This window comes from Bordetella genomosp. 5 (assembly GCF_002261475.1).
In the GTDB taxonomy this organism is placed as follows: Bacteria; Pseudomonadota; Gammaproteobacteria; order Burkholderiales; family Burkholderiaceae_B; genus Bordetella.
In genome coordinates this window covers 1-115,343 of record NZ_NEVN01000009.1, presented here as the reverse complement: position 1 = coordinate 115,343, position 115,343 = coordinate 1, and the positions used below count along the sequence as shown (strand labels likewise).

General features: G+C 67.7%; 91 protein-coding genes, 4 tRNA genes and 1 pseudogene (1 of these 96 running past the window's edge). 58 read left to right on the top strand and 38 right to left on the bottom strand.

The features are described 5' to 3' along the window. The 3 genes from tilS to CEK29_RS16895 all read left to right on the top strand — a co-directional run. Positions 1–38, top strand: the final stretch of a protein-coding gene (gene tilS / locus CEK29_RS16905; protein ID WP_094858937.1) for a tRNA lysidine(34) synthetase TilS. Its footprint begins 979 nt before the window's first position; 38 of the gene's 1,017 nt are visible here — the last part of the coding sequence; its start codon lies beyond the left edge, outside the window; its stop codon occupies positions 36–38. Positions 39–211: 173 nt separating this feature from the next. Next, on the top strand, positions 212–1,477 hold the full coding sequence (locus CEK29_RS16900) for an aspartate kinase (RefSeq protein WP_094802360.1): 1,266 nt from the start codon (positions 212–214) through the stop codon (positions 1,475–1,477). A 128-nt stretch (positions 1,478–1,605) separates the two neighbouring features. After that, positions 1,606–1,698 (top strand) — tRNA-Ser (locus CEK29_RS16895). A gap of 175 nt (positions 1,699–1,873) precedes the next feature. Here the strand turns inward: CEK29_RS16895 and CEK29_RS16890 are convergent. The 3 genes from CEK29_RS16890 to CEK29_RS16880 form a co-directional block, all read right to left on the bottom strand. After that, positions 1,874–2,779: a CAAX protease gene (locus CEK29_RS16890; RefSeq protein WP_255176179.1), complete on the bottom strand. Its 906-nt coding sequence runs from the start codon at positions 2,777–2,779 to the stop codon at positions 1,874–1,876. Between the two features lie 407 nt (positions 2,780–3,186). Then, positions 3,187–4,155, bottom strand: a complete 969-nt coding sequence (locus tag CEK29_RS16885; protein ID WP_094802350.1) for a YiiG family protein — start codon at positions 4,153–4,155, stop codon at positions 3,187–3,189. Between the two features lie 136 nt (positions 4,156–4,291). Beyond that, a complete protein-coding gene (locus tag CEK29_RS16880) occupies positions 4,292–4,723 on the bottom strand; it encodes a hypothetical protein (RefSeq protein WP_094858777.1) in 432 nt (143 codons plus the stop codon). 478 nt (positions 4,724–5,201) lie between these two features. Between CEK29_RS16880 and CEK29_RS16875 the strand changes: the two genes are divergently transcribed. The 5 genes from CEK29_RS16875 (at position 5,202) to CEK29_RS16855 (ending at position 9,508) form a co-directional block, all read left to right on the top strand. Then, positions 5,202–6,143 carry a siderophore ABC transporter substrate-binding protein gene (locus CEK29_RS16875; protein WP_094858776.1) on the top strand — a complete coding sequence of 314 codons (942 nt, stop codon included), beginning with the start codon at positions 5,202–5,204 and terminating at the stop codon, positions 6,141–6,143. A gap of 46 nt (positions 6,144–6,189) precedes the next feature. Beyond that, positions 6,190–7,170 carry an ABC transporter permease gene (locus CEK29_RS16870; protein ID WP_094858775.1) on the top strand — a complete coding sequence of 327 codons (981 nt, stop codon included), beginning with the start codon at positions 6,190–6,192 and terminating at the stop codon, positions 7,168–7,170. Between the two features lie 82 nt (positions 7,171–7,252). Next, on the top strand, positions 7,253–8,137 hold the full coding sequence (locus tag CEK29_RS16865) for an iron chelate uptake ABC transporter family permease subunit (protein WP_094803239.1): 885 nt from the start codon (positions 7,253–7,255) through the stop codon (positions 8,135–8,137). Continuing rightward, entirely contained in the window at positions 8,134–8,898 is a 765-nt protein-coding gene (locus tag CEK29_RS16860) for an iron ABC transporter ATP-binding protein (protein ID WP_094802342.1), read from the top strand. Before CEK29_RS16865 ends, CEK29_RS16860 begins: the two co-directional genes overlap by 4 nt. Before the next feature lie 100 nt (positions 8,899–8,998). Continuing rightward, on the top strand, positions 8,999–9,508 hold the full coding sequence (locus tag CEK29_RS16855; protein ID WP_094858936.1) for a hypothetical protein: 510 nt from the start codon (positions 8,999–9,001) through the stop codon (positions 9,506–9,508). Positions 9,509–9,573: 65 nt separating this feature from the next. On the opposite strand, the gene CEK29_RS16850 is transcribed toward CEK29_RS16855, so the two are convergent. From CEK29_RS16850 to CEK29_RS16825, 6 genes are all read right to left on the bottom strand, one after another. Next, positions 9,574–10,482, bottom strand: coding sequence for a DUF2167 domain-containing protein (locus tag CEK29_RS16850; RefSeq protein ID WP_094858774.1), 909 nt, complete (start codon positions 10,480–10,482; stop codon positions 9,574–9,576). A gap of 127 nt (positions 10,483–10,609) precedes the next feature. Next, positions 10,610–11,506, bottom strand: coding sequence for a DUF6999 family protein (locus CEK29_RS16845; RefSeq protein ID WP_094802338.1), 897 nt, complete (start codon positions 11,504–11,506; stop codon positions 10,610–10,612). Then, the gene (locus CEK29_RS16840; RefSeq protein WP_094858773.1) at positions 11,503–13,422 is read right to left on the bottom strand and encodes a StlD/DarB family beta-ketosynthase; all 1,920 of its coding nucleotides are present in this window, start codon (positions 13,420–13,422) and stop codon (positions 11,503–11,505) included. The genes CEK29_RS16845 and CEK29_RS16840 overlap by 4 nt, the downstream gene beginning before the upstream one ends. A gap of 22 nt (positions 13,423–13,444) precedes the next feature. Further along, positions 13,445–14,380, bottom strand: coding sequence for a fatty acid desaturase (locus CEK29_RS16835; protein WP_094802334.1), 936 nt, complete (start codon positions 14,378–14,380; stop codon positions 13,445–13,447). Then, positions 14,364–15,140 carry a sterol desaturase family protein gene (locus tag CEK29_RS16830; RefSeq protein ID WP_094802332.1) on the bottom strand — a complete coding sequence of 259 codons (777 nt, stop codon included), beginning with the start codon at positions 15,138–15,140 and terminating at the stop codon, positions 14,364–14,366. Before CEK29_RS16830 ends, CEK29_RS16835 begins: the two co-directional genes overlap by 17 nt. Before the next feature lie 134 nt (positions 15,141–15,274). Next, complete coding sequence (locus CEK29_RS16825) at positions 15,275–18,895, bottom strand: ABC transporter ATP-binding protein/permease (protein WP_094858772.1); 3,621 nt, start codon at positions 18,893–18,895, stop codon at positions 15,275–15,277. Positions 18,896–18,986: 91 nt separating this feature from the next. Between CEK29_RS16825 and CEK29_RS16820 the strand changes: the two genes are divergently transcribed. Together CEK29_RS16820 and CEK29_RS16815 are read left to right on the top strand one after the other, a co-directional pair. Continuing rightward, a complete protein-coding gene (locus CEK29_RS16820; RefSeq protein WP_094802328.1) occupies positions 18,987–19,982 on the top strand; it encodes a LysR substrate-binding domain-containing protein in 996 nt (331 codons plus the stop codon). An 83-nt stretch (positions 19,983–20,065) separates the two neighbouring features. Next, entirely contained in the window at positions 20,066–21,445 is a 1,380-nt protein-coding gene (locus CEK29_RS16815) for an MFS transporter (RefSeq protein WP_094802326.1), read from the top strand. A 96-nt stretch (positions 21,446–21,541) separates the two neighbouring features. Here the strand turns inward: CEK29_RS16815 and CEK29_RS16810 are convergent, their stop codons facing one another. Further along, positions 21,542–23,683: a TonB-dependent receptor family protein gene (locus CEK29_RS16810; protein ID WP_176456926.1), complete on the bottom strand. Its 2,142-nt coding sequence runs from the start codon at positions 23,681–23,683 to the stop codon at positions 21,542–21,544. Between the two features lie 212 nt (positions 23,684–23,895). Between CEK29_RS16810 and CEK29_RS16805 the strand changes: the two genes are divergently transcribed. Together CEK29_RS16805 and CEK29_RS16800 are read left to right on the top strand one after the other, a co-directional pair. Next, positions 23,896–23,972: transfer RNA gene (locus CEK29_RS16805), tRNA-Arg, on the top strand. A 137-nt stretch (positions 23,973–24,109) separates the two neighbouring features. Beyond that, a tRNA-Arg gene (locus CEK29_RS16800) sits at positions 24,110–24,186 on the top strand. A 106-nt stretch (positions 24,187–24,292) separates the two neighbouring features. Here the strand turns inward: CEK29_RS16800 and CEK29_RS16795 are convergent. Both CEK29_RS16795 and CEK29_RS16790 read right to left on the bottom strand, forming a co-directional pair. Then, the gene (locus CEK29_RS16795; RefSeq protein WP_217903886.1) at positions 24,293–24,721 is read right to left on the bottom strand and encodes a type II toxin-antitoxin system VapC family toxin; all 429 of its coding nucleotides are present in this window, start codon (positions 24,719–24,721) and stop codon (positions 24,293–24,295) included. Further along, the gene (locus tag CEK29_RS16790) at positions 24,718–24,972 is read right to left on the bottom strand and encodes a type II toxin-antitoxin system Phd/YefM family antitoxin (RefSeq protein ID WP_094802323.1); all 255 of its coding nucleotides are present in this window, start codon (positions 24,970–24,972) and stop codon (positions 24,718–24,720) included. The genes CEK29_RS16795 and CEK29_RS16790 overlap by 4 nt, the downstream gene beginning before the upstream one ends. A 233-nt stretch (positions 24,973–25,205) precedes the next feature. Here CEK29_RS16790 and CEK29_RS16785 point away from each other — a divergent pair, with 233 nt between their 5' ends. The 3 genes from CEK29_RS16785 (at position 25,206) to CEK29_RS16775 (ending at position 26,808) form a co-directional block, all read left to right on the top strand. Further along, positions 25,206–25,499, top strand: a complete 294-nt coding sequence (locus CEK29_RS16785; RefSeq protein ID WP_094802322.1) for an ArsR/SmtB family transcription factor — start codon at positions 25,206–25,208, stop codon at positions 25,497–25,499. A 46-nt stretch (positions 25,500–25,545) separates the two neighbouring features. Then, positions 25,546–26,658 (top strand): alkene reductase, encoded by a 1,113-nt coding sequence (locus CEK29_RS16780; protein ID WP_094858769.1) that lies wholly within the window; start codon positions 25,546–25,548, stop codon positions 26,656–26,658. 73 nt (positions 26,659–26,731) lie between these two features. Then, positions 26,732–26,808, top strand: a tRNA-Arg gene (locus CEK29_RS16775). A gap of 71 nt (positions 26,809–26,879) precedes the next feature. Here the strand turns inward: CEK29_RS16775 and CEK29_RS16770 are convergent. From CEK29_RS16770 to CEK29_RS16730, 9 genes are all read right to left on the bottom strand, one after another. Continuing rightward, positions 26,880–28,598 carry an AMP-binding protein gene (locus CEK29_RS16770; protein WP_094858768.1) on the bottom strand — a complete coding sequence of 573 codons (1,719 nt, stop codon included), beginning with the start codon at positions 28,596–28,598 and terminating at the stop codon, positions 26,880–26,882. 113 nt (positions 28,599–28,711) lie between these two features. Further along, complete coding sequence (locus CEK29_RS16765) at positions 28,712–29,260, bottom strand: PaaI family thioesterase (RefSeq protein ID WP_094858767.1); 549 nt, start codon at positions 29,258–29,260, stop codon at positions 28,712–28,714. A gap of 4 nt (positions 29,261–29,264) precedes the next feature. After that, on the bottom strand, positions 29,265–30,464 hold the full coding sequence (locus CEK29_RS16760; RefSeq protein ID WP_094802318.1) for an acetyl-CoA C-acyltransferase: 1,200 nt from the start codon (positions 30,462–30,464) through the stop codon (positions 29,265–29,267). Positions 30,465–30,477: 13 nt separating this feature from the next. Then, positions 30,478–32,868: a 3-hydroxyacyl-CoA dehydrogenase/enoyl-CoA hydratase family protein gene (locus tag CEK29_RS16755; protein WP_094858766.1), complete on the bottom strand. Its 2,391-nt coding sequence runs from the start codon at positions 32,866–32,868 to the stop codon at positions 30,478–30,480. 66 nt (positions 32,869–32,934) lie between these two features. Then, a complete protein-coding gene (locus CEK29_RS16750) occupies positions 32,935–34,254 on the bottom strand; it encodes an OmpP1/FadL family transporter (protein WP_094802316.1) in 1,320 nt (439 codons plus the stop codon). An 82-nt stretch (positions 34,255–34,336) separates the two neighbouring features. After that, entirely contained in the window at positions 34,337–36,346 is a 2,010-nt protein-coding gene (locus tag CEK29_RS16745) for a 3-hydroxyacyl-CoA dehydrogenase NAD-binding domain-containing protein (protein WP_094858765.1), read from the bottom strand. Then, a complete protein-coding gene (locus CEK29_RS16740) occupies positions 36,343–37,647 on the bottom strand; it encodes an acetyl-CoA C-acetyltransferase (RefSeq protein WP_094802314.1) in 1,305 nt (434 codons plus the stop codon). Before CEK29_RS16740 ends, CEK29_RS16745 begins: the two co-directional genes overlap by 4 nt. Positions 37,648–37,659: 12 nt before the next feature. Continuing rightward, positions 37,660–40,005: an acyl-CoA dehydrogenase gene (locus CEK29_RS16735; RefSeq protein ID WP_094858764.1), complete on the bottom strand. Its 2,346-nt coding sequence runs from the start codon at positions 40,003–40,005 to the stop codon at positions 37,660–37,662. 35 nt (positions 40,006–40,040) lie between these two features. Then, the gene (locus CEK29_RS16730; protein WP_094858763.1) at positions 40,041–40,712 is read right to left on the bottom strand and encodes a TetR/AcrR family transcriptional regulator; all 672 of its coding nucleotides are present in this window, start codon (positions 40,710–40,712) and stop codon (positions 40,041–40,043) included. A 979-nt stretch (positions 40,713–41,691) separates the two neighbouring features. Here CEK29_RS16730 and CEK29_RS16725 point away from each other — a divergent pair. From CEK29_RS16725 to CEK29_RS16695, 7 genes are all read left to right on the top strand, one after another. After that, positions 41,692–42,450, top strand: coding sequence for a helix-turn-helix transcriptional regulator (locus CEK29_RS16725; RefSeq protein ID WP_094858762.1), 759 nt, complete (start codon positions 41,692–41,694; stop codon positions 42,448–42,450). A gap of 167 nt (positions 42,451–42,617) precedes the next feature. Then, entirely contained in the window at positions 42,618–43,280 is a 663-nt protein-coding gene (locus CEK29_RS16720; RefSeq protein ID WP_094858761.1) for a helix-turn-helix transcriptional regulator, read from the top strand. Positions 43,281–43,391: 111 nt separating this feature from the next. Further along, positions 43,392–44,795: a hypothetical protein gene (locus CEK29_RS16715; RefSeq protein WP_094802309.1), complete on the top strand. Its 1,404-nt coding sequence runs from the start codon at positions 43,392–43,394 to the stop codon at positions 44,793–44,795. A gap of 17 nt (positions 44,796–44,812) precedes the next feature. After that, positions 44,813–46,285 (top strand): hypothetical protein, encoded by a 1,473-nt coding sequence (locus tag CEK29_RS16710; RefSeq protein ID WP_094858760.1) that lies wholly within the window; start codon positions 44,813–44,815, stop codon positions 46,283–46,285. A gap of 142 nt (positions 46,286–46,427) precedes the next feature. Continuing rightward, the gene (gene epsC / locus CEK29_RS16705; protein ID WP_094802307.1) at positions 46,428–47,375 is read left to right on the top strand and encodes a serine O-acetyltransferase EpsC; all 948 of its coding nucleotides are present in this window, start codon (positions 46,428–46,430) and stop codon (positions 47,373–47,375) included. 82 nt (positions 47,376–47,457) lie between these two features. Beyond that, the gene (locus CEK29_RS16700) at positions 47,458–48,690 is read left to right on the top strand and encodes an MFS transporter (RefSeq protein WP_094858759.1); all 1,233 of its coding nucleotides are present in this window, start codon (positions 47,458–47,460) and stop codon (positions 48,688–48,690) included. A gap of 38 nt (positions 48,691–48,728) precedes the next feature. Beyond that, positions 48,729–49,568: an NAD-dependent protein deacetylase gene (locus tag CEK29_RS16695; RefSeq protein WP_094858758.1), complete on the top strand. Its 840-nt coding sequence runs from the start codon at positions 48,729–48,731 to the stop codon at positions 49,566–49,568. A gap of 13 nt (positions 49,569–49,581) precedes the next feature. On the opposite strand, the gene CEK29_RS16690 is transcribed toward CEK29_RS16695, so the two are convergent. The 3 genes from CEK29_RS16690 to CEK29_RS16680 all read right to left on the bottom strand — a co-directional run bounded on the left by CEK29_RS16690 (position 49,582) and on the right by CEK29_RS16680 (position 53,520). After that, entirely contained in the window at positions 49,582–50,433 is an 852-nt protein-coding gene (locus CEK29_RS16690; RefSeq protein WP_094802304.1) for an inositol monophosphatase family protein, read from the bottom strand. Between the two features lie 294 nt (positions 50,434–50,727). Beyond that, entirely contained in the window at positions 50,728–52,191 is a 1,464-nt protein-coding gene (locus CEK29_RS16685) for an NAD-dependent succinate-semialdehyde dehydrogenase (RefSeq protein ID WP_094802303.1), read from the bottom strand. Between the two features lie 66 nt (positions 52,192–52,257). Next, a complete protein-coding gene (locus CEK29_RS16680; protein WP_094858757.1) occupies positions 52,258–53,520 on the bottom strand; it encodes a 4-aminobutyrate--2-oxoglutarate transaminase in 1,263 nt (420 codons plus the stop codon). 142 nt (positions 53,521–53,662) lie between these two features. Between CEK29_RS16680 and pdxR the strand changes: the two genes are divergently transcribed. Beyond that, positions 53,663–55,195, top strand: coding sequence for a MocR-like pyridoxine biosynthesis transcription factor PdxR (gene pdxR / locus CEK29_RS16675; RefSeq protein ID WP_369597740.1), 1,533 nt, complete (start codon positions 53,663–53,665; stop codon positions 55,193–55,195). Between the two features lie 59 nt (positions 55,196–55,254). Here the strand turns inward: pdxR and CEK29_RS16670 are convergent, their stop codons facing one another. Then, a complete protein-coding gene (locus CEK29_RS16670) occupies positions 55,255–56,172 on the bottom strand; it encodes a DUF72 domain-containing protein (RefSeq protein ID WP_094858755.1) in 918 nt (305 codons plus the stop codon). A 120-nt stretch (positions 56,173–56,292) separates the two neighbouring features. On the opposite strand from CEK29_RS16670, the gene CEK29_RS16665 reads away from it, so the two are divergent. The 7 genes from CEK29_RS16665 (at position 56,293) to CEK29_RS16635 (ending at position 66,718) form a co-directional block, all read left to right on the top strand. Then, on the top strand, positions 56,293–58,434 hold the full coding sequence (locus tag CEK29_RS16665; RefSeq protein WP_094858754.1) for an ATP-dependent helicase: 2,142 nt from the start codon (positions 56,293–56,295) through the stop codon (positions 58,432–58,434). A gap of 62 nt (positions 58,435–58,496) precedes the next feature. Then, on the top strand, positions 58,497–59,507 hold the full coding sequence (locus tag CEK29_RS16660) for a magnesium and cobalt transport protein CorA (RefSeq protein ID WP_094858753.1): 1,011 nt from the start codon (positions 58,497–58,499) through the stop codon (positions 59,505–59,507). A 111-nt stretch (positions 59,508–59,618) separates the two neighbouring features. Continuing rightward, a complete protein-coding gene (locus tag CEK29_RS16655) occupies positions 59,619–60,290 on the top strand; it encodes a thermonuclease family protein (RefSeq protein WP_255176178.1) in 672 nt (223 codons plus the stop codon). Positions 60,291–60,372: 82 nt separating this feature from the next. Beyond that, positions 60,373–62,622 (top strand): ABC transporter substrate-binding protein, encoded by a 2,250-nt coding sequence (locus tag CEK29_RS16650; protein ID WP_094858752.1) that lies wholly within the window; start codon positions 60,373–60,375, stop codon positions 62,620–62,622. Further along, a complete protein-coding gene (locus CEK29_RS16645) occupies positions 62,619–63,596 on the top strand; it encodes an ABC transporter permease (RefSeq protein ID WP_094802296.1) in 978 nt (325 codons plus the stop codon). Before CEK29_RS16650 ends, CEK29_RS16645 begins: the two co-directional genes overlap by 4 nt. A gap of 6 nt (positions 63,597–63,602) precedes the next feature. Further along, on the top strand, positions 63,603–65,042 hold the full coding sequence (locus CEK29_RS16640; RefSeq protein ID WP_094858751.1) for an ABC transporter permease: 1,440 nt from the start codon (positions 63,603–63,605) through the stop codon (positions 65,040–65,042). Then, entirely contained in the window at positions 65,039–66,718 is a 1,680-nt protein-coding gene (locus CEK29_RS16635; RefSeq protein WP_094858750.1) for an ABC transporter ATP-binding protein, read from the top strand. Before CEK29_RS16640 ends, CEK29_RS16635 begins: the two co-directional genes overlap by 4 nt. A 221-nt stretch (positions 66,719–66,939) precedes the next feature. Here the strand turns inward: CEK29_RS16635 and CEK29_RS16630 are convergent, their stop codons facing one another. The 3 genes from CEK29_RS16630 to CEK29_RS16620 form a co-directional block, all read right to left on the bottom strand. Further along, a complete protein-coding gene (locus CEK29_RS16630; protein ID WP_094802293.1) occupies positions 66,940–67,497 on the bottom strand; it encodes a MarR family winged helix-turn-helix transcriptional regulator in 558 nt (185 codons plus the stop codon). A gap of 39 nt (positions 67,498–67,536) precedes the next feature. Further along, positions 67,537–69,387 carry a collagen-like triple helix repeat-containing protein gene (locus tag CEK29_RS16625; protein ID WP_094858749.1) on the bottom strand — a complete coding sequence of 617 codons (1,851 nt, stop codon included), beginning with the start codon at positions 69,385–69,387 and terminating at the stop codon, positions 67,537–67,539. 296 nt (positions 69,388–69,683) lie between these two features. Then, positions 69,684–71,402 (bottom strand): ShlB/FhaC/HecB family hemolysin secretion/activation protein, encoded by a 1,719-nt coding sequence (locus CEK29_RS16620; protein ID WP_094802291.1) that lies wholly within the window; start codon positions 71,400–71,402, stop codon positions 69,684–69,686. A gap of 465 nt (positions 71,403–71,867) precedes the next feature. On the opposite strand from CEK29_RS16620, the gene CEK29_RS16615 reads away from it, so the two are divergent. From CEK29_RS16615 to cpaB, 6 genes are all read left to right on the top strand, one after another. Further along, a complete protein-coding gene (locus CEK29_RS16615; protein WP_094858748.1) occupies positions 71,868–72,674 on the top strand; it encodes an MHYT domain-containing protein in 807 nt (268 codons plus the stop codon). Positions 72,675–72,833: 159 nt separating this feature from the next. Continuing rightward, positions 72,834–73,010, top strand: a complete 177-nt coding sequence (locus CEK29_RS16610; protein ID WP_094802289.1) for a Flp family type IVb pilin — start codon at positions 72,834–72,836, stop codon at positions 73,008–73,010. A gap of 132 nt (positions 73,011–73,142) precedes the next feature. Beyond that, a complete protein-coding gene (locus tag CEK29_RS24145; protein ID WP_255176177.1) occupies positions 73,143–73,667 on the top strand; it encodes an A24 family peptidase in 525 nt (174 codons plus the stop codon). Beyond that, positions 73,634–74,059 carry a TadE/TadG family type IV pilus assembly protein gene (locus CEK29_RS16600; RefSeq protein ID WP_249279127.1) on the top strand — a complete coding sequence of 142 codons (426 nt, stop codon included), beginning with the start codon at positions 73,634–73,636 and terminating at the stop codon, positions 74,057–74,059. Before CEK29_RS24145 ends, CEK29_RS16600 begins: the two co-directional genes overlap by 34 nt. Before the next feature lie 2 nt (positions 74,060–74,061). Continuing rightward, complete coding sequence (locus CEK29_RS16595; protein WP_094858745.1) at positions 74,062–74,538, top strand: TadE/TadG family type IV pilus assembly protein; 477 nt, start codon at positions 74,062–74,064, stop codon at positions 74,536–74,538. After that, positions 74,535–75,494 carry a Flp pilus assembly protein CpaB gene (gene cpaB, locus CEK29_RS16590; protein ID WP_094858744.1) on the top strand — a complete coding sequence of 320 codons (960 nt, stop codon included), beginning with the start codon at positions 74,535–74,537 and terminating at the stop codon, positions 75,492–75,494. The genes CEK29_RS16595 and cpaB overlap by 4 nt, the downstream gene beginning before the upstream one ends. 6 nt (positions 75,495–75,500) lie before the next feature. Here the strand turns inward: cpaB and CEK29_RS24140 are convergent, their stop codons facing one another. Next, positions 75,501–75,629 carry a hypothetical protein gene (locus tag CEK29_RS24140; RefSeq protein ID WP_255176198.1) on the bottom strand — a complete coding sequence of 43 codons (129 nt, stop codon included), beginning with the start codon at positions 75,627–75,629 and terminating at the stop codon, positions 75,501–75,503. Between CEK29_RS24140 and CEK29_RS16585 the strand changes: the two are divergent. From CEK29_RS16585 to CEK29_RS16535, 11 genes and pseudogenes are all read left to right on the top strand, one after another. Next, positions 75,619–76,933, top strand: a pseudogene (locus CEK29_RS16585) (type II and III secretion system protein family protein). The gene CEK29_RS24140 and the pseudogene CEK29_RS16585 sit on opposite strands and share 11 nt — an antisense overlap. Beyond that, positions 76,930–78,270, top strand: a complete 1,341-nt coding sequence (locus CEK29_RS16580; RefSeq protein WP_094802284.1) for a pilus assembly protein CpaE — start codon at positions 76,930–76,932, stop codon at positions 78,268–78,270. Before CEK29_RS16585 ends, CEK29_RS16580 begins: the two are co-directional and overlap by 4 nt. A 16-nt stretch (positions 78,271–78,286) precedes the next feature. Next, on the top strand, positions 78,287–79,654 hold the full coding sequence (locus CEK29_RS16575; protein WP_094802283.1) for a CpaF family protein: 1,368 nt from the start codon (positions 78,287–78,289) through the stop codon (positions 79,652–79,654). Further along, entirely contained in the window at positions 79,654–80,574 is a 921-nt protein-coding gene (locus tag CEK29_RS16570) for a type II secretion system F family protein (protein WP_094802282.1), read from the top strand. Before CEK29_RS16575 ends, CEK29_RS16570 begins: the two co-directional genes overlap by 1 nt. A gap of 6 nt (positions 80,575–80,580) precedes the next feature. After that, positions 80,581–81,585, top strand: a complete 1,005-nt coding sequence (locus tag CEK29_RS16565) for a type II secretion system F family protein (protein WP_094858743.1) — start codon at positions 80,581–80,583, stop codon at positions 81,583–81,585. Beyond that, positions 81,582–82,637, top strand: a complete 1,056-nt coding sequence (locus tag CEK29_RS16560) for a tetratricopeptide repeat protein (protein WP_094858742.1) — start codon at positions 81,582–81,584, stop codon at positions 82,635–82,637. The genes CEK29_RS16565 and CEK29_RS16560 overlap by 4 nt, the downstream gene beginning before the upstream one ends. A gap of 24 nt (positions 82,638–82,661) precedes the next feature. Further along, on the top strand, positions 82,662–83,132 hold the full coding sequence (locus tag CEK29_RS16555) for a DUF3613 domain-containing protein (protein ID WP_094858741.1): 471 nt from the start codon (positions 82,662–82,664) through the stop codon (positions 83,130–83,132). 16 nt (positions 83,133–83,148) lie between these two features. Continuing rightward, positions 83,149–85,383 (top strand): pilus assembly protein TadG-related protein, encoded by a 2,235-nt coding sequence (locus tag CEK29_RS16550; protein ID WP_094802277.1) that lies wholly within the window; start codon positions 83,149–83,151, stop codon positions 85,381–85,383. Positions 85,384–85,398: 15 nt separating this feature from the next. Then, positions 85,399–86,820: a sigma 54-interacting transcriptional regulator gene (locus CEK29_RS16545; RefSeq protein ID WP_094802275.1), complete on the top strand. Its 1,422-nt coding sequence runs from the start codon at positions 85,399–85,401 to the stop codon at positions 86,818–86,820. 119 nt (positions 86,821–86,939) lie between these two features. Continuing rightward, on the top strand, positions 86,940–87,665 hold the full coding sequence (locus tag CEK29_RS16540) for a DUF2968 domain-containing protein (RefSeq protein WP_094802273.1): 726 nt from the start codon (positions 86,940–86,942) through the stop codon (positions 87,663–87,665). Positions 87,666–87,791: 126 nt separating this feature from the next. Next, the gene (locus CEK29_RS16535) at positions 87,792–88,268 is read left to right on the top strand and encodes a DUF1178 family protein (protein ID WP_094858740.1); all 477 of its coding nucleotides are present in this window, start codon (positions 87,792–87,794) and stop codon (positions 88,266–88,268) included. A gap of 107 nt (positions 88,269–88,375) precedes the next feature. Here the strand turns inward: CEK29_RS16535 and efp are convergent, their stop codons facing one another. The 3 genes from efp to CEK29_RS16520 form a co-directional block, all read right to left on the bottom strand. After that, on the bottom strand, positions 88,376–88,933 hold the full coding sequence (gene efp / locus CEK29_RS16530) for an elongation factor P (protein WP_094802269.1): 558 nt from the start codon (positions 88,931–88,933) through the stop codon (positions 88,376–88,378). Positions 88,934–89,109: 176 nt separating this feature from the next. Beyond that, a complete protein-coding gene (earP, locus tag CEK29_RS16525) occupies positions 89,110–90,213 on the bottom strand; it encodes an elongation factor P maturation arginine rhamnosyltransferase EarP (protein WP_094858739.1) in 1,104 nt (367 codons plus the stop codon). An 8-nt stretch (positions 90,214–90,221) separates the two neighbouring features. Beyond that, positions 90,222–91,433, bottom strand: a complete 1,212-nt coding sequence (locus CEK29_RS16520; protein WP_094802265.1) for a DUF2863 family protein — start codon at positions 91,431–91,433, stop codon at positions 90,222–90,224. A gap of 165 nt (positions 91,434–91,598) precedes the next feature. Between CEK29_RS16520 and CEK29_RS16515 the strand changes: the two genes are divergently transcribed. Continuing rightward, positions 91,599–92,405, top strand: a complete 807-nt coding sequence (locus CEK29_RS16515; RefSeq protein WP_176456925.1) for a DODA-type extradiol aromatic ring-opening family dioxygenase — start codon at positions 91,599–91,601, stop codon at positions 92,403–92,405. A gap of 139 nt (positions 92,406–92,544) precedes the next feature. Here the strand turns inward: CEK29_RS16515 and acnA are convergent, their stop codons facing one another. Then, positions 92,545–95,250, bottom strand: a complete 2,706-nt coding sequence (acnA, locus tag CEK29_RS16510) for an aconitate hydratase AcnA (protein ID WP_094858933.1) — start codon at positions 95,248–95,250, stop codon at positions 92,545–92,547. 301 nt (positions 95,251–95,551) lie between these two features. Between acnA and CEK29_RS16505 the strand changes: the two genes are divergently transcribed. Further along, positions 95,552–96,349 (top strand): class II aldolase/adducin family protein, encoded by a 798-nt coding sequence (locus CEK29_RS16505; RefSeq protein WP_094802263.1) that lies wholly within the window; start codon positions 95,552–95,554, stop codon positions 96,347–96,349. Between the two features lie 27 nt (positions 96,350–96,376). Here CEK29_RS16505 and CEK29_RS16500 read toward each other — a convergent pair whose 3' ends face one another. Continuing rightward, positions 96,377–96,979 (bottom strand): transglycosylase SLT domain-containing protein, encoded by a 603-nt coding sequence (locus tag CEK29_RS16500; protein ID WP_094858738.1) that lies wholly within the window; start codon positions 96,977–96,979, stop codon positions 96,377–96,379. 396 nt (positions 96,980–97,375) lie between these two features. Between CEK29_RS16500 and CEK29_RS16495 the strand changes: the two genes are divergently transcribed. Continuing rightward, on the top strand, positions 97,376–99,580 hold the full coding sequence (locus CEK29_RS16495; RefSeq protein ID WP_094858737.1) for a TonB-dependent receptor: 2,205 nt from the start codon (positions 97,376–97,378) through the stop codon (positions 99,578–99,580). Between the two features lie 164 nt (positions 99,581–99,744). Here CEK29_RS16495 and acnB read toward each other — a convergent pair whose 3' ends face one another. Beyond that, positions 99,745–102,336: a bifunctional aconitate hydratase 2/2-methylisocitrate dehydratase gene (gene acnB / locus CEK29_RS16490; RefSeq protein WP_094858736.1), complete on the bottom strand. Its 2,592-nt coding sequence runs from the start codon at positions 102,334–102,336 to the stop codon at positions 99,745–99,747. Positions 102,337–102,571: 235 nt separating this feature from the next. On the opposite strand from acnB, the gene CEK29_RS16485 reads away from it, so the two are divergent. From CEK29_RS16485 to CEK29_RS16460, 6 genes are all read left to right on the top strand, one after another. Continuing rightward, entirely contained in the window at positions 102,572–103,192 is a 621-nt protein-coding gene (locus CEK29_RS16485; RefSeq protein ID WP_094858932.1) for a 3'-5' exonuclease, read from the top strand. 15 nt (positions 103,193–103,207) lie between these two features. Next, the gene (locus tag CEK29_RS16480; RefSeq protein WP_094858735.1) at positions 103,208–103,558 is read left to right on the top strand and encodes a nucleotide pyrophosphohydrolase; all 351 of its coding nucleotides are present in this window, start codon (positions 103,208–103,210) and stop codon (positions 103,556–103,558) included. Positions 103,559–103,756: 198 nt separating this feature from the next. Beyond that, positions 103,757–104,650, top strand: a complete 894-nt coding sequence (locus tag CEK29_RS16475; protein ID WP_094858734.1) for an EamA family transporter — start codon at positions 103,757–103,759, stop codon at positions 104,648–104,650. Beyond that, positions 104,647–105,417, top strand: coding sequence for a sulfite exporter TauE/SafE family protein (locus CEK29_RS16470; protein WP_094858733.1), 771 nt, complete (start codon positions 104,647–104,649; stop codon positions 105,415–105,417). The genes CEK29_RS16475 and CEK29_RS16470 overlap by 4 nt, the downstream gene beginning before the upstream one ends. 323 nt (positions 105,418–105,740) lie before the next feature. Further along, positions 105,741–106,181 carry a hypothetical protein gene (locus tag CEK29_RS16465; RefSeq protein ID WP_094802247.1) on the top strand — a complete coding sequence of 147 codons (441 nt, stop codon included), beginning with the start codon at positions 105,741–105,743 and terminating at the stop codon, positions 106,179–106,181. A gap of 51 nt (positions 106,182–106,232) precedes the next feature. Continuing rightward, positions 106,233–106,880 (top strand): hypothetical protein, encoded by a 648-nt coding sequence (locus CEK29_RS16460; protein WP_255176175.1) that lies wholly within the window; start codon positions 106,233–106,235, stop codon positions 106,878–106,880. Between the two features lie 215 nt (positions 106,881–107,095). Here CEK29_RS16460 and CEK29_RS16455 read toward each other — a convergent pair whose 3' ends face one another. Next, on the bottom strand, positions 107,096–109,459 hold the full coding sequence (locus tag CEK29_RS16455) for a DUF3772 domain-containing protein (RefSeq protein WP_440588336.1): 2,364 nt from the start codon (positions 109,457–109,459) through the stop codon (positions 107,096–107,098). A 331-nt stretch (positions 109,460–109,790) separates the two neighbouring features. Then, positions 109,791–110,717, bottom strand: a complete 927-nt coding sequence (locus CEK29_RS16450) for a LysR family transcriptional regulator (RefSeq protein WP_094858732.1) — start codon at positions 110,715–110,717, stop codon at positions 109,791–109,793. 234 nt (positions 110,718–110,951) lie between these two features. Between CEK29_RS16450 and CEK29_RS16445 the strand changes: the two genes are divergently transcribed. Next, positions 110,952–112,469 carry an acetyl-CoA hydrolase/transferase family protein gene (locus CEK29_RS16445; RefSeq protein WP_094858731.1) on the top strand — a complete coding sequence of 506 codons (1,518 nt, stop codon included), beginning with the start codon at positions 110,952–110,954 and terminating at the stop codon, positions 112,467–112,469. A gap of 219 nt (positions 112,470–112,688) precedes the next feature. On the opposite strand, the gene CEK29_RS16440 is transcribed toward CEK29_RS16445, so the two are convergent. Further along, complete coding sequence (locus tag CEK29_RS16440; RefSeq protein ID WP_094802241.1) at positions 112,689–113,606, bottom strand: LysR substrate-binding domain-containing protein; 918 nt, start codon at positions 113,604–113,606, stop codon at positions 112,689–112,691. A 274-nt stretch (positions 113,607–113,880) separates the two neighbouring features. Here CEK29_RS16440 and CEK29_RS23725 point away from each other — a divergent pair, with 274 nt between their 5' ends. Continuing rightward, positions 113,881–114,123 (top strand): hypothetical protein, encoded by a 243-nt coding sequence (locus tag CEK29_RS23725; protein ID WP_141218357.1) that lies wholly within the window; start codon positions 113,881–113,883, stop codon positions 114,121–114,123. The last annotated feature ends 1,220 nt before the right edge of the window (positions 114,124–115,343 follow it).

The following is a 115,343-nucleotide window of genomic DNA, read 5'->3' as shown; positions in this document are numbered from 1 at the left end:
TCTGGATCGAGCCGGGCGGCGAGGCCGCGACGCGCTGAAATGTGAAGGCCGGAAACGGCATTAACGCGCGCAAATCCTGCGTTTTTCCCCGGATTCGGCCGCAATTTTGCGGAAAAATCCGCATGGGCTGCGCAAATTTTCACCGTCTTGTTAAAATCATCCGCTTTGCCCGCCTACCCACCCTGAAGCGGGCCTCCAGCCAGAGTACGAGATGTCCCTGATCGTTCATAAGTATGGCGGTACCTCGATGGGCTCGGTCGAGCGCATCAAGAATGTGGCGCGTCGCGTCGCGAAGTGGCACGCCGCCGGCCACCAGGTCGTCGTGGTCCCCTCGGCCATGGCGGGCGAAACCAACCGCCTTCTGGGCCTGGCGCGCGAGCTCGCGCCCCAGCCCGATGGCCGTGAGCTCGACATGATCGCCGCCACCGGCGAGCAGGCGTCGAGCGGCCTGTTGGCCATCGCGCTGCAAGCCGAAGGCGTGGCCGCGCGCAGCTACGCGGGCTGGCAAGTGCCGGTTCGCACCGATTCGTCCTACACCAAGGCCCGCATCAACTCGATCGATGATGCCCGCATCCGCGCCGATCTCGACGCCGGCCGCGTGGTCATCGTCACCGGCTTCCAGGGCGTGGACGAAGAAGGCCACATCACGACCCTCGGCCGTGGCGGCTCCGATACCTCGGCCGTGGCCGTGGCGGCCGCCATCAAGGCCGACGAGTGCCTGATCTATACCGATGTCGACGGCGTCTACACGACCGATCCGCGCGTGGTGCCCGAAGCGCGCCGCATGCCCGTGGTGTCGTTCGAAGAAATGCTCGAGATGGCATCGCTGGGCTCCAAGGTCCTGCAGATCCGCTCCGTCGAGTTCGCCGGCAAGTACCGTGTCCCGACCCGTGTGCTGTCGTCGCTGACCGACCCGCTTATCCCGCTCGAAGAAGAAATGGTTTCGGGCACGCTGATTACTTTTGAGGAAGACGAAAAAATGGAAGCCGCCGTTGTCTCCGGCATCGCCTTCAGCCGCGACGAAGCCAAGATCACCCTGCTGGCCGTGCCCGACAAACCCGGCATCGCCTACTCGATCCTGGGCCCCGTCGCCGCCGCGAACATCGATGTCGACATGATCGTGCAGAACCAGTCCGTGGCCGGTACCACCGACTTCTCGTTCACGGTCAACCGCAACGAGTACCTGCGCACGGTCGACGTGCTCAAGCGCGAAGTCATTCCCGCCGTGAGCGCCAAAGAGCTCGTCACCGACGAGAAGGTCGCCAAGGTCTCGATCGTCGGCATCGGCATGCGCTCGCACGTCGGCGTCGCCAGCCTGATGTTCCAGACGCTCTCGCAAGAGGGCATCAACATCCAGATGATCAGCACCAGCGAAATCAAGACCTCGGTGATCATCGACGACAAGTACATGGAACTTGCCGTGCGCGCCCTGCACAAGGCCTTCGAGCTGGATCAGGCGCCCGGCGAGAAGGTCTGACGCACCGGTCCGATTCCGGAAGACATGACGCGTGCATGGCTTCCGGTCCGGATTCTCACTTTTTTTGCGGCGCGAGCCCTGGGCTCAAGCGAAACGCGAAAAAATTAGTGTAGAATCCTGGATTCTTCGGAGACGTGGCCGAGAGGTTGAAGGTACTCCCCTGCTAAGGGAGCATGTGGCTAAAAACTGCATCGAGGGTTCGAATCCCTCCGTCTCCGCCAAGACACCGCTTCGGTGCCTGGCGACAGACACCGAAGTTAAAAACCCGCAACGCGCAAGCGTTGCGGGTTTTTTCATGGGTCCACCAAACAGGCCCTGTAGCTTCGAGATGAACCCTGTGCCATAGCCCTGAAACTGCCCACTCAGTCCTCTGCGCATCGCGTTAATCGGGAGTCATTAGGAATCGGCGCTGCCTCCCATGTAAATTTTCGCTGCCAGCACACTGTCTTCCGATCCACATCGGTCCACGAGCGTCTGAAGCTTCCCGAGAGAGTTCACCTTGTAGGTTTGTGTCAGATGCTGGAAGCGCCTGATCTCGTGCGACGCGCATGCGCGCCGAGCCGTGTGGAGAAGGCCGTTCTTTTCGAGCAAGCGAAGGTTCTCCGGATGAATCAACGCCATCAAGCTCTCAATCTTCCCGATCTTTTCCAGCAGGTGCGTGAGCGCATCCGCCTCCGTCACTACGCCGAACCGTTTCCACGCGGGCTCGTGATGGAACAACCTGTTGCGAAAGTCGCGTATGGTCGAGACCAGGTCGTGGACATGATTGAGCGTGGTGGCGGCGTGCGAACTCGGCCAGGGGCCGGCGAAGACGGTACCTAGACGACTGGGCCAGATCAGACCATTGCCCATGAACTCAGGGTCGAGCAGGAACCCCCAGGTCGAGAACTCGGTCTTGGCCATTACGCCGTGGTGGTTTAACGCGACGTGGCCGGTGACGCCATATCGGTTGCGCTGTTCGGCCACGAATTTCCGGGTGGCCCCGGCAAAATTGTCGCGTACCGCCTGGACAGGATGAGGTGGGGGCGTGCCTCGGACAAAGGAGCGGTACCGAAGCTTAGCGCCCGACCACCAGAAGTTTCCCAGGTGCGCACGCAGCGCCCGATCGATGGCATTGCGCAGGGTGATCTCGGCCGCGCCGATGAGGGGATAGATCGCACCGCTCACGTGGGCATTCCAGAGGTACACGCCCATCAGTTCGATGTCGTTGGCAGGGTGAAAGACGCTCTGGTAGCTGTTGATCCGCTCGTTGCTGATGAGCTGGTCGATGAGGGTCGGACGGTACTGTAGCGTTCTTGGCATTTTTCGCCCTTGTGACTCATGATCGGTCCGTGCACGAGAGCAGAACGCGACGGTTTGACACGCGCAGCTTGCCGCCCCTACACTACTTCCAAGGTTGGTGAAGAGTTCCAATGGGCGCAAGCCTACGACCCTTCACGTGAGACCTAAAAATTTCACCCCGGCCCTGAGCCGGGGTTTTCATTTGTGCTCCGCACAGGCGGGCTCCGAAGGCATCTTTTGCGACGGGAGACCGGCATCTCGCAGCTGCGGGGATCGGCACGGTACGCGGTGCCGGCGTCATGGCGAAGTAAAAAAAATGGGGCCCCTCGACGAGGGGCCCCGATGCATACGCGTGCTGGAATCGACGCGATAGAAATAACGTGCGGCGCGCGGCTAGCGGCGCGAACTGCGGCCGCGCGTGTGCTTGATTAGCAGCTATTGCGGTTCAGTGCGCCGACCAGGCTGTTGTAGGTGCGGCGCAGGTTGTTGGCGTCGGTCTCGATCGAGCGCGTGATGACGCGGGCGTGGATGCCGGTGCGCTTGGCCTCTTCGTCGTAACGGCCACCCGTGGTGTGCTCGATCGCGGTGCGGCCGGCGGAGAGGTACGAGTTCACGTTCGACATCAGGCTCGGGCAACCCTTCTGGTTCCCTTCGCGCAGCTTGCCTTCGTAGGCCACGGCCATCTTGTTCACTTCGTCGAGCGACTTCGAGAACGGATCGAGCTGATCGCCCAGGCCGGTGCCTTCGAACAGGCCGTCGGCCATGTTGATGCTTTCCTTGCTGTGATAGATCAGGCCGGCGCGGAAGTATTCCGTGGTGTCCTTCTTGGCGTTCTCGAATTCGGCCTTGGTGCGGGCACGATCCTTCACTTCGATGCCGCCGAAGAACGCGGCCTGCGTGGTGACCACGGCCTTCAGGTTATCGCCATAGGCGGCCTGGATTTCCTTGCCGTGCGCGCCCTTGTCGCTCACGTAGGTCTTGGCGCTGATGTAGTTGTTCATGTCGGTGCTGACCGGCAGGAACTTGCCCAGGGCTTCGCTGTAGGCGCGCGCGAGCGGATCGAGGTCGTCCATGGCGGGCTTCATGGCCAGCGCCTTGTCCAGCGATTCCTTGATCTGCGGCGTCGCGTGCGGCGAGCCGTCGTTGACGTACATGTCCTTCAGCGGCTTGGTGCCGGCGAACTTCGGCGCCAGGTCGTTTTCCCACTTTTCCAGCGCGCGCTCGTAGGTGTCGCCGGCGCGATTGGCCGCGTTCACGTACTCGTTGTACTTCATGATCTCGGCCTGGCTCGCCGACACCTTGGGGGCTTCGGGCTTCTTCGCTTCGTCACTGCATGCGCTCAGTGCCAATGCGCAGACCATGGCGGCCAGCATGCGCGATGCGTATTTGGGAGACATCGATGGATCCTTTCGGTTCAGGGTAAAAATGCGCGGCGGCACCGCGCGGGGGTAAAAGGGGGAGAGGGCGTGTGCAGGGCGCACGCGTCGTGTCGGTGTGTTGTGGCCGGTGCGCAGCGAGCCCGGGCGGCGGCGCTCAGAGCTGCTGCGACATCCGTTGCGAGAGCTCGGCGGCGTAGCGCAGCGTGAGGGGCTTGTCGGCGCCCGGCATGCGCAGTTCGGCGGTGTCGCCGGTGATCACCAGCAGCGTGTGCGGCTGGCCCTCGTGATCGATGACGTAGCGCGTGTCGTGCGCACTGGTCGTGATGTCCGCGATCAGCGAGGCATGATCGAGCGGATGGTCCACGCCCATCGGCATGATCACGGCTTCGGGTTCGCGCGGCCGCTGACGCAGCACGATCACACCCACTTCGCCGCCCTGCGAACCGGCGCTGAAGACCAGCGCTTTCTGCGTCACGCGCGGCATCGCGCTGTTGGCGTTGTCCTGCGCCGGCGCCAGCGCGGGCACGAGCAGCAGCAGAAACGACAGACTCAGAATCAGATGGCTTGCGATGCGTTGCAAAGACATGAGACGGTGCAGCAGTGACGGGAGGCGAATCTTACGTAGCGGGCCTCGCGGCTGGGGTTACAAAATCATTCTCACGTTTGCGGGAATTTGCGCGCGCAACTAATTTCGCGCGATCTTCGGCCAACATGCCGCGTTCGCGTGCCGCAGATGCCTCGCCGCTGCACCACGTCGGTGCGACCTGGGCGGCATGGGCGGAGCCTTCCGGCGGCGCTCCCGGGTGGGCTTCCTTTGCGCGATCACCGTATCCCTTTGCGGCGCCACCATCCTGGTCCGGACTCAGGGGCGGCGCGCAGCGGATTGGTTCCTATTGTCGTTATCATCCGGCAACGTCACGCGTCGCGCGCCACGCACCCGGCTTCGGTCGGCAAGGGCACGCCTGACGCATGATAGGATTGAATATCATTCTTGTTTGAACGCGAGGCGCTCAGCCGGGATGCGCCAGCGCGCGCCCCCGCCCGGGCGCGAGCCAGGATCCCTCATGAACCCTCACTCCGCACTGCCCTCCTGGGCCGCCGCCTGCGGCGCCGCCCTCACGCTGGCGCTGGCCCCGCTGGCCGTCCACGCCCAATCCCAGGTCCAGATCACCGATGCACAGGGCACCCGTGTCGTGCCTGCGCAGCCCGCCCGCACCGTGGTGATGGACCTGGCCGTGCTCGACACCCTGCATACGCTGGGCGTGACCGCGGCCGGCGTACCCGCTGCGGTCAATTGGCCCGCGCATCTGGCGGAGTACGGCAAGAAGCACTATGCCAAGGTGGGTTCGATGTTCGAGCCCGACTACGAAGAGATCAACCGCCTGAAGCCGCAACTGATTTTTGTGGCCGGCCGCTCGGCGCCGAAGTTCGGTGATCTGTCGAAGATGGCGCCCACCGTGGATCTCACCGTCACGCCGGGCGACCTGGTCGCCAGCGTCGAACGCAACGCCAAGCTCGTGGCCAGCATCTACGGCAAGCAGGCCGAAGCCGATGCCAAGCTCGCCAAGCTCCGCACCTCGATCGCCGCGCTGAAGGCAAAAGGCGCGCACGCGGGCACCGGGCTGATCGTGCTCACCACCGGCGGCAAGATGAGCGCCTACGGTCCGGGTTCGCGTTTCGGCGTGATCCACGACGCCTTCGGCATCAAGCCGGCCGTTGCCGATCTGAAGCAGTCAAACCACGGTCAGGCCGTGTCGTTCGAGTTCATCGCCCAGACGAATCCCGACTGGCTGTTCGTGATCGACCGCGATGCCGCCATCGGCCGCGAGGGCACGGCCGCGCGCCAGTTGCTCGACAATGAGCTGGTGCGCGGGACGACGGCCTGGAAGAAGGAACACGTGGTCTATCTGAACGCCGGCAACTGGTACTCGCTCGGCGCGGCCGGCCTGACCGCGTTGCAGGAGAGCGTGGACGAAGTCGCCAAGGCGATCGGCGGCGCCAAGTGAGCACGAGGCCGTGCCCGCGTTGCCCTTGACTCCGGCCAGAGGCCGCATGGCCTGGCTCGGCGGACCCGCCGGGCTCGTGGCCATGGCACTGCTGCTGGCCGGGCTCTGCCTGGCCAGTCTGTCGTTGGGCGCCGGGCAGTTTTCCTTTGCCGACCTGCTGGGCGGCCCGCAGGCCGAACGCGCCTGGCAACTGCTATGGGTGAGCCGCGTGCCGCGCACGCTGGCGCTGTTGCTCGCGGGCATGTCGCTGGCCGTCGCGGGCCTCATCATGCAGATGTTGCTGCGCAACCGCTTCGTCGAGCCGTCGACGGCGGGCACGATCGAGTCGGCCACGTTCGGGATTCTCTGTGTCACCTTGCTGGCGCCGCAGGCGCCGGTGTTCGGCAAGATGGCCGCCGCCACGGTGAGCGGCCTGTTGGGCAGCCTGCTGTTCCTGGCCTTGCTGCGGCGCGTGCCGCTGCGCTCGCCGTTCCTGGTCCCGCTGGTCGGCCTGATCCTGGGCGGCGTGATTCACGCCGCCACCACCTACATCGCGTTTCGCCACGATCTGCTGCAGTCGCTGCATGCCTGGACTACGGGGGATTTCTCCGGGGTGCTGCGCGGCCGGTATGAATTGCTGTGGATCGGGCTGGCGCTGACCCTCATTGCCTACATCGCCGCCGACCGCTTCACGCTGGCCGGCATGGGCAAGGACTTCGCTTCGAGTCTGGGTGTGAATCACGCGCGCCTGACGTTCATCGGCATGTTGATCGTGTCAGCCGTTTCCGCGGTCGTCGTGGTGACCGCGGGCAGCATTCCGTTTCTGGGGCTGATCGTGCCGAACGCGGTGAGCCTCATGTTCGGCGACAACATGCGGCGCGCCATACCGTGGGTGGCCCTGCTGGGCGGGGTGTTCGTGCTTGCCTGCGACATCCTGGGCCGGCTGCTGCTGTACCCGTACGAGGTGCCGATCGGCACGGTGGTCGGCGTGATCGGCAGCGCGCTGTTCCTGTGGCTGCTGCTGCGCCGGAGAGGCCGTCTTGCCTAGCCTGGAACGACGCATTCCGTTGAGCGCCGGCGCGCGCCTCGCGCTGCTGGGCGTGCTGGCGGCCCTGTGCTGCATCGCCTACATGACGTGGGGCGCGGCCGGGCAGTGGTCCTTCGTGCTGGCGTTTCGGGGCGGCAAGCTGCTGGCCATGTTGCTCGTGGCGTATTGCGTGGCGGTGTCTTCGGTGCTGTTCCAGACCATCACGCACAATCGCATTCTCACGCCCGCCATTATGGGCTTCGACGCCCTGTATGTGCTGATCCAGGCCGTGGTGGTGTTCAGCTTCGGCCTGTCCGCCGTCGCCACGCAGGAGCCGCTGTGGCAGTTCCTGCTCGAGGTGGCCGCCATGACGGGCTTTGCCTGCCTGCTGTTTCGCTGGCTCTTCACGGGCGGGGCGCACAGCCTGCATCTGATGATGCTGGTCGGCATCATTTTCGGCCTGCTGTTCCGCAGTCTGTCGAGCTTCGTCGTGCGCCTGATCGACCCCAATGAATTTCTCGTATTGCAGGACCGGATGTTCGCCAGCTTCAACAGCGTGCGCACGGGACTGCTGCCGCTGGCGGGCGGCGCGGCGCTGCTGGCCACGCTGGTGCTCTGGCGCATGGGCCGCCGGTACGACGTGGTGGCGCTGGGCCGCGAGCTCGCCGTCAATCTGGGGGTAGACTATCGCCGCACGCTGCTGGCCACGCTGGCGGCGGTGACTGTGATGGTGGCCGTCTCGACCGCGCTGGTCGGGCCGGTGACCTTCTTCGGCCTGCTGGTCGCCAATCTGGCGTATCACTCCATGCCCGCGGACCGCCATGCCCAGACCGTGCCCGCCGCCGTGCTGTGGGCCGTGATTTTTCTGGTGGGCGGCCAGACCGTGCTCGAACGCGTGCTGGCGCTCAACACCACGGTCAGCGTGGTGATCGAGTTCGTGGGCGGCATGTTGTTCCTTGCCCTGATCCTGCGCAGGAGGCGCCCGTGATCGAAGTCCAAGGCGTTACCAAGCGCTATGAAGAAACCGTCGTCGTCGACGACGTGACGCTGGCCCTGCCGGCGGGCGGCATCACCGCCATCATCGGTCCCAACGGTGCGGGTAAGTCCACGCTGCTGTCGATGGTGAGCCGGCTGCTGCCGTTGTCGGCCGGACAGGTGCGGATCGACGAGCTCGATGTCACGCGCGCCGACAGCCGCGAGCTGGCGCGCCGTCTCGCGATTCTGCGTCAGGACAATCACTTGCCGCTGCGGCTCACCGTGCGCGATCTCGTCGCGTTCGGGCGCTTTCCGCATAGCGGTGGCCGTCTCACGGCCGACGACAAGGTCCACATCGACCGGGCCATCGCCTACATGGAGCTCGAGCCCCTGGCCGAGCGGTATCTCGACGAGATGTCGGGCGGCCAGCGGCAGCGTGCGTTCGTGGCGATGGTGCTGTGCCAGGACACCCGCTATGTGCTGCTCGACGAGCCGCTCAACAGCCTGGACATGAAGCATGCCGTCGCGATGATGCGGATTCTGCGCCGGGCGGCCGACGAGCTGGGCAAGTCGGTGGTGGTGGTGCTGCACGACCTGAATTTCGCGGCCGCGTATGCCGACCATATCGTCGCCATGCGCGACGGCCGGGTGGCGCATCAGGGCGGTCCCGACGCGATCATCGAGCCGGAGCTGCTGAGCACGCTGTACGGCCTGCCGATCCGGGTGCACGAGATCGACGGTCAGCGCGTCTGCGTGTACTACCGCCAGGCCTGAGTCCCGCCTGGGGCCGATTCGCGGTGCGGCGAGCGCCGCGGTTCGGCCGCCGGGAATGGCGCGTTACGATGGCGGCTGGACATTTACTCTGGTCGCCATCATGTCGCTCCCCGTCAGCCCGCCCTGCGTCATCTTTCTGAATGGTCCGGTGAATGCCGGCAAGTCCACGGTGGGCCCGCTGGTCGCGGCACGCCTGTCCCAGGCCGTCTGGCTCGACGGCGATGACCACGGCGCCGACCCGTCGCTGCCGCTGGCCGATCAATGGGAGGCCGCGCATCGGCGCATCGAGGCGGCGATCGCCGCGCTGACCGAGGGCACGCTGGTCGTGGGCTACCCGATGGACCAGGCCCTGTACGAGCGCCTGCACGAAAAGGCCGACAAGGCGGGCGCGCGCCTGCTCGTCGTGACGCTGTCGCCACCCCTGGAGGTGGCGCTGTCGGACCGCGGCGCCCGCGTCCTGACCGACGCCGAGCGCGCGCGGGTGGCGCAGATGTACGACGAGGGTTATCAGGCGCGGCCGTTTTCCGACATGCTGCTCAACACCGCGCGGCTATCGCCCGACGAATGCGCGGACGATATCGTGGCGCTGGCGGCGAACGTCGGGCGCTAGGCGCCCGAGAGGGCGGTCTGCGGCTCGCCGCCCGCAGCTAGCCGCCCGCAGCTCGCCGCCCACTTTTACCGTGCGGGGGTCTTTTTGCCGCGCAGGCGGGTCCAGAGTCCGCCGCCGAGCGCGGCCAGCGCGAGGATGAGCACCTTGCCGAACTTCGCGGCGAAGGCCGCGATCATGGCGAACAGACCGAGTTTCTTTGCGGCCACGCCGGCCACGAGCGCGGCGATGCCGTACTCCGCGACCTTGTCGGTGGAGGCATTGAAATCGTCGTAACGCTTACCGTCCACATACTGGATCGCGTCGAGCAGTTGCAGGGCGTTGTGCTTGTCGGCCGCGACCTGGCTCTGGCTGGTGATCAGATCGAGCGAGATGTAGCCTTCGCGGCCCAGCGCATAGGTGTTGTAGTTGACGGAGGCGTCTTCGCCGCTCGCGCCCTTGGTCTGCGCGATGGCGGACCAGACCAGACGCCGCTTCTCGCCATCGTACTTGGGCGTCTCGGCCCATCCGGCCACGGTCAGTTCGGGAAAGCCCATCTCGCGGCGGTCTTTGTTGCCGGACTCGGTCCCGTCTTTCAGGCTTTGCAGCAGCTCGTCGACATCCCAGTTCTTGGCGTCGTCGTCCTTGATGTAGCCGGCCTTCTCGAAGTTGACGGTGGCGACCCAGTCGGCCGACTCGCTCATCGGCAGCACCAGCCCCAGCATGTCGGGATCCTTGCCGTTGCCATGCGCCTGCATCAGGCGCTGCGCCTGTTGCTTGGGCACGAACATCATGTCGGCGGGCAGCTTGAGCACGGCCTGGTCACCGAGGGCGATGTCCGCGGGGCCTTCCTTGGCCGCCGCCATGGCAGCGCTGCCGGCGGCCTCGATCTCGTGTTGCGCGGCGGCGTTCTGCGCGTGCGCGGGCGCGAGCGGCCACCCGGACAGGGGCAGCGCGAGGGTGAGGGCGAGAAGAGAGTGGCGCAGCAGGGCACGCATGACAGGGCTTCCTTGGTTTGAAAACGGCGCCCATTGTCTGGGCGCGCGACTTTCAACTTTCTGAAAGCCCTGGCGTGTTTCGCGTGCGGATCCGACGAGATACGACGGAATATGACGCGCGTCGCGCTCAGGCGATCGGAGCGGGCGGCGGCGCGTCGCCTTCCTGCGCGTGGCGCTCGGCCATCAGCAGGCTGTGCAGCATTTCGGTCGACAAGCCGTGCAGCACCAGCCGATAGCCCGCGCGCAGCGTGGACATCGGCACCAGCGGATGTTTGTTGTTGACCAGCACCAGATGCTGGGGCGCGCCGAGCAGCTGCGCCGAATAGATGCCGATGGTCTCGTCGAGCTGGAGGGAATTGCAGGCGCGCCAGAAATCGTTGTCGGTCAGCATCAGCTGATACAGCGGCGTGAACAGCTCGATAGCACTCTGCAGGTCGAGCTTGTTCCAGCGGCCCTGGGGCATGTCTTCGAGCCGCAGGCCCGGATCCTGGATCATCGAGAAATCCAGCCGCTCGGGCGCGTGCATCTCCACGCCGGCATCGCGCATGGCCTGGTTCAACCGGATGACGAAGTTGAACAGGTTCAGATCGTGTTTGACGAAGAGCTCGTCCTTCAGATCGTCGATCGTGCGCGGCTCGAGCGGCGTGGTACCCACGCGCACCGGTGCATTGGCCGCAATGAACGCCAGGATCTGGGCGCCGAGGTGGAAGTGGCGCAGGATCAGCCAGTTGGCTTCGGGCGAGACGAAGCGGTTCAGGCCCCACGCCAGGATGCGGTGCAGCAGGCGCGAGTGCGACCAGCGGCGCGGCACGAAGGTCTTGATCACCTGGATCAGGATGATGAAGAGCCGCGCGATCGGGCGCACGAACGGCAGCAGGTACTGGCGCGAGCCGCTGCTGGAATCGGTGAGCCAGGCCTTCTTTACCTTGTCGGGCAGCGGCGTGCTGCGGTCGAGGTAAAGCGCGAGCCAGGGGTTGGGGTCGGCCATGTCGTGGCCGTCGACGAGAAACGCCGGTTCTTTCATGCCGGGGCCTGCTCCATCACGTATTGGAATTGCATCAGGTACAGCGCCGCCGTGCGGCGTGCGGTGTCGATGATACGTTGTTCGGCCTGGCCGTCTTCGTCGCAGTCGAGCGCGAGCTCCACCGCCGCGAGCCAGCGGGCCAGATGATGCTCGTCATTGTGCCCGTGGTACTCGAGGAAGCGGAAGACGTCGGGCGGCAGGTCCAGGCTGGCCTTGAGCAGGGGCAGCAGGGCGGGCACGATGCGCTGGCCCGTGCCTTCGATGATGTAGATCGCACCCAGCAGGCCGATCGGATCGTTCGTGGCCGCGAGCGCGTGCAGGTAGGCGTTGAGCGCCTCGCCGCCGGGATTGCGGCGCAGGGCGTCGATGTTCTCGGCCTGGCCGCCGGCCTTGCGGTAATCCTCGAACAGAATCATGAAGTCGTTCTGTTCCTCGCCGGCGTGCATGCCGATGAGCTCGGCCAGCGGGGCGTATTGCGGGCCCAGCGAGGCGGCGCCTTCGCGCATCCACTTGCTGCCTTCCCGCACCTGCGGCACCCAGCATTCCATCCAGCGCAGATAATCGGCGGTCTCGAACTCGCGCCGGCGCAGGCGCTGGATCACCGGCGTGCGCCACACGCGCGAGCGGTAGTCATGCCAGATCGCGGCCAGCTCGGTGAGAAGCTGCGACAGGCCCTGCGGGGCATAGGCGGGATCGTGCGGAGGCGCGATGTCGTCGGCATCGTCGCCGAGCGTGGCGGCGGCGCGGCGGGCCGGCACGGCCACCTGCACGCGGTCGTCGTCGAGCGCCTGCGCCGTGAAGCACATGTACGCCGTCATGAACCGGCCCGACTCGGGGATGTAGCAGAAGATCCGCTCGCCCGGCTTGACGGTACGGGTCTCGAGAAACTCCGCGAGCATGATGAGGATCGAGGCGGCGCCGGTGTTGCCGCGCCACGCGAGGTTGCTGTACCACTTCTCGCGCGGGATCTCGAGGTTGGCCTTTTCCATCAGGTCGGCGACCACCGGAATGAACTTCTCCGACGAGTAGTGGCACAGGAAGTGATCGACCTGGCCGGGCGCGATCCATTCGTCGCGCACGAGTTTCACGTACTCGTGGATGCCGATGTCGAACAGATGCGGCAGCAGCCGGATGTCCTGGCGCAGCGACAGCGCGCCGTCGGCTTCCGCCTCTTGCCACGAGGGGTAATCCAGATGCCCCTGCTTGCGGTCGGCCGGCAGCCCCAGCTGCATGCAGACGGGATAGTCGCCCGAGAACGAGCGCTGGTGTATCCAGTCGAGCTTGAGCTTGATGCCCTGTGAGGCGCCCGGCAGCGCGCTGCCGTCCGAACCGAGCAGCATGGCGCCGGCGCCGTCGGACAGCATCCAGCGCAGGAAGTGCGAATCGAAGTCGGCGTCGTAGCCGCGCGCAGCGAAGCGCGAGCGCTTGAAGAGGCGGGACGGCAGCTCGGCGGCGACCGCGAGCGCGCGCTCGTGTCCACCGGCCTGGATGGCCTGCGCGGCGCTCTGGATGGCGCTCACGCCGGCGGCGCAGATGCCGTGTACCGACAGCGTTTCCATGGGCGGCGCGGCGAGCTCGCCCTGGATCATGTTGGCAAAGCCGGGCATCAGCGCGTCGCCGCCCGAGGACCCGCTCGCCAGATACGACACCTGCGCCAGCTCGCCGCCCGCGCGGCCCAGGCAGTCCTGGATGGCCTGCGCGGCCAGCTGCGCATTGGTGTGGCGCGTGCCGCCATCGGTGTCGATGGCGTAGTGCCGCGTCTTGATGCCGTTCTCGGCCAGGATGCGCGTCTTGATGCGGGTCGACATGCGGTTGAGCGGTGCGATGTACGCATCCATCGCATCGTTGTCGACGGGTTCGCCGGGCATGAAGTAGCCGGCGCTTTGCAGATACACGCGGTCGAACGCAATAGGCATGTCGGATCTCTTTTTGTGAAAGTCAGCGGACGTGTTCGGCGGCCATGCGCGAGCGCGAGCGCAGGCGGGGCATGACGTTGGCGAGCACGAAGACGCGCAGCATGTAGGGCACCAGGCCGCGCTCGTTCAGTTCGGGCGCGACGCGCTCGCGGTAATGCGTGCGGTGCAGGCGGGCGAGGTCGGCCCAGTGCACGCGCGGATTCTCGTGGTGCGCGGTGTGCAGGCCGATGTTGAAGAGCAGGGGATTGACCCAGCCCTCGAAATTGCGGGCGTAATCGAGCCCGGCCTGCGCGCGCGGGCCGCCATCGGCATGCGCGTGCTGCAGATAGTTGGTGGCGAGCAGCCAGTGCAGGCCGTGCAGCTGCGGCACGATGACATACAGCAGCGCCTTCACCGGGTCGAGCGCCAGCAGACCGCCCCAGAGGCCCAGCCACACCGCATACTGCGCCATGCAGTAGCGCCATACGCCGGGATGGCGGCGGCGCATGCGGGCGAGCCAGCCGAAGAAGACCGGAAACAGCACCCACACCGCCTGCACCGGATGGATCAGGTAGCCCCACAGGTGATTGGTGTCACCGCCGAAGCGATAGGTGCGCGCCACGTCGCGCGCGCCGTGTTTGTAGCGGTGATGGTTGCCCACGTGCGCGGGCCAGAAGACAAAAGTCGGATGCCCTTGCAGCAGCGTGATCCAGAAGTCGGTGAGGCGATTCGCCGCGCGCGCGCCGCGCCCGCGCCACATGCGCAGGTGCGTATGGTTGTGATGGATGACGCCCACGCCCAGCGTGAGGAACAGCAACAGCAGATAGAGCGGCCACGAGAAGCCGTTGCGCCACATCCATATGGCGAGCAGCGGCGTCAGCAGCAGGTAGGCGAGGCTCTGCAGGTCGCGCCGATGGCGCAGGGCGAGCGGTCCGGGCGAGGCGCTCGGCCGGCCGCCCGGGTCACGACTGCGCGCCATGTGCGCCTCGTTGGCGGGCCGCCTGCCATTGGCGCTCGGCCGCATCGGCCGGCAGGCGCGTGCGGAACAGACGGTCCATGAACGTGAACTGGAAACCGTAATTGCCGTTGTAGCAGGCGTGATGCAGGTGGTGGCGGCGGCTGGCGGCAAACCAGTGCGCGTACGACACGTTGGGGAAGAAATCGTAGTTGGCGTGCCCGATGCAGTTGAAGAACAGGCTGAACAGCGGGACCGACAGCAGCGACCAGAAGCTGAAGTCGTGCAGCAGCATGGGCAGCAGGATCACGTTGCCCAGCATCAGCGCCTCGATCGGGTGGAAGCTGTAGGTCGAGAACGGGGTCGTGACCACGGAGCGATGGTGCGGCAGATGGAAGCGGCGCAGCAGCTTCGTGTGCAGCAGGCGGTGATTGACCCAGAAATGCACGTCGTTCCAGGCGAGCAGGAACAGGATCTCGAGCGAGATCTGCTGCCAGCCGGCGTCGTAGTCCAGGCGCGCCCAGCCCAGTTGCAGCAGCCCCCACGGGAAGATCATGCCGGTGCCGAAGAGCAGGATCGAGAGCGCCGACTGCGACAGCTCGCGGCGCAGCTGGCCCGGCGCGAGCGGGCGCGTGTCGAGCGGGCGACCCAGGCCGAGACGCGGCAGGATGTGGTGGGTGAGCAGCCATGTGGTGGCGCCGAACACCAGATAGATACCGCCAAAGAACAGCAGGCCGGCAAGCATGACCTGCCAGGCCGATAACGCTACGAACGCTTGCGCCATGGATATAAGGGCTCTTGCCCGGCATCGTGGGCCGGGTCGTTGCTTGTCATGGCGCGATCATAAGCAAGCCGCCCCCCGGACGGGGGGCGGATGTTTAACCAAATGAATCAGTTTCGTACAGAGTCGCCGCTGCGTCAGGCCGCCACGCTGCCCAGGGCCTGGTGGCGGATCAGCCGGGCGTAATGCCCGCCCTGCGCGAGCAGGTCGGCGTGCGTGCCCTGTTCGGCCAGTCGGCCCTGGTCGAGCACCAGGATCTGATCGGCCTCGCGGATGGTGGACAGGCGATGCGCAATCACGAGCGTGGTGCGTTCGCGCATCAGCGCGTCGAGCGCGCCGCGCACCTGCACCTCGCTCAGGGTGTCGAGGTGCGAGGTGGCCTCGTCCAGGATCAGGATCGGCGCGTTCTTCAGGAAGGCGCGCGCGATCGAGATGCGCTGCCGCTGGCCCCCGGACAGCTGCATGCCGCGCTCGCCCACCGGCGTGGCGAGCCCTTGCGGCAGGGCCGCCACGAACTCCGACAGCGCCGCGCGATGCAGCGCGGTCTGCACGTCGGCATCGCTCGCATCGGGGCGGGCCAGGCGGATGTTGGCGGCGAGCGTGTCATTGAACAAATAGGTGTCCTGGGTGACCAGCGCCACGTGGTCGCGCAGATTGTCGAGCTGCAGCTCGCGCACGTCGGCGCCCCCGATCCGGATCGCACCCTGGCTCACGTCCCAGAAGCGCAGCAGCAGGCTGGCGATCGTGCTCTTGCCCGCGCCGGAGGCGCCCACCAGCGCCACCGTGGTGCCCGGCGCGATCGCGAAGCTCAGGCCGGTGAGGGTATCGCGCGCGGCACGCGGATAGCGGAAGCCCACCTGTTCGAACGCGATGGGCAGGCCGCCCGTGGCGCGCGGAAGCTGGCGCGGACCGTCGGTGACGGGCACCGGCTCGTGCGACACCACGTGCAGCCGGCGGCTGGCGGCCACCGTGTCGGCCAGCTGGCGGCTGACCTGCGAGATTTCCGAGACCGGCAGGAACGTGGCCAGCGCCACGAGCACGAGCAGCGGCACCATGGCCGGATCCAGCGCGCCGGCGCCTGCCAGCAGCGCGCCCGTCACCGCGACCGCCAGACCGCCCAGGCCCATCGCCACTTCGAACCAGGCGTTCTGCGCGGACAGGTCGTCGAGAATCGCCTGGCGGCGCTGGCCGTAGCGCTCGGCCAGCGCAAGGAACTGCGCGCGGCGGCGGTCCGTGGCCTGGAACGCGGTCAGGTCGGCCAGACCCTGGATGGTGTCGGTCAGGTGGGCGCTCATCTCGCCCAACGCGGCGCGAGCCTGTTCGCCCAGCGCGTCGACGCGCCGCCGTCCGCGCACCGGCGACAGCATCGCGTAGCCCAGGAAGGGCAGCAGCGCGAGCGCCACCGGCCAGCTGTACACGGCCAGGAAACCGAGCACGGTGGCGGGCACCAGCACCGACACGATGGCCGGCGCGATGGTGTGCGCGTAGAAGTATTCGATCATCTCCACATCCTGCGTGGCCAGCGCGACCAGGTCGCCCGAGCGTCGCTCGAGCAGGTAGGCCGGCGCGAGCTGTTCGAGCTTGTCGTAGAGATTGACGCGCATGTCCGCCAGCAGCTTGTAGGCCATGGCGTGTGCCAGCCACGACTCGAGCCAGTGAAACAGGGCCGCCAGCGGAGCCACCACCAGCAGGGCGCCGATCAGCAGCCCGGTGGGCTCGCCGTTGCGCAGTGCCGCCACCACCAGCGCGCTCAGCGCGCCCACGCCGATGAAGGCCGCCACGCGGGCCACGCCGAGCACGATCGTGGCGACCAGCGTGCCGCGCCATGGCCGCACCACCGACAACAGCGTGCCCAGCACGCCGCGCCAGCCCACGTGCGCGGCGTCGTCGTCGAGCGCGCGCGGCGTGGCGCCAGTGGGCGCGCCGGCGTCGGGTGTCGTGTCGTGGGCCGCCGTGGCGGCGCCGGCGAACGCCGCTGGCGCGGCCGCACCCTCGGCGGCCGCAACCTCGGCGGGGGGCTGCCCCGCGGGCTGCCGCTCGGCCTGCTCGCGCATCAGCCGGTGATAGAGGCCGCGCGCCTGCATGAGCGCGGCGTGCGTGCCCGACTCGACCACGCGGCCCTGGTCCAGCACCAGCGTGCGGTCGGCCCCGATCACGCTGGCCAGGCGATGCGCCAGGATCAGGGTGCTGCGGCCGGCCATCAGGCGATCGAGCGCCTGCTGGATGAGGGCTTCGTTTTCGGAGTCCACCGACGACAGGGCCTCGTCGAGGATCAGGATGGGTGCGTCGCGCAGCAGCGCCCGCGCAATGGCGACGCGCTGGCGCTGGCCGCCGGAGAGCTGCAGGCCGCGCTCGCCCAGCCGCGTGTCGTAGCCCTCGGGCAGGGCCATGATGAAATCATCGATGTTGGCCGAACGCGCCGCCGCGCGGACCTGCGCCTGCGTGGCATCGGGCCGGCCGAGCCGGATGTTGTCGGCAATGGTGCCGTGGAACAGCGTGATGTCCTGGCTGACCAGCGCGATGCGCGACAGCAGGGCATCGTGGGCCAGGTCGCGCACGTCGTGCCCGCCGACGCGCACGCTGCCGGCCTGTGGCGTGACTTCGCCCAGCAACAGCCGCACGATGGTGGATTTGCCGGCGCCGCTGGGGCCCACCACGCCGACGCGTTCGCCGGCCGCGATCTCGAAGCTCAGGCCGCGGTGCGCCGGGCGCTCGGGCTGATACGCGAACGTCACGTTGTCGAAGGTAATCGTGGGCGCGAGCTGCTCGGGCGCCAGGCCCGTGGCGGCCGCGGGGCGGGCGTCATCGCGGCGGGCGTCGTTGAGGGCATGGATACTGGCGGCGGCCGACTGGCCGAGCATGCCCTGATGCAGCACGGCGCGCAGATCGCGCAAGGGCCGGAAGATCTCGGTGCCGGCCATCAGCACGATGAGCAGGGCTTCGAGGCTCATGTCGCCCTGCGCCACGCGCATTGCGCCGAGGGTGATGGCGAGCGCGGCGCCCAGCGCCACGCCCAGATCGCTGATGCCGCGCGTCAGCACGCTGACCGACAGCACCCAGAAGGTATGGTCCGACAGGCGGCGTGCCCGCTCGGCCAGACGCCGGCCGAAGCTCTTGCCCTGGCCGAAGGCCTTGAGGGTGGGCAGGCCCTGCACGGCGTCGAGGAACTCTTCACCGAAATCGTTCAGCGCGGCGGCGCGCGCGCGGCTGGCGCGGCGGTCGAGCGCATGGACCGCCGAGGGCCCGAACAGGGCGAACAACGCGGCGCCGAGCAGCACCGCCGCCGTGGGCACGTCCCAGAAGGCGATCACGGCGAAGATGGCGATCGGTGCGATGAGCGAAATCGCGACCTGCGGCAGATAACGGCCGAAGAAGGTCTGCAATTGCTCGACGCCGTCGACCACGCTCAGCATGATGCCGCCGGTGCGCTGATTGGCGAACCAGGCCGGTCCGAGCGCGACGATGCGGTCGTAGAGGCCGCCGCGCAGGGTCTGCTGGATGGCGGTGGCGCAACGGTTGGCGGCGCGGGTGCGCAGATGATCGAGGCCGGCGCGCAGCACCACCATGAGCGCCGCGCAGAGGGCGGGCGTGACCCAGCTCTGCCAGGGCTGCTGGGCGAAGACGCGGGCCAGCAACTGGCCGAGGAAGACGTAGCGCGCGATGCCGGCCAGCAGCGCGGCCAGGCCGAGCAGCACGCCGCCCGCCATGCGGGCACGCAGTCCGGCGGTCATGAGCCAGAGACGGTAATCAAAGTACATGGCAACTCCTTTCCATGCGCGCATCTTGCTTGAGCCGGCGCCGCCTGAAAATCGATAGTTTTTCAATCGTGGGTTGAGATAGACTCAACCCATGCCAAAAACCCCGCCCGTTTCCGCCGCGCAGCACATGCCGCCGCTGGCCGCCCTGCGTGCCTTCGAGGCCGTTGCGCGCCTGGGAAGCCTGAGCAGCGCGGCGGCCGAACTGCACGTCACGAAAAGCGCCGTCAGCCACCAGTTGCGCGGTCTGGAGGCCGACCTGGGTGTAATCCTGCTGCACCGAGGCGGCACCGTCAGGCGGGCCCAGGTGACCGAAGCCGGCGCGGATCTGCTGGCCTCGGTCCGGCAGGCGCTCACGCTGCTGGCCACCGCCTGCCGCAACACCCGCGCGGCCGCGGCCGGGCGCGGCCGCCAGACGCTCAATCTTTCGGTCAACCCCTCGCTCGCCGCGCTCTGGCTGGCGCCGCGCATCGGCCGCTTCATCGCGCTGCATCCGGGCATCGATGTGCAGGTGTTCCTGCACGCCAATCTCGATCCGGCCTGGCAGACGCAGGACATCGACCTGGCCTTCCTGCATGTGCGCGACAGCGGCCCGCGCGGGCCGGCGCCGGGCGATCTGCCCTTCCTGGGCGAGACGGTGGTGCCGGTCTGCAGCCCCGAGCTGGTGCCGCCGTCGCGCCGCGCCGACCCGGCGGTGCTGCTCGAACATCGCTGGCTGGCCGAGCGCCACATCGATAGCCCCGAAACCGATTGGCGCACCTGGTGCGCACGCTTCGATCTGCCCGACCATCAGGCCCATGAGCCCGTGGTGCTGAGCGGCATGAGCACGCTCGTGGCCGCGGCCGTGGCGGGCGTGGGCATCGCGCTGGGCCGCTCGCCGCTCATCGACGAAGAGCTCGCGAGCGGGCGTCTCGTGCCGCTGGTGCCGCAGGCCCGCATGGCGGGATCGTGGGGCTACGTGATGCGCCAGCAGGACCATCGGCCCGTCAGCGCGGCCCTGCCCACCCTGGTGGAGTTCCTGGCCGAAGAAGGGCGCTCGAGCCTGGAGTTGCGCGCGCGCCTGCGCTCGGCGCCCGACGCCGACACCTGAGCAGGCGGCGCGGGGGCGGGAGTATAGTCAGCGCTTCGCCTCCCTTCCGACCACGCCGCGCGGGTGCCCGTGCGCGTCCGATCATGCTGTCCTTCTCCCGCAACGAGTTGTACCCGGCCGGCGACGGCCTGCCCGCAGAGCATCGCCTGGGCGCCATGCTGGCCGTGATGATCGCCGTGGCGATGGCCAGCCTCGATACCGCCATCGCCAACACCGCGCTGCCCACGATCGCGCGCGACCTCGGCGCCGCCGATTCCTCGTCGATCTGGGTCATCAGCGCGTTCCAGCTGGCGATGGTCGCGGCGCTGCTGCCCGCCGCCGCGATGGGCGACGTCTACGGGCATCGCAAGATGTATATGGGCGGGCTGTTGCTGTTCAGCGCCTCGTCGCTGGCCTGCGGCCTCTCGACCACGCTGCCGGAGCTGGTGCTGGCCCGCACGATGCAGGGGCTGGGCGCGGCCGGCATCATGGGCGTGAACGGCGCGCTGGTGCGCTTCATCTACCCGTCGCATTCGCTGGGGCGCGCGCTCGGCACCAATGCGCTGGTCGTGGGGCTGGCCTTCGCGGCGGGTCCGACCGTGGCCTCGGTCATCCTGTTGTACGGCTCGTGGCACTGGCTGTTTCTCGTGAACGTGCCATTGGGTCTGATCGCGGTGGTGCTGGGCTTGCGAGGCCTGCCCGCGACCGAACGTTCGGGTCACCGCTTCGATGCCCGCGCGGCCGTGCTGTGCGCGGGCTTTCTGGCCTTGCTGGTGCTGGGCCTCTCGGAGCTGGCGCATCATGCGCCGCCGTTGCGCGTGACGGCCGAACTCGCGGGCGCCGCGCTGTGCCTGGCGCTGCTGTTGTGGCGGCAGGCCGGTCATCCCGCGCCGATCCTCGCGGTCGATCTGCTGCGCCGTCCGGTCTTCGCGCTGTCGGCCGCCACGGCGATCTGTTCGTTCGCCACGCAGGCACTGGCTTTTGTCTCGCTGCCGTTTTTGTTTCAGCAGGTCCTGGGCTACACGCAGGTCGAGACCGGCTTCCTGATCACGCCGTGGGCCGTCGTGGTGGCGCTGGTCGCGCCGCTGGCCGGCCGCATGTCGGATCGGCATCCGGCGGGTCTGCTCGGCGGTGTCGGACTCGCGGTCATGGCGCTGGGCATGCTGGCCTTGGCGCTGATGCCCGCCGATCCGTCGGTGTGGGACATCGCCTGGCGCATGGCCGTCTGCGGCGCGGGCTTCGGCTTTTTTCAATCGCCCAATCTGCGCGCCATCATGAGCGCGGCGCCGCCGGGCCGCGCGGGCGGCGCGAGCGGCATGGTGGGCACCGTGCGTCTGCTCGGCCAGTCGTCGGGTGCCGCGCTGGTCGCCGCGTGCTTCCACATGTCGGGCCAGCAGGGCACGGTCTCCGCGCTGTGGCTGGGCGTGGCATGCGCCGGCGTGGCGAGCCTCGCAAGCTTCGCCCGCCTGCGCTTCGCCAACTGAGGCGCGCGGCGAGCGGCGCGCGGCGAGCGGCGCGCGGCTAGCGGCGCGCGGCTAGCGGTGCGCGGCGCCCGGCCTGGCGTGCCGCACCCGCGGCGATCAGAACCGGTACGAGGCCGTCAGGCCGGCGCCCCAGGTGCGTCCCGGCGCAGGCTCGAAGTAGCGCGCGTTGCCTTCGTTCACGATGACCGAACCGGCATAGCGGCGGTCGAACAGATTGTCGACGCGCGCGAAGGCATCGAGCGTCCAGGGGCCCACGTGCCACAGATAGCCGGCCGACATCGCTGCCACGAAGTACGAAGGCGCGGCGTCGTTATTGGCGTCGTTCACGTAGATCTTGCTCAGGTAACGGCCTTCCACGCCCGCGTGCCAGCCCTGCGAGGGCGCCCAGCGCAACGCGGCGTAGGCAGCCTGTTTCGCCACGCCCGGGATCTGGTGTCCCGCCGCGATGCCGCTGCCCGCGACGTCGTCGCGGTACTGCGCATCGAGATAGGTGTAGGCGAAGTCGGCGCGCCAGTTCGACACGATCGGACCGCTCCAGGCGAGCTCGACGCCGTCGCGGCGCGTGCGGCCGGCGTTGCGATAACTGGTGCGGCCGTTCTGGCTGCCGGCCGAGACGATCTCGTCGTCGGTCGTGCTGTGGAACACGGCCGCGGTCAGCAGGCCCTGGCCCAGTCGGGTCTTCACGCCGGCTTCGAGGTTGTCGGACACGCTGGGCGCGAGGCCCAGGTTCAGGCCAGGTTGCAGGTCGGGGCGATACGAAAGCTCGTTGGTCGTGGGGGTTTCGAAACCGCGCCCGTACGACACGTACACGCTGGTGTCCGGCGTGATGGCGTGGCGCAGCGCCGCCACCGGCAGCGCCTTGCGATAGCGCGCCGAGCCGCTGTCGTCGCCGTTGCCCGGCGCGATGTAGCGGTCGTCGGAGCGAAAGCGCACGCTGCTCACGCGCACACCGGCGTCCAGCGTCCAGCGCTCGGCGAACTGCCATGAGGCCTGCAGGTACGGGTCGATGTTGTAGGTTTCGTTGCGCTCGTCGCGGCGAAGCGCGCCCTTCACGCCCAGCGTGGGCGCGGCAACCGATCCGGTGTAGCTCTGGTAGCCGCGACGCGTCTCGCGCAGCGTGTCGTAGGCCAGGCCGCCCACCAGCGTGAAGGGCTGACCGGCCACGCGCAGACGCGAGGTCCAGCGCAGGTCCGCGCCGCCGTAGTCACGCTGCAGATCGATCACCCCGCCGGCCTGGCCCGGATTGAGCTGGGCGGCGGGCGGGATGGACTGGAACTGCGTCGTCTCGCGCTGGCCGTAATAGACCATCACGCGCAGATCGTTGTCGGCATTGACCGCCCGCTCGTACAGCAGGCCGCCCTGGGTCTGCTGCACCGTCTTGCGCGTGTTGTATTGCTCGGCCAGCGGGGCCTGGCGCGGGTCGCTTTCGAACTGCGCGCGGGTCAGCCCGAGCGGGTCGTTGGCGGTGAGGTCCACGCTGTTGAGCACGAACGTGAGGCGGCTGTCGGCATCGGGGCGCAGTCCGATCTTGGCATTGGCCAGGTTCTTGCGCGCGCCGCTGTGATCGCGATACCCATCCGTGGTGAAGCGCGACAGGCCGACCACATAATCGATGTCGCCCACGCCGGTTCCCGTGGCGCCGCTGGCCTGCGTGCTGTAGCGCCAGGTGTTGTCGCTGCCGGCCGCCACGCTGGCGGTCAGGCTGGGCGGACGCGCGCCGTCTTCGGTGTAGACCTGGATCACGCCGCCCGACGAGTTGCCATACAGCGCCGAGAACGGCCCGCGCAGCACCTCGACGCGGCTGGCAGTACCGATGTCGATGTTCGAAGTCTGGCCCTGTCCATCGGGCATCGTGGCGGGAATGCCATCGACATACAGGCGCACGCCGCGCACGCCGAAGGTCGAGCGCGCACCGAAGCCGCGCACCGAGATCTGCAGATCCTGGGCGTAGTTCTGCCGGTTCTGCAATTGCAGGCCGGGCACGCCGCCGAGGTTCTCCGACAGATTGATCTGCATGGCATCGGCGCGCAGCTGCACGCCGTCGACGATGTCCACCGACGCGGGCGTGTCGATCAGGCGGGTGTCGAGCCGGGTGCCGCTGACCGTGACGACGGGAAGGGTGGCATCGGCGGGGGGCTGCGTCTGCGCAACCACGAGCGCGGGGGCGAGCAGCCAGGCATGACGCAGGAAACGGGCGAGGGGACGAAGCGTGGGAGCAAAGCGGGAAACGGGGGGCACGGGCAAAGCCAGGTCGGAAAAGCGGGAAGGGGGCGATCGTACCGCAGCGCGGCAGGCGTTCGTCGCCGTGTCTCTGTCCTCACCAAGGTAATTCAGGTGGCCGTCAGGCACAAGCGCAGGGGTGGAACGCGTCTGTCGGGCACGGGCGGCAGGGTGACCGCCGCCGTCGATTTGTGCGACAGACCCGGGCATGTTATAAACACGCCTTTGCAGCGCCCGTAGCTCAGTTGGATAGAGTACTTGGCTACGAACCAAGGGGTCGTGGGTTCGAATCCTGCCGGGCGCGCCAAAATTCCGAAAGGCCTGTGAGCATCGCTCGCAGGCCTTTTGTCTTTGCACGGGGCCGCGCGCGGTGACGGGGTTTGCGTCGTTTGTAATCATGACTGGACAAAGCCCGAATTCGCGGTATAATTCCGCCTCTTTACAGCGCCCGTAGCTCAGTTGGATAGAGTACTTGGCTACGAACCAAGGGGTCGTGGGTTCGAATCCTGCCGGGCGCGCCATATTCGAAAGGCCTGCAAGCATTGCTTGCAGGCCTTTTGTCATTGGGGGTCAGGATCAGGGTTCGGGGGCAGGGCTCGGGTGTCGGGCCTCGGCGATTGGCCCCGACTATGCGTCCCAGGTCCACGGATTGAGGATGCTGACGCCCGACGCCACGAAATCGCCCGCGTTTCGCGTCACGACGGTCATGCCGTGCACGAGCGCGGTGGCGGCGATGAGACTGTCCGACAAGGGTTGCGTATCGGGCACATGAAGCTTCGCGCATCGCTGCGCGACGGCCGCATCGACAGGCAAAATGCGGTGCGCGAAGGCCGGCAGGACATGTTGGTTGAGCCACGTGCGCAGCAGTGCACCCTGTACCGGGTCTTTGCGTTCGGCCAGCAGGACGCCGATTTCCAGTTCCTGCAACGTGACCACGGAAATGAAGAGGTCGGCTGCGCTCACGCTGACGGACCATTGTGCTACCCGTTTGTCCGCCTTGCCGCTGCGCACCTTGCGCAGCTCCGAAACGACGTTCGTGTCGAGAATAAACATCACGACAGGTCCGCCGGTCGAGCGAGATCGCGCGACCGTGGGATCTCCAGTCCGCAATCCTCGGCGCCCGGCATCGCCAACAAATCGGCGATGGTCTGCTGACCGGCAGTCAACCGCCGGTAGTCCTCGATGGTCAGTAACACGTGGGCTGGCTTGCCGCGATCCGTGATGAAGACGGGGCCTTCCTTGGCGGCTTTTTTGGCCTTGGTGACGTCTTGATTCAGCTCCCGGCTGGATAGTGTCGTGACGGTCATGATGGGCTCCAATACTCATATTTGTAGGTACGTTACTACATTGATCTAAGGTTTGCCAGGGCTCTGCCACGAGCAGCGGTCCGATCTACCCAGTCTATTGCGGCGAAATCCGGGGCGGCGCCCCGGCTGGACAATCCCGACACGGATGTCTATAGTCGGGAAGGGTAAATCGTTATATCGCGATATATACATATACCCCGGCGGCAGGGCCCCGATGGCACGTTGATCTCCTCATGGACCGCGATCTCATTCTCAAAGCGCTTGCGCATCCGCTGCGCGTCGACATTCTGAGCTGGCTCAAGGAGCCGGAGCGGCATTTCGCCGGGCAGGAGCACCCGCTCTCCGAAGGCGTGTGTGCCGGCATGTTCGAGCGCTGCGGGCTGTCGCAGTCCACCGTGTCGGCGCATCTGGCCGTGTTGCAGCGCGCCGGGCTGGTGCGGACCCGCAAGGTAGGGCAGTGGGTCTTCTACCAGCGCGACGAGGCTGTCATCAGGGCGTTTCTTCAGGACCTGGACGCCCATCTCTAATGCGCCCGGGAGCTATCGCCACATTCACTCTTTTGCGAGGTACTCCATGTCCACTCTGTTCGATCCCGTGACCGCGGGTGATCTCAAGCTGGCCAACCGCATCGTCATGGCGCCGCTCACGCGTAATCGTTCGCCCAACGCGGTGCCGCTGCCCATCACGGCGACCTATTACGCGCAGCGCGCGAGCGCCGGGCTGCTGATCACCGAAGCCACCGCCATCACGCATCAGGGGCAGGGATATGCCGATGTGCCGGGCCTGTACGCGCCGGAGCAGCTCGAGGGCTGGCGCCGCGTGACCGACGCGGTGCATGCCAAGGGCGGCAAGATCGTGGTGCAGATGTGGCACGTGGGACGGATTTCGCACAATTCGCTGCAGCCCGGCAATCAGGCTCCGGTCGCGCCGTCGGCCGTGCAGGCCAATAGCAAGACCTTCCTGATCGATGCCGAGGGCAAGGGCAGTTTCGTCGCCACCTCGGTGCCGCGCGCGCTCGAGCTCGACGAGCTGCCCGGCATCGTGGCCGATTACCGCCGCGCGGCCCGCGCCGCGATCGAGGCCGGTTTCGACGGCGTGGAGCTGCACGCGGCCAATGGCTATCTGATCGACCAGTTCCTGCGCAACGGCAGCAACAAGCGCACCGATGCGTACGGCGGCAGCATCGAGAATCGCGCGCGCCTGCTGTTCGAGGTGATGGACGCGCTGACCGACGAGATCGGCGCGGGCCGTGTCGGCATCCGGCTCTCGCCCGTGACGCCCGCCAACGACGCGAGCGACGATCAGCCCCAGCCGCTCTTCGACTACGTGGCCGGCAAGCTGGGCGGCTATGGTCTGGCCTATGTGCACGTGATCGAGGGCGCCACCGGCGGCCCGCGCGATTACAAGCAGGGCGAGCGGCCGTTCGACTACGCCGCCTTCAAGCGGGCCTACCGCGATGCGGGCGGCAAGGGCGCCTGGATGGTCAACAACGGCTACGACGGCAAGCTTGCCGAGGAGGCCGTGGCGAGCGGCGACGCCGACCTGGTGGCGTTCGGCAAGGCCTACATCGCCAATCCGGATCTGGTCGAACGTCTGCGCCAGAAAGCCGGCCTGAACGAGGCCGACAAGAGCACGTTCTATGGCGGCGGCGAGCGCGGGTACACCGACTACCCCACGCTGGCCTGAGGCGCGCGCGAGGGGCGGTTTTCGGCGCGCTTGGACAATTCCGAAAAACCCGCTATACTTTCGCCTCTTTACAGCGCCCGTAGCTCAGTTGGATAGAGTACTTGGCTACGAACCAAGGGGTCGTGGGTTCGAATCCTGCCGGGCGCGCCATATTCGAGAGGCCTGCAAGCATTGCTTGCAGGCCTTTTGTCTTTTGTGCGTCGCGTTTTTATTTTTAACGGTCACGGCGCGCTGGCGCCGGTCGGCCCCGACGCGCTGGCGTCGGCCGCCCCCGACGCGGTCGGGTCGGTCGGCGCCGGGCGCAGCTCGCGGCGCAGGATCTTGCCCACGTTGGTGCGCGGCAGATCGTCGCGAAACTCCACGCTGCGCGGCACCTTGTAGCCGGTCAGGTACTTGCGGCAGTGCGCGATGAGCGTCTGGGCGTCGAGCTGCGGATCGTTGCGGATCACGAACAGCTTCACGGCCTCGCCGGAGCGTTCGTCGGGCCAGCCGACCGCGGCCACCTCGCGCACGCCCGGGCAGGCCGCGGCCACGTCTTCGATCTCGGTGGGATAGACGTTGAAGCCCGAGACCAGGATCAGATCTTTCTTGCGGTCCACGAGATACAAAAAACCGCGGTGGTCCACGTAGCCGATGTCGCCGGTGCGCAGATAGCCGTCCGGAAAGAAGGCCTGCGCGGTCTCTTCGGGCTGGCGCCAGTAGCCGCTCATGATTTGCGGTCCGCGCAGGCAGATCTCGCCCACCTTGCCCTGTTCGAGCTCGTTGCCTTCTTTGTCGCGCACCGACAGGTCCATCGACGGCACCGGCAGCCCGACCGAACCATGGAAGTCTTCGTCGCGCAGCGGATTGAGCGAGACCGCGGGCGAGGCCTCGGTCAGGCCGTAGGCCTGCGCGAGCGGCGTGCCGGTGATGGCGAGCCAGCGCTCGGCCACCACGCGTTGCACCGCCATGCCGCCCCCCAGCGTGATACGCAGCTTCGAAAAATCCAGTTGCTCGAAATGCGGGTTGTTCAGCAGCGCGTTGAAGAGCGTGTTGACGCCGGTGAAGCAGGTGAAGGGCGTCTTTTGCAGCTCGCGGATGAAGCCGCGGATGTCGCGCGGATTGAGGATCAGCAGGTTGCTGGCGCCCAGGCGCATGAAGGTCAGGCAGTTCGCCGTGAGGGCGAAGATGTGATACAGCGGCAGGGCCGTGACGATGCACTCTTCTCCTTCGGTGACGTACGGGCTCACCCAGGCGTGGGCCTGGCACAGATTGGCCACCATATTGCCGTGGCTCAGCATGGCGGCCTTCGCTACGCCGGTCGTGCCGCCGGTGTACTGAAGAAACGCCAGGTCATCATGGCCGAGGGGCACCGGCGTTGCGCCTTGATGCCGCGCGATGTCGCGCCACCGCACCGACCCCGGCAGCTGCCAGGGGGGCACCAGCCGCTTCACGCGTCGCACCACGAAGTCGACCAGCAGGCCCTTGAGCGCACCGAGCTCGTCGCCGACCGTGGTCGTGACCACGTGCGGCACCCGCAGCCTGTCCTGTACTTCGGCGAGGGTGTGGGCGAAATTTTCGGCGATGACGATCGCGCTGACTTCCGCGTCGGCAAGTTGGTGTTCGAGTTCGCGCGGGGTGTACAGCGGATTGCAGTTCACGACGACGCAGCCAGCGCGCAGTACGCCGAACAGCGCGATCGGATACTGCAGCAGGTTGGGCATCATCAGCGCGACGCGGTCGCCGCGGCGCAGGCCACGCGACTGCAGCCAGCCTGCGAACGCGCGCGAGCGCCGGTCGAGCTCGGCATAACTGAGCGTCGCGCCCATGCTGATGAAGGCCGTCTTGTCGGCGTAGCGCTGGCAGCTGTCTTCGAGCAGCGCCACCAGCGACGGGTAGGCCGAGGTGTCGATCTCGGCGGGGACGCCGGGTGGGTAGCTTTGCAGCCAGAGTTTTTCCATGCTCCGTTCCGTGTGAACCTGCGGGCGGGGAGGCGCATGATCCTGTCGTGGATGCCGCGCCCGCCAAAGGGTATCGCCATCGCGTTGGCGCTGCAACCGCGCGCCCCCGCCGCTCAGGGCGGCGAGCTGTCGGCGCTCGCGGGTGAGGGCGCGGGCACGGCGCCCGAGGTCTTGCGTTGATAGAAGGCCTTGTCGGCGATGTACACGGTGCGCTCGACGACCGCGTACACCAGCCCCTCGGCGTCTTTGAGTTCGACGGTATAACTGCGCGTGGTTTCGTGGTCGCGCGCGAGCGCCGAGCGCACCTGGGCCAGCTCTTCTTCAGGCAGGGCGAAGTCGGCGTAGATCGTGTCGTAGGCCGGCCGGCGGTAGCGGATCGAAGCCGACTTGTCCCACACGATCACGTCGCGGCCCAGCGCCAGCATCAGCAACGTGGGGTGCGCGCCGTCGGTGATGGCAAAGAGCGAGCCGCCGTAGAGCGAGCCCACGATGTTGCGCGTGCGGCGCGTGAGCCTGAGCCGGATGCGCAGCGAGCGGAAGTCCGAGGCCACCCACTCGACGCGTCCGCCCGTGGCGCGAAACGCCGGATGCAGATTGAACCCGATGCGCAGCAGCGGGGCGCGCCAGGCGGGCGGCAGCCGTTCGAGCCATTGCAGCTTCACGATGTCAGAGTGCCTCGAACACCCCGGCGGCGCCCATGCCGGTGCCGATGCACATCGTGACCATGCCATAGCGCTTGCCCGTGCGCCGCAGGCCGTGCAGCAGCGTCGCGGTGCGGATGGCGCCGGTGGCGCCCAGCGGGTGGCCCAGCGCGATGGCGCCGCCCAGCGGGTTCACCTTGTCGGGGTCGAGCCCGAGTTCGCGCATCACGGCCAGCGATTGCGCGGCGAACGCTTCGTTGAGCTCGATCCAGTCGAGCTGGTCCTGGGTGATGCCGGCGCGCTCGAGCGCCTTGGGGATCGCGTAGGCCGGGCCGATGCCCATGATCTCGGGCGGCACGCCCGCGACCGAATACGACACGAAGCGGCCGAGCGGCTTCAGGTCGAACTCGCGCAGAATGCGTTCGGACACCAGCACCACCGCGCCGGCGCCATCGGACATCTGCGAGCTGTTGCCCGCCGTGACGCTGCCGCGCGCGGCGAACACCGGGCGCAGCCTGGCCAGCGCCTCGGCCGAGCTGTCCGGCCGGGGGCCTTCGTCGACCTCGGCCAGCCGTTCGACGACCTTGATGGCGCCGGTGTGGCCATCGGGCACGTGCGTGCGGATCAGATAGGGCGTGGTCTCGGCTTCGAAATGGCGCGAGGCGATGGCCTGGCAGGCCTTCTGATGCGAGGCCAGCGCGAAGGCGTCCTGGTCTTCGCGCGAGACCTTCCAGCGCTCGGCGACCTTCTCGCCGGTCAGGCCCATGCCGTAGGCCATGCCGAGCGAATCCTCGTGCGTGAAAATCTCGGGATTCATGGCGACTTTGTTGCCCATGATCTGCGGCATCGCGCTCATGGATTCCGTGCCGGCGCCGATCATGATGTCGGCATCGCCCTGGCGGATGCGGGCAGCGGCGTCCGCCACGGCCTGCAGGCCCGAGGCGCAGAAGCGGTTGACCGTGACGCCGGCCACCGACTGGGGCAGGCCGGCCAGCAGCAGGCCGATACGGGCCACGTTCATGCCCTGCTCGGCTTCGGGCATGGCGCAGCCCGCCACCACGTCTTCGATGCGGTTGGCGTCGAGCCCGGGCGCCTGCGCGAGCGCGCCGCGCAGCACGGCGGCCAGCATGTCGTCGGGGCGCACGGTGGCGTACATGCCATTGCGCTTGCCGACCGGCAGGCGGGTGGCGGCGACGATGTAGGCGTCTTGCATGGTCTTGCTCATGTTCGGCTCCTTCTCAGTTGCGCAGCGGCTTGCCGGTGTCGAGGGTGTGGCGGATGCGGGCCTGGGTTTCGGGCGTGCGCAGCAACGCCACGAACTCGCGCCGCTCCACGGCCAGCAGCCATTCTTCGTCGACACGGGTGCCCGCTTCGACCTCGCCGCCGCACAGCGCGACGGCGGCGCTGCGGGCCACGCGGTAATCGTGGTCGCTGATCATGCCGCCCTCACGCATGTTGAGCAGCACCATCTCGAAGTTGGCGATGCCGGTACGCCCGGCGACCGGCACATCGCGCAGCGGCGGCGGGGGCGTGTGGCCCGCGTCGGCGGCGGCACGCGCTTCGCGCAACGCCACCCACAACAGTTCGTCGGGATGGAACACCACGGTGTCGTGGGCCTGGGCATAGCCCATGTCGACGGCCTGCAGCGCGCTCTTGGCGACCTGCGCGGTGGCGATGTTCTGGAACACCGGCTGCAGATAGGGAAACACTTCGTTGGGCGTGGCGGTGGCCGCCGCCAGCGTGGCGGCCCGCGCGGCGAGCTGCTTGCTGCCCGCGCCGGCCGGGATCAGGCCGACGCCGGCCTCGACCAGACCGATGTAGCTCTCGAGCGCCAGCACGCGGCGATGCGTGTGCATCAGGAATTCGCAGCCTCCGCCCAGCGCCATGCCCTGCACGGCGGCGACGGTGGGAATGGTGGCGTAGTGCAGCGCGAGCGAGGTGCGCTGGAAGGTCTCGACCATGCGCTCGAGCATGTCGAACTCGCCGGCCTGGCAGGCCTGATAGACCTGCTCGAGATTGGCGCCCACGGCGAACGGTGCGCTGTGCCAGAACACCAGGCCGTCGAAGTCGCGCTCGGCGCGCGCCACGGCTTCCTGGATGCCGGCCAGCACTTCGCCGCCGATGGTGTGATTCTTGGAGGTGAGCGAAAGAATGGCGATGCCGGGGTCTTGCGCGGGCAGGTTCCAGAGCCGCACGCCGTCCGCCTCCCAGACCGTCTGGCCGGGTTCGTCACGGGCTTCGCCATGCACGCGGTCGGGATAGAGCTGGCGCTGATACACGGGCAGCGCCGGGCGCGGCTTGTAGCTCTGCTCGCGCGCCGACCACGAGCCGGCCTCGGTATGCACGCCGGTGCGGGCGGGGTCCAGCGCCCAGTCGGGCAGGGCCACGTCGCTCATGGCGCGGCCCGCGGCGATGTCGGCGGCGATGGCACGAGCCACCTGCTGCCAGCCCGCGGCCTGCCAGGTCTCGAACGGGCCCTGGCTCCAGCCGAAGCCCCAGCGCATCGCCAGATCGAGGTCGCGCGCGTTGTCGGCCACGCTGGCCAGCTGCACGGCCGCGTAATGGAAGGTGTCGCGAAACAGGCTCCAGAGAAACTGCGCCTGGGGATCCTGGCTCGCGGCGAGCGCGGCGAAACGCTTGGCGGGATCGCGCTCCTTGAGGATCGCGGCCGTCTCGTCGGAAAGCTTGCCCGCCTGCGGCCGGTATTCGCCGGTGGCGGGATCCAGCACCTGGATCTCCTTGCCCACTTTTTTGTAGACACCCACGCCGCTCTTCTGGCCGAGCGCGCGGGCGTCGATCAGCGCCTGCAACCACGCAGGCGTCTGGAACCAGCGGTGCCAGGGGTCGTCGGGCAGATGCTCGCGCATGGTGCCGATCACGTGCGCGAGCGTGTCGAGGCCCACCACGTCGGCGGTGCGGTAGGTGGCGCTCTTGGGCCGGCCGATGCGCGGTCCGGTGAGGGCGTCCACGTCGTCGAAAGGCAGGCCGAGCCGCTCGGTGTGATGCAGCGCGGCCAGGATCGAGAACACGCCGATGCGGTTGGCGACGAAGTTGGGCGTGTCGAGCGCGCGGATCACGCCCTTGCCCAGGCGCGAGGTGAGCCAGGCTTCGAGCTGGTCGGCCACGCGCACGTCGGTATGGCGCGTGGGGATCAATTCCACCAGGCGCATGTAGCGCGGCGGATTGAAGAAATGGACGCCGAGGTAGCGCGGCCGCAGCGCCTCGGGCAGCGCGCCCGCGAGCGTTTCGATCGACAGGCCGGAGGTATTCGAGGCAACGACGGCGTGCGGCGCCAGGTGCGGCGCGATGCGTTCGTAGAGCGCGATCTTCCAGTCGAGCCGTTCGGCGATCGCCTCGATGACGAGGTCGCATTGCGCCAGGGCCGGAAGGTCGTCGTCGTAGTTGGCGGGGCGGATCAGGCCGAGGCGGCTCGCCTGCGCAAGCGGAGCGGGTTCGAGTTTTTTCAGGCCGGCCAGGGCCTTCTTGACGATCCCGTTGCGGTCGCCCTCGGGCGCCGTCAGGTCGTACAGCGTCACCGGGACGCCGGCGTTGGCCAGGTGGGCGGCGATCTGCGCGCCCATGACGCCGGCGCCCAGGACGGCGGCGTGCTTGACGGTGAACTTGCTCACGAATACCTCCTGTGTAGGCGTCCGGGTCCCGCGGGGCCCCGGACGGATGCCGCGTGCAACGCGGCGTCAGAAGCGCGTCGACACCTGCAGGCCGACGATGTTGCCTTTACCACTATACGTGCCCGCGACGCGGCCTTTGGTGGCCGCGCTGCCGGACGTGGTGTCGATATCGACGTCGCGCAGATAAAGATAGGCGTACGACAGATCGACGGTGGTGTTCGCCGTGGGGGCCCACTGCACGCCCGTGGCGAACCACCAGCGGTCGGTGTCGGGCAGCGAGGTCGGCCGATCGCTCGTGCGGTGCACCGGCGACTGGTCGAACGCCACGCCCATCTTCCATTTCCATTGCGGAGCGAACTTGTAGTTGGCCCCGACCGCGACGCGCCAGGTGTCGCGGAATCCCAGCGGCAGCGTGTCGGTCGGGCCGCCGTCGTTCTTGATCTTGAGCTCCTGGATGCTGCTCCAGCCGGTCCAGGAGATGTCGCCCAGCAGTTCCCACTTGTCGTTCAGCTGATGCGCGCCGCTCAGGATCAGGGTGTCGGGCAGATCGACGTTCGCGGTGGCGTCATAGGACACGGCGGTCGTGCCGCCCGGGATCCGGATGTTGTCGACGTCGGTCGTACCCTTCGCCTTGTAGCGGATCTTGGAGCGATACGACAGACCGATACGGGTCGCCTCGGTGGGCTGCAGCATGAAGCCGACGTTCCAGCCCCAGGCGTCGTCGTCGAGCTTGAGCTTGGCGTCACCGGTGCTGAACACGCCCGGAATGGGCAGGGCCGCGACGGTCTTCTTCTTGTACTCGGCATCGATGCGCTGCCAGTTCAGACCGAAGCCCATCGAGAATTGGTCGTTGACCTTGTAGGCCACCGTGGGGTTGATGTTGACGGTGCGGATGTCGAACTTGTTGGAGTGGTACTGGCCCACCCAGCCATCGTCGTATTCGGTCATGAGACCGAACGGCGCGCCCATGCCGATGCCCAGATACCACTGCTCGTTGACCTGCCAGGAAAAATAGGCGTTGGGCACGATGCCCAGGCTGCCGGCGTCGCCGCCGTTGCCACCGGTCGGCACGCTGCCGTTGAGCCCGGTGCCGGGCAGGCCCGGCGCGCTGGGATTGCGGCTGTTGCCGTTGTCCCGGAACTTGAACGACGGCCAGATGAAGTTGACGCCTGCCGTGGCGTTGCGACCCGGCAGCGCCGTGATGCCGGCCGCATTGAAGTACATGACGCTGGCGTTCTCGGGATTGGCGGCGGAGCCGGCATAGGCATTGCCCAGGCCGCTGGCGTTCTGTTCGAGCAGTTGAAAGCCGGCCGCGTGCACGTGGGCGGCGCCCAGCGTGCCGAGCGCCGCGCACAGTGTCTTCAGTGCGAGGGAACGTCGATTCATGATGGCTTGTCTCCGGTGGTGTTTTGTCTCTTTGTTGCTGCAGGGTGACGCAGGTGCTGCCTCGCCGGCTGGAATCGTTGTTTCAGGGGTCACTGCGGCCGGTCTCTGTGAATGTCGCATTCGGGGAAAGCGTGGGTTCGATGGGGCCGGGCGGACGGACTCGCCCGCCCTGGTTGTCGCGGTAGTGCAGCGGGCCGCCGGTAAACGGCGCGAAGCCGGTGCCGAAGATCACGCCCGCGTCGGCCAGATCGGCGTCCGCCACGACGCCGTCGGCGACCTGGCGCGCGGTGCGCTCGATGAGCGGCGTGACGAGCCGCTCGGCCAGGCCGGTGGGCGGGGTGCCCGCCTGGCCCTTCTGAGCGCGGCCGTTCTGCCAGCGATAGAAGCCGGCGCCGGTTTTCTTGCCCAGATCGCCGCGGGCCGTGCGCTCGCGCAGGCAGCGCGGCGGCTCGGCCTGCTGTGTGAGTTGTTTGCCCGCGTCCAGCACGATATCCAGGCCCACCGTGTCGGCGAGCTCGAGCGGGCCCATGGGCATGCCGAACGCCGTCAGCGCGGCATCGATCGTGGCCGGGGCGATTCCTTCGTCGACGCAGCGCATGGCCTCCAGCAGGTAGGGCGCCAGCACCGCGTTGACCAGGAAGCCGGGCGCATCGTGCACCGGCAGCGGCAGCTTGCCGAGCTGGGCCACGAAGGCCGCGGCGCGCTGGCCCGCCTCGGGCGTGTCGCCGGGGCAGGTGACGATCTCGACGAGCGGCATTTTGGCCACCGGGTTGAAGAAGTGGATGCCCACCAGACGCTCGGGCCGCTGCAGCACGCTGCGCAGCCGCGCCAACGACAGGCTCGACGTGTTGGTGGCGAGCAGCGCGCCGGGTTTGAGGCGCGGCTCGAGACTGCGATAGAGCGCTTCCTTGGCCTCTTCGCGCTCGCTGATGGCCTCGATGACGAGGTCGGCGCGCGCCACGCCGTGGCCCTCGGGGTCGGGCGTCAGGCGATCGAGCGCGGCGCGGGCGGCGCGTTTGTCCTTGAGGCGGCGCGCGTACAGCGTGGCGGCGCGGCCCAGGGCGGGCGCGATCAGGGCGGTATCGCGATCCTGCAGCGTGACGCGCATGCCCTTGTAGGCGCACCAGGCGGCGATATCGCCGCCCATCACGCCGGCACCCACCACATGCACGTGGCGGATGGGCACGGCCGGTTCGCCGCGCGCCACGCCTTTGAGGCGCTCTTGCAGGCGGAACACGCGCACCAGATTGCGGGCCGTGTCGGACTGCACCAGGCGAGCCGTCTGCTCGCGCGCGCGCAGCGGATCGCCGTTGTGTTTTTCCCAGGTGTCGATGATGGCGAGCGGGGCCGGGTAGTGGCCGAGCGGGTCTTTGGCCTGCACCTGCTTGCGGGCGCGGGCGGCGACCAGGCCGCGCAACGGACGCCAGTTGAGCAGGCCGCCGATGCCGCGTGCGCGCCGGCGCGCGCGGCCCGACAGCACCTGCTGGCGCGCGGCGGCATCGAGCAGCCGCACCGGCACGCGCGCGTCCGCCAGGCCGAGCGCGGCGGCGCGGCGGGCGTCGATACGGCGGCCGGTGAGCATCATGTCGAGCGCCGCGGGCGCACCGATCAGGGCTGGCAGGCGCTGCATGCCGCCCCACGCCGGAAAGATGCCCAGCATCACTTCGGGCAGCGCCAGCGCCGTGTCGGGCGTGTCGGCGACGAGCCGATAGCGGCAGGCCAGCGCGAGCTCGAGGCCGCCGCCCAGGCAATTGCCTTCGATCAGGGCCAGCGTGGGGTAGGGGGCGCGTGCGAGCCGGTTGAAGGTGGTCCAGCCGCGCTCGACCAGCGCCTGGGCGTCGTCCGCCGAGCGCACGTCGCCGAATTCGTCGATGTCGGCGCCCAGGATGAAGCCGGTGGACTTGCCCGAACGGATCACGAGACCCTGCGGACGATCGGCCTGAAGCGCGTCGAGGACCTGATTGAACTCGCGCAGCACATCGGCCGAGAGCGCGTTGACCTTGCTGCCGGCACGATCGATCGTGAGCCACGCGAGGCCGTCGGCGTCGCGCCGCAGCTGCCAGTGTTGCCAGAGGGGGGCTTGCGTGTTCATGCGGCCTCCGAGGAGCGAGCGGGCAGGGTTTCGACCAGCATGGCGCCACCCTGGCCGCCGCCGATGCAGATGGCGGCCAGGCCGCGGCGCAGATTGCGCGCGCGCAGGGCCTCGAGCAAATGCAGCACGATGCGCGCGCCGGACGCGCCGACCGGATGCCCGAGCGCGATGGCGCCCCCGTCGACGTTCAGGCGCTCCAGATCGAGCGCGCCCCAGGCGTCGGTGCCGAGCTCGGTGCGGCAGTAGTCGGGATCCTGCCAGGCGGCCACGCAGCCCAGCACCTGGGCCGCGAAGGCTTCGTTGATCTCCCAGAGATCGAGGTCGTTCAGGCCCAGGCCGTGGCGCTGCAGGATGGGCGTGGCCGCGTGCACCGGCCCGAGGCCCATGAACGCGGGATCCAGGCCGGCCCATTGGCTGTCGGTGATGCGGCCGATGGGTTCCAGGCCCCAGCGCGTCACGGCGGCTTCGGAGGCGAGCAGCAACATCGCGGCGCCGTCGGTGACCTGAGAACTGTTGCCGGCGGTGATATTGCCCCAGGGCTTGTCGAACACCGGTTTGAGTTTGGCCAGGCGCTCCACCGACGAGTCGGGACGCACGCCGTCGTCGTCGGGATAGAGCGTGCCGCGGCCATCGACGAGCGGCACGATCTCGCCCAGGCGGCCCGCCTCGCGCGCGGCCAGTGCGCGCTGATGGCTGCGCACGGCGTAGCCGTCCATCTGGGCGCGGCTGATGTGAAAGCGCGTGGCGACGTTTTCGGCGGTCTGTCCCATCGAGAGCCCCACCACCGGATCGGTCAGACCCTTGAGAAGGCCGATGACCGGCGCGAGGTCGCGCAGACGCAGCTTGCCCAGTTGCTTGAGCTTGGCGAGCGGGCTGCGCGCGGCGTACCAGTGCGCCAGCCAGCGCGTCATGTCATCGGAGAGCAGCAGCGGGGCGCGCGACAGCGCGTCGACGCCGCCCGCGAGAACCAGGTCGCTGCGGCCGAGCTGGATGTTGGCGATGGCGCTGTCGAGCGCCTGCATGCCCGATGCGCAGTTGCGCATGACGGTCCAGCCGGGCACGCGATCGCCGCAACCCAGCCGCAGTGCGATGACGCGGCCGATATTGATTTCGTCGGGCGAAGGCGAGGCGCAGCCCACGATCACTTCGTCGAGGTCGGTGGGCGCGAACCGCTGGCGCAGCAGCAGGGCACGCCCGGATTGCACCGCGAGGTCCGCCGCCGAAAAAGGCCCGGGGCCGGTGCGCGCCTTGAGAAAGGGCGTGCGCGCGCCGTCGACCACGTATATCGGTTTGAACGTCATGCAGAAAGCTCCTCAGGCGGCACGGCGCGCCGCGGGGCGGGCCGCGCCGGTCACGCCCAGGTCGAAGGGGAAGTCGTCAACGCCGATCACGCGGTCGCGCAGGCGGTTGCGTTCGGCAATGATGGCATAGTCTTCCGCGCCGAGGGCGCCGGCCGCGTGCGCGGCTTGCGCTATGTCACGCACATTGGCGCGCGGATCGCCATCGAGCACGCCGCTCTTTTCGAGCGCACGCAGCCGCTGTTCGGCCGGCTCGGCCGCCAGCGTCGCGGCGAGTGCGCGCTCGAGCACGCCCACGGGCTCATCGTCGTTCGCGGGCAGATAGCAGCCGGCGGTCAGCCGGTCGCGCGTGCCTCCGGGCGCGATCAGCCGCTGCGCGACCTCCTGGCCCAGCCGGTCATCGGGCGCCACATGAGGCTGACCCCAGGGATAGACGATCACGCGCAGCAGTCCGGCCACGGCCCGTTGCGGCAGATTGGCGAGCACGCCGTCGAACGCTTCCTGCGCGCGCAACAGCGCATCCTGCAAGGCCCAGTGCGCAAGCGGCGCGTCTTCGGCCTGACGGCCTTCGTCTTCGAAGCGCTTGAGCACGGCGCTCGCCAGGTACATCTGGGCAAGCACGTCGCCCAGCCGCGCAGAGATCCGCTCGCGCCGCTTGAGGCTGCCGCCCAGCACCAGCATGCAGGTGTCGGCGGTCAGGGCGAAGGCCGCGGACAGGCGCGAGAGCTGCCGGTAGTACGGCAGCATGTCGCTCGCGGCATCGCGCGGCGCATGCGCCAGGCGCGCGCCGGTGAGCGCGGTGCCGAAGGCCCGTGCGGCATTGCCGATCACGAAGCGCACATGCCCCCAGAACGCTTTGTCGAAGGCACGGAGCCCCTCGTCGCGCTTGGGATGTTGCGCGGCCTGCATCTCGGCCAGCACGTGCGGATGGCATCGGATCGCGCCCTGGCCGAAGATGATCAGGCTGCGCGTGAGGATGTTGGCGCCTTCGACGGTGATGCCGATGGGCAGTTGCTGATAGGCGCGGCCAAGGAAGTTCTGCGGTCCGAGGCAGATGCCTTTGCCGCCGATGATGTCCATGCCGTCGTTCACGACCTGGCGCGCGCGCTCGGTGACGTGATACTTGACGATGGCCGACACGACCGACGGCTTCTCGCCCAGATCGATCGCGCCCGCGGTCATGGTGCGCGCGGCATCCATCGCATAGGTGTGCCCGCCGATGCGTGCCAGCGCCTCTTCGACCCCTTCGAACTTGCCGACCGGCAGCCGGAACTGACTGCGCACGCGCGAGTACGCGCCGACGGTGCGGGCGGTGAGCTTGGCCATGCCGGTGTTCGACGAAGGCAGCGAGATCGAGCGGCCGGCCGCCAGGCATTCCATCAGCATGCGCCAGCCCTGTCCGGCCATGGCCGGACCCCCGATGATGAAATCCAGCGGCATGAACACGTCGGTGCCGCGCGTCGGGCCATTCATGAACATCGCATTGAGCGGGAAGTGCCGGCGGCCCGTGTCCACGCCGGGGTGGTCGTGCGGCACCATCGCGCAGGTGATGCCGATGTCGCGGCGCGCGCCCAGCAGGCCGTCGGGATCGTAGAGTCGGAACGCGAGGCCCAGCAGCGTGCAGACGGGCGCCAGCGTGATGTAGCGCTTGTCCCAGGTGACGCGCATGCCAAGCACCTCGCGGCCCTGCCATTCGCCTTTGCAGACGATGCCGAAGTCGGGGATGGCGGCCGCGTCCGAGCCGGCCCAGGGGCTGGTCAGCGCGAAGGCGGGAATCTCGTCGCCGCGCGCCAGGCGCGGCAGGTAGTGGGACTTCTGCGCATCCGTGCCGTAATGCAGCAGCAGCTCGGCGGGTCCGAGCGAGTTCGGCACCATCACCGACACCGCCAGGGCCGAGCAGCGCGTCGACAGGCTGGTAACGATCTCGGAATGGGCATACGCCGAGAAGCCCAGGCCGCCGTAGGCTTTCGGAATGATCATGCCGAAGAAGCCGTCGCGCTTGAGCTTGTCCCAGACCTCGGGGGGCAGGTCGTAGCGTTCCTGCGTGATGTTCCAGTCGCTCACCATCTCGCACACCGCGCGCGTCGGGCCCTCCAGAAAGGCCTGCTCTTCGGCGCTCAGGCGCGGACGCGGAAACGCCAGCATGCGCTCCCAGCGGGGCTTGCCGCTGAAGAGCTCGCCTTCCCACCACACGGTGCCGGCCTCCAGCGCGTCGCGCTCGGTGTCCGACATCTGGGGCAGGGCCTTGCGGTAAGCCGTGAGGATCGGCGTCGTGAGCAGCGCGCGGCGCACGGGGGCCACGATGAACACGAGCGTCACCAGCACAAGCAGGATGAGCACGATGGCGAGAGCGGCTGTCATGAGGTCTCCGGAAGGGCAGTGGGGGCGAGGGCGTATCAGGCCGCGGCGGGCGGCGGCAGCGGGGCACGTAGTCCGCCCAGCAGAAAGCTCATCAGGCGGGGCAGCAGCAGTTCGGGATCGTCGGCCTGCTCGCGCTGATCGGGCACCCAGCCGGTCACGATGCGCAGGGTGTCGGTGCCCATGATGGCGTACGAGGTGGCGCCCAGCATGAACTGGAAGCGCCAGATGATTTCCGCGCGCGGCACGTCGGGCAGCGCCTCGAACAGCGCCTGGCGGTAACGCTCGATCACGTCGGCATATTCCTCCGCGAGCAGGGCACGCAGAAATCCGGCCGGATCGGTCATGGTGCGTTCGAGCAGGGGCAGGAAGTTCTTGCCCGCGTGATCGGGGTTGGCGGCCAGGCGCAGCAGCGTGCCGAAAAAGGCGTCCACGATCTGCGAGGGTTTGAGCGGCTTGCCCTCGGCCTTGGCCTGCATTTCGTCGAGCAGGCGCAGCCGCTCGCTGTTGACCACGGCCAGACGCCGTTTGAGCACCGCCTGAACCAGGGCCTCTTTGGAGCCGAAGTGATAGTTGACCGCCGCGAGGTTCACGCCCGCCGCGCCGGTGATCTGCCGCATCGAGGTGTTTTCGTGGCCGCGTTCGGCGAAGAGCTGTTCCGCGGTGTCGAGGATGGCGTCACGCGTGCTGGACAGGTTCGGATCGGACATGGACGTGACCATTCAAACGTTTGTTTGAAACCAATATACCGAGGTGCGCGGGAGGCCCCAACCCAGGGTTTCCCTAGTCACGACCACCCTGAAAACAGTGCCGGACTAACTATTGCGGCGCAGCATGATTGCGATTCGGGTGTGTGAGAAAAATCCAGCAGAAACAATGCGTTGGCGACGAGTTGTTGAAGTGAAGGATTAACTCGCCGCGACGGAATGAGCCCGTCACCGAGGCGGGACGGGGCGTTTCGCCGCTCGAAAGGCGTGAGGGCCGGGCCGTGGATGCCTGTTCAATCGTGAGATTTGAGTGTTTTTTTGTTTTCGGCGAGCGAAACAAAATGTGCTCGAAAATGGCTCTGATACAGAAATGATGTATCGGCCATTCTTCGTTGTTTGGGGCAAAGCGATGATATGAAAGGAAAAATTGAGGCGCTCACGCGGGCGGAGACGGTTCGATAGCCATATATTCACAAATGTGTGATGACTCTTTTGGATAATCCTGGAGTACGCCTAAATATCGAGTTCGCCACGTATCAAGAAGCGGCATTATTGCGGTCTTGGCGGCTTGGAGAAATTTAATTCGGAAGATTTCTGGGGACTTGTCGGACGGCGGTACGTACCGTTGGCGCGGGATGACAAGCTATATAAATCAATGGGATAGGGTTTGTGTGGGCGGGCCGGACTGCCGGGCGTTACCCATCCGGTTGATATCCGCTGGCGGGTCGCGAGCGAGTGGTATGACGACCCAAAAAGTAATGCTTTCGGATTATTAAAAATTTAACGCACTAATTCCGAGGGCCGTAGATTGCTTTTACAGAATCCGACAAATATTATGTTTTCGTGCCCATCAGGTTGAGGCCGGAATGAGGAGGAGCAGTCCGGCGGCAGTTTTTCCGCGTTGCAGCAGCGGCGATCTGTGGGAAAGGAGCATCTCGCGTGGTGCGGGATTGCAACGTTGCCGTCCGAAAAGGTGAGTGCAATGGTCAAGATCGTCCTTTTAGAAGCTCACCCCCTGTTGCGGTTGGGTTTGTGGCAAGTCCTGTCCGAGTTGGATGACGACTGGGAAATCGAGGCGATGGGGGTGGCCGAGCTGGCCGCGCCGCAAGCCCGTCATCGGGAGGCGGATCTCCTGATCTATGGCCTGTGCCAGGATCCGGATCTCGCCACCAGCACCCTGGCCGACATCCATCACGGGCTGCGCCCCAAGAGCCTGCTGCTGCTGGCCGAGTCCACGCCCGTGCCGGCCGCGCTGCCGGCGCAGGCGGGGGGCACGGCCCGCGGGTGCCTGGCGAAGACCTCTCCCGCGTGTGTGCTCGATGCGGCCATCCGCCTCGTGCTTGCCGGGGGGCAGTGTTTTTCGGGCGAACAGGTGATGCCCAACGCGGCAGTGCCCGTCATGCACACCTCGTCGCTGCCGGCGCGCATCGAAGGCGCACGTGCCAGCATGCCGATCTCGGCGGGCGCGCAGTTGTTGCAGATCACGCCGCGCCAATATGAGGTGCTGGTGCTGCTGGCGCGAGGCTATCCGATCAAGACGGTCAGCCGGATGCTCAACATCTCGGTCGCGACGGCCAAGACCCATGCCTGCACGCTCTATCAGCGTCTGCACGTCAAGAACAAGGGCGAAGCCGTCTACGCAGCCCTGCAACGCGGCGCTACGCTCGAGTGGGAATCGTCCACGCCGGCGCTGCCCGCGCGTGATCCCGGCGTGATGCCGGTCTACGCCATGTGCAGGTAGGCCTCTGGCCGGGACGCCATGCGGTCCCGGCCAAAAGAAGTCCGGCCTTCATACTCCTGAACGAGAGGCGCCCGTGAGGTGCGCTGCTAGGATCGATCTCAACGATACCCCCCGGGCCGCCGCAGTGCGCGACGGCCGGCGGGATCGGCCTGCGAGAGGTCCTGCGGATGAGCACGGTGTTGATCGAAGACTATGCCTTGCTGCGCGTGGCGATACAGCACGTGCTGCGGGATGCCGGTCTGGGCGAGGATCTGGCCTCGGGCGAGCTGTCGCAGCTCGAGGCGCTGCGCAACACGAGCGTGCATCCGGTCGAGCTGCTGCTCTTCGGCGGCAGCACGCACGCGGACCACGATGTGACGGCGCTCGCGTCGGTGCTCGATGTGCTCGCGCCGCGCCGCGTGCTGGTGCTCTACGCCGAATTCGAGGCCGCGCTGATGGCGGCGGCGGTGCGTGCGGGCGCGGCCGGTTATGTCTCCAAGTCACTCAGTCCGGCCGCCCTGTCCGCGGCGGTACGCCTCGTGCTCGCGGGCGGCGAGTGCTATCCCATGCCGACGCGCAGGGCGCCGGCGCGGCGGCCGTCCGCACCGCCCGACGCTCCCACACGGCTCACGCAGCGCCAGGAGGAAATCCTGCGGCTCATGGTGCGCGGCAAGACCATGCGGGAAATCAGCCGCGAGGTCGGCACATCGGTGGCCACGGTCAAGTCTCATGCGCGCACGCTTTACTGGAAATTGAATGCGCGTAACCAGGCCGCGGCCGCCTTCACCGCCGTCAACCTCGGGCTCGTCCCCGGTCTGGATGATGACCAGGATGACGACAGCTCCCCCTGATGGCGGGGCAGCACACCAGAGTTCATCCTTCTGCCCGACTGCGGGTATGCGCAAAATTGGCTGGAATACCTCTGACGCGGTGCGCCGTACGTGCCGCGGGGGGAGTTCAGCATGACAGAGACACCTGGAGTCGCCGCGCGCCTGGGCGCGCGGGCCGTGTTCCGCGACGGTGAGATTCGCGGCGCGATGCCGCAGTCGATCGACGCGGTGTTCACACACGCCTTGGGCACGGCCATCGGGCTGCGGGCGCGCGAGGCGCGTTTCGGCGCCGTGGTCATCGGCCGCGATGCCACGCTGGCCAGCGTCGAGCTGGCCGCCGCGATGCAGGCCGGGATGCGCGCCGCCGGTGTCGACGTGATCGACATCGGCATGGCGACCAGCCCCATGGCCTGCTATGCCACGCGTCTCATGGACTGCGGCGTGGGCGTGAGCGTGTGCACGAGCGATTCGCCGATGCCGCGCGCTTCGATCAAGGTGATGTGGGATGGCCTGCCCCTGCAGGGCGACGGGCTCCTGGCGCTGCGCGCGCTGATGCACGAGTCGCCCTCGCTGCCCGCGCCCGGCGCGCGGCGCGCGCTCAATCTGCTGCCCTGCTATCTGGCCCGCGTCACGGCGGATCTGCGGCTCGCGCGGCCGATCAAGGTGGCCATCGATTGCGGCCAGGGCGCGACGGCGCACGTGGCGCCGGCGCTGTTGCGCGCCATCGGCTGCGACGTCACGGTGCTGTTCGAGCAGACCCAGCCGGGCACCGCGCCTCCGCATCCCGCGCACCCGACGGCCTGGCAGAACTTGCAGGACCTCGTGTACTGCCTGCGTTATTCGGATTGTGAGCTGGGCATTGCGTTCGACGGGGACGGCGACCGCATGGCGGTGGTGAGCAAGCGCGGCCTGGTGATCACGCCCGATCAGGTCATGATGCTGCTCGTGCCTTCCGTGCTCGCGCGGCATGCCCGCGGCATGGTGCTGCACGACGCGCGCACCAGCCTGGGTCTGGCGCGCGTGGTGGCGCGCGCGGGCGGGGAGTCCGCGCCCTGGCGCGGCGATCCCGCGTCGATGAAGACCCGCATGCAGGCCGTCGGCGCGCTGCTCGGCGTGGACCTGAGCGGGCGCCATTATTTCCGCGACCGCTGGTATGGCTACGACGACGCCGTCTATGCGGCCGCGCGGCTGCTCGAGTGCCTGTCGGCGTGGCCCGAAACGGACCATGCGCTGGCGACGTTGCCGGCCTCGTTCCGGGCGCCGGTGCTGCGCATCGATATGCCGGCCGCCGACATTACCGCGCTGCTCGCGCGGCTGCGCAGTCAGGCCAAGTTCGATCAGGCGCGCCGGATCTCCTATGTGGACGGCGTGCGGGTGGAGTACGAGGACGCGTTCGCGGTCCTGCGCGCGAGCCGCTACGACGGCGCGCTGGTGCTCGAGGCCGAGGGCAGCACGCAGTCCATGGTCGCGCGCGTGCGGCAGGCCCTGCTGCAGGCCGCCGCCCAGATCGCTCCCCCGCTCGCGGCCTATCTTTGAAGCAGGCAGGAGACACCATGAGTCATCAAGAAGACATACAGCGCGTGCCGGCCTGCTGGTCGCATTTTCTGCGGGCGGCCCACGGGGCGAGTCTGGATTCGCGCATGCTGCGCATGCTCGAACCCGCCGGCATTTCCGTGGATCTCGCGCTGCAGCCGGGCTCGCCCGCGCTCACGATGGCGGGCCTCGGTCTGCTGGCCGCCTGTGGCATCGAGAACGCCGACGGCAGCGGCCGCTGCGCGCCCGCGCTGCCGCGCGCCACGACCGCGTTGCGCAGCGCCGAAGGCACGGCGCCCGTTGGCACGGCGCCCGCTGGCACGGCGCCCGTTGGCACGGCGCCCGAGGGTGAGCTGTTGGCGCGGCTGCGCGCCTGGGTCGAGCAGGCCGACGCGCGGCTCGATGCCCGCCATGTGCTGTTGCTGGGCGAGGGCTCGCTGGACTGCGGTCTGCGCAGCGTGCTGCACGCCTTGTCGGATCAGATGAGCCGGCGCCGCCTGCATTGCGCGGGTCCCTGCGGCGGCGGCTTCGGCAGTGGCGCCGACGCCCGTCATGCGATCGTGGTGCTGGGCAGTCATTCCTTTTCGGATGCGCGCACCCGGCTGGAGCTCGAGCAGGCGCGCGACTGGCTGCGGCGCGCGGGCGTGGCGGATCCGGCGGCCCGCATCGTGGCGGTGACGGCGGACCCCGCGGCCGCGCGCGCGGCCGGTATCGCGAGCGCGCAGATATTCGTCGTGCCGCCCGAGCTGCCGCCGCGGCATGCCTGGTGGGCCCTGGCTCCGCTGGTGCTGGGCCTGTGCGGCGGCTGGACCCTGTGGCTGCAGCTCTGCGCCGGCGCGGCGGCGATGGACCAGCACGTGGCCCAGGCGCCGCTGTTGCGCAACGCACCCGTGCAGATGGCCCTGGCCAGCCTGGCCCGGGCCGGCGCGCGGGGGGGCGCCACCTGGCACATCGCGGTGTGCGGGCAGGCGCTGGCGATGATTCCCAACTACGTGCAGCAGCTCAATATGGGCGATCCGGCCGGCCTGGCCGCCGGCCCCGTGGTCTGGAGCCTGCCGCCCGCGGTGACCGCGTCGGGCTGGCTCGAACGCCACCCGGAGGGCGCACCGGTCGATTTCGTGGCGCTGCTCGATGACCCGCGCGCCAGCGGCACGCATGGCGCCGAGCTGGCCGAGTGCCTAGCGGAGCGCCGGTTGCTGAGCCTGCGCCAGCCGGTGCGCCCGTCCACGCTCATCATGCTGCCCCGGCCGGATGCGCGCAGCCTGGGCGCATTGCTGGCGCTGTATGAGCATCACAACACCCTGTTCGAATCGGTGCTGGGCCGGGTGCACGGCTGCGACGGGGCGGGGCCGGTGCGCCGCCGGCTGGCGGCCGAGATCGAACGGCAGCTGGGCGTGCCGGCACGCGCGGGCGCGGTCGACTGGCATCACGACGCCTCCACCGGCTACTGGATCGACCGGTATCGCCACACCGCCGCGGCGGCGCGCGGATAACCCCGCCGCCATGTCGGACGCCCTGCGCGTCGCGGCTGGCAACGGTTACAGTTGACCCCGTGCGTGCCGCTCGCGGCACCGGTCATTCATGAGGTCACACCATGTCAGTTCAGCCGAATCCGGCTCACGCCCGGAGCCTGCCGTGAGCGGCGCGTCGCGGTTTCCGACCGCTCACTGGAATCTCGACGGCATCGTCTCCGGCCTGCGTGCCGCCCGCCACGAGTGGCGCGGGCCGCGCGGCCGGCTGCGCGAAGAGTCCGGCGGGCGCGAGTTCCCTTCTCAAGAGAGCCTGCGCGACATCCTCAACCAGCTTCGTGGCGCCTTGTTTCCGATGCGGCTAGGCCCGATCGACCTACGCGAGGAGGTCGAGGATTTCTACGTAGGGCATACCATCGGCGCGGCGCTCGATGCGCTGTTGCATCAGGTCTGTCTGGAGTTTCAGCATCTGGCGCGTGACGAGCCGGTGCCGTTCGAGCAGACCATGCAGCGTGCGGTGGAGCTGGTGCGCCAGTTCGGCGCGGCGCTGCCGCAGGTGCGCAAGGCCCTCGACCTCGACGTGACCGCCGCCTACCAGGGCGATCCGGCCGCCCGCAGTGTCGACGAGGTGCTGCTGTGCTATCCGGGCGTCACGGCGATGATCCATCATCGGCTGGCCAACGTGCTGTATCGCCTGGGCGCGCCGATGCTGGCGCGCATCGTGGCCGAAATCGCGCATGCCGAGACCGGTATCGACATCCATCCCGGCGCCACCGTCGGCCGCAGCTTCTTCATCGACCACGGCACCGGCGTGGTGATCGGCGAGACCGCCATCATCGGCGACCGGGTGCGGCTCTATCAGATGGTGACCCTGGGCGCCAAGCGCTTTCCGCCCGGCGAGAACGGCGAGCTCAAGAAGGGGCTGCCGCGCCACCCCATCATCGAAGACGATGTGGTGATCTATGCGGGCGCAACCATCCTGGGCCGCATTACGATCGGGCAGGGCTCGACCATCGGCGGTAATGTCTGGCTCACGCGCAGCGTGGCCGCGCACAGCAATGTCACCCAGGCCAGCCTGGTGAGCGACACGCCCGACTGCGGTCTGGGCGGCTGAGATCGCGTTGCGAGGCGCTCGCGCTTCGCAACGTCTCGAATGAGGAGAGGCCGGCCATCGCGCCGGCCGGGGGAACACGACAATGAATACCGCGACGAAGCGCGCCGCGTCGATCTTGCCGGTGGTGCTGGCGGCGGGCATCGTGCTGGGCCTGTCCCTGGGACAACGGCACAGCTCGGGTCTGTATCAGCTGCCGGTGGTCGAGGCTTTCGGCCTCACCCGCGAGACTTTCTCCTTCGCCATCGCGGTGCAGAACATCGTGTGGGGACTGGCGCAACCGTTTTCGGGCTATCTGGCCGACCGCTTCGGCACGGCGCGGGTCGTGTTCGGCGGCGCGCTGCTTTACGTGGCTGGCGTGGCCCTCACCACGATGTCGGATGGCCGGCTCAGCCTGACGCTGTCGGCCGGGGTGCTGATCGGCCTGGGCCTGGCCGGCACGGCCTGGACGGTCAACGGGGCGGTGGGGCGCAAGGTGCCCGCGGAGATGCGTTCGCGCGCGCTCGGTGCGGTTTCGGCCATGGGGGCGCTCGGGCAGTTCGTGATGCTGCCCCTCGGCATGTTCCTGATCGGCGTGTTCGGCTGGCAGGGCGCGCTGCTCGCCTGCGCGGTCCTGCTGGCGACCATGGCGCCGCTCGCGTTGCTGCTGCGTGAACCGCGCGCCGCCCCGGCGGGCGAACCCGCGCCGGTGACTCCCGCGCCGGTCACGCCGGCGCCCGTGCCGATTCGCCAGGCGCTGGGCAACCGCGACCTCTGGCTGCTGTGGCTGGGATTCATGGCCTGCGGCTTTCACCTCGCGTTCATCGCCACGCACCTGCCCGCCTATCTGTCCGATCACGGGATCGGTGGCGGCACCGCGGCGCTGGCCCTGGGGCTGGTGGGCCTGTTCAACATCGCCGGCACCTTCTTTTTCGGCATGATGGGCGAACGCCACACCAAGAAGTACGTGCTCGCCATGTTGTATGTGGCGCGCACCGCCGTCATCACGATCTATTTCCTGGTGCCGGTGAGCGTGGTGTCGACCCTCGTCTTCGCCTGCGCGATGGGTTTCCTGTGGCTGGGCACGGCGCCGGTCACCACCGGCCTGGTGGCGCATCTATTCGGCCTGAAGTCGCTGTCCACGCTGTTCGGTGTGGTGTTTCTCGGCCATCAGGTGGGCAGTTTCCTCGGCGTGTGGCTGGGCGGCGTGCTGTTCGAGCTCACCGGCTCGTATGATCCGGTGTGGCTGCTGTCGATCGCCATCGGGCTCTTCTCGGCGGCCATGCATTTGCCCGTGCGCGAGCAGCGTCCGCTGCTTGCCGTGCCCGCGGCGCGCTAGCAGGCGCGGCGTTGTTCGGGCGTGTCTCCGGAGCTGATATGGATGTGGCCTTGCCTCAGATCGATGCGTTGCGCGACTTCGTGCAGGCGCATCGCCGCCTTTTCGTCCTGACCGGGGCGGGCTGCAGCACGCCGTCGGGCATCCCGGACTACCGCGATGCCGCGGGCGCCTGGAAGCGCCGGCCGCCGATCGATTTCCAAACGTTCATGGGCAGCGAGCTGGCCCGCGCCCGCTACTGGGCGCGCGGCATGGTGGGGTGGCGCCGTTTCGGCCACATGCAGCCCAACGCCGCGCACCACGCGCTGGCGCGGCTCGAGCGCGAAGGCCATGTCGAGCTCCTCGTGACCCAGAACGTCGACGGGCTGCACGAGGCGGCCGGCAGCCGCCAGGTGATCGATCTGCATGGCCGCATGGATGCCGTGCGTTGCCTGCAATGCGATTGGCGCGGCGAGCGGCAGGCCTGGCAGGATGCGCTCGAAGCCCGCAATCCCACCTGGCTGCATCTCGATGCCGACGATGCACCGGACGGCGACGCGGACCTCGAAGACGTGGATTTCAGCCTGTTCGAAGTCCCGGCCTGTCCGCGCTGCGGCGGCATCGTCAAACCCGATGTGGTGTTCTTCGGCGAACTGGTGCCGCGCGAGCGCACCGAGCGTGCTTATGCGGCACTCGGCCGTGCCGATGCGGTGCTTGTGGTGGGCTCGTCGCTGATGGTGCACTCCGGCTACCGCTATGTGCAGCACGCCGCGCAGGAGGGGCTGCCGGTCGCGGCCGTGAACCTCGGCCGCACGCGCGCGGACGCCTTGATCGGCCTGAAGATCCAGCAGCCCTGTGACGTGGTGCTGGGCACGCTATGGCCGGCGGTGCCGCCGGCCTAGCGGCAGCGCCAGCTCAGACCGCGGGTACGTCGTCGCTGCCGAACAGCGCGCGCCGCGCCGCATGCCAGCTGCCCGCGTCGGGCGCGTAGAGCAGGCCACCGCCACGATGCGTGGGCTTGTAGGGCGAGCCATCGAAGTGCGCGCAATAACCGCCCGCCTCGCGGTGCAGCAGCCAGCCGGCGGCGTGGTCCCACGGCATGAGCTTGTTGTAGAACAGCAGATGCGTGTGGCCCGACGCGGCCAGGCGATACTCGTGCGCGGCGCAACGCAGATACGCGGTGGCGGCGAGTTGCGCCTGATTGGCGTTGACCGTGGCGCGGATATCGGGCGGCAGGCTGCCCGTCGCGATGATGCCGTCCATGTCTTCGACCGGCACGGGATCCGCCACGCGCAGCGGCTCCTGCGTTCCATTCTCGTGTTCGAACCAGGCGCCTTCGCCACGCAGCGCGACGGCGGCATCGCGCCCGATGGGATCGTAGATGATGCCCGCCATGACGTCGCCGCGGTGGCAGGCCGCGACCATCATGCCGAAGAGCGGCAGGCCCGCCACGAAATTGCGCGTGCCGTCGATCGGATCGATCAGGAAGGCCAGGTCCGCATCGACCAGCATGTTGAGCAGCGCCGGATTGAGGGTCGTCGCTTCTTCGCCGATCATGACCGCGCCAGGGAACAGCTTGCTCAGCCGCGCGGTGATGAAACGTTCCGCACCTTCGTCGGCATCGGTGACCAGATCACGGGGGGATGATTTACCCCGCACGGCCTGAGCGGGCAGGTTGCGAAAGCGCGGCAGGATCTCGGCCTGCGCGGCCTCGGCCAGAATGGCGATGATGCGACGCAGATCGTCGCGAGTCAGCGTGCGGCTCATAGTTGCATTTGGATTTGGTGGAACGCGCAATCTAGCATGATGTTTGCCCCCACGCTGCGCACGCTGACGCGTGCTTGCTGCCCCCCGAGGGGGCTCGCCCACCTTGGGGCGGCTGGGTGTGAGCCCCCACGCTGCGCACGCTGATGCGTGCTTGCTGCCCCCCGCGGGGGCTCGCCCACCTTGGGGCGGCCCGGCGGTGGGCGGCCTTCTTGCAGGGACCGATCGTGTTCTTGCGGGGAGAAACAAAACGGCCGGCAACACGTGCCGGCCGTTTTTCCCACGCGAACAGGCGGGTCAGGCGCCCAGGTCCACGCAGAGGTACTTGAGCTCGAGGTAGTCTTCGATGCCGTACTTCGAGCCTTCGCGGCCGAGGCCGGATTGCTTGACGCCGCCGAAGGGGCCGACTTCGTTCGAGATCAGGCCGGTGTTGATGCCGACGATGCCGTATTCCAGCGCTTCCGACACGCGCCAGATGCGGGCGTAGTCGCGCGAGAAGAAGTAGGCGGCCAGGCCGAAGATCGTGTCGTTCGCCATGCCGATGACTTCGTCTTCGCGCTCGAACTTGAAGAGCGGGGCCACGGGGCCGAAGGTCTCTTCGCTGGCGAAGCGCATGGATTGCGTCACGTCGCGCACGACGGTGGGCTCGAAGAAGTTGCCGCCCAGCTTGTGCGGCTTGCCACCGGCGATGACCTTGGCGCCCTTGTCGGTCGCGTCGGCGATGTGTTCCTTGACCTTGGCGATCGCGGCGTCGTCGATCAGCGGGCCCTGCGTCACGCCGGATTCGAAGCCATCGCCCACCTTCATGGCGTTGACCTTCTCGACCAGGCGCTTGGCGACTTCTTCGTAGACGCCGGCCTGCACATAGATGCGGTTGGCGCACACGCAGGTCTGGCCGGCGTTGCGATACTTCGATGCCAGAATGCCGTCGACCGCGCGGTCGAGATCGGCGTCGTCAAACACGATGAAGGGCGCGTTGCCGCCCAGCTCGAGCGACAGCTTCTTGATGGTCGGCGCGCACTGTTCCATCAGCGTGCGGCCCACTTCGGTGGAGCCGGTGAAGCTGAGCTTGCGCACGACGTCGCTCTCGCACAGCGCTCCGCCGATATCGCGCGAGCTGCCGGTGATGACGTGGAACACGCCGGCCGGCACGCCGGCTTCTTCGGCCAGCACGGCCAGCGCCAGCGCGGTGAGCGGCGTCTGTTGGGCGGGCTTGACCACCATGGTGCAGCCGGCGGCCAGCGCGGGGCCGACCTTGCGGGTGATCATCGCGGCCGGGAAGTTCCAGGGCGTGATGGCGGCGGTGACGCCGATGGGCTGCTTGAGCACCATCAGGCGCTGACCGGCCTTGGGGCTGGTCAGGACGTCGCCGTCGATGCGCTTGGCTTCTTCGGAGAACCACTCGAGGAAGGACGCGGCGTAGGCGATTTCGCCGGCGGCTTCGGGGTGGGGCTTGCCCTGCTCCGAGGTCATGATGGTGGCCAGGTCTTGCTGGTTCGCCATCATCAGGTTGGCCCACTTCAGCAGGATCGCGGCGCGTTCCTTGCCGGTCTTGGCGGACCAGGCGGGCAGCGCGCGCTCGGCGGCGGCGATGGCCTGTTCGGTTTCCTTGCGGCCCAGCTTGGGCACGGACACGATGGTCTTGCCCGTCGAGGGGTTGTCCACCGGAATGCTGGCGCCGGAGGCGGCCACCCACTTGCCGTCGATGTAGCAGGCTTCGCGCAGCAGGTCGGGGCGCGCGAGCGTCTTGGTCAAGGACATGAAATTCTCCTTTGAAAACAAACGCGGGGTGGGAGCACCCACCCCGCGCGTCGTGTCAGATGTCGATCAGGCGACCAGTGCGTCGGCCAGGATGTCCAGGGCGCGATCGAACTGGGCGTCCGGAATCGTCAGCGGATACAGGAAGCGCAGGACGTTGCCATACACACCGCAGCTTAGCAGGATGAGGCCACGCTCGATGGCCTTCTGCTGAACGCGCTTGACGGCTTCGGCGTCGGGCTTGCCGTCGGCATCGTTGAGCTCCACCGCGACCATCGAGCCCAGGCCACGCACGTCGGCGATGGCGGGCACCTTGGTACGCAGGGCTTCCATGCGGTCTTTCAGGCGGCGGCCGAGCGTTTCGGCGCGTTCGCACAGCTTCTCTTCTTCGATCACGTCGAGCACGGCGTGCGCGGCGGCGACGGCCAGCGGGTTGCCGGCGTAGGTGCCGCCCAGGCCGCCCGCGGCCGGGCCGTCCATCACGTCGGCGCGGCCGACCACACCCGAGATCGGCATGCCGCCGCCCAGGCTCTTGGCCATCGTGATGAGGTCCGCCTGGACCGTGTGATGTTGCATGGCGAACAGCTTGCCGGTGCGGGCGAAGCCGGTCTGCACTTCGTCGGCGATCAGCATGATGCCGTGCTCGTCGCACACCTTGCGCAGCGCGACGAACAGCTCCGGCGGGGTCACGTTGAAGCCGCCTTCACCTTGCACGGGCTCGATGATGATCGCGGCCACGCGCTTCGGATCGATGTCGACCTTGAAGAGCAGATCCAGCGCCTTGAGCGAATCAGCCACGCTGATGTCCTGGGTGGCGTTGGGGAAGGGCACGTGGAACACGTCGGCCGGCATCGGGCCGAAGGACAGCTTGTACGGAGCGACCTTGCCGGTCAGCGCCATGCCCATCATCGTGCGGCCATGGAACGAGCCGGAGAAGGCGATGACGCCCGAGCGGCCGGTGGCGGCACGCGCGATCTTCACGGCGTTTTCGACGGCTTCGACGCCCGTGGTGAAGAAGGCGGTCTTCTTCAGGCCTTCGATCGGGGCCAGCGCATTGATGCGCTCGGCCAGGGCGACGTAGCCCTCGTAAGGCACGATCTGGTAGGCGGTGTGCGTGAAGTTGTCGAGCTGGGCGGCGATCGCGGCCTTGACCTTGGGGTGACGGTGGCCGGTGTTCAGCACGGCGATGCCGCCGGCGAAGTCGATGTATTCCTTGCCTTCCGCATCCCACAGCGTCGAGTTTTCGGCGCGCACGGCGTAGAAGTCACACATCACGCCCACGCCACGGGGAGTGGCGAGCGCACGGCGGGTATTCAGATCACGATTTTTCATTACGGCCTCGAATGGCAGCAGGGACGGCGCCGCGGTCGCGGCAGACAGGATTCGTATCGCCCGACAGGGCGGGGATGGCGATACTTTAATGCTAAGATGGCCCCATCCGTAGGAACCACTTTTACAAATCAGGTAGAACCAATTGAGGTCCATCGTCGGCGACATGCTGCAGCTCAGGCTCGGGGACGTAACCGACGGGCCGATGAACCAGCGGCTCTACCGCGCGCTGCGCGAGGCCATCCTCGATGGCACGCTCGCCGGTGACACCCGGCTGCCGGCCTCGCGCGATCTCGCCACCGAGCTCGCCATCGCGCGCAACACGGTGGTCCACGTCTATAGCCAGCTGCAGGCCGAGGGCTACACGCGCAGCCGGCAGGGCAACGGCACCTTCGTGACCGACACGCTGCCCGACACCTTTTTGTCGGCAGGCCGCAGCAAACGGCACACCGATGTGCCGCGCGGGCACGCGGCGCTGTCCGAGCGCGGCGCGCGCATCGTGCACGGCGCCTCGGCCTCGCCGTTTCAGTGGGGCGCGTTCATGCCGGGCGTGCCGGACGTGACCGAGTTTCCGCATCGCAAGTTCGGCCGCATCTTCAGCGCACTCTGGCGCAAGCCCACCCCCGATCTGCTGACCTACGCCTATGGCGGCGGGCTGCCCGCCCTGCGCGAGGCGCTGGCGCAATACCTCGCGCTGACGCGCTCGGTCGATTGCGATCCCGACCAGATCATCATCACCGAAGGCTCGCACCAGGCCATCGATCTCACCACCCGCATGCTGGGCGGCGCGGGCGACACGGCCTGGATCGAGAATCCCGGCTATTGGGGCGCGCGCACGGTGCTCACCGCCAACGGGATTCGCACCGAAGGGCTGCCGGTGGACGAGGAGGGCATGCGCCTGCCCAGCGAGCCGGTGGCGGTGCCGCCGCGGTTCATTTTCGTCACGCCGTCGCATCAGTATCCGCTCGGCTCGGTGATGTCGCTGGCGCGCCGGCGCCAGCTGCTGGCCCTGGCGCGGGGCTGGGGCAGCTGGATCATCGAAGACGACTACGACAGCGAGTTCCGTTTCTCGGGCCGCCCGATTTCATCGCTGCAGGGCCTGGAGGCCGATGCGCCGGTGATCTACATGGGCACGTTCAGCAAGACGCTGTATCCCGGTCTGCGCGTGGGCTATCTGGTGTTGCCTAAGATGCTCGCGCCGGCCTTCCAGGCGGCCCACGCCGAGCTCTATCGCGAGGGCCATCTGATGACGCACGCGGCGCTCGCCACGTTCATCTCCGAAGGCCATTATGCGGCGCACATCCGTCGCATGCGCATGCTGTACGGGCGCCGCCGCGCCATTCTGGTGAACCTGATCGACCGCCGGCTGGGCGCGGGCTGGCTGCATCGCGATTCGAGCGATGCGGGGCTGCACCTGGTGCTGAACCTGCCGCCCGACATGGACGACTCCGCCGTGGTCGACGTGGCGCGCGAGCGGGGCGTGCTCACGCGCGCGCTGTCGCGCTACTACACGGCCGGCGAGCCCGTGCGCCACGGCCTGCTGCTCGGGTATGCCTGCGTTCCGGAGAACCAGATCGCACGCAAGTTCGAGATTGTGCTGGACAGCCTTGCCGAGGTGGCACGCCGCGGGCCCGCGTCACGCGCCGACGCACCGGCGGCCGCGCGTACCGCGGCGTAGCGCCGCGCCCGCGCAGCGCCCGCGCCGCGTTTGCGCCGCACTTGTGCCGGGGCTGGCCGTCACACCGGCTGCAACGCAAGCGCGCGATTCAGATTGGCCGCATTCGTCATGCCCTGGTCCTGGTAATTGGTGTTGAGCACCACATGCGTCTGCCGCGTGCGCCGCGACAGCTCGGCGATGCGGCGGGCCAGGTCCGCGATCTCTTCGGGCGAATACTCATACTGAAAGCGCGACGACGACGCCCCGGCGCGATTGTTCCAGGCCGCGCTGTTGCGGCCATGCAGGCGCACCAGCGCCAGCGCGTCGTGACTGGCTTCCCAGATGTCGGGCACGGTGTTGTCGAAGCCCTGCGGCGCATCGACGACCGTGTGCACCACGCCGAGCTCGCGTTCGAAGGCGAGCGTGTCGCGGCACGCCGCGGCGCCGTCGAACCAGCTGCGATGGCGAAACTCCACGCTGGTCAGCACGTCGCTCGCGTGCCGGACCGCGGCCTGCACGCGCGCCCGGCCACGCGCATCGCGCCGCACCCACGGCGCGAACTGCAGATGCAGCGCGCCGAACTGGCCGGACTGGCGCAACGGCTCGAGCGCGATCAACTGCCGTTGCCACAGCTCGCGCATCCAGTCGTCGGGAATCTGGTTGTCGTACAGCACGGCATCGCGCGGGGCGTCATCGAGCGCCAGGTCGCGCCGCATCTCGCGCGGCAGCGCCGCCACCGGCGTGGCATGGCCGGTGAACAGCCGGAAGGCCTTGATGTTGAACACAAAACCGGGCGGTGTGCGCTGCGTCCAGGTGTGGGTCAGGGTGGGGTCGGGCAGGGCGTAGAACCCCGCGTCGGCCTCGACCATCCTGAAGCGCGAGGCGTAGAAACGCAGGCGGCTGGCGGCGTCGCGGGCGTCGGGCGGATAGAAGCGCCCGCACGCCAGCAGGGTGGGGTCGGTCCAGGAGGCGGTGCCGGTGAGGATGCGATGCGACATGTCGATGAAATGAGCCGGCCGGGCAGGCCCGGCGAGGGCGATTCCGGGCGGCGGCGCGTTTTCCGTTATTCTGTATAAATATACAGTTGTATTGCCGTCCGTCTTTCCTGCCTACCGCTCATGTCCGACCCCGCCTCGCCGGCCGCCTCCGGCCTGCCCCCCGTTCCTGCCCCCGACCTACCCGGTCAGCATGCGCCCGATCCTCTGGCCGAGCTCAACGCCGAGCAGCGCGCGGCCGCCGAGTTCGGCGTGCAGCCCGGCGCGGCGCCGGGCCAGGCACTGCTGGTGATCGCCGGCGCCGGTTCCGGCAAGACCAACACGCTGGCGCACCGGGTGGCCCATCTGATCCAGAACGGCGCCGATCCGCAACGCCTGCTGCTGCTCACCTTTTCGCGCCGCGCCGCGCAGGAAATGGAGCGCCGCATCGGCGGCGTGCTGCGCAAGATCATGCGGCTGGGCGCGTCGCAGCATGCGCCTTCGCTGCCCTGGGCCGGCACCTTTCACAGCGTGGGCGCGCGGCTGCTGCGCGATTGCGCGCATCGTATCGGGCTGGCCGAGGCGTTCACGGTGCATGACCGCGCCGACGCCGAAGACCTGATGGGCATGGTGCGCCACGAGCTCGGGCTGTCGGCCACGCAGAATCGCTTTCCGCTCAAGGGCACCTGCCTGTCGATCTACTCGCGCGTGATCAATAGTCAGTTGCCCCTGGCCGAGGTGCTGGCGCAGGCGTTTCCGTGGTGCGCCCAATGGGAGGCCGAGCTCAAGCGCCTGTTCCAGGGGTACATGGCGGCCAAGCAGGACCAGCAGATTCTGGATTACGACGACCTCTTGCTGTACTGGTCGGAGATGATGCAGGAGCCCGCGCTGGCGGCCGACATCGGCGCGCGCTTCGATCATGTCCTGGTCGATGAGTACCAGGACACCAACCGGCTCCAATCCTCGATCCTGCTGGCCATGAAGCCCGACGGGCGCGGCCTGACCGTGGTGGGCGACGACGCACAGTCGATCTATGGCTTTCGCGCGGCCACCGTGCGCAATATCCTCGATTTTCCGCAGCAGGTAGGCGCGGGCGCGCACGTCATCACGCTGGAGCGCAACTACCGCTCCACGCAGCCCATTCTCGACGCCTCCAACGCGGTGATCGCCCTGGCGCCCGAGCGCTATGCCAAAGAACTCTGGACCGATCGTGCGTCGAGCCAGCGGCCCGAGCTCGTGAGCGTGAGCGACGAGGCGGGTCAGGCCCGCTGGATCGCCGACCAGGTGCTGGCGCGCCGCGAAGAGGGGCAGACGCTCAAATCGCAGGCCGTGCTGTTTCGTACCGCCAGTCATAGCGCCGCGCTCGAGCTCGAGCTCACGCGGCGCAACATTCCCTTCGTGAAATTCGGCGGTCTGCGCTTTCTCGAGGCGGCGCACATCAAAGACCTGCTCTCGCTGTTGCGCTGGGCCGAGAACCCGCGTTCGCGCATGGCGGGCTTTCGCGTGACGCAGCTGGTGCCGGGCGTGGGGCCGGCCACCGCGGGCAAGCTGATGGATGCGCTGGCCGAGTCCGCCGACCCCGTGGCCACGCTGGCCGCGTTCAAGGTGCCGTCGGCCGCGGCCGACGACTGGCAGGCGCTGGTGCAGGCATACACCCGGCTGCGTTCGCCGCAGCTCGGCTGGCCCGCCGATGTGGAGGTGGCGTTGGGCTGGTATGGCGAGCTGCTCGAGCGCCTGTTCGACGATGCCCGCGTGCGGCGCGCCGATCTCGAGCAGCTGCAGCGCCTGGCGGGGGGCTATCCCAGCCGCGAGCGCTTTCTCACCGAGCTCACGCTCGATCCGCCCTCGGCCACGAGCGACGAGTCGGGTACGCCGCTGCTCGACGAAGACTACATGATCCTCTCGACCATTCATTCGGCCAAAGGCCAGGAATGGAAGGCCGTGTACCTGCTCAATGCGGTCGACGGCTGCATTCCTTCGGACATGTCCACCGACACGGCGGAAGAGATCGAAGAAGAGCGGCGCCTGCTGTATGTGGCCATGACGCGGGCCCGCGAGCGCCTGCAGGTGATCGTGCCGCAGCGCTTTTATGTCCACAACCAGACGGGCATGGGCGACAAGCATGTGTACGGCGCGCGCACGCGCTTCATCACCGATGCCATGCTGCCGCTCTTCGAACATCTGCCGCATCCGCCCGCGCTGCCGTTCGATCGTGGCCGCGGTCTGGGCGCCACCGGCGCGCCCGCGATCGACGTGGGTCAACGTCTACGCAAGCTGTTCTCCTGAGCTATCATGACTCGCAGGCCGGGCGCGGGTCAGACGCCGGGCCCGCAGCCAGAGGAGGGCGTATGCCAACGGATGATCATGTGGCCCCTACGCCGCAGCCCGCCACCGAAGTCGTGGCGTCGGTGGCTTACCAGAATGGCCGGCGCGCGCGCGAGGTCCCGCTCTCGGATCTCGGCCAGTACGCCACCGGCACGCACGACATGCTCTGGATCGGCTTGCGCGATCCCAGCCCGCAAACGCTCGCCTATGTGGCCGACACGATGGGCGCGTGCGACAAAAACCGTGAAGAGATGCTCGAGCCGCACCGCCGGCCCAAGATCATCGACTACGGCAACATGGTGCTCGTGGTGGCGATCACGGTCGAGGTCGAGGCCGACCGCCCCGTCTTCGGCGAAACCCAATATCTGATCGGCGACGGCTTTCTCGTGACCGTGCGGCGCGGCGCGCTGTCGGCCCACACGGCGCTGCGCGAGCGCCTCGAGGCCGCCCCCGAGATCCTCAAGCGGGGCAGCGACTACGTGGTGTCGGAGCTGCTCGATTGGCTGGTCGACCGCTATGTCGTGGCCGTCAACAAGCTCGAACACGTGGTCGAAAACGCCGAGCAGAAGCTGCTCATCAGGGGCGCCAAGGATTCCGACATCCGCAGGCTGTACCGCCAGCGGCGCGATCTGCTGCGCATCCATAACGCCATCTCGCCGCTGGCCGAGATCTGCCGGCGGCTGTCGCGGGTCGAGATGTCGGCGGTCGACGAACACGCGCGGCCGTATTTCGGCGAGGTGGCCGATCGCGTGCTGCGGGTCGACGAGCTCATCAGCGCGCTGCGCGAAGCGCTCGCCTTCGCGTTCGAAGCCAGCCTCATGATCGGGCAGGGCCAGCAGAACGACACCACGCGTAAGCTGGCCTCCTGGGCCGCCATCCTGGCCGTTCCCACCGCCATCGCCGGTATCTACGGCATGAATTTCGAATACATGCCCGAGCTCAAGAGCCCGTGGGGCTATCCGGTGACCCTGGCCACCATCGCGGTGGCCTGCTCGGTTCTGTACTGGCGCTTCCGCCGCTCGGGCTGGCTGTAGCAGGGCGTCGGGGGCGTGCCGGGCGCGCGTGCGCTTGTGCGCATACGTCATGCGCCATGACCCCGCCCGGCGTGGCACACTGCGGGCGTTTCCCTTCGAGAGATTCCGCCCATGGCCCGTCGTCGTGGCTACGCACCGCCCCTGAACCGCATGCTCCGCCGTGGCGCGCCCGCGCTGATCGGATTTCTGATTGCCCTGGGCGCCGGTCTGTATCAGCAGTTCGGCGGCTCGTCCGCGCCCGACACCCCTCCGGCTCCGGCGGCACCGGGCTCGCAGGCCGGCGCGCGGCCCGCGGCCGGCGCCGGCGCCGTTCCCACCGGCAGTTATCAGCTCGAGGGCACCGTGGTCAACGTGGCCGACGGCGATACCGTCACCTTGCGCACCGCCGAGGGCCAGCGGCGGCTCCGGCTCGACAGCATCGATGCGCCCGAGACGGGCCACGGCAGCGCCGAACCGGGCCAGCCCCACGGCCAGGCCTCGCGCGAGCATCTGTCCAGGCTCGTGGCCGGCCGCGCGCTCACCGCGCAGTGCTACGAGCGCGATCAATACGGACGCGACCTCTGCGCCCTGATGCTGCCCGACGGCAACTCGGCCAACCGGGCGCAGGTCCAGGCGGGCTATGCCTGGGCCTATACCGCGCGCCGCGGCGACTACCTGCGCGATACCGCGCTGGTCGCAATGCAGCGCCAGGCGCGCGATGCCCGGCTGGGCCTGTGGCAGGACGCCGGTGCGATCGAGCCCTGGAAGTGGCGCTACGACTGCTGGAAGCAGGGCAAGTGCTGAGGCGCGTGGCCGTGATACCCCCGATACGGCGCCGGGCGGGCCTTTGCTATGCTTTGCGCCAGCAATTATCAGGAAGGCATAGATGAATTCGATGTGGCGGCGGGGCGCGACGCTCCTGGTCCTGGTGGCAATGCTGGCGGGCTGCTCGCGTGAAAACCCGATCAACAGCCCCTATGCGGCCGGCGCCATGGCCGATAACGCGCTCTATACCGCTTTCGTCAAGCGCTCGCCCAAGTATCTCGATCCGGCGCAGTCGTATTCCACCGACGAAACGGCCTACACCTACAACATCTATGAGCCGCTTTACGGCTATCACTATCTCAAGCGGCCCTACGAGCTGATTCCGCGCGCCGCCGCCGAGATCGCGCACCCGGTCTACCTCGACGCCAACGGCCAGGTGCTGCCCGACGACGCGCCCGGCGAACAGATCGCCGAAAGCCGCTACGACATCGCGATCCGGCCCGACACCCGCTTCCAGCCGCATCCGGCGTTCGCGCGCGGCGCCGATGGCGCGTACAAGTACTTCCCGCTGGCGCCGGGCGAGCTCGACGACAAGTTCTACATCCCCGACTTTCCCGAGACCGGCACGCGCGAGCTCACGGCCGACGATTACGTGTATGCGTTCCGGCGCCTCGCCAGTCCGCGCGTGGCCTCGCCGATCTATTCGCTGATGGCCGATTACGTGATCGGCCTCGACGACTACGGCAAGCGCCTGCGCCAGCGCGACGAGGCGCTGCGCAAGGGCATCGAGCCGGGCACGCGCGACCTGCCGTGGCTCGACCTGCGCGAGCCCGACGGCTTCGACGGCGTGCAGGCGCTCGACCCGCACACGCTGCGCATCCGGGTCAAAGGCAAGTATCCGCAGTTCAAGTACTGGCTCGCCATGACCTTCACCGCGCCGGTGCCCTGGGAGGCGGATCGCTTCTACAGCCAGCCCGGCATGGCCGCGCACGACCTCTCGCTCAACACCTGGCCCGTGGGCACGGGGCCGTTCATGCTGGGCGAGTCCATCACCAACTGGCGTCATGTGCTGGTGCGCAATCCCAACTTCCACGGCGAGGCCTACCCCTGCGAGGGAGAGCCGGGCGACCGCGAGGCGGGCCTGCTGGCCGATTGCGGCAAGCCCACGCCCTTCCTCGACAAGGTCGTGTTCTCGATCGAGAAGGAAGCCGTGCCACTGAACGGCAAGTTCCTGCAGGGCTACTACGACGTGCCGCAGGTGGAGCGCGGCGAGTATGGCGTGGCCATGCTGGTGGCGGCCGGCGACTCGCCCGAGAAGGCCGAGCTGTACCGCGATCACGGCATCCAGCTGCCCACCACCGTCGAGACCTCCAACTGGTACATGGGCTTCAACTGGCTCGACCCGGTCGTCGGGCGGGGCGATACCCCCGAACAGCAAGAGAAAAACCGCAAGCTGCGCCAGGCCATCAGCATCGCGGTCGACTGGGAAGAATACGTCGCCGTGTTCGAGAACAGCCAGGCCGAGGTCGCCAACGGGCCGGTGCCGCCCGGCGTGCTGGGCTACGTGCCGCCGCCCGAGGGCTATAACCCGGTGGTCTATGACCTCGTCGACGGCAAGCCGCGGCGCAAGTCCATCGACACCGCCAAGCGTCTGCTGGCCGAGGCCGGCTACCCGGACGGCCGCAATGCCCAGACCGGCGCGCCGCTGGTGATCTATTACGACGCCATGACCGGCGCCGGCGGCAACCCGCAGTTCGACTGGCTGCGCCGGCAACTCGCCCGTATCGGCATCCAGATGGACGTGCGCTCCACCGACTACAACCGCTTCCAGGACAAGATGCGGCGTGGCACCGCGCAGTTGTTCCTGTGGGGCTGGAATGCCGACTACCCCGACGCCGAGAACTTCCTGTTCCTGCTCTACGGTCCCAACGCCAAGGCGGGCAAGAACGGCGAAAACGCCGCCAACTACGACAACCCCGAGTTCGACCGGCTGTTCGAGCAGATGAAGTTTCTCGACGACGGTCCGGAAAAAGCGCAGATCATCGCGCGCATGGTCGAACTGGTGCGGCACGACGCGCCCTGGATGTTCGGCTACTTCCCGAAATCGGGTGGGGCATACCAACAGTGGGTGGGCAACGCCAAGCCCACCCAGATGGTGCGCAACACCCTGCAGTACCTGAAGGTCGATCCCGCGCTGCGGGTCGAGAAGATCGACGAATGGAATCGCCCGGTGTGGCGCTGGCTGATCCTGCTGGTGGCGCTCGTGCTGCTGGCGATCCTGCCCGCCTATGTGGCGCTCAAGCGCCGCGAGCGGCAGACGGCCTTCGGCACGGCTGACCAGTCCGCGCGCAAGGCCAAGGAGCAAGCATGACCGCCTACATCCTGCGCCGCCTGATGTATGGCGTGCTCATTCTGATCGGCGTGAACCTGTTCACGTTTCTGCTGTTTTTCGCGGTCAATACGCCCGACGACATGGCGCGCCTGGCGATCGGCGGCCAGCGCACCAGCCAGGAGGCGGTCGATCGCTGGAAGGCCGAGCGCGGCTACGACAAGCCGCTCATGTACAACAGCCAGGCCGAAGGCCTGCAGCGCTACACCGATACCGTGTTCTACCAGCGCTCGGTGCCGCTGCTCGTGATGGACTTCGGCGCCTCCGATGGCGGGCGCGACATCGGCCGCGAGATCCGCGACCGCATGGGCCCCAGCCTGGCGCTCGCGATTCCCACCTTTCTGCTCGGGCTGTTCGCCAGCATCGTGTTCTCGCTCACGCTGGTGTTTTTCAGAGCGACCCGCCTCGACTTCTGGGGCGTGGTGCTGTGCGTGATCCTGCTATCGATCTCCGGCCTCTTCTACATCATCGCGGGCCAGTGGCTGTTCTCCAAGCTCTGGCGGCTGGTGCCTTATTCGGGCTATGCCGGCGGGCTCGATATGGTGAAGTTCCTGGCGCTGCCGGTACTGGTGGCGGTGATATCGCGGCTGGGCCCCGAAGCGCGCTTCTATCGCACGCTGTTTCTCGAAGAAATCGGCAAGGACTACGTACGCACGGCCCGCGCCAAGGGGCTGTCCGAGCGCATCGTGCTGTTTCGTCATGTGCTGCGTAACGCCATGCTGCCCATCCTCACCGGCACCGTCTCGGCGATTCCGCTGCTCTTCATGGGCAGCCTGATCGCGGAGTCGTTCTTCGGTATTCCGGGCCTGGGCAGCTACACCATCGATGCCATCAATGCGCAGGATTTCTCGATCGTGCGCGCCATGGTCTTTCTCGGATCGGCCCTCTACATCGTGGGGCTGATTCTCGCCGACATCTCTTACACGCTGGCCGACCCGCGTGTCCGTTTCGAGTAAAGCGCCATGCCACAACTTGTTTTTCTGTGGACCGACGTTGCCCTGTTCCTGATGGTGCTGGCGGTGCTCGGCTATGTCTGGCGCGTGCGCCGCAGCCCCGCGATGCGGGCCACCTGGCGCCGGGTGTGGCACGACGCGCCGGCCATGAGCTCCGCGCTGATCCTGGTCTGCTTCGTTATGGTGGGCCTGCTCGATTCGATGCACTACCGGCCGCTCCTGCCGCCCGCGCCCAACGCGGCGCCCGATGCGCCCAAGGCCTACGCGCCCGCCGTCAAATCCGTGCTGGACGGCCTGCTCGAAAATACGGCGCTGATGAAGCCCGAGCGCAACTACTCGATGCCGCTCGCCACGCACCAGTTCCTCAAGGAAAGCATGATCGTCGATGGCCAGCCGGTGCGGGATTTTCCGCGTCTGCGGGCAGGCGGCGTGCACCTGAAAGACCCCGCCACCGAACGCTGGCCCGATGTGCGCCAGCGCGCCGGCACCGGTCTCGCGGCCGGCGCCGCCGTCGCGCTCGCGGGCTGGCTGTTGGCGCTCGCGCTGTTGCGCCGCCGCGGCGTCACGCCGGGCGCGGTGCTGCGCGGGCACACCGATGCGCCGTGGCGGGCCATGGGCATCACGTTCACCGCGCTGTGCCTGGTGATCGGCGTGGTGGCGGCCCTGGGCAGCGTCTATCACGTGTTCGGCACCGACCGCATCGGCAACGACGTGCTGTGGCAGTCCCTCAAGAGCGTGCGCACGGCGCTGGTGATCGGCAGCCTCACCACGATCGCGATGCTGCCGCCCGCGATTCTGTTCGGGCTCGCGGCGGGCTACTTCAAGGGGCGCGTCGACGACGTCATCCAGTACATCTACACCACGCTCACCTCGATTCCGGGCGTGCTGCTGGTGGCGGCCTGCGCGCTCATGATGCAGGTCTACATCGACAACCACTCCGAGCTTTTCGATACCTCGGCGGCCCGCGCCGATCTGAGGCTGTTCCTGCTGTGCATGATCCTCGGCCTCACGGGTTGGTCCGCGCTGTGCCGGCTGCTGCGCGCCGAAGCGCTCAAGCTGCGCGAGCTCGAATACGTGCAGGCGGCGCGCGCCTTCGGCGTCTCGCACTGGCGCATCATCCTGCGCCACCTGCTGCCCAACGTCATGCACATCGTGCTCATCACCGTGGTGCTGGAGTTCTCCGGGCTGGTGCTCTACGAAGCCGTGCTGTCGTATCTCGGTATCGGCGTCGATCCGGGCATGAACTCGTTCGGGTCGATGATCGACAGCGCGCGGCTCGAGATGTCGCGCGAACCCATGATCTGGTGGAACCTGATGACCGCCTTCCTGTTCATGCTGGCGCTGGTGCTGTCGGCCAATCTGTTCGCCGATGCCGTGCGCGATGCCTTCGACCCGCGCAGCCGGCGCTACAAGCCGGCCCGCGCCGCGCTCCAGAGGACCCTGCCATGAGCCATCCCGAGAACGTGATCGAGGTGCGTGACCTCGACGTGGTGATCGCGGGCGAGACGCGCCTGTCGCACGTGGTCAAGCGCCTGGCACTGGCGATCGCCCAGGGCGAGACCTTCGCGCTGGTGGGCGAGTCCGGCAGCGGCAAGAGCATGACGGCGCTGGCACTGCTGCGTCTGCTGCCCGATGCGGGCCGCGTGGTGGCGGGCCAGGTCGAGCTCGGCGGTACCGACCTCAACGGCCTGTCCGAAGCGGGCATGCGGCGCGTGCGGGGCGGCCAGATCGGCATCATCTTCCAGGAGCCGGCCACCAGCCTCAACCCGGTGATGCGCGTGGGCGATCAGATCGTCGAGACGCTCACGGCGCACACCGGTCTGCGCGGCGCGGCCGCGCGCGAGCGGGCGATCCACTGGCTGCGCCGCGTCGGCATCCCCGAGCCGGAGCGCCGTGTCGACGACTATCCCTTTCAGTTTTCGGGTGGCCAGAAGCAGCGGGTGATGATCGCCATCGCGCTGGCGGCCGAGCCCCGCCTGTTGATCGCCGACGAGCCCACCACCGCGCTCGACGTGACCGTGCAGGCGCAGATTCTGCAGTTGCTGGCCGACATCCAGCGTGAGATGGGCATGGCGGTGCTGCTGATCACGCACGACCTGGCCGTGGTGCGCAACGTCGCCCAGCACGTGGCGCTGATGCGGCATGGCGAGATCGTCGAGAGCGCAAGCGCGGCCGAGTTCTTCGAGGCGCCGCGCCATCCCTACGCCCGCCAGCTGTTCGATGCGATCCCGACCTTCGAAAAGCGCGGCCGGCCCTTGTCGCCACCGCCGCCCGGCATCGCGCCGCGCAGCGCCAGTCCGCGTCCCGCGGACCCCGGCGTGGTGCTCGACGTCCAGGACCTCAAGGTGCACTATCCGGTGCGCAAGGGGCTGCTGCGTCGCACGCACGCCTGGATCAAGGCGGTCGATGGCGTGAGTTTCACGCTGCGCGCGGGCGAAACGCTGGCGCTGCTCGGCGAATCGGGCTGCGGCAAGACCACCACCGGCAAAGCCCTGCTCCGCTTGATCGACGGTGCGCATATCGAAGGCCGCGCCATGCTGGGCGGGCGCGATCTGCTGAACGCCGACCGCCGCACCTTGCAGGCGCTGCGCCGCGACATCCAGATCGTGTTCCAGGACCCCTATGCCTCGCTCGATCCCCGCATGCGCGTGGGCGAGATTCTCGACGAAGGCATCGCCTCGCTGCGCCCCGAGATGGCCGAGGCCGACCGGCGTGCGCGTGCCCGCCATCTGCTGACGCGCGTGGGGCTGCCCGAAGACACCTACACACGCTATCCGCACGAATTTTCCGGTGGCCAGCGCCAGCGCATCGCGATCGCGCGCGCCCTGGCGGTCGAGCCCCGCGTGTTGATCTGCGACGAGCCGACCTCGGCGCTCGATGTGTCGGTGCAGGCGCAGATCCTCGATCTGCTGCGCGAGCTGCAGCAGGAGCTCGGCATCGCCTACCTTTTCATCACGCACAACTTCGGCGTGGTGGAGTATCTGGCGGATCGTATCGCCGTCATGGCGGGCGGGCAGATCGCCGAGATCGGCCCTGCCGACACCGTGCTGCACGCGCCGCGTCACGAGCTGACGCGCCGCCTGCTCGACGCCGTCCCGCGCCTGCAGTTCGGCACCCCGGCCTGACGGCGTCCGGCAGCGGGTGATCGCTGGGCGGTCGACCTGCGGCAACGGATGATCGCCCGGCGGCCGGCGGCCGGCGTCCGGCAGCGGATCGCGAGCCGGCCCTCGCGCGGCGTACGCAAAAAAAACCTGTCCCAGGCTTCTTGGCGCACTGGGACAGGGTGGGTGAACGTGGGGCCGGGCGGGAGAGACAGGAACCGTCCGGCCGGAACCCCAGGACAGCGTTAAAGCGATTCGTCCTGCATGCCGCCGTGGCGGCTTTGCAACCACATCAGCGTGTCGTGGCGCAGCGTGCGGGCATACTGCGCCAGGAACGCCTGCACGATGTGCAACTGCTGGGCGTCGTACTGGCGGCTCAGAAACTGCACTTCTTCCGTCGCCGCCCGGCGGGCCCGGTCCAGCTCCCGCAGGCGCTCGGCCACCGGCCGGATCACGATCACCCGGCGATCCAGCGGATGGCGGCCGCGTTGCACATAACCCGCCGCCTCCAGCCGATTGATCAGGGCGGTGGCGCCGCCCCAGCTGATGCCCAGCAACTGGCCGAGCTGGCCGGTCGGCAGGGCATCGAACTCCTGGACCAGGTCCAGGGCCTTGAGCTCGGTGAGCGAGATGCCCAGCTTCTCGGCCAGGGCCGCCTGGCTCGCGGCCATGTACACCGACAACTGGCGGCTCAGGATCAGGGCAATCTCGGCGGCGCTGTCGGGGTTGGCCGACTGGCCGTAGTGATCGCTGGTGTCACCGTGTCGATGATCATGCGACACAATTCGTTCGGACTCGTACATGGCGCGGCTCCAGGGGGCGCGGGGTCGTGGGCGGGTGGATTACTTCAGGGCGCCGGTGACGCCACCGAGCAGACCGCCCAGGAGGCCACCGTTGGGCGTGCCGCTGGTGCCGGACGAGCCGGAAGCCGTCGTCGTCACGCCACCCAGCAGGCCGCCGAGAAGGCCGCCGTTGCTGGCGCCGGACGGCGCCGTCGCGGTGTTGCCTGCCGGTGCGGGAGCCGTGGCGGCGGGCGCCTTGGTTCCTGCGACCGCGCCGGTCACGCCGCCGAGCAGACCGCCCAGCAAGCCGCCGTTGTTGCCTGCGGCCGCACCGCCGGCGCCACCCGTGGCACCGCCCGACACGGCACCGGTCACGCCGCCGAGCAGGCCGCCGAGCAGACCGCCGTTATTGCCGGCCGGAGCACCCCCGGTCGTACCACCCGTTGCGCCACCCGAGACCGCGCCGGTCACGCCGCCCAGCAGACCGCCGACCAGGCCGCCGTTCGCCGGTGCCGAACCGCCGCTCGTGCCGCCCAGCAGGCCGGTCAGCAAGCCGGCATTCGCGCTGCCGCCGGTATTGCCCGTCGCACCACCCAGCAGGCCGGTCACAGGGGCCAGCAAGCCGCCGTTGGCCGCGCCGCCCGTCAGACCGCCCACCCCCAGATTGCCGGTGATCGGGCTGAGCAGGCCGCCGTTGCCGCCGAGTCCGAGCCCGCCGGTCAGGGACGCCACCGCGCCGGTCGCGTCCTTCAGCACCTTTCCCAGCGGATTCGGATTGGCCGCATCCGCGTGCAGCAGCCCGCCGGCGGCGCCCACGGCACTGCCCAGACCACCCAGCACGCCGTCCAGTCCGCCGACCGGCAGTCCGCCCGGCACGTTGGAGCCGGCGCCTGCCAGCGTTCCGCCCACACTGCTCAGCAGGCCGGCCACGGGCGCACCCAGACCGGTCTGGTCACCGACGCGCGTCGTCAGGTTCGTGACCGCGCCGGCGACCGGTGCGACCGCCGGATCCAGCGCCTGGCCGACGCCGGCCAGCGGGCCTTGCAGACCGAGGCCGAGCACGTTGTCGGCGGCCTGGCCGGTGTTGCCGAGGGCGGGTTGCAGGATCGGCTGACCCGGCTGGGCGAGCACGCCGCCGGCCAGGCTGTCCACGAGGCTGTTCACGGGCTGCAGCAGACCGCCCTGGCCACCGAGGGCGCCGGTCAGTGCGGCCACGGCCTTGGTGGCTTCATTGGCGACGTTCTTGAGCGGATCGGGGTTCTTCGGATCGGCGACAAGCAGGCCACCTGCGGCCGCAACCGTGTTGCCCAGGCCGTCGATCAGACCGCCGACGCCGGTGCCGAGGCCGCCAGGCAGGCCGGCGCCAGACACGGTGCCACCCAGGTTGCTGACCGCGCCGCCCACCTGGGTCAGCGTGCCGGCGACCGGCGTGCCGAGGCCCGTCTGGGCGCCGACCGTTTGCGTCAGGTTTTCAACCGTATCGACCACCGGAGCGAGGGTGGGGTCGAGAGCCTTGCCCACGCCGCCCAATGCCGTACCGGTGCCGAGCGGAAGCAAGCTGTCCACGGCGCCGCCGGTATTACCGAGCGTGGTTTCCAGCAGACCGGTCGTCACGGGAGGATTGGTGGGCGTGGTGGGATCACCGCCGCCGCCGCCGCCACCACCACCGCCGCCGCCGCCGCCACCGCCAGGATTATCGCCACCGCCGGGGTTATTGCCGCCGCCGCCGCCGCCGGGCATTTGGCCGCCACCGCCGCCGCCGCCGGGAATACTGCCGTTATCACCACCGACGCCTGCCGTGCGCTTGCTACCGCCACCGCCGCCGCAAGCGGTGAGCGCTGCCATCAGCGCAACGGACATCAGCGTTACTGCGAAGCGGGTCGGGCGGTTGCGAACATTTTTTGCTTGCATGATGCACTCCTAGGGTTTGGTAAGTCAGGCCTTTAAACCGCCCGATACCTATCCCTATGCGAAATTCATGCCAGTTTTTTCGAATACCGCCGAAAGATTGACGATCCGCTTTTTTGGGTTTTTAAAATTTCTTTTAAATCAATGGCTTGCGTGTTTTTTGGAATGTAATGAGAGAAGAAAACACGTCGCGAACGGACGAATTCCCCGCTGCCGCGAATGTTGTTTTTCCGCGAATGTCGTTACGTGTTACGGGGGTGTTACGTCCGGCGTAACGTAACGCCGGACGTTTGTAACGCTCAGAACGCGTCGTAGAACAGCGAATAATTCGCATTGAAGCGCAGGTCACGATCGTTGTCGTTCAGCGTCGCGGAGCCCACGGGCTTGGCCACATTGAAATCGAACAGGTAATAGCGATCGTCGGTGAAGCGCAGCCCGAGCGCGAGCGAGGAGAGGTGCTTGTTGTCGAGCGGCTTCAAATCGGCGCGGTTATACCAGCTGCGCGCGTAGTCCACCAGAAAATAGGGCTGGACCGCGCTCAGATACTGCCAGCCCAGGCCGAAGCGGCGGTTGATCTCGGCCGACAGGCCCACGCCCTTGTCGCCGCTGATCTCGCCCTGCGGATAACCCATACCATAGCGCCAGCTGCCGAACGACACCTGTTCGGAGCTGGGCAGGATACTGCTGCTGTATTGGCCCGACGCGCTCAATACCAGGCCGAACTTGGCGGGCAACTCGAACGACTGACGGGCGTTGAGGTTATAGCGCGTGAAGCGCAGATCGATCTCCGGGTCCGCCGAGTAACCGTAGTTGGTTTCGATGGACTTCTTCGCGCCCAGCCCCGAGAAGCCGTGCGACACGCCGAGCGTCACGTCGGTCGTGCGTTCGGGCAACACGTCGATGTAGCGCAATTCGGCCATGCCGGCGCGCACGCGCGTGTCCTGCTGCAGCCAGTTGTCGCTGTTCTTCTGGTCGTAGCGATCCTTGGAGTTCGCCGCGTAGGCTCCGAGCGTCGCGGTCAGGGAACGGCGGTTGTTCAGGATGATGGGGTAGGCCAGGGCGACGCCGATCCGATCGTTGGTCACCTTGCGGTTGAAGCCCAGCATCTCGATCGCGTCGTCCTGCGGCTCGGCCTGGTAATGGTAGCCATCGATCTTCAGCGCAAGCCCGTCGTTGGCGATCGGCACGCGGACTTCGCCGGCGAAATAGGTGACGGCGTTGTGCCCGATCGGCAGTGCGCCGGTAAGCTTCACCTGCTCGCCCAGCGGCGTGAGGCTGTTGGTCCCCACGTTCACGAGAGGCTGCATGCCGGTGCCCAGGTCGGCCACGTTGCCGTTCACGTTCACCCGCTTGAGGCTGGCATTGATGACGAGCTCCGTCGCGCCGTCCGCGCGCCGCGGCAGATCCATCGCGGGATTGATCGTCACCCCGGGCACGATGCGCATGAGATTGAGCACGCGTTCGAGCGTGGCGCGGGTCAGGGGCTTCTCTTCGAGCAGAGGCTCGGCCAGATACTCGAGCCGGGACTGCGCATTGCCGGTATCTCCCTCGATCCGCACGTTCTGAATGTAGCCCTCGACCACCGTGACGACCACCAGGCCGTTGGCGAAGTTCTGGTTCTGCACCAGTGCGAACGACAAGGGATAACCGCGTTCGCGGTAGAGCTCGGTGATTTTCTCGGTCTGCTGTACCAGCTCGCCCACCGTTATCTCTTTCCCGACCAGCGGCGTCAGAAAGGCCGATATCTCGCTGAACTCGATGGTATGCACGCCGGCCACGTCGAAGTTGCGCGGCACGATGCGTTGCGCCAGACGCGCCTGTATTGCCTGCTGCTCGGGCGTGGGTGGAGGCGCGACGGTGGGAGGCGGGGCCTGCGCCGGGCGTTCCACCTGCGGTAATGAGTCCACCGGATTGCCACGCAGTGGCGCGTCGGCCCAGCTATTAATCGCGCAACCGGTCAGCGCCGCGACTACCGAGTATCTCAAGACCCTTCTATGTGCAGGCTGATAAGGCTTCATCGGCGCAATCGGAAACAGAAAGTAAACGGAGTCCCCTGGGGGAGCGGCGACATTCGACCGAAAAACGATCGAACTATTTCAGGACGTATCGCATTAGAATTTTTTTGCATCTTGCCAGCAAAAAGGACCCGCCACAATGCGCAACATCCCGGAAACGGGGCCGGTTTATATAATGGCTCGTGACACGCAAGTTGCTGAAAACGTATGCCATTAATCGCATAATTGCGAATAAATTCCGTTTATTACATAAGACGGGAATATAACTTGCGGGTTTGCTGTCGCAATATTACGAATGCCCGGGTAAACCCCAATGCCAAACGAATGTTAATAGATAAGACTAGAAAAACATTTAAAAACACGGTGGGCAGTTCTTTTGCGTCGAAGCTTTTCGATCGCGGCCAAACGGAGTAAACATAAATGAAAGTGCGTGGTTCGATTGCGTCCTTCGTTTAATCCGGAGCACCCATGAATCCCGGAGATATCGTTCCCCTAGCGTTTCACAGCGGCCTGTTCCTCTTGTCGTTTGTGATCGCGCTGCTGGGCTCCTACGTGGCCCTGAGCGCTGCCGCGCATATTCGCGACAGCGTGCGCGACGGGGAATCCTGGCGCGGATACGCGGTGATCGGCGCGCTGGCGATGGGCGGGATCGGTATCTGGGGCATGCACTTCATCGGCATGCAGGCACAGAACCTGCCTTTCGATGTGGAGTATGCGCTGGTGCCCACGCTGATCAGCGCGCTGGTCGCCATCGTGTTTTCGGGCGCGGCGTTCTGGTATGTGGGAGGGCGACCCTTCTCGCTGTTCCGCTGCGCGGTGGCGGGCCTGCTGGCCGGGCTGGCAGTGGCGGCGATGCATTACATCGGCGTGAGCGCGATGCGCATGCCGGCGTTTTTCCGCTGGGACACGCCGCTCGTGATCGCCTCGGTTTTGATCGCGGTCGGCGCGGCGACGGCGGCGGTATGGCTGGCCTTCAACGTGCAGCGCGAGTGGCAGCGCATGGTCGCCGCCGTGCTGATGGCCGTCGCGGTTTGCGGCATGCATTACACCGGCGTGGCCGCGGCCACGGTGGTTTGTACGACCGGCGGCACGGGTGATGGCCTGCACGTCGGCGGTGTCTCGTTGCCCTACGTGGCATTCGGCGGCGCCATTCTGGTTCTCATCGCGATGCGCTGGCAATTGCATCGCAGCTACAAGCGCTACCAGGCGCGGCTGTCGCAACGCATGGACGCGTTGCTCAACGACGGCCGGGCCCCGGGAGCGCCGGTGCGTTGAGCAGCACCACGGCGAACGTATACGCATAAAAACAAGCTGTATAGCAACACCGCAGGACGCCCGACCCGGCAGACGCCGGCGCGGGCCACGTAGCGCCGCAGTCTTGGCTGCAGGTGTTTTTTGACTGTCGTTGTTTCTCTTGTTTTTAGGAGGTGCCACATGCTTGAACACGTCAAATCGTTCTGGAAAGACGAAGAGGGCGCCACCGCGATCGAGTACGGCTTGATCGCGGGGCTGGTTGCCGTCGCCATCATCGCTGCGTTGATCGCGTTGAGAGAAGACATCGTCGCCCTGTTCGGCCGGATTGGAACGGCGCTGGACGGCGCCGGTACCTGATGCGCGTACGGTAAGTCGCGATGGGCCCGGGCAAGCGCCCGGCTCATTCGCGCAATTTTCGAGAGCACGTATTACGGGCGCGAGCGCGCGCTGCTTTGCGCGCGCCTTTCGCGACCCACCCAATAAGCTGGAGTGCCCCGATTGTTGAAGGAGAACATGTGGTGGCTGTCGTTCCTGGCCTTCAACACCCTGGTCGTGTATTACGACATGCGCTGGCGCCGCGTGCCCAACTGGCTCACGGCGGGCGCGGCTTTGGTGCAGGTCGGATGGCTGCTGTTCGCGACATTCAGCGGGCAGCCCTGGCCGGACTATGGCGCGCAGAGCTGGGGCGACGCGTTGCTTGCGTTCGGCGCGAGTTTCGCCTTCGTCTACGCCTGGCATATGCGCTGGATGGGCGCGGGCGACGTGAAGTATCTGGCTGCGCTCGGCTTGTGGGTCGGTTTTTGGCCATGGGCGGCGGTCGTGCTCTTCGGCACCGCGCTGTGCGGTCTGGGCGCGCTCTGGTACTACAGCACGGGCATCGCGGGCGGCATGAAGGGCCTGCGCATCCTGCCCATGGGCGCGGCGGCCGGTCTGGTCGCCTGGAGCGGGGCGCTTATGCCGTCGAGTTCGCCCTTGTGTTCATGGTGTTCTTCCTGGTTGCTTACGGTCTTCTGACCTGGGGCCTCATCTTCGCCGCCCAGCAATCCATCAATTTTGCCGCCGATGAGGGCGCTCGCGCCGCGCAGCGCTGGCAGGCCATCGGCGCCTGGGCGCCGCGCGCCGAGAGCGCGCAGGCGGCAGCCGCCGTGCAGGCGGCCTGGGTCTCGTCGATGGGTGGCACGGCCACGCGCGTGGCCGTATGTGGTGTTTCCGGCCGCTTGAGCGGCACGGGTAATTGCAGCGGCATCGCGCTGGCGCCGGACCAGATCGAAGTCGTGGTGCGCTACCCCTACGGCAACGCGCCGCTCCTGCCTACCTTGCCCGGCATGGCACTCGTCATGCCCAACGAATTGAGCGCGCGCGCCTCGGTGCGCCTGGGCGGCGCGCTGTCGCAGGCCGGGAGCTGAACATGCCGCCCCGGTCTCCCCGCCTGCTACCGATGCGCCGCCAACGCGGCGTCGCGGCCATCGAGTTCGCGCTCGTCATCACGCTGCTGCTCTTCATCCTGTGCGGCATCATCGGGCTCGGTTCGCTCTTCTGGGCGCAACAGAAGCTCACCAAGGCGGTGGGCGAGGGCGCGCAGGTGGCGCTGCAGACCGGGCTTGCCGGCTCCATGAATTCGAACGCCGCCTGCACGGCGGCGCGCCAGGAAGCCAGCTGGCTCGCGGTGAGCTGCGCGGTGACCGTCGCGAACTGCCCCTGGGCCGATGTCAACGGGGTGGTGCAGCGTTGCGCACGCGTCTCGCTGTCATACAACGCGGCCGACTGGCCGCTGCTCGGCATGATGCGCACGCTGGCCGGGGCACTGCCCGGCGGCAACAGCTGGCTGCCGACGTCGCTGAGCGCACTGGCCAGCGTGCAGATACCTTCCGGATCCTCACCATGAGTCTCACCGCCAAAATCGTCGCGGGTCTGTTCATCCTGGTTGCCCTGGTGTTGGGCTTCTTTGCCATTCAACTCGCCACGCGCCCGGTGCCGCCGCCGCCCGCGCCGGTCTGGCCCGTGCAGGTGCAGAACGCCGCACCGGCCGAGCCCGAGGTGCAGACCTTCCCGGTCCTGGTGGCGGCCAGCCGTATCGAGCCGGGCGTGCCGATCGCGGCCGACAAGCTGAAAGTCGCCCAATGGCCGGTGCAGCCGGGCGGCGTGGAGACGGATCCCAAGCAGATCGAGGGCAAGGTGCTGCGCAAGGCCCTGATGGCCGGCGAGCCGGTGATGAGCGCCGATGTGATGCGCGGCCTGGCCACCTATCTGGAGCCGGGCGAGCGTGCGGTCACGATCGCGGTCGACGAACTGTCCGGCGCGCAGAATCGGATCCAGCCGGGCGACCTGATCGACGTGTTTCTGCTGATGGAGCGCAGCGCCGAGGTGCCCGGCACGCAGACCCGTCTGCTGCAGTCGCGCGTGCGGGTGCTGGCCTACGGCGCGGATGCCGTGTCGGGACCGGGCGCCGCGGTCGATACCAACACGCCGAACGCGGCCGTCGCGCGCAACGCCATTCTTGCGGTGCCGGTCGAGCAGGTCAACGAGCTGTTGCTCGCCTCGCGCGCCGGCAAGCTGCAATTGGTGCTGCGCTCGCCGGGCGACACCGACATGCCGGATCCTTCGCTGTTCCCGCGCCGCGCGCCCGTGCTGAACGCGCGCGCGGGCTTGACGCCGGTGCAGCAGGCCAGCGCACGCGACGGCATCAATGCGGCCTTCGCGGGCGATGCGCTGCCGCAACTGGCGGGACCGGCGCCCGAGCCGCCGCCGCAGCAGGCCGCGCCGCGTTCGCCGCGTCCGGCCGGGGGCGGCCGCAGCGTGGAAATCATTCGAGGCGGAGACATCTCCACAGTCACTTATTGAGTGTGATCACGGAATCATGCGCGCGCCGCTTCTCGGTGCGCGTGAGCAGAAACAGGATTCGGAACGCATGAAGGTATCGGGGATGAGCAGGAAGATCGGGGTAGGCATCTGGCTGTCGGCGGGAATGGTGGCCATGTCGGGTCACGCCTGGGGGCAGACACCGCCGCGCGGACCGTCGCCCGCCGCGCCGCCTGCGGGGGCGCAACAGCCGGCCGCGCCCCGCATCAGCGAGCTGATGGTGAGCGTGAACGGCCAGCAGCCCCTGGGCCTGGCGGGCGCGCCCACGCGCATCGCGGTGGGCGATCCCAGCGTGGCCGATGTCAAAGTACTGACGGGCACGGCAGGTGCTGGCGAAGTGCTGGTCTACGGCCGCAAGGCCGGCACCACCGAGCTGCGCGTCTGGACCCGCGGGGCACGGGACCCGCAGGTATGGCTGGTCCGGGTGATTTCCGACGCACAGGCCGCGCTCGTGCGGCGTGGCGTGCAGCCCGGCGTGAGCGTGGATACGGCCGACGGCCGCGGCGTGATCACCGGTACGGCGCCTTCCGCCGATGCGCATCGCGCGGCGGTGCAGGCGGCCGGTGATCCCCGAGACCCTCGTCGACGTGTCGCAGATCGCCACGAGCGGGGTGGTGCAGGTCGAAGTGAAAGTCGTGGAAGTGTCGAAGTCGGTCATGAAGGACATCGGCGTCGCGTTCAATGCGGGTGGCGGCCGGGTATCGGCCGGCGTGTCGTTGCTGCCGCAACTCAGCGGATTCCTGGGCGGCATCAGCTACAACAGCAGCGACTTCAACGCCACGCTGCGCCTGCTGCAGAGCAACGGCATGGCGCGCATCCTGGCCGAGCCGACGCTGCTGGCCCTGTCCGGTCAGAGCGCGAGCTTTCTGGCGGGCGGCGAGATTCCGATTCCGGTGGCCGGCGGCCTGGGCACGCAGACCATCGAATTCAAGCCCTTCGGCATCGGGCTCACGGTATCGCCCACGGTCATCTCGCGCGAGCGTATCGCACTCAAGGTCGCGCCCGAGGCCAGCGAACTGGATTACACGAACGGCATCATGATGTCGAACACCGACGGCTCGCTCACCACGATTCCGGCCCTGCGCACCCGCAAGGCGGACACCACGGTGGAGCTGGGCGACGGCGAGAGCTATCTGATCAGCGGCCTGGTGTCGCGCCAGACGAAGGCCAACGTGAACAAGATTCCGCTGCTGGGCGATCTGCCCATCATCGGCGCATTTTTCCGCAACGTGCAGTACTCGCAAGAGGACAACGAGTTGGTGATTGTGGTCACCCCGCGGCTGGTCCGGCCCATTGCGCGGGGAGTGACCCTGCCGATGCCGGGCGAACGCCAGGAAGTGAGCGATCGCGCGTCCACGGCTTGGGGGTATTACTTGCTCGGCCCCATGGGAGGTCAGCAGATGCCGGGTTTTTCACGGTGACGAATATGAAGACACACGCCCGAGAATGGGTTGCTCTCGACAAGAGCACCTGCTTTCTTTTCTGCACCAGCAACAACAACGTGGCGCAGCAGTTGGGTCAGGCCATCGGTGATCTCGGCCTGTTGACGCAAGAGCTGCCGCCGCTCGATACGCTTGCGCGCCGCATTGCGGATATCAATCCGCAGGTGGTGTTTCTGGATTTCACGGCCGATGCCAACGAGCCGGGCAAGCTGCTGATGGCGGCCGATCTGGCGCGCATCCTGGCGCGCGTGGCGCCTTCCGTGCCGCGCGTCGCCGTGGGCTACCTGGCCCAGCCCGATGGCGCCATCGCGGCGCTGCGTGCCGGTGTGAGCGACTTCGTCGATCCCTCGGTTTCGCCCGAAGAGGTCCGCGGCGTGGTGCAGCGCCTGATTTCGAACCGGCGCGGCGAAGGCGGCGGCACCGACGCCACCCATCGCAGCGTGCTGGTGCTGGGCGCGCGGCCCGGCGTGGGCGCCAGCACGCTCGCCGTGCATGCGGCCGGGCTCGGCCAGCACATGCTCGCGCAGGCCGCCGCGACGCGGCAGCACGGCGCGGCCAAGGCGGCCCGCGGTGGCGACCTGATGGCCACGCAGTTGCCGCTGTCCGATCGCGTCGGCGTGCTGGACCTGGGCTGGCCGGTGGGCGACTGCCTGCTGTATCTGAACATCAGCAGCGAGTTCGATTTTGCCGAAGCCGTACGCAACCTGCGCCGTCTCGACGGCACCTTGCTCAGCTCCGCCATGGCTCACACGGCCGCCGGCGTGAGCGCGCTGGCCTTGCCGCGCGACGTGGCGCAGATGCGCGCGCTGTCGCCGTCCGACTCGCTCATGCTGTTCGAACGCCTGCGCCAGCATTACGGCATGCTCATCACCGACGCCGGCGGCTTCTCCAATCCGGAGTTCGTGGCCAAGCTGGTGCGCGCGTCGCAGGAGACCTGGCTGGTCACCGACCAGAGCGTGAGCGCGCTGGTGTCGCTCGCCAATGTCCTGCAGGAGCTCGATCAGCACCACGTCGAGCGCGCCTCCGTCAAGCTCGTGGTCAATCGCTACGACGAGCGCTATGGCATGACCGCCAGCCAGATCGCCGAGCGCTTCGGCATCACGCTGGCAGGCACTTTGCCCGATCGCACCTTGCCGCTGATGGTGTGTACCAACCAGGGCCGCCTGCTGCACGAGCAGGCCGAGCGCGACGTCTACGTGCGCGCGGTGCAGGCGCTGATCGATCGCGTCATGTCGGACAACATGGGGCCGAGCGCGCGCCAGGGCTGGCTCGCGACGTGGCTGCCCGGTGTGCACAAACGCGTGAACGTGGTTTGACCAAGGTGGAGGCATCATGATCATGTCGGCATCCATGGAATTCGGCTCCGGCGCACCGGAAGGCGAGTTCACCGGATCGCAGCGCTTCCAGGACGTGAAGAGCCAGGCGTACGAACACCTGCTGTCACGGATCGAGGAGCTGGGCGCCGAGTTCGGCCGCTGGACCCGCCAGGCGATCCAGGAGTTTGTCGACATCGAGGTCGCGAGCTTCGTGCGCATGCGGCGCGTGGCCATCAACGAGGGCGAGCTCGGCCAGATTTCGGCCTCGCTGACCAAGGAGCTGGCGGGGCTCGGGCCGCTCGAAGACCTGCTCGCGGATCCGGCCGTCGAAGACGTGCTGATCAACGGCTACGACAACGTGTTCGTATCGCGCCGCGGCGTGCTCGCGCGCGAGTCGCTGCGTTTCACCGACAACCAGCACGTGCTGCGCATCGTGCGCCGCATTCTGGCGCCGCTGGGCCGGCGGCTGGACGAGTCCAGCCCGATGGTCGATGCGCGGCTGCCCGATGGCGGACGCCTCAACGTCGTGATCGAACCGCTCGCGGTCGATGGCCCGATGGTGTCGATCCGGAAGTTCCGCCAGGATCCGCTCAAGCCCAACGATCTGCTGGCGCTCGGGTCTTTCAACGAAGACATCTTCCGCCTGCTCAACCTGGCGGTGCGTCATCGCTGCAACATTCTGGTGTCCGGTGGCACCAGCTCGGGCAAGACCTCGCTGCTGAACGCGCTGGCGTTTTTCATTCCCGAAACGGAGCGCGTGGTCACGGTCGAAGACACGGCCGAGCTCTCGCTCAATCACCCGCACGTGGTGCGGCTGGAGTCGCGGCAGGGCGGGTTCGATGGTTCCGGCGCGGTCAGCATCCGCGATCTCATCCGCAACAGCCTGCGGATGCGCCCCGATCGCGTGGTGGTGGGCGAAGTGCGTGGCGCCGAGGTCATGGACATGCTGCAGGCCATGAACACCGGCCACGAAGGCTCGATGGCCACCATCCACGCCAACTCGCCGCGCGAGTGCCTGTACCGGATCGAGATGCTGGCCGGCTTCGCGGGCTTTCAGGGCAGCGAGGACAGCCTGCGGCGCCAGATCGCGAGCGCGCTCGACTTCATCGTGCAGATCGGCCGCTTGCCGAACGGCAAGCGCCGCGTGGTGTCCGTGACCGAGGTGACCGGCATGGGCGACAACGTGATCGCCACGCAGGAGCTCTATCGCTACGAGGCCTACACCACGCCCGACGGCGAGGACAAGGACAACTGGGTGAGCCTGGGCATCAATCCCCATACGCCCAAGCTCGCGCGCGTGCGCGACGAAGTGCGCGGCATCACGGCGGCGCCGCCCGACGAGCCCGAAACGGGCGGTGGCGGCTTCTGGAGCCGGAGACGCTGATGAACGCGTTGCTGCTCGGGTCCCTCTCGCTGTTGTTGCTGGCCGGCGCACTCATCGTGCTGCTGCGTGCCAGCGCGGGTGCCCGACGCAGCGCCACGTCGGCCTATCTCGATGCGCGTCTGGATCAGGGCAAGGGCGCCACCGCGACTGCGGCGAGCGCCGTGCTGATGCAGCCGATCCGGCGCGGCGGCAATGCCTGGTCGCGCCTGTTGCTGCTGGCGGGCGAGCCCTCGAGCCAACGCATTTATTTCGTGCTGCTGGCGCCGCCGCTGCTGCTCGCGCTGGTCGCGCTCGTGGCGGGCGGTCCGGCTGCCGCGCTGGCCTGCTTCGCGCTGGTGCTGCTGCTGGGCTACTTCCGCCTGTGGCACAAGGCCGATAAGCGCAAGCGCCGCATGGTGGCGCAGCTGCCCGAGTTTCTCGAGGCGGCCGTGCGCCTGATCGTGATCGGCAACAGTGTGAGCTCGGCGTTTCAGTCGGCCACGCGCTCGGTCGACCAGCCGCTGCTGGAGGTGGTGCAGCGGGCCGACGCGCTGGCGCGCTCGGGCAAGGAACTCGACGTGGCGCTCGCGCAGGTGGCGCGCCAGTATGGCCTGCAGGAGCTCTCGCTGGTGTCCGCGGTGATCTCGCTGGCGCTGCGCTTCGGCGGGCGCAGCGATCAGGTGCTCGAGCGCATGGCGGGCTTCATGCGGGATCTGGAAGCGGCCCGCGACGAACTCACGGCGCTGTCGGCCGAAATCCGCCTGTCGGCCTGGGTGCTGGCGTTGTTGCCGGTGGGGGTGTCGCTCTTCATCATCATGTTCAACAACGACCTGTTCATGAACATGTGGAACGATCCGCTGGGCTTTCGCATGCTGGTCGTCGCGGCCGGCCTGCAGATCTGCGGATCGTTCTGGCTGTATCGCATGGCGCGCGGGGTATAGACGGCCATGGCGATGATGCTCAACGATCCCGTCGCCCGCTGGCTGCTCGTCGGCGCCATCGTTGCGCTGATGGTGGGCTGCCTGATCGTGGGCGCCGCGCTGATGGCGCGCGTGGGGCGGCAGGGGCGCAATCTGCGCACCGTCGAACGCGCGCTGGCCGCGCGGGAAGGGCGCGCGCTGCCGGTCGAGGAGGCGCCACGCACGCCCCGGGCGCACATCGAGGCCGTGACGCACGCGGCGAGCGATGCGGGCCTGCGCATGGGCGCGGGACGCCTGGGCGACTCCCTGTTGGCCGACGAAGACCGGCGGCTGGTCGAGGCCTGCGGTTTCGCGGACGTGGCGCGCGCGCGCGGGCTCTTCATCGCCTCGCGCGTGTTTCTGGTGCTGGCGCTGCCGATGTCGCTCTGGATGCTCGCCGATGCGCGCTGGCCCGACATGGGCTGGGCCGGCATCTCCGCCCTCATGTTCTTCGGCTTCGCGTTGGGGTGGATGGGGCCCAAATGGTGGTTGATGCGCCGCTGGTCGCAGCGCCGCCGCCAGGCCGGCCAGGAGCTGCCACTGTTGATCGACCTGATGCGGCTGCTGCAGGGGGTGGGCCTCTCGCTGGATCAGAGCATTCACGTGCTGGTGCACGACTTTCGCGTGGCGATGCCGGTCATCGGCCAGGAGCTGCGCGTGGCCGCCGAGGCCCACACACGCGGCCGCACCCGCGAGCAGTCGCTCGCGCGCCTGGCCGACGGTTACGACAACGACGACCTCACGGCGATCTGCCGGCTGATGGTCCAGATCGACAAGCACGGGGGCGCGGTCCAGGAACCGCTGGCGCGCTTCAGCGAGCGGGTGCGCGAGAAGCGCAAGCTCGACCTCAAGGCCAAGGTGGCGAAGATGACGGTGAAGATGACCGGCGTGATGGTGATGACGCTGTTGCCGGCGCTGCTCATCGTCACTGGCGGATCGGGTTTCATCGCCGTCATCCGAGGCCTGTCGCAGATTGGAGGAGGCAGTCCATGAAACAACATGACCGATTCGCGCCGTGGGCGCGCATCGCGATGGCGGCGGCGGCGCTGGGCGCGCTGACCGCCTGCCAGACGTCGCGCGTCGAAACCGCGCAGCAGCTCATGCGCGATCAGCAACGCGAACAGGCCCTGGCCCAGGAAAAGGCCGACGAATCGATGCGGCGCAATGCCGCGACGCCGCCCGAGGTCGCGCTCTCGCTGATCCGCGAGTCGCAGCGCGATGGCCGTTACTTCGCCTCGCTTGCGTACATCGATGCTTATCGGCAGTCGTATGGCGAAGGGGGCGAGGTGGCGGCGTTGCGTGCCGACGCGCTGCGCATGACCGGCCAGCCCGCGGCCGCCGAACAGGCGTACCGCGCGCTGCTGAATGGCGATCAGGCCGCGCGGGGCTGGCATGGGCTGGGCCTGCTCGCCGGTGCACAGAACAACTTCGAGGATGCGGCCGACAAACTGGGCCGGGCGGCGCGGATGCGCCCCACCGATCCGCAATATCTGGGTGACCTCGGCTATGCGTTGTTGCGCGCGGGCGATCCCGCCGCCGCGCGCGTGCCGCTGGGTCAGGCCGCCGAGCTCGACCCGGGCAATGCCCGCATCATCGGCAATCTCGCGCTGCTGTTGCTGGTGAGCGGCGATGCGCTCGCGGCGCATCAGGTGATGGACCAGGCCGGATTGTCCGAGCCGGCGCGCGAACGTGTCGTACAGCTCGCCGACGAAGTCCGGCAGGCGCAACGCCAGAGCGCCGTCGCGCCGCCGCAGGCCATCGCGGCCGTGTCTATGGTGCCGGGCCGCGACAGGCCAGGCCGCGACGGGCCGGGCCGCGACAGGCCGGGCCGCGACAGGCCGGGTGGCGATGCGACGGGGGCCGATGCGGCCCGGGCCGACGCGGCCCGCCCGTCCGTGCGGCAGGTGGATGCCAGCGGCCGCGCGGTCGCCGATGCGTCCTCTTCCGCCGCCAGCCCGGTCTCCGCCGCCATGCCCATGCCGGTCCTGCAACGGCCGCTGCTCGACCGGATGGGCAATCCCGCCGCGGGCGCGGCCACCCCCTGACCTGAACGCATCGTGAGGCCTCTCATGCATCGATCTCCGCTTTCCCTGGCCGCCGTGCTTGCGAGCGTGCTGATCTGCGGCCCGGCCGCGGCGCAGCTGCGTGCACCGCTCACGCCGCCTGCGCCCCCCGCGGCCTCCGCCGCCACGCCGGTGGCGCAGGCCACGCCCGTTCCCGCGGCCGGTCCCGCGACGACGGTCCCGCCGCCTCCGGCCGACGCCAGTGCGGCGGTGCGCCAGGTGCCGTCGCAACCGGCCGCCGCTCCCGCCGCTCCCGTCGCTCGCGCCGGCGCGGACGATCTGGACCGGCCCGGCGCCGTGACCCGTGCCCTGATGGCCGCGCAGGCCGACGGCCGGCGTGCCGGACCGGGCCTGCCGCTGCAGGGGCCGGTCGCCAGCGCGGCCTGGCAGCGCTATATCCAGAGCTTCGAGCAGCCGCTGCCGCAGTGGTTCGGCACGCGCATCGAGAACAAGTCCGGCTCGGGGGGCGGCGGCTGAGCCCGCCCGCGCCATCATGGGACCGCGCCGCTTCCGCACGCCGGCCGCCGGGCAACAGGGTTCGATCCTGATGCCCGCGGCCCTCGTCATCCTGATCGGGCTGGTGCTGTTGGGCGGCGCGCAGCTCGGCTACTTCTATTACATGAAGCGCGAGCTGCAGAAGGCCGCGGACCTCGCCGCGCTCACCGCCGCGCAATTGCTTGGGGCGGGCGCGCAGGCCAATTGCACGGCCGCCTCGGCCGCCGCGAATGCCAACGCGCGCGCCAATCTGGGCGCCCATGCACAGACCACCAACGTCGCCAGCACCTGCCACCGCTGGGACAGCAGCAACGCCTCGCTCGCACCGCGATTCATCCGGCCGATCGCGGCCGGAGAGCGCTACAACGCGGTACGCGTGGCGCTATCGATGCCGGCGCCTGCGCTGGTGCCTTACCTGGGCGGCACCACGATTTCGGTCGAGGCGATCGGGGCGCGGCCCGGCGAGCCCGTCGCGGCCTTTTCCGTCGGCACCAAGCTGATCGCGGCCAAGCCCGGCGTGCTGACCAATCTGCTCAGCCAGGTCGGCCTCAATCTGAGCGGCACCTCGCTGGCCGGTTACGACAGCGGGCTGGCCAACGTGAAGATCACGCCTGCCGGGCTGCTGCAGGCGCTCGGCATTCCGGTGCCCGCCAATATCTCGCTGGCCGATTTCAATCAGCTGCTCGCGGCCAACACCCGGCCGCTGGGCGACGTGCTGAACGCGGTCGTCACCGTCGCGGGCCGCAATGAGCTGGTGGCGGCCAACGTGGGCCTGTTGCAGGCCATACAGACCAAGCTCGGGGTGTCCAACCTGCAGGTCAAGCTGGGCTCCACCACACCCGGCCGCAACGGCGCGCTCTTCGCCAACATCACCTCGGGTGACGCCAGCTCCGCGCTCAATCTCGAGCTCGATGCGCTGCAGGTGCTGTCCACCGCGATCGGGGTGGGCACCGGCGGCCATGCCGTGCAGGGCGGCACCGCCGTGAGCCTCGGCGGGCTGGTCACTGTGACGCCGCGCTTCAGCGTGATCGAGCCGCCCTCGATCGCCATCGGCGGCGTGGGCACCACCGCCTATTCGGCGCAGGTGCGGGTGTACGCGCCGATCCAGATCTCCACGGCGTCGCTGCCACCTCCGATCAGCTCGCTGCTCAAGGTCTCGATCGACCTGCCGATCACCCTGGATCTGGTGGACGGCCATGGCACGCTGACCCAGCTTTGTCAGCGCCGTGACGCGGCGAATCGCGATCTGGCCAACATCGCGGTCACCTCGTCCATCCTCAAGCTGTGCGTCGGCGGTCCGCCGCCGGGTGCGCCGGCCAACTGGCCGTTCTCGACCAGCGCGAGCTGCGAGCAGGGCCTGCAGCCCAAAAAGCTGCTCAGCGTGGCGCTGCTCGGTGCCGAGCTCGCGTCGGTGCAGCCGAATCCGCCGCTGGTGATCAACGCGCTGCCGGCCAACGGCGCCGCCGATTTCTATGTCGGGCAGACGCAATCGGTGCCGGCCACCGACAATCCGCTCCTGCTCGGGACCACCGTGAAGAACGTCACCGATGCCTTGCTCGGCGCCTTGCTCGGCAATTCGCTGCAGGCGGGCGGGAATCTGCCGGGCGGCACCCGGACGCAGGTCATCGACAAGCTGGCGCAGGAGCTCTGGAACGGCACCGCCACGGCCGCCTGCACCGATGCGATCACGGCGCAGCAGAACGCGACCGGCTTCGGCTGCCGCAGCTCGCGCACGCAGGCCGCGCTCAACCAGATCAAAGACGCCCCGACCAATCTCAGCGGCTTTCTCACCGGCCTGCCCAACACCACCGCCAATCTGTTGACCAGCCTCGTGACCCTGAATGTCAGCGGTCTGCTGGGCAGTGTCGGGGGGCTGGTCAACAACCTGGTCGGCACCGTGGTCAAAACGCTGGGCGATGTGGTCGGCGCCTTGTTGCCGACCAATCAATGCACCACGCGCATTCTGGGCATCCCGATCGGCGGCACGGTCGCGGGCTGCATGCAGCAGATCAGCAATACGCTGGCCGCCACGCCCACCGCCGGCGGCCCGCCCAACGTCGTGCTGGGCCTGGTCGGCTTCCTGCTCGAGATGCTGCGGCCCACGCTGGATCAGATCGGTACGGGGCTGCTCAAGCCGCTGATCGAAAACGTGATCGGTCTGCGCGTGGGCCAGACCGACGTGCATTTGATGTCGATGGATTGTGATGGAACGGGAGTCCAGCTTGTCTACTGATCGCCGGAGCCGCTCATGAGCGAAACCCTGCTCAACGATGGCCTCGACCTGTATGTCTGGGAAGGCACCTCGGATATCGCCGCGCGGGCCGAGCGCGCGCTCGCGGGTTACGACGCGACGCTGATCCGCGCCGAGGCCGGTCTGACCTTCGCGGCCGACCGGGACCGCGCGCGTCCGGCCGTGGCGCTGGTGTCGGTCACGATGATGGGAGATGCGCGCTTCGCCGGCTTCGACTGGCTGGCCGCGCAGGGCATCCCCGTGATCTGGGTGGCCGGCGAAGTGCGCAGCCACGACCCGCGCTTCTACCCGCCGGAATATTCCTACACGCTGCCCCTGGGCTTCACGGGCGCCGAGCTGCGGCGGTTGCTGTTCCGCGTGGCCGGCATTTCGCAGAAGGCCAACGAGCCCGAGGCGCCCGCGGCGCCCGCCCTGGTCGCGGTGTCGCCGGTGATGCGCGACCTGCTCGACGAAGCCCGCATGTTCGCCGACGTGCGCGCCAACGTGCTGGTGCATGGCGAGACGGGCGTCGGCAAAGAACGCGTGGCCCGGCTGCTGCACGATGACGCCTCCTGGTCGGACGGGCCGTTCGTGGCCGTGAACTGCGGCGCCATTCCCGAGGGTCTGTTCGAGGCGCATTTCTTCGGCCATGCCAAAGGCGCCTTTACCGGCGCGGTGGGCGCGCACAAAGGCTATTTCGAGCAGGCCCACGGCGGCACGCTCTTTCTGGATGAAATCGGCGATCTTCCGCTCTATCAGCAGGTGAAGCTGCTGCGCGTGCTCGAGCAGAGCACGGTCACGCGGCTGGGCTCGTCCACCGAGATTCCAGTGTCGTTCCGGCTGGTGGCGGCCACCAACAAGGATCTGCGCACGCTGGTGGCGGAAGGCGATTTTCGCGCCGACCTGTACTACCGGCTCGCCGTGATCGAGCTGCGCATTCCCAGCCTCGAAGAGCGCGGCCCCGCCGAGAAGCGCGCGATTTTCCAGGCGCTGCTGCAACGTCATGGCGTGTCCGAACACGACGAAGTGCCGCCCTGGCTGCTGCAACGAATCGAGCAGATGCAGTTCGCGGGCAACGTGCGCGAACTCTCCAATCTGGCCGAGCGGGTGGCCATCATCCGCCGTCAGTTGCGTGGCTGGGATCCGGCGCGCATTGAACTCGTGCTCAACCGGCACGCGCGCCAGATGCCGCCTGCGCCCGCCACGCCACGCGCCACCCCGGAGGCGCCGCCCGCCGCGGCGCAGGCCGCGCCGGTCTACAGCCCCGCCGAACGCAGCGAACGCGAACGCGTGCTGGCCGCGCTCGAGGCCAACGGCTGGCGCCGCCAGGACACCGCGCACGCGCTGGGCATCAGCCGCAAGGTGCTGTGGGAAAAGATGCGCAAATTCCGGCTTGGCGAAACCCAGGGCGAGCCGGTGGACGGCATGGCCGACTTCTAAGGCCGGTGGCGCGCGTAAATGCGGGAATAACCCAGGAAAACCCGTGGCATTTGGGTGCGATAATTCGCAATCTGTTGCTATAGTTCCGAACTTACTGCCTAGGGGTAGGGGATAAAAAAGTGGAAATCCAACACAGGGGTGCAGGTATGCGCCTGATGCTCGCTGGCCTGTTCATCACGGGTCTGGCCGGTTGCGCCAGCACTCAGCCGGCCCCCGAGCGCCCCGCTGTCCAGCAGGTCGAAAACAAAGACGCGGCCAATACGCCCGTCACGCCTCCGGCACCGGCACCGGCACCCGCGCCGGCGGCCCCCACGCCGCCTCGCGCCAGTTCCACGGCTACCGAGCTGCAAGGCATGATCCAGAGCCGTCAGGTCTCCGAGCTGCGCACCAGCTATAACGGCAACTACGGCGCCAGCCTGTTGTTCCGCCCCGACGAGCTCACCTATTACGTCGCGCTGTTCCAGCAAAAGGATTTCTGGCAGGTCTACAAGACCAAGTCCGCGCAGCAGGCCGAAGCGGTGTATCGCAGCTTCGTCGCCCGCTCCGCCGATCTGGCCGAGGTCGACATCCGCCGCATCCGCATGCAGGCCGACTACACCCAGGCCGAAGCCCAGCTCGCCGCGCGCAACGCCGAGCTCGCCTCGCTGCAGGCCGATCGCCAGCAGCGTCAGCAGCAGGAGCAGCTGGTCGCCGAGCGTCAGGCACAGGCACGCCAGGAAGCCCAGGCCCTGGCCGACCAGAACAAAGACGTCCGCGAGCAGTTGCGTGCGTTGCAGCGTCAGATCGACGCGCTGCAGGCCGAGCAGGCCCGTCTCTCCGCGCCCAAGGCGCGCGCACCGAAGTAACATGACCCGAGCGGTGGGGGCTTTGCCACCCGCCGCTCCTCCCGCCGCGATCCACGCGCGGGCAACGCGCTACGGCGCGCCTCGGCTGGCGCGTCCGGCCTGGCCCGACCACGGGCCCTCCTCATCATGGCTTTCAAAGTTTTTGACCTCGAATGCGACCGCGGCCACCTGTTCGAAGGCTGGTTCGCCTCGCATGACGACTACGACGCGCAACAGGCGCGCGGCCTCGTGGCCTGCCCGGTCTGCGACTCGCGCGGCATCGTCAAGCGCCTGTCGGCACCGCGCCTGAACGTCGCGCATCTGCGCGACGCGGCGCCCGCGCCCGCGCCGGCCGCCGCGCCGTCGCGGCCCGGCGCACCGCCGCTGCCTCCCGAGCTGGCCAAGCTGCAGGCCGAAGTGCTGCGCCAGGTGCGGCAATGGGTGCGCAATACCGAAGACGTGGGCCCGGGCTTCGCCGCCGAGGCCCGCCGCATCCACGACGGCGAGGCCGATGACCGGCCCATTCGCGGCACGGCCACGGCCGACGAACGCGCGGAGCTGGCCGAGGAAGGCATTGCGGTCATGACCGTTCCGACCTTTCTCGACGACGACCAGCTGCAATAAGCGCCGCGGCCCCGCCGCCTCACCCGAGCCGTTGCGAGACACCAAAGAAAAAGCCCGCGCTGCCGTAAGGCAGGGCGGGCTTTTTCGCCGCGAATGCGGCAGCCGGATCAGTTGACGCGGCTGCGGTATTCGTTGGTGCGGGTGTCGATTTCGATCTTGTCGCCGATGGCGCAGAACAGCGGCACGCTGAGCTCGTAGCCGGTGTTGATCTTGGCGGGCTTGAGCACCTTGCCCGAGGTGTCGCCACGGACGGCGGGCTCGGTGTAGGTGATTTCGCGAACCAGGATGGTGGGCAGTTCGACCGAGATGGCGCGGCCGTCGTAGAACACCACTTCAACGGGCATATCTTGCTCGAGGTAGTTCAGGGCGTCGCCCATGCTCTCGGCTTCGATTTCGTACTGGTTGTACTCGGTGTCCATGAACACGTACATCGGATCGCCGAAGTACGAGTAGGTGCACTCTTTGCGCTCGAGCATGACCACGTCGAACTTTTCGTCGGCCTTGTACACGGACTCGCTGGCCGAGGCCGTCAGCAGGTTCTTGAACTTCAGCTTGACGACGGCGGCGTTACGGCCGGACTTGTTGTATTCGGTCTTCTGGACCACGAGGGGATCCTTGCCGACCATGACCACGTTGCCGACTCGCAATTCCTGAGCGGTTTTCATCGATTAAAACTCCGGGGGTGATATGGCGCACTCGCCGTGCTAGCGCGCAATCGGTTCGGCTGCCAGGTAGGCTGGCCGTACACCGCATGCGTGCCCCGGGAGGCTGTCAGTGAGTCTGTTGCGCCCGGCATGCCCGGATTGATCACCAGGATGGACGCCGCAGAAAACTGTCTATTCTAGCGCGTCTTGCTTAGATCAGTACAGAAATCGGCCAGTGTGTCCCCCAAATCGGGGAGCGCGGCCTGCGCTTTGTCCCACTCCCGGGCCGTCTTTTCCCAGGCCTGCCAGGGGCCATCGGCCAGTGCCGCACCGGCGAGCGTCGCCACGTCGGTGGCGGCGGAAGCATTCCAGGCCTGCATCAACGCCCGCGCGGGCGCCGGCAGATCGTAGCGCGCGAGCCACGCGTCGAGCTTGGTCAGGTGCACCGCGTCCTGCTGCGGATAGATCTGCCACAGAAATGGCCGGCCCGCCCAGGCCGCCCGCACGAACGAATCCTCGCCGCGCACCAGGTTGAGATCGGCCAGCCACAGCAGGCGGTCGAAATCGGGTTGAGGCACGAAGGGCACGCGCACGATGTCCAGGCCGGAAAGCGCGACACCGTCCAGCGCGGGCGCCACGCCCTGCGGCACGAGCAGGATCGCGCCTTCGGGCAGCGCCGCCAGCCCCCGGGCCAGGTCGGCGGCCGGGGCCTGCGGATAGCAGAACAGCGTGGCCAGACGCGCCCCGGCATGACGGCGCGCGATCACGGATTCGGGCACGCCGAGGCGCCGCAGAAACTCGTCCTGGGCCGGGCGATCGGCCTGCCACGCGTCGCGCGCGGCGCTCAAGCCCGGCTCGCGGATGAGCCCGCCGGTGGCCGCCGTAAAGCCCGGAAAGAAGAAGTGCTTCACCAGACCGCTGGGTTGCTGCGAGGGCAGGCCGTGGCAGCTCTCGACCCAGGCCTCGGCGCTGAGGTATTCGAGATTGATCCACACGGGGTGCGTGGCGCGCATGGCGGCGATGAACTCGGCGGGCGGATCGCAGGCAAACGCCTCGATCACCACATCGCCGGGGTCGAGCTCGGTCAAGGGCTCGCGCCAGTGGCGCACCGCGATGTTCTGCAGTGTCTGGGTCGCGAGCGCCGGCTGCACGCCGGGCTCGATCCGGGCGAACGCATCGAGGTCGTCGACCCACAGCCGCACCTGCCAGCCCCGGCCGTGGGCGAGGCGGCGCGCCAAGCGCCAGCACACGCCGATGTCGCCGTAGTTGTCGACGACACGGCAGAAGATGTCGGCGCGCATCGCTGCGCTCAGTGAAACTGCGTGGGCGCCGTCTCGGCGTCTTCGGGCAGCTCGGCGTGGACGAGTTCGCCGAGCGGATTCGGGAAGTGCGGCGCGCCGCAGTCTTCGCAGTACTCGGGCGGCAGCACGCCGGGAATGCGGCGCACGTCGCTCACGCCATACTCCTTGAGCAGCGCCGCGATCTGGTCCATCGCGTCCGGCACGCCCTCGTCTTCTTCGCCGGGGGCGGGCTCGTCTTCGCGGCCGTACACGGGCCAGACGCAGCCGTAGTAGACGTCGTTGCTGTTGCGTGCCGTGAAGCCGACGCGGTACTCATCGATCTGCGCTTCGCCGCAACCCGCGATCACCGCGCGCAGTTGCGAGGGTTCCAGGTTGACCGCGCTCTCGAGCCAGCTCACCGCCGCGCGCAGCGACAGGGGCCGCACACGGCGGTCGGCTTCGCGGTTGCTCACGTAGTAGGCGTCGGGCAGCAACAGGTCGAGCCCGCAGCCAGGCAGCAGCGTGGCGAAGGTGGGCTGGGCCTGCTCGACCCACTGCGCCAGACACGCCTCGCGCGTGTTGCCCGGCTCGTCGAAGTGTTCTTGCCAGCGGAAGAAGGCGCCGTGCTCGGGCACGGCCACGGCCGCCACCACGTAGCGCGTGTCGGCCAGCATATTGGCCGTCTCGACGGCGGTATTGATCACCGGCTTGGCGGTCTCGGCGCCGAGCGCGTGCGAGCCCAGGCGTTGCAGCCATTGCCAGGTTTCGGAGAAGGTGCGCGGCATCTGATCGATGCTGACCAGATGGGGCAGCAGGGCGACCCGCGCATTGCTGGCCAGCACGTGGCCGTGCAACTGCGCCAGCAGCGCTTCCTGCGCCGACGCGGAGATCGGGCCGGTAGGAATGGTGTAGCGGGTCCAGGCGGCGATCGGCGCGACCAGCAGCATGACGTCGTGCCGTACGCCGTTTTTCTCGATCGCCGTGGACTCGGACAGGGTTTCGGCCTGTTCGATCAGCACCTCGTAGGCACCGATGTCGTGCTGCGCCAGGTGATCGAGCGCGGCCTCGAGCGGCGCGTCGTTGCCCGCGCGCAGCAGCTTGGGCACGGCGTTGGCCAGCTGTGCCTCCCAAAACAGGTCTTCGACACGGCTGCCGGAACGGTTGAGCGCTTGCGCCAGGGCGACCAGGCGCGTGGCATCGCGATTCAGGCGGGAGGGGGTCTGGCTGCGGGAACGGGCCATTGAGTTCGTAGGTACTGGATGCGTAACAGCGTAGTTTAACGCCCCGGCGCGCCGATGCACTCCGGCCTGTTGCTCGATCTGCAACAGCCTATGCCGCCGCGCGGGGTTTATTGCTCGTTTCAATATCGGCAGAATCGGGTCATTGGATCTACAGGAAGACGCGCCATGCTTTGGCCCACCTTATTCGTTTCGCACGGCTCGCCCATGCTGGCCGTGGAGCCCGGCCAGACCGGCCACGCGTTGGCCCACTGGAGCGCCGGCCTCGCGGCGCGGCCGCGCGGCATTCTCGTGGTGTCGCCGCACTGGATGGGACAGGGGCTCGCGGTGTCCACGCGCGATCGCCAGGTCGCCTGGCACGACTTCGGCGGGTTTCCGCCCGAGCTCTACCATCTGCAATACGGCGCGCCCGGCTCGCCGGCGCTGGCCGAGCGGGTGCGCGCGCTGCTGGCCGAGGCCGGCATCGCCGCCGACAACGACCCGCGCCGGCCGCTGGATCATGGCGCCTGGGTCCCGCTGCGCTATCTCTATCCCGACGCCGACGTGCCGGTGGTGCAGCTCTCGCTCGACATGAGCCGCGACGCGCGCGGCCAGTACGCGCTCGGTCAGGCGCTGGCGCCCTTGCGTGAAGAGGGCATTCTGATCATCGGCTCCGGTTCGCTCACGCACAATCTGCGCGACGTGCGGATGCCGCAGACGGCGCGGGCGCATGCCTACGTCCCTGCGTTCCAGAGCTGGTATGCCGACCGGCTGGCGCGGCGCGATCTGCCCGCGCTGTTCGACTGGCAGAGCCAGGCGCCGGGCGCGCACCAGGCGCATCCGCACGACGAGCACCTGATGCCGCTCTACGTGGCGCTCGGGGCGGGCGACACGCCGGCCGACGCGGCCTGTGCGCCGCGCCGTCTGACCGACGAGGTCAGTTATGCCGCGCTCGCGATGGACGCGTACCAGTTCGGCGCCGCGCCCCAGGCCTGAGCGCGCAGTGGCGGCTCACTGAGGCGGCACACCGAGACTACCGACCCAGGCCGCCCGCCGAGGCTGCCCACCGAGGCAAGAAAAAACCCGCGCGGCCGGCAGGCCACGCGGGTTTATTCGTTGGGCTTGCTTGCCGGGATCAGGCGGCGAGCAGCTGACGCAGCACGAAGGGCAGGATGCCGCCGTGGAGGTAGTAATCCACCTCGATCGGCGTATCGATGCGCAGCAGCACCGTCACATCCTGCGAGGTGCCGTCCTTGCGGTGGATGGTCAGCGTGACGTCCTGCATCGGCTTGATGCCGTGTTCCAGGCCCGAGATATCGTAGGTTTCTTCACCGGTGATCCCCAGGGTCTGCACGCTGTCATCGCCCTTGAACTGCAGCGGCAGCACGCCCATGCCCACCAGGTTGCTACGGTGGATGCGTTCGAAGCTGCGCGTGATCACGGCCTTCACCCCCAGCAGCTGGGTGCCCTTGGCGGCCCAGTCGCGCGAGGAGCCCGTGCCGTATTCCTCGCCGCCGAACACGACCGACGGGGTGCCTTCGGCCACATACTTCATGGCCGCGTCGTAGATCGACATCTGTTCGCCGGTGGGCTGGAACAGCGTCTCGCCGCCTTCGAAGCGGCTGCCGTCCGGACGCGGGGGAATCATCAGGTTCTTGATGCGCACGTTGGCGAAGGTGCCGCGCATCATGATCTCGTGATTGCCGCGGCGCGAGCCGTAGCTGTTGAAATCGGCCTTCATCACGCCGTTTTCCTTGAGCCACTTGCCGGCGGGCGAGGTTTCCTTGATCGAGCCCGCGGGCGAGATGTGGTCGGTGGTGACCGAGTCGCCGAACACGCCCAGCGCGCGCGCGCCCTTCACGACGGGAATCGTGCCCGGGGTCATGCCGAAGTCGTCGAAGAACGGCGGCTCGGCGATGTAGGTGGAGTCGGGCCAGTTGTAGGTCTCGCCGGCCACGCCCTTGATGTTTTCCCAGAGCTTGCCCGGGTTGCTCTTGACCTGGCTGTAGTTGGCCTTGAAGGCGTCGGGGTTCATGGCGAACTTGACCAGCGCGTCGATCTCTTCGTTCGACGGCCAGATATCGCCGAGCCACACGTCGCCGTTCTTGCCCTTGCCCACCGGTTCGGTCATGAGGTCGCGGGTAACCGTGCCGGCCAGCGCGTACGCCACGACCAGCGGGGGCGAGGCCAGGAAGTTGGCCTTGATGTTCGGGTGGATGCGCGCCTCGAAGTTGCGGTTGCCCGACAGCACGGCCGAGCACACCAGGTCGTTGTTCACGATCGCCTCGTTCAGGTCGGGCGTGAGGTCGCCGGCGTTGCCGATGCAGGTGGTGCAGCCGTAGGCGGCCACGTCGAAGCCGAGCTTCTCGAGGTAGGGCAGGAGGCCCGTCTTGGTCAGGTATTCGGTCACCACGCGCGAGCCGGGGGCGAGCGAGGTCTTGATGTGCTTGGGCACCTTCAGACCGGCTTCGACCGCCTTCTTGGCCAGCAGGCCCGCCGCCAGCAGCACGCTGGGGTTGGACGTGTTGGTGCACGACGTGATGGCGGCGATCAGGATGTCGCCGTTCTTGATGCGCGTCCCGGCGCTGGTGGTGAACACCTCGTTCAGCTTCTCGGCCGGCTGGTTGAAGCCGTTTTCGGAGGTCGGTTTGGAATACAGGTCGATGAAGGTGTTCTTGACGTTGCCGATCTCGATGCGGTCTTGCGGACGCTTCGGGCCGGCCAGCGACGGCGCCACGGTGCCGAGGTCGAGCGTGAGCAGCTTGGTGTAGTTGATGTCGCGTGCATCGGGCACGCCGAACATCTTCTGCGCCTTGAAATAGGCTTCGAACGCGGCGATCTCTTCGGGCGTGCGGCCGGTGCCTTCGAAGTAGTCGATGGTGCGCTCGTCGACCGGGAAGAAGCCCATGGTCGCGCCATACTCGGGCGCCATGTTGCCGATGGTGGCGCGGTCGGTCACGGACAGGCTCGCGGTGCCTTCGCCACAGAACTCGACGAACTTGCCCACGACCTTCTCACGGCGCAGCAGTTCGGTGATCGTGAGCACGAGGTCGGTGGCGGTCACGCCGCCGCGCAGCTGGCCCTTGAGCTCGACGCCCACGACGTCCGGGGTCAGGAAATACACCGGCTGGCCCAGCATGCCGGCCTCGGCTTCGATGCCGCCCACGCCCCAGCCCACCACGCCGATACCGTTGATCATCGTGGTGTGGCTGTCGGTGCCCACCAGCGAATCGGGATAGTAGACCTCGTTCTTCTTGTCGAAGTGCACGCCGCGGGCCAGGTACTCGAGATTGACCTGGTGGACGATGCCGAAGCCCGGAGGCACCACGCCGAAGGTATCGAAGGCCTGCATGCCCCACTTCATGAACTGATAGCGTTCACGGTTGCGCTGGAATTCCAGCTTCATGTTGAGGTCGAGCGCGTTCTTCGTGCCGAAGTAATCGATCATCACCGAGTGGTCGACGACCAGATCGACCGGCACCAGCGGCTCGATGCTCTTGGGATTCTTGCCCATCTTGTCGGCCACCGACCGCATGGCGGCGATGTCGGCCAACAGCGGCACGCCGGTGAAATCCTGCAGGACCACGCGCGCGACCACGAAGGGAATCTCGTCTTCACGGCGGGCGTTGGGCTGCCAGTTGGCCAACTGGCGCACGTGTTCTTCGGTGACCTTCTTGCCATCGCAATTGCGCAGCACCGATTCCAGCACGATGCGGATCGACACCGGCAGGCGCTGCACGTCGATGCCGAGCGATTGGCCCAGCGCCGGCAACGAGTAGAACTGACAGGGTTTCTTGCCAATCTTGAAGGTCTTGAGCGTGTCGAGCGTGTTGTGCGGCATGATGGACTCCATGGGGTTTGACCGCGAGAATCCGCCATTTTCTGGCGTTTCCCCGCGTTTGTCATCGACGTGCGGCCTGCGCAGCGGCGGATGTCTTATATCTTATATAAGACTTAAAGCCCGCGTCAAAGTTCCGGCGCGCGTGTCGTCAGGGCTACGCCCCCATTTGTACCAAGAATCTCTGACATCCGGCTTGTCCGGTTGCGGCAGGCAGGAAACGCGGCGTTCGAAATCCGTCATGCCACGCGCGCGCCACCCTGCCTACGATGGGTCACTCTCCTGACACATCGAGGTCCTCAGAATGGCCGAGCAACGCCTTGCGCACGAACTCCAGATTCCGTCCATGCAGGATCGCTGCACGCCGGCCGAGTGGCAGGCGCGCATCGATCTCGCGGCCTGCTATCGGCTGGTGGCGCATTACGGCATGTCCGACATGATCGCCAATCACATTTCCCTGCGCGTGCCGGGCGAGCAAGGGGCATTCCTGATCAATGCCTATGGCCTGCTGTACGAAGAAATCACGGCGTCCAGCCTCATCAAGATCGACCATGACGGCAATGTGCTATCGGCGCCCGACTTCGGCGAACTGCGCTACGGCGTGAACAAGGCCGGTTTCGTCATTCACTCGGCGGTGCATCACGCGCGGCCGGAGGTCGATTGCGTGATCCACACGCACACCTGGGCCGGCATGGCGCTGTCGTCGCTCGAATGCGGGCTGCTCCCCATGACCCAGACCGCGCTGCGCTTTCTGCGCATCGGCTATCACGACTACGAGGGTGTGGTGCTCGACACGCGCGAGCAGGCCTCGCTGGTGGCCGATCTGGGGCAGGGCGAAGCGCTGATCCTGCGCAATCACGGTCTGCTCACGGTGGGCCGCACGATCGGCGAGGCCTTCAACTGGATGCACCGCCTCGAGGTTTCGTGCCGGGCCCAGCTCGCCGCCATGGCCTGCAACACGCCGATCACGGCGCTGTCAGCCGAGGTGCAGGAAGGCACCTGGAAGCAATACCAGCCGGGCACCCGCCGCCCCTACGGCCAGATGGAATGGCCCGCGCTGCTGCGCCTGGCCGACCGCCTGGATCCGTCCTATCGCACCTGAGCGGCCGCGCGGCGCGGGCCTGCGCGCTCAGAAGAGCCAGCCGCCCCGCGTCAGCTCGCCTTCGCACTGGCGGTACTGCGCGCCGAACCGCTCGGCGCGCGCCTGCACCTGCTGCGACACGCGCATCAGCCAGGCCTTGCGTTCGTAGCTGCGATTGCGATAGCCGGTCCAGCCCTCGTGATAGTTGAGGTACTGGCCGTAGGCGTCCCATTTGGAGATGCCATTGATGCGCTGGGTCTTGCTCATGTACCAGCCCATGAAGTCCAGGGCATCGTCGAAGTTGCTGCGGCTCGACGTCCACCCGCCCGCGTCGCGCTTGTAATCGGCCCAGGTCTCGTCCTTGGCTTGCGCATAGCCATACGCGCTGCTGACCCGGCCCCACGGAATGAAGCCGAGGAAGTAATAGCGCGGGGGCAGGGCGTCATGCTTGAAGCTCGACTCCTGATACATCATCGCGATCGGCACGTGGACCGGCGCGCCCCACTTCTTCTGCACGCGCAAGGCGGCGCTGTGCCAATCGGGCTTCTCCCGGAAGATGGCGCAGATGTTCTCGGGATTGGCGGGCGGGGCGGTCGACGCGCACCCGGACAGGGCGAGCACCGCCACCAGCGTCGGCATACGGGCTCGCATGGCGTTCCTTGACGTGGTGTGGGGCAGGGGGACGCATCGCCGCGTCCCACCTGCATTCTACAAGCAGAGAAACCAATCGTTACGCCAGACGCGGGTCCGATAATTTATTGCGTCGTCCGGCCCCGAAACGAGGTTTCTGCCTTTCAGAGAGCGGTAAGCCGTGGTTTTGTTGCAACGGGCGCGGCTTTTTTTGGCCGTTACAAAAATGATAATGATTCCTGATCGCTAAAATGCGGGCTCGTCTCGCTGTGTGGCGAGCAATGCGGTCAGGGGCTTCGAGCCCCATCACCGCGCAGTCATTGCAGCGATCGCGCGCCCGCCCCGGGCGCGGCATTTCGCAAAAAAAACAACGACGTGGCCCGTCCCGGTTGCCGCGTCCACGGGAATTTATCAAGCATGAGAAAACAGAATCTCGCGTGGCTGGCCGCCGTGCTGCCCTGGTATGTGGCGAGCGCGCTCGCCCAGACCGCCACGTCCGCACAGGACAGCACCGTCACGCTCGACACCGTCAAGGTCGAGGCGAGCGCCGACGCCTCCGCGGGCGGTCTGGCCGCCCCGTTCGCCGGCGGCCAGGTCGCCACCGGCTCGCGCGTGGGTATCCTCGGCACCCGCAGCAACCTCGAAACGCCGTTCTCGATCACGTCCTATACCAACGAGCTGATCCAGGACAAGCAGGCGCACGGCGTGGGCGATGTGCTGCAGAACGACCCGGGCGTGCGCGTGGCGCGCGGCTTCGGCAACTTCCAGGAGTCCTACTTCATCCGTGGCTTCATCCTGGGCTCGGACGACATCGCGTACAACGGCCTCTACGGCCTGCTGCCGCGCCAATACATCTCGACGCAGCTGTTCGAGCGCGTCGAAGTGCTGCGCGGCGCGTCGGCGTTCCTGACGGGCGCCGCGCCTGGCGGCGGCGGCATTGGTGGCGTGATCAACCTGGTGCCCAAGCGCGCGCCGAACGAGCCGCTCAATCGCTTCACCGTGGGCTACGGCACCGACAGCATGCTCGAGGCATCCGCCGACGTGGCGCGCCGCTTCGGTCCCGACGACAGCTTCGGCGTGCGCCTGAACGTCGCGCAGCGCGGCGGCGAAGGCGCCATCGATGACGAGCGCAGCCGCAACACGGCCGTGTTCCTGGGCCTGGACTGGCGCGGCGATCGCGCCCGCGTGTCGGCAGACATCGGCTACCAGGACAACCGCCTCAAGCGCACGCGTCCGAACGTCACGCTCGGCCCGGGCGTGACCTCGGTGCCCTCGGCCCCGGATGCACGCAAGAACTACGCACAGGACTGGACCTACTCCAACGAGCGCGACGTGTTCGGCTCGGTGCGCGGCGAATACGACTTCAACGACAACATCACCGGCTGGGCCGCCTATGGCATGCGCCACAGCAAGGAAGAAAACTCGCTGGCCAACGTGACCGTGACCAACGGCAGCACCGGCGACGGCAACTTCTACCGTTTCGACAACGCCCGCAAGGACACCGTCAACACCGGTGAGATCGGCCTGCGCGCCAAGGCCGTGACCGGCCCGGTCAAGCACGAGTTCGTCGTGTCGGCCTCGCACTTCGATCTGGAAAAGAAGAACGCCTATGTGATGGACTTCTCCAACCGGTTCCAGACCAACCTCTACGATCCGGTCAGCTACGGCAAGCCCACGCCGCTCGCCTCGGCGTTCCGCGGCAACGACATGGACGATCCCGCGAAGCAGGGCGTGACGCGACTGACCAGCTACGCGCTGGGCGACACGCTGTCGTTCTGGGACGACCGTGTGATGGTGACGGCCGGCGTGCGTCACCAGCGGCTCTACACCCGTGAGTACGCCTACAACACTGGCGTGGGCGGCAACGCCTACGAAAAGAGCCGCAACTCGCCGGCCGCGGGCATCGTGTTCCGCTTGACGCCCGAGGTGTCGCTGTACGCGAACTACATCGAAGGCCTGGTCCAGGGCGACACCGCGCCGCTCACCAGCAACAGCGCGCCCGTCACCAACGGCGGCGAGATGCTGTCGCCGTACGTCTCCAAGCAGAAAGAAGTGGGCGTCAAGGTCGAGCGCGACGGTCTAGGCGGCGGCCTGGCGTTCTTCTCCACCGACAAGCCGCGTGCTTTCGTGAACGAGCAGAACACCTTCACGGCCTCGGGCAAGGATCGTCACCAAGGCATCGAACTCACCACCTACGGCGAAGTCACGCGCAGCGTGCGCGTGCTGGGCGGCCTGACCTGGCTCGATGCCAAGCAGCGCAACACCGGCAGCGACACCACCGACGGCAAGCGCGTGATCGGCGTGCCGGAATACCAGGCCAACCTCGGCGTCGAATGGGACATCCCCGGCGTGCAGGGCCTAACCGTCGACGGCCGCGTGGTCTACACCGGCTCGAGCTACGCGAATGCGGCCAACACGCTCAAGGTGCCCGGCTGGACGCGCTTCGACGCCGGCGTGCGCTACATGACCGACATCGGCGGTCATCTGGTGACCTGGCGCGCGCGTGTCGAGAACATCGCCAACCGCGACTACTGGTCGTCGGTCGGGGGTTATCCCGGCAACGGCTACCTGAATCTGGGCGGCCCCCGCACCTTCTCGCTGACGGCCTCGATGGAATTCTGATTCCGGCCTGATGCGTCAAGAGCCCCTCGCGCCTGTGCGTTGCGAGGGGCTTTTTCATTGCCGCCGCCGAGCGCGCGGACCGTGCGCCCAAAACAAAGCCCCGCGGCTCGCACCGCGGGGCTTTGTCGCGTGGTGTGCCGGCCAGGCCGGCGCACGTTGCGGTCTTACACTTCGATCACGTCGGCCACATCCTTGTAGTCGGCGATCTTGTCGAAGTTCAGGTACTGATAGATCTGGTCGCCGCTCTTGGTGATGACGCCCATATCGGCCATGTACTCGTCCTTGGTCGGGATGCGACCCAGACGCGAGCAGATGGCGGCCAGCTCGGCCGAACCCAGGTACACGTTGGTGTTCTTGCCCAGGCGGTTCGGGAAGTTGCGGGTGCTGGTCGACATCACGGTCGCGCCTTCGCGCACCTGGGCCTGGTTGCCCATGCACAGCGAGCAGCCCGGCATTTCGGTGCGGGCACCGGCCGTGCCGAACACGCCGTAGTGACCTTCTTCGGTCAGTTGCGCGGCGTCCATCTTGGTCGGCGGAGCGACCCACAGCTTGACGGGGATGTCGCGCTTGCCTTCGAGCAGCTTGGAGGCGGCACGGAAGTGGCCGATGTTGGTCATGCAGCTGCCGATGAACACTTCGTCGATCTTCGCGCCGGCCACGTCCGACAGCGTCTTCACGTCGTCGGGGTCGTTCGGGCAGGCCACGATCGGCTCATGGATGTCGGCCAGATCGATCTCGATCACGGCGGCATACTCGGCGTCGGCGTCGGGCTGGAGCAGTTGCGGGTCGGCCAGCCAGGCTTCCATGGCCTTGATGCGGCGAGCCAGCGAGCGCTCGTCTTCGTAGCCGTTGGCGATCATCCACTTCAGCATCACGATGTTGCTGTTGATGTACTCGATGATCGGTTCTTTGTTCAGGTGCACCGTGCAACCGGCGGCCGAACGCTCGGCGGAAGCATCGGACAGCTCGAACGCCTGTTCGACCTTCAGGTCGGGCAGACCTTCGATTTCCAGAATGCGGCCCGAGAAGATGTTCTTCTTGCCTTGCTTGGCCACGGTCAGCATGTCTTGCTTGATCGCGTAGAGCGGGATGGCATTGACCAGGTCACGCAGGGTGACGCCGGGCTGCATCTTGCCCTTGAAGCGCACCAGCACCGATTCCGGCATGTCCAGCGGCATCACGCCCGTGGCGGCGGCGAAGGCCACCAGGCCCGAGCCGGCCGGGAACGAGATCCCGATCGGGAAGCGCGTGTGCGAGTCGCCGCCGGTGCCGACCGTGTCGGGCAGCAGCATGCGGTTGAGCCACGAGTGGATCACGCCATCGCCCGGGCGCAGCGAGATGCCGCCACGCGTGCTGATGAACTGCGGCAGCGTGTGGTGCGTCTTGACGTCGACGGGCTTGGGATAGGCGGCGGTGTGGCAGAACGACTGCATGACGAGGTCGGCCGAGAAGCCCAGGCAGGCCAGGTCCTTCAGCTCGTCGCGGGTCATGGGGCCGGTCGTGTCCTGGCTGCCGACCGAGGTCATCTTGGGTTCGCAGTAGGTACCCGGGCGGATGCCCTGGCCGGCCGGCAGGCCGCAGGCGCGGCCGACCATCTTCTGCGCCAGCGAGAAACCGCGGCCGCTGTCGACGGGGTTGTTGGGCAGGCGGAACAGGGTCGAGGGCGCCAGGCCGAGGGCCTCGCGCGCCTTGGCGGTCAGGCCGCGGCCGATGATCAGCGGAATGCGGCCACCGGCGCGCACTTCGTCGAACAGCACGTCCGACTTCACTTCGAATTCAGCGATGACTTCGCCGTTTTTCAGGGCCTTGCCATCGTACGGGCGCAGCTCGACCACGTCGCCCATCTCCATCTTGGAGACGTCGAGTTCGATCGGCAGGGCGCCGGCATCTTCCATGGTGTTGTAGAAGATGGGGGCGATCTTGCTGCCCAGGCACACGCCGCCGAAACGCTTGTTCGGCACGAAGGGGATGTCTTCGCCCGTGAACCAGAGCACCGAGTTGGTGGCCGATTTGCGCGACGAGCCCGTGCCGACCACGTCACCCACGTAGGCGACCAGGTGGCCCTTGTCCTTCAGCGACTCGATGAACTTGATCGGGCCGCGCTTGCCGTCTTCCTCCGGCTGGAACGCGGCGCCTTCACGCTTGTTCTTCAGCATCGCGAGCGCGTGCATCGGAATGTCGGGGCGGGTCGTGGCGTCGGGGGCGGGCGACAGATCGTCGGTGTTGGTCTCGCCAGGCACCTTGAAGACCGTGATGGTCAGGCTCTGCGGCACTTCGGGACGGCTGGTGAACCATTCGGCATCGGCCCAGCTCTGCATCACGGCGCGCGCGTTGGCGTTGCCCTTGTCGGCCTTGTCCTTCACGTCGTGGAAGGCGTCGAACATCAACAGGGTTTTTTTCAGGGCTTCGGCGGCAACCGTACCGACTTCGGCGTCGTCGAGCAGTTCGATCAGCGGGCCAATGTTGTAGCCGCCGAGCATGGTGCCCAGCAGTTCGGTCGCCTTGGCGCGGCTGATCAGTGCACACGATTCTTTACCCAGCGCGACGGCGGCCAGGTGGGAGGCCTTGACCTTGGCGGCATCGTCCACGCCAGCGGGCACGCGGTGCGTCAGCAGGTCGAGCAGGAATTGCTCTTCCCCGGCGGGCGGGCTCTTCAGCAATTCGATCAGATCAGCGGTTTGTTGAGCCGAGAGGGGCAGCGCGGGGATACCCAGCGCGGCGCGCTCGGCCACGTGTTTGCGATACGTTTCCAGCATGAGGAGCCTGCGTAAAGTCGGGTTGGAAGAAGGGTTTGTGGCAGCGATTGTAGAGGCAAGCGGCCCCGGCAAGCAAATGTCTTATATCTTATATAAGACCTGCGGCCCGGACGTGGCGGTCGCGCCACATTCTCATAGAGGAGGCCGGGGGCGTCAGCGGAATTCCGCCCGTACAATCGCAGCCCCGGCACGGCCTCCCGCCGTGCCGGGCCGTCCCGACTTTCGCACGCTGCCCATGACCTATTTCCGCCGCACCGGTACGCCCGCCTTCCCGACCCGCCGATCGGCCGCCAAATCCGCCGCCCGATCGGCCGCCGCCCCGTTGAACGCGGCGCTGTCCGCGCTGGGCGGCCCCTTCTGGGTCGCCGACCTGGAAACCACCGGACTGTCGGCGGCGAGTTGCGAGATTCTCGAGTTCGCGGCCGTGGCCGTGTCCGCCGAGGGCCGTATCGAGCGCGAGTACTCCCAGGTCGTACGCATCGGTGGCCCGGTCCCGTCCTTCATCTCGCGCCTGACCGGCATTTCGCAGATCGAGGTGGATCGCGATGGCCTGCCCGTCATGCAGGCCTTCGACGAGTTCCTGAGTTTCATCGAGGGCGGTCCGGTGTTCTTTCACAACGCCTCGTTCGACACGCGCTTTCTGCGCGCCACGGCCGAGCGGCTGGGCCGGGCGTTCGACGCGCCGGTGCACTGCACCTTGCAGCTCGCGCGGCGCGCGTGGCCGGAGCTGCCCTCGCACAAGCTGGGCCTGCTGGCGGACCATATCGGGGCGCGCGTGCCGACCCACCGGGCGCTGGCCGACGTCCACACCACGGTGGCCGTCGCGCTGGCGGCGCGTCAGCGGCTGGCGATTTAATTACCCGGAGGCATCATGTCCGACCTGCAAGCGATGCGAGTTGCGGTGCGCCGTTTCACCGCCGAACGCGATTGGGAGCAATTCCATAGCCCCAAGAATCTCGCCATGGCGCTCGCCGGCGAGGCCGGTGAGCTCGTGGCCGAGTTCCAGTGGCTCACCGAAGCCGAATCCCGCGCGCTCACCGACGCGCAGCGCGCCGCGGTGATCGACGAGATCGCCGACGTGCAGCTGTATCTGGTCGCGCTGGCCGACAAACTCGGCGTCGATATTGCCGCGGCTGTCGAGCAGAAGATGGCCAAGAACGCCGTCAAGTATCCCGCCGGCGCCTTTCGCGGCAGCGCGCGCAAGTACGACGCCGACGCCTGACCCTTCGTGCTACCGTGAGTCACGACCGGCGGATGGCTTTACCGGCCCGTCGTCCGATGCCTTACCGCTTGCTGAACGCCGCGTCAGCGCGATCACCCGCGACTCGGTACACTCATTGCTCTTTGCGGCGACACTCGTTGCGCCCACAACTTCTTCCTCGAACACGACGCGCTCCGCAGGGTGTCTCGTGACCTCGCCATGCCCTTGAGTCATTTGTTCCTGGCCCTGTCCGTCGTGTTCATCTGGGGCACCAACTTCGTGGTCATCAAGTGGGGGCTGGCCGACTTTCCGCCCTTTCTGTACGCGGCGCTGCGCTTCTTCTTTTCGGCGCTGCCGTGGATCTTCGTGTTTCGCCGCCCCGCGGTGCCGTGGACCTCGCTCGCGGCGGTCGGCACGCTGCTGGGTGCGGGTCAGTTCGGGCTCCTGTATTGGGCCATGCAGCACGACATCACCCCCGGCCTCGCGTCGCTGGTGGTGCAATCGCAGGTGTTCTTCACCATCCTGATGGCAATGGTGCTCACGGGCGAGCGCCTGCGCTGGCTGCAGGGCGTGGCCCTGATCCTGGCGGTGGTGGGCTATGGGGTGGTGGCCTGGCACACGGGCGCCGATCCGGCTGCCGCCGTCACGCTCACCGGCCTGGCGCTGGTGCTGGCCGCGGCGTTCTGCTGGGCCTGCGCCAACACCATCGTGCGGCGCGCGGGCAAGGTCAACGCGGCGGCCTTCATGGCCTGGAGCAGTCTGTTCGCCATCATCCCCACCAGCCTCATCAGCCTGAGCGTCGAAGGGCCGCAGCAGATCGCGCAGGCGCTCCTGCATGCCAGCTGGGCGGGCTGGGGCACCGTGCTGTGGCAGGCCCTGGGCAATACCGTGTTTGGTTTCGGCGCCTGGAACTGGCTGCTGGCACGGCATCCGGCCGCCACGGTCGCGCCCACCGCGCTGCTCGTGCCGGTGTTCGGCATGCTGTCGTCCGCGCTGTTGCTCTCCGAAGCCCTGCAGGCATGGAAGCTCACGGCGGCCGCCCTGGTTCTGGGCGGACTGGCGCTCAATCTGTATGCGGGCCGTCAACGCGTCAAGCCGGCGGGCCGCGCATGAGCCTCGCCGACCACATCCTGTTTCTCGTCTTCGTCGCGCTCGCCACCTACGCCCAGACCATGACGGGCTTTGCGTTCGGGCTCGTGCTGCTGGGGCTCGCGGGCCTGTTTGCGCTCGCGCCGCTGCCCGACGTGTCGAACACCGTCAGCATCCTCACGCTCATCAACGCCGTGGTGGCCATGGGGCGCAGCCGGCCGCAGGTCGACTGGAATCTGCTGCGCCCCGCGCTGCTGAGCAGCATGGTGGGCGTCACGTTCGGCGTGTTCGCGCTCGACTGGATCAGCGGCAGCATGACGATCGTGCTGCAGTGGCTGCTCGGTCTCACCATTCTGGCCTGTGCCATGTTGCTCGTGTTGCGCACCCAGCCGCTCGAACGGGTGTCCGGCCGTGGCTCCTTCGTTTTCTTCGGCACGATTTCCGGCGTGCTGGGCGGTCTCTTCTCGAGTGCGGGTCCGCCGATGGTGTATCACCTGTACCGCCAGCCCCTGCCGCTGGCCGTGATCCGCAACACCCTGCTTGTGCTGTTTTCCTTCAACGCGGTATTGCGGCTTTCCCTGGTGACCTGGCAGGGCACGCTCAAGGTCTCCACCTTGTGGTTGAGCCTGGAGGCGCTTCCGGTCGTGGTCGGGCTCACCTGGCTGGTGCGCCGTTACGCCTCGGCCGATTCGATGCGCGCGGTCAGGCGCATGGTGTTCGTCCTGCTGCTCGCCGCGGGATTCGGGCTTCTCGGCCCGGCCACCCTCAACCTTTGGACGATGCTGCGCTGATTCCCTGAGCCTAGCGGCGCAGACCTCGGTACCCAGCCAAAGATGTAGTCCCGCCCGCCGCGGCCTCATGCTTACAGCTGGCTGTCAGGTTTGGGCCCGCGCGCCGTTCCTCCTTCCGTGCGATCTCCGGTAGACCGAGTTCTCCACCGAATGTCCCGGTAGCCCGTTTGCAGGATTCTTCGGATCCGCCGGGCCGCGCAATCTATGCCTCACCGGCACTCGACGCAACGGCTTCCCGCCAAAGCGAAGAGCACCGGGCCGGCCCGGACCGGTAGTCCGGAAAGCGCGGTCCGTCGCATCACGGACACCAGGGAGGCATCCAAATGAAGAAGCTCGCAACCATCGCAGTTCTGTCGTTCGCCGCGGCCGCGCCCGCTTTTGCCGGAGGAGGTTTCGGCGGTTCCATGGGAGCCTATCAAGGCTCCGTGGTCGGCTCGGTCGGCTCGATCTCGCAAGGCAATGCCGTGGCCTCCAGCCAGGTCATCGGCACCGGCCATTCGTACCAGAGCGCCCAGGCCAACACCGGCGGCACGGCCAGCATGTCCGGCGCTATCGGCCCCAGCGGCGCCAGCGTGTCGACGTCCACCCAGCAGTACTCGACCACGAAGACCTCGGGCTCCACGTGGGGCAACGCACCGGGCATGACGAACGGTTCGATCTCCAACGGCGCGGGCGCGTATGGCAACACCGATACCGGCGCTGCCGCGCAGGGCGCCTTCCAGATGGGCGCGATCGGCGGCTTCAGCAGCTTCGGCCGTCGCTAAGCCAACCGCTGATCCGTGCGGCCGCCGGCCGCACGGATCCAGGAGAACATCATGAAGACCATGATTCTCGCTCTATCCCTGGCGCTGGTTTCCAGTGGCGCCCTGGCGCAGACCAGTACCGCGTCGTCGAGCACGAGTGCATCGGCAGGCGTGACCGCAGCCGGCAATCAGCAGGGCGTGACGTTCAACAGCCGCAGCACGACGTCGGATTCCCTGCGTACCGTGCCGCCGGTGGCCGGTCAGGCCTTTTACGGCTCGTTCTCCACCGACAGCTGCATGGTGTCGGGCGGGGGCGGCGGGTCGGTCATGGGCTTCGGCATCAACCTCGCGGTGCCCGTGGAAGACTCCAACTGCAGCCTGCGCCGCAACTTCGAGCGCACGATGCAGGCGGCCGCCACCACGCGGGACCAGGACAAGTCGCGCAAGCTCGAGACCGCCGCCGTCGACATGCTGTGTCAGACGGACAAGGCCACGCGCGCGGCGCTGTCGGCGCAGGGGCTGTGCACCAACCTCGAAGCGGTCGCGGCCGCCGCGGTGGCGCCGCCCAACACGGCGTCGGCCGCACCGCCGCAGACGACGGCGTACGCCGTGCCGTCACAGCGTCTGTCCATGGGCAACCCGGTATTGGCACCGCAATCGCCTCGACGTATTCCCGACACCGCGCGTGCGCGCATTGACGATCTGTTCACGCCGGGTTGAGCGCGATGTCTGCAGCCGGCACGCGGGCGGCCCGCCCGCGCCACCGGGATCGCGCTAAAAGAGGCGGGCCAAACGCAGCGTTCCACGCGCCCCCCTTTGCGGGGGCGTCTTTTTTTTGACCGCGCCGAGATAGAAGCGGCGCGAGCATCCCACCGAAGGCGCAGCCTGAGGGCCAACCCATCGCTCGACTTCGCGCGGCTCGACTCCAGCGCGGCTCAGCGTGGCTCGGGCGTACGCGGATCGGCGGCGGCCTGCGTGATGGGCGCCGGCGCGATCGACGGCTCGTCGCGCAGCAGCATCGTCGCTGGCGGCGCCATTTCGAGCTTGGCATCGGACAGGCGCTGCAGCACGTCGAACAGAATCGCGCTGCGCACGCCATACGCGAGGCGCGGCGAACTCACGTAGGCCGTGGCCTTGAACACCAGGTGGCCGGCGTCGAAGCCGTCGAGGAATACGCTGGGCTCGGGGGCACTCAGGATATCTTGATGCGCACCGAAGGCGTCCAGCAGCAGCTGCTTGACCTGCTGGGGCGGCGTCGACAGCGGCATCGGCAGCTTGATCTGCACCAGGCCGAGCGGGTTCGCATGCGTGACGTTGCGCACGGTCTTGGTAATGAATTCCGAATTCGGCACGATCACCGTCGACCGATCCCCCATCTGGATCTCGGTCGCGCGCACATTGATGCGCAGGATGTCGCCTTCCACGCCGCCCAGCGACACCCAGTCTCCGACCTTGACCGGCCGTTCCGCCAGCAGGATCAGGCCCGACACGAAATTCTGCACCACCGCTTGCAGGCCGAAACCGATACCGACCGACAGCGCACTGGCGATCCAGGCCACCCGTTCCAGACCGATGCCCAGCGCCGACAACGCCAGCGCCACCGCGATCACCACGCCCGCATAACCGAACAGCGTGGCGGCCGAAATCTGCATGCCGGGGTCGAGCTCGGTGCTCGGCAGATAGCGGTTGGTCAGCCAGCGCTTGAGCAGGCGCACCGCGACCAGGCTGAGCGCCAGCACCAGCAGCGCCTGTACCAGCGCGCCCGGACGCAATTGCACCTCGCCGATCTGCAGGCCCCGGTGCAGCTGGTCGAACCGGTGCGCCAGGTCGGCCGGGCCTTCGCCGAACGGCGCGAGCAGCATCACCGCCGCGGTCATGATCACGAGCACCCGGCCCACGCCCGAGAGCAGCACCGCCGCCTGGATGCGGATGCGGGATTGGGCGGGCTCACCGTCCTTGGGCTGCGCGTTGGAGCCGAGCAGCGTCGAAAAGCCGTCTTCGATCAGCACCGAAGCGAGATACGCCGTCGTCAGCACCACCAGCGTCCAGAAGGATTGGCGGATTACGAAGCTGCCGAGCGCCGCGTAGCCGATCAGCATGGCAAGCAGGCTGAAGACGAGCACGACCCAGGCCACGGTGCTGAGCGCCGCGATCCAGAGCGGGCGCGGCGCCGGCGGCTGGCCCTCTTCGGTCGTCTGCGACGCGCGGCGCAGACGTTCGGCGCGGAGCAGGGTCCACAGCATCAGAATGCCCAGCAGCGCCACCACGAAACTATTGAGCGCGATCGTCGATGTCAGGCTGGTATTGAGCAGGATCGGCAGCCGTTCGGCGAGCCAGACGATGATGACGAGGGTGCCCAGCATGGCCGGCGCCCAGCGCAGACCGCGGGCCACCTCGTCCGGAATCGGGGGCAGCCGCCACGAGGGCCGGTCGGGGGAGAGCAGTGCGTAGCCCAGGCCGGTCACGTAACCGCCAAAACACACCATCGCCACCAGGCCATCGAGCAGGCTCTGGGTCGCGTCGCCCACTTCCGCACGCCACACTAGGCCGATCTTGAAGAACTCGGCGATCAGGCCCGGCGTGGCAATCGAGAGCATCACGATCGCTACGGCCAGGAAGGACCGGCGCAGGCGGCCGGGCGGCACGCGGCTGGCCGTCAACCGGACGATCAGTTTGTCGAACCAGTAACGCAGGGTCAGCACCGCCACCGCGAGCAGGGCCAGCACCAGCCAGCCCCATCCCGGCGTGGCGGTCACCATGGCGCCCACGTCCTGGCGCAGATCCGCCATGCGATCGAGATCGCGCGGCAGGTCCCCGCGCAGCTCCGACCAGAACGACGAGGACACGAAGGAATCGCGCCGCTCGCCCAGGCGCGCCTGGAACTGCGTGCGCCGCATGGCCGAAATCTGTTCGGCGGTCTGGGCCGCTTCAACCGACAACAGTCGGGCCAGCTTCACCTGCGCATCGAGATCGCGATTGGACTTCTCGAGCTGGGCGCGCTGCTGCGCGACATCGGGGGCTTCCTTGCCGCCCTCGGTGGGCTTGCCCAGCTCGGTGAGCCGGGCGGCCACGCTGGCCAATTGCGGCGCCAACGCTTCCGCGAGGCCCTCCGCGCGATTCTGGATGTCGAGCGCGTCGGCGCGGCGCTGTACCAGCTCGGCATCATCGGTGAGCTTGTCCAGGCCCTTGCGCAGGCCGTCGATGTCCTGCCGCGCCGCGGTCAGCTTGGCGTCGGCTTCCTTGATGTCGATGGTGCTGGCGGGCTGCGCGTGCACGGCCGCCGGCGCCATCACGCACATGGCGAGCAGCAGGACGAACAGCAGGTGCCAGAGGTGCCGTGACGTCGCGAAGGGCGCCGCCGCGGGCAAACGATGGAATGGGGTCGATGTCATGTCGGAGCGCCCCTCGAGGGGCGCGGCAATTCGGATCAGGGTGCGGGTCAAGCCTCGCGCGGCGCGGCCCGATCGCGGCAGCATAGCCCGGACACACCGTGGGTGTTCAACGCCTTGCAACAGAATTTGACGGGTGCCCGGCCGCCGCCCACGCCCGCTCTATGGGTGAACGGCCGTCCGGCGGGCGGCGTGGGTCCGTAGCCGCTCCGGCGGGCGCCGCGCCTGGCGGGCCTGACGCTCAGTCCGGCGGCGTGGCGGGGGGGGCGCGGCGGGAGCGTGGCGCCACGCCCAACACCTCGCGGCAGGTGTCGAGCCAGGCCCGAGCGGCGTACGACAGGTAACGATCGCGCAGCCAGATGTGTCCGACCTCCCATTGCACCCCGCCGCGGGCGATCCGGGCGGTGCGGGTGCCGCGCGGCTTCAGACGCTGGACCAGCGGCTCGGGCAGGATGGCCGTGCCCAGGCCGGCGGCCGCCATCGCGGCCAGAAAATCCCAGTGCGCGCTCTGCGCCGCGATCTGCGGGGTAAAGCCCGCGTCCAGGCAGGCCTGACGCAGGCGGCGGGTCAGCGCGAAGTCATCGGTGGGCAGCAACAGCGGCTCATTCCTGAGCGCCGACAGCGGCAGGGCTTTGCCTTCTGCCCACGACGCGTGCGCCGGTCCCACCACGGCAAGCGGATAACTGCCGAAGCGCAGCGTCTCGAGCGGACTCGGCGTCTGCACCGGCAACACCGTTGCGCCGATCTCCAGTTCGTTGGCGGTGACCAGCCGTTCCACGGCCTGCCCGGTGCCTTCCCGCAGCTGCAGCCGGATCTCGGGGTGCCGTTCGCGAAACGCCTGCACCACCGGAATGAACAGCAGATTGATCATCGGCGGAATGCCCACCTCGAGCTCGCCTCGGCGCAGATCCACGGTCTCGCGCACTTCGGCGTTGAGCTGGCGCATCGCGCCCAAGATATGCAGGCCGCGCTCGTACACCACGCGTCCCGTATCCGTGGGGCGGGCCGTGTGGCCGTCGCGGATCAGCAGCGGCGTGCCGATCTCTTCCTCGAGCTGCCGGATCATCTTGCTGACCGTCGATTGCGTCACGTACAGCGTGCGTGCCGCCTGCGTGAAGCTGGCGGTTCGAACGGTTTCGACGAAGTAGCGCAGGGCGCGGATGTCCATGGGGCGTACCCAATTGATGAAAATACCGACTGATTTGCATGATTTTAAGTCATTGCGTATTTGACTCGGCTCGTTCCTATACTGCGGCCAGGCAGCCTGCCCGCCACATTTTCGGCGGCCGGGCGCATCGGAAAACACCACGGCAGAAGGTGTCCGGACCTCGGCGGGAGACGTGTCGTTTCTGGTTCCCCGATCCGGCCCGCCCGCCGCGGCTCAAGAATCAGGAGACACGCAATGGACATCGAACGTATCCGTCATCAGGGCCTGCGCTCGCGCATCACGACCGCGCAGGAGGCCGCGCGTTTGATTTCCAACGGCATGACGGTCGGCATGAGCGGCTTCACCCGCGCCGGCGACTGCAAGGCCGTGCCGGCCGCCCTGGCCGAGCGCGCGGCGCACGAGCCGCTCAGCATCACTTTGATCACCGGCGCCTCGCTGGGTCACGACACCGACAAGCAGCTGGCGAACGCCGGCGTGCTCGCGCGACGCATGCCGTTCCAGGTCGACACCACGTTGCGCCGCAAGATCAATCAAGGCGAGATCGCGTTCGTCGACCAGCATCTCTCCGAAACGGTCGAACACCTGCGTGCCGGACATCTCGGGCCGATCGACGTCGCCATCATCGAGGCCGCCGCGATCACCGAGGACGGCGGCATCGTGCCGACGATGTCGGTGGGCAACTCCGCGTCTTTCGTCGAGCAGGCCCGCACGGTCATCGTCGAGCTGAATCTCGGCGTGCCGGCGGCGATCGAAGGTCTGCACGACATTTACGTGCCTGCGCCGCACGGCGCGCGCGCACCGCTTCCGGTGCTGGCGCCGCACGACCGCATCGGCACGACCTGCATCCAGGTGGATCCCGCCAAGATCGGGGCCATCGTGATCACCGATGCGCCCGATAGCCCGTCCAATGCCTTGCCGCCCGACGACGAAACGGCGGCGATCGCGAGCCACATCGTTTCGTTCCTCGGTGCGGAGGTCAGCGCCGGCCGCCTGAGCCGTTCGCTGCTGCCCCTGCAGGCCGGCATCGGCACCATCGCGAACGCCGTGCTGCATGGCTTCGGCGAAGGCGACTTCGACGGACTGACGATGTATTCCGAGGTGCTGCAGGACAGTGCCATCGCGCTGCTCGACCAGGGCAAGCTGGCGTTCGCGTCGGCCTCTTCGATCACCGTGTCCACGCCGGTCTACGAGCGCATCCTCAATAACCTGGATCACTACCGCGAGCGCCTCGTGCTGCGCCCGCAAGAGATCAGCAACGCTGCGGAAATCGTGCGGCGTCTGGGCGTGATCGCCATCAATACCGCGCTCGAATGCGACATCTATGGCAACGTGAACTCCACCCACGTGGGCGGCACGCACATGATGAACGGCATCGGCGGATCCGGCGACTTCGCGCGCAACGCGCACCTGGCCATCTTCGTGACCAAGTCCATGGCGAAGAACGGCGACATCTCCAGCATCGTGCCGATGGTGGCCCACGTCGACCACAACGAGCACGACGTCGACGTGATCGTCACCGAGTGCGGCCTGGCCGACCTGCGTGGCCTGGCGCCGCGCGAGCGCGCCCGCGCCATCATCGCGCACTGCGTGCACCCCTCGTATCGCAATGCGCTCTCCAGCTACTTCGAACGCGCCTGTGAACGCGGCGGCCAGACCCCGCACCTGCTAGAAGAGGCCTTCTCTTGGCACCAGCGCTTCAACGAAACGGATTCCATGCGCGAGTCCGTGGCCCTGACGCGCAAGGTCGCGTAATCGGAACGGGATGCCATGCGTGAATCGCATGGTTCTGACGCGTGAGGTGGCGTAAGTCCGGTGGCCCTGACGCGGAAGGTGGCGTCAGTCCCGTCGTCCTGACGCGCAGGGTGCCTGACCGGAGTGGATTCAACGCGTGAATCCGTCGTGCTGATGCGCGAGCTCATGCAACCGCGCGCCCTGCGGCGCCGCGTGCTGCTCTGGATGCAGGCGAGCGCGTCAACGCGGCGCGCGCGCGTCGAGCTGGCTTGCGGCGCGGGTGATCTCGGTCTCGAGCCAGGCGCGCAGGGCCTGCACGGGCGGCCAGTCGGCATACTCCGGCCGATAGACGAGGTGATAGGTCTGGTCGCCTTCGTACGGTATAGACAGGGGCGACAGGCGCACGAGCCGCCCCTCGGCGAGCGCATCCGCCGCGAGCAGCTCGCGCACCAGCGATATGCCCATGCCTTGTTCCACCGCCTGCAGCAACATGCCGCCGTCGTTGAACACCGCCACCGGCACGACGCGGCGCGGGTCGCCCGCCGCATGAAACCAACTTTCCCATAAGCCCTGTTCGCCCAGCAGCGGCTCGCGGGCGAACTGCGCCGGTTCGGCGCCCGCCAGACGCTGCGCGGCCTCTGGCGAGCCCACCAGCACCATCGGCATGGGGGCGGGAAAAAGCGCCACGCTCACCAGCCCCGGCCAATGGCCCCGCCCGTAGCGCAGCGCCGCATGGAAACCATCCCGCTGAAGATCCGCCAGTTGCTGCGAGGTCTCGACCTCCAGCACGAGCTCCGGATGGCGCTCGCGCCACCGCGCCATGCGCGGCAGCAGCCAGCGCTGCGCGAAGGAGGGCAACACGCTCACCCTCAGTCGCACCGTGGCGCCGGCCGCCGCTTCCTGCGCCGCGCGCGTGCCCTCGTCGATCAACGCCAGCGCCGGTCCCACGCGCGCCAGCAACGCGCGGCCCGCGTCGTTGAGCTGGATGCCGCGGCCCACGCGGTCGAACAGCGGCGTGCCGAGCCGCGTTTCCAGATGACGGATCTGCTGGCTGACCGCGCTGTGTGTGAGATGCAGCGCCGTGGCGGCCGCGCGCAGATTGCCCCCTTCGGCCACGGCGCGAAACACGGGCAGGCTGTTCAACGGAATTTTCGACATGGGCGCGAGGGCTCGATAAAGGTTGTCGTCATGACGCGGCGGAGGTCACGTGTCCATCTCGGTGGGGAGGCGAGGGCAGCGCTCGCCAAAGGAGCAGGACCTCGTCTTCCCAGGAAGGCAGGTGCCTCGTTCGCCGGCCAGGCAGGCAAGGGTTGTCGCCACGGTATAGCCGCCAAAACGGTCGGATTTACTAACCATATTGGCCACAATATATCGATTTTCGCGGCAGGTCTGTATAGATATTCTGAACGCATACCTAATCGGGAGCGTTGCCATGTCTATCAGCGAATCGTATGTGTCTCACCCGCAGGGGGCGCCGCGGTCCATCGCGTCCTGGGTGCGGTCGGTAGTTGCTCGCGTGGTCGAGTGGGCGGGCGCCCCGGTAGCGTCTGTCAACGCGGCCGATCTCGACCCGCGGCTCCTGCGCGACATGGGCCTGCCGCCGGAGGTCAACGCCTGGAACGAATGCGAAGCCCTGCGCCGTCAGCGCAATCTGCGCGAGCCCCATCTCTGGTAGGCGGCGCACTCCGGGATCCCGAGGCGGGCCGGTGCGGGTTGTTCACGCGATGCTTTTCGATGCCGGCTCTCGCTCGCACGGCGCCTATGCGGGCTCCCGCTGGTCCGGTGCCTTATCTACCGGCGCGCTGCCTTACCTACTAGCGCGGTGCCTTATCTACGAGCGCGCTGCCTTACCTACTAGCACGGCGCCTTATCTACTAGCGCGCAGCTTACCTACCAGCCCGGTGCCTTATCTAGTAGCGCGCAGCTTACCTACCAGCACGGTGCCTTATCTACTAGCGCGCTGTCTTATCTACTAGCACGGTGCCTTATCTATAGTGGGCCCTTTCTCTCTATCAAGCCCTTCTCACTATTAGGCCCTTACTCTCAGGCCCTTTCTCTATATTGGGCCGCCTACAGAGAGACGACACGTTGCGTCGGGTGCGACGGAGCGCCGGGCGCCGGGCGCCGGGCAACGGGCGCCGGGCAACGGGCGCCGGGCACCGGGTCCAGGCCCCTAGGCCCAACCGGTCAATCCTCGCCCTATATATAGAAGCCTTCCCGGAATAGCACCGCCTGTATATAGAAGTAGAAGACGGACACGCTGCGCCGCGCATCCCGCTGCACCGGATCCGGCTCCGCTCAGACCGTCCGGATCCGCGCCCGTCGACATATCAATTGCCCGGGGCACTTATATAGAGGGCTGACGCGCCGCGGCGCCCACCCGGCGATGCGGAATCCAGGCGCTGCCCACGCCATCCCAACCTACGGTGCGCGCGATCAAAATTATTTTTCGCGCCATTATTTGGCCCGTTAAGTAACGGAACACCCTGCGCAGACGGCGTGAAAACAGGGCCAAGTCCTTGAACGCAAAAGGTATTGTCCCCAATTGCCCATCCGAGGGCAGCGGGAGAGGGCAGTACGAACCACATGGCGGGGGCGAAAACTTTACGGGTTTCCCATGACTTCGTTTTGACAAGCCCAAAAACCATGCTATAGTTCGCCCCCTTCGCTGCTCACACAACAGTGTGAACAACGAAGCCGAAGCGGCAAGTGCTGTTTAGCCGGCCTCAAAGCGGTTGCCACCTGAGTGGGACGCGAGGCGCGAAACGGGGCTTTCAGCGCAGGAACGGAAGCTTGCTTCCGAGGTTGTCCGAAAGGGCTTACCGAATTCCAGCGTTGCACGGTGAGCTGCAAATTGTGCGCACTGAGTTGCACGATCTGCAAAAACTGTGTTAT

Bases quoted from the DNA above. Each gene is read 5' to 3' on its own strand.
- CEK29_RS16900 (WP_094802360.1), top strand. From the start codon at position 212: ATGTCCCTGATCGTTCATAAGTATGGCGGTACCTCGATGGGCTCGGTC.
- CEK29_RS16890 (WP_255176179.1), bottom strand. From the start codon at position 2,779: ATGCCAAGAACGCTACAGTACCGTCCGACCCTCATCGACCAGCTCATC.
- CEK29_RS16885 (WP_094802350.1), bottom strand. From the start codon at position 4,155: ATGTCTCCCAAATACGCATCGCGCATGCTGGCCGCCATGGTCTGCGCA.
- CEK29_RS16880 (WP_094858777.1), bottom strand. From the start codon at position 4,723: ATGTCTTTGCAACGCATCGCAAGCCATCTGATTCTGAGTCTGTCGTTT.
- CEK29_RS16875 (WP_094858776.1), top strand. From the start codon at position 5,202: ATGAACCCTCACTCCGCACTGCCCTCCTGGGCCGCCGCCTGCGGCGCC.
- CEK29_RS16870 (WP_094858775.1), top strand. From the start codon at position 6,190: ATGGCCTGGCTCGGCGGACCCGCCGGGCTCGTGGCCATGGCACTGCTG.
- CEK29_RS16865 (WP_094803239.1), top strand. From the start codon at position 7,253: ATGACGTGGGGCGCGGCCGGGCAGTGGTCCTTCGTGCTGGCGTTTCGG.
- CEK29_RS16855 (WP_094858936.1), top strand. From the start codon at position 8,999: ATGTCGCTCCCCGTCAGCCCGCCCTGCGTCATCTTTCTGAATGGTCCG.
- CEK29_RS16850 (WP_094858774.1), bottom strand. From the start codon at position 10,482: ATGCGTGCCCTGCTGCGCCACTCTCTTCTCGCCCTCACCCTCGCGCTG.
- CEK29_RS16845 (WP_094802338.1), bottom strand. From the start codon at position 11,506: ATGAAAGAACCGGCGTTTCTCGTCGACGGCCACGACATGGCCGACCCC.
- CEK29_RS16840 (WP_094858773.1), bottom strand. From the start codon at position 13,422: ATGCCTATTGCGTTCGACCGCGTGTATCTGCAAAGCGCCGGCTACTTC.
- CEK29_RS16835 (WP_094802334.1), bottom strand. From the start codon at position 14,380: ATGGCGCGCAGTCGTGACCCGGGCGGCCGGCCGAGCGCCTCGCCCGGA.
- CEK29_RS16830 (WP_094802332.1), bottom strand. From the start codon at position 15,140: ATGGCGCAAGCGTTCGTAGCGTTATCGGCCTGGCAGGTCATGCTTGCC.
- CEK29_RS16825 (WP_094858772.1), bottom strand. From the start codon at position 18,895: ATGTACTTTGATTACCGTCTCTGGCTCATGACCGCCGGACTGCGTGCC.
- CEK29_RS16820 (WP_094802328.1), top strand. From the start codon at position 18,987: ATGCCAAAAACCCCGCCCGTTTCCGCCGCGCAGCACATGCCGCCGCTG.
- CEK29_RS16815 (WP_094802326.1), top strand. From the start codon at position 20,066: ATGCTGTCCTTCTCCCGCAACGAGTTGTACCCGGCCGGCGACGGCCTG.
- CEK29_RS16790 (WP_094802323.1), bottom strand. From the start codon at position 24,972: ATGACCGTCACGACACTATCCAGCCGGGAGCTGAATCAAGACGTCACC.
- CEK29_RS16785 (WP_094802322.1), top strand. From the start codon at position 25,206: ATGGACCGCGATCTCATTCTCAAAGCGCTTGCGCATCCGCTGCGCGTC.
- CEK29_RS16780 (WP_094858769.1), top strand. From the start codon at position 25,546: ATGTCCACTCTGTTCGATCCCGTGACCGCGGGTGATCTCAAGCTGGCC.
- CEK29_RS16770 (WP_094858768.1), bottom strand. From the start codon at position 28,598: ATGGAAAAACTCTGGCTGCAAAGCTACCCACCCGGCGTCCCCGCCGAG.
- CEK29_RS16760 (WP_094802318.1), bottom strand. From the start codon at position 30,464: ATGAGCAAGACCATGCAAGACGCCTACATCGTCGCCGCCACCCGCCTG.
- CEK29_RS16750 (WP_094802316.1), bottom strand. From the start codon at position 34,254: ATGAATCGACGTTCCCTCGCACTGAAGACACTGTGCGCGGCGCTCGGC.
- CEK29_RS16745 (WP_094858765.1), bottom strand. From the start codon at position 36,346: ATGAACACGCAAGCCCCCCTCTGGCAACACTGGCAGCTGCGGCGCGAC.
- CEK29_RS16740 (WP_094802314.1), bottom strand. From the start codon at position 37,647: ATGACGTTCAAACCGATATACGTGGTCGACGGCGCGCGCACGCCCTTT.
- CEK29_RS16735 (WP_094858764.1), bottom strand. From the start codon at position 40,005: ATGACAGCCGCTCTCGCCATCGTGCTCATCCTGCTTGTGCTGGTGACG.
- CEK29_RS16730 (WP_094858763.1), bottom strand. From the start codon at position 40,712: ATGTCCGATCCGAACCTGTCCAGCACGCGTGACGCCATCCTCGACACC.
- CEK29_RS16725 (WP_094858762.1), top strand. From the start codon at position 41,692: ATGGTCAAGATCGTCCTTTTAGAAGCTCACCCCCTGTTGCGGTTGGGT.
- CEK29_RS16720 (WP_094858761.1), top strand. From the start codon at position 42,618: ATGAGCACGGTGTTGATCGAAGACTATGCCTTGCTGCGCGTGGCGATA.
- CEK29_RS16715 (WP_094802309.1), top strand. From the start codon at position 43,392: ATGACAGAGACACCTGGAGTCGCCGCGCGCCTGGGCGCGCGGGCCGTG.
- CEK29_RS16710 (WP_094858760.1), top strand. From the start codon at position 44,813: ATGAGTCATCAAGAAGACATACAGCGCGTGCCGGCCTGCTGGTCGCAT.
- CEK29_RS16700 (WP_094858759.1), top strand. From the start codon at position 47,458: ATGAATACCGCGACGAAGCGCGCCGCGTCGATCTTGCCGGTGGTGCTG.
- CEK29_RS16695 (WP_094858758.1), top strand. From the start codon at position 48,729: ATGGATGTGGCCTTGCCTCAGATCGATGCGTTGCGCGACTTCGTGCAG.
- CEK29_RS16690 (WP_094802304.1), bottom strand. From the start codon at position 50,433: ATGAGCCGCACGCTGACTCGCGACGATCTGCGTCGCATCATCGCCATT.
- CEK29_RS16685 (WP_094802303.1), bottom strand. From the start codon at position 52,191: ATGTCCTTGACCAAGACGCTCGCGCGCCCCGACCTGCTGCGCGAAGCC.
- CEK29_RS16680 (WP_094858757.1), bottom strand. From the start codon at position 53,520: ATGAAAAATCGTGATCTGAATACCCGCCGTGCGCTCGCCACTCCCCGT.
- CEK29_RS16670 (WP_094858755.1), bottom strand. From the start codon at position 56,172: ATGTCGCATCGCATCCTCACCGGCACCGCCTCCTGGACCGACCCCACC.
- CEK29_RS16665 (WP_094858754.1), top strand. From the start codon at position 56,293: ATGTCCGACCCCGCCTCGCCGGCCGCCTCCGGCCTGCCCCCCGTTCCT.
- CEK29_RS16660 (WP_094858753.1), top strand. From the start codon at position 58,497: ATGCCAACGGATGATCATGTGGCCCCTACGCCGCAGCCCGCCACCGAA.
- CEK29_RS16655 (WP_255176178.1), top strand. From the start codon at position 59,619: ATGGCCCGTCGTCGTGGCTACGCACCGCCCCTGAACCGCATGCTCCGC.
- CEK29_RS16650 (WP_094858752.1), top strand. From the start codon at position 60,373: ATGAATTCGATGTGGCGGCGGGGCGCGACGCTCCTGGTCCTGGTGGCA.
- CEK29_RS16645 (WP_094802296.1), top strand. From the start codon at position 62,619: ATGACCGCCTACATCCTGCGCCGCCTGATGTATGGCGTGCTCATTCTG.
- CEK29_RS16640 (WP_094858751.1), top strand. From the start codon at position 63,603: ATGCCACAACTTGTTTTTCTGTGGACCGACGTTGCCCTGTTCCTGATG.
- CEK29_RS16635 (WP_094858750.1), top strand. From the start codon at position 65,039: ATGAGCCATCCCGAGAACGTGATCGAGGTGCGTGACCTCGACGTGGTG.
- CEK29_RS16630 (WP_094802293.1), bottom strand. From the start codon at position 67,497: ATGTACGAGTCCGAACGAATTGTGTCGCATGATCATCGACACGGTGAC.
- CEK29_RS16625 (WP_094858749.1), bottom strand. From the start codon at position 69,387: ATGCAAGCAAAAAATGTTCGCAACCGCCCGACCCGCTTCGCAGTAACG.
- CEK29_RS16620 (WP_094802291.1), bottom strand. From the start codon at position 71,402: ATGAAGCCTTATCAGCCTGCACATAGAAGGGTCTTGAGATACTCGGTA.
- CEK29_RS16615 (WP_094858748.1), top strand. From the start codon at position 71,868: ATGAATCCCGGAGATATCGTTCCCCTAGCGTTTCACAGCGGCCTGTTC.
- CEK29_RS16610 (WP_094802289.1), top strand. From the start codon at position 72,834: ATGCTTGAACACGTCAAATCGTTCTGGAAAGACGAAGAGGGCGCCACC.
- CEK29_RS16600 (WP_249279127.1), top strand. From the start codon at position 73,634: ATGGTGTTCTTCCTGGTTGCTTACGGTCTTCTGACCTGGGGCCTCATC.
- CEK29_RS16595 (WP_094858745.1), top strand. From the start codon at position 74,062: ATGCCGCCCCGGTCTCCCCGCCTGCTACCGATGCGCCGCCAACGCGGC.
- cpaB (WP_094858744.1), top strand. From the start codon at position 74,535: ATGAGTCTCACCGCCAAAATCGTCGCGGGTCTGTTCATCCTGGTTGCC.
- CEK29_RS24140 (WP_255176198.1), bottom strand. From the start codon at position 75,629: ATGGCCACCATTCCCGCCGACAGCCAGATGCCTACCCCGATCTTCCTG.
- CEK29_RS16575 (WP_094802283.1), top strand. From the start codon at position 78,287: ATGATCATGTCGGCATCCATGGAATTCGGCTCCGGCGCACCGGAAGGC.
- CEK29_RS16570 (WP_094802282.1), top strand. From the start codon at position 79,654: ATGAACGCGTTGCTGCTCGGGTCCCTCTCGCTGTTGTTGCTGGCCGGC.
- CEK29_RS16565 (WP_094858743.1), top strand. From the start codon at position 80,581: ATGGCGATGATGCTCAACGATCCCGTCGCCCGCTGGCTGCTCGTCGGC.
- CEK29_RS16560 (WP_094858742.1), top strand. From the start codon at position 81,582: ATGAAACAACATGACCGATTCGCGCCGTGGGCGCGCATCGCGATGGCG.
- CEK29_RS16555 (WP_094858741.1), top strand. From the start codon at position 82,662: ATGCATCGATCTCCGCTTTCCCTGGCCGCCGTGCTTGCGAGCGTGCTG.
- CEK29_RS16550 (WP_094802277.1), top strand. From the start codon at position 83,149: ATGGGACCGCGCCGCTTCCGCACGCCGGCCGCCGGGCAACAGGGTTCG.
- CEK29_RS16545 (WP_094802275.1), top strand. From the start codon at position 85,399: ATGAGCGAAACCCTGCTCAACGATGGCCTCGACCTGTATGTCTGGGAA.
- CEK29_RS16535 (WP_094858740.1), top strand. From the start codon at position 87,792: ATGGCTTTCAAAGTTTTTGACCTCGAATGCGACCGCGGCCACCTGTTC.
- efp (WP_094802269.1), bottom strand. From the start codon at position 88,933: ATGAAAACCGCTCAGGAATTGCGAGTCGGCAACGTGGTCATGGTCGGC.
- earP (WP_094858739.1), bottom strand. From the start codon at position 90,213: ATGCGCGCCGACATCTTCTGCCGTGTCGTCGACAACTACGGCGACATC.
- CEK29_RS16520 (WP_094802265.1), bottom strand. From the start codon at position 91,433: ATGGCCCGTTCCCGCAGCCAGACCCCCTCCCGCCTGAATCGCGATGCC.
- CEK29_RS16515 (WP_176456925.1), top strand. From the start codon at position 91,599: ATGCTTTGGCCCACCTTATTCGTTTCGCACGGCTCGCCCATGCTGGCC.
- acnA (WP_094858933.1), bottom strand. From the start codon at position 95,250: ATGCCGCACAACACGCTCGACACGCTCAAGACCTTCAAGATTGGCAAG.
- CEK29_RS16505 (WP_094802263.1), top strand. From the start codon at position 95,552: ATGGCCGAGCAACGCCTTGCGCACGAACTCCAGATTCCGTCCATGCAG.
- CEK29_RS16500 (WP_094858738.1), bottom strand. From the start codon at position 96,979: ATGCGAGCCCGTATGCCGACGCTGGTGGCGGTGCTCGCCCTGTCCGGG.
- CEK29_RS16495 (WP_094858737.1), top strand. From the start codon at position 97,376: ATGAGAAAACAGAATCTCGCGTGGCTGGCCGCCGTGCTGCCCTGGTAT.
- acnB (WP_094858736.1), bottom strand. From the start codon at position 102,336: ATGCTGGAAACGTATCGCAAACACGTGGCCGAGCGCGCCGCGCTGGGT.
- CEK29_RS16485 (WP_094858932.1), top strand. From the start codon at position 102,572: ATGACCTATTTCCGCCGCACCGGTACGCCCGCCTTCCCGACCCGCCGA.
- CEK29_RS16480 (WP_094858735.1), top strand. From the start codon at position 103,208: ATGTCCGACCTGCAAGCGATGCGAGTTGCGGTGCGCCGTTTCACCGCC.
- CEK29_RS16475 (WP_094858734.1), top strand. From the start codon at position 103,757: ATGCCCTTGAGTCATTTGTTCCTGGCCCTGTCCGTCGTGTTCATCTGG.
- CEK29_RS16470 (WP_094858733.1), top strand. From the start codon at position 104,647: ATGAGCCTCGCCGACCACATCCTGTTTCTCGTCTTCGTCGCGCTCGCC.
- CEK29_RS16465 (WP_094802247.1), top strand. From the start codon at position 105,741: ATGAAGAAGCTCGCAACCATCGCAGTTCTGTCGTTCGCCGCGGCCGCG.
- CEK29_RS16460 (WP_255176175.1), top strand. From the start codon at position 106,233: ATGAAGACCATGATTCTCGCTCTATCCCTGGCGCTGGTTTCCAGTGGC.
- CEK29_RS16455 (WP_440588336.1), bottom strand. From the start codon at position 109,459: ATGTGCGTGATGGCGCCGGCGGCCGTGCACGCGCAGCCCGCCAGCACC.
- CEK29_RS16450 (WP_094858732.1), bottom strand. From the start codon at position 110,717: ATGGACATCCGCGCCCTGCGCTACTTCGTCGAAACCGTTCGAACCGCC.
- CEK29_RS16445 (WP_094858731.1), top strand. From the start codon at position 110,952: ATGGACATCGAACGTATCCGTCATCAGGGCCTGCGCTCGCGCATCACG.
- CEK29_RS16440 (WP_094802241.1), bottom strand. From the start codon at position 113,606: ATGTCGAAAATTCCGTTGAACAGCCTGCCCGTGTTTCGCGCCGTGGCC.
- CEK29_RS23725 (WP_141218357.1), top strand. From the start codon at position 113,881: ATGTCTATCAGCGAATCGTATGTGTCTCACCCGCAGGGGGCGCCGCGG.